We start from the raw sequence: 113,478 nt of genomic DNA on the forward strand, positions 1-113,478 counted from the left end.
GCCGGTCTTGACCTGCGCCTTGACCACCACGACGCCGGGCTGCCCGCCGAGCAGCCGCTCCGCGGCCGCGCGGGCACCATCCGGCGTGGTGGCGACGATGCCGCCCAGCACGGGAACGCCGTGCTTCTCGAAGATGTCACGTGCCTGGTACTCGAACAGGTCCACCTGGCTCTGGTCCTTCCGTCGACCCGCATGCGCGGCCTGGCTGGCCACGGCGCCCTGCCTGATGCTAGCCGCGCGACGACTTTATCTTCACATCGAGAGATGTCGACTGGGCCACAGCGTCCACTCACCCGCACGGCCGCCATCCCCTCCGCCCGCGCCGCCCTCTATGCGATGATTCGCGGCTCACTCGTCCGACGCCTCATCCAGGGGGACACACATGGCACGCACCACGACCGACCAGCCCGCGGCGCCGGGACGCGTCTACCGGATCCTGCGATGGGTCACCATCGCCATCGTCATCTCCTGGCTCGTCGGGGCGGCATTGCGCGGCGAGTGGCTGTTCGTCACCGTCGCCGGCGCTGCGCTCCTGGCAGCGCTGGGCATGTGGTGGGTGGGTCGTTCCGCGGACATCCGGCGCCAGCGCCAGTTCGAGGCCGACTTCGGCGGGTCGCTCGACGCGGTTCGGGCCAGCCTGGACGCCGAGCGGCTGCGCGGGGTGCGCGACACACACGGCGAGGTCGAGGCCGTGCGGCGGCTGCGCGAGGGGACGCCCCAGGTGTCCCTGCTCCAGGCGGTGGAGCTGGTCCGCTCACTGTGACGGACGGGCCCCGGGGCGTCGACGACGCCCCGGGGCCCGTCGTTCAGAGCTTGGTGACGGGCGAGAACCGCAGCAGCAGGCGCTTGGTCCCCTCGGAGCCGAAGTCGACCTTGGCGACGGAGTTCGGGCCGGAGCCCTCGAGGCCGACGACAGTGCCGAGCCCGTAGGCGTCGTGCGTGACCTTGTCCCCCACCGACAGGTCGGGGATCGCGGAGTCGGGCCTCGGGGTGGCGGAGCCGAACGTCGCGCCCGTGCCGCCCGAGGCGGGCGCGGGAGCGCGGCGCTTGGCCTCCGCGGCGCCCGACCGGAACCCGCCGGACTGCCCCCGCGACCCGAAGCCGCCCGATCCGAACCCGCCCGACCCGGTGCTGTACCCGCCGGGCGTGCGCAGCCGGTCCATGCTCGACTCGCGCCGGCGCCAGTCGACGAGCTCGTCGGGCAGCTCGTCGAGGAACCGGGAGGCCGGGAACTCGTTCGGCACGCCCCACGCCGTGCGGACCGCGGCCCGCGAGACGTACAGCCGCTCGCGCGCGCGGGTGAGCCCCACGTAGGCGAGCCGCCGCTCCTCGGCGAGCTGCTCGGTGTCGGCGAGCGACCGCATGTGCGGGAAGGTCCCGTCCTCCATCCCGGTGAGGAAGACGACGGGGAACTCCAGGCCCTTCGCGGTGTGCAGGGTCATGAGGGTGACCACGCCCTGGTCGGCGGCGTGCTGGCGCTCGTCGGCGTCGTCGCCATCCTGGGCGGGGATCTGATCGGAGTCCGCGACCAGGGAGACCCGCTCGAGGAAGTCCGCGAGGTCGCCCTCGGGCTCGGCCTGCTCGAACTCAGCGGCCACGGCGTGCAGCTCGGCGAGGTTCTCCACGCGGGAGGCGTCCTGCGGGTCGTCGGAGGCGCGCAGCTCGGCGAGGTACCCGGTGCGGTCGAGCACGGCGCCCAGCACCTCCGCCGGGCCGGCGGACGCCGCGAGGTCGCGGAGCCCGGCCATCATCGTGGCGAAGGCCCGCATGCCGGTGATCGCGCGCGTGCCCAGGCCGGGCACGTCGTCGAGCCGCTCGAGCGCGGCCCCGAACGAGATCCGCTCCCGCTCGGCGAACGCGGCGACCATCGCCTCCGACCGGTCCCCGAGCCCGCGCTTGGGCACGTTGAGGATGCGGCGCACGTTGACGTCGTCGTCGGGGTTGGCCAAAGCGCGCAGGTACGCGACCGCGTCCTTGACCTCCTTGCGCTCGTAGAAGCGCGTGCCGCCGACCACCTTGTAGGGCAGCCCGACGCGGATCAGCACCTCTTCGAGGGCGCGGGACTGGGCGTTCGCCCGGTAGAAGATCGCCACGTCGCCGGGGCGGACGCCGTCGGAGTCGCCGAGCCGGTCGATCTCCTCCGCGACGAACCGCGCCTCCTCGTGCTCGTTGTCCGCGACGTAGGCGACGATCTGCGCGCCCGCCCCCGAGTCGGTCCACAGGCGCTTGGGCTTGCGCCCGGGGTTCCGCGAGATGACCGCGTTCGCGGCCGAGAGGATGTTCTGCGTGGAGCGGTAGTTCTGCTCGAGCAGGATGGTGCGGGCGTCCGGGTAGTCGGCCTCGAACTCGAGGATGTTGCGAATCGTGGCGCCGCGGAACGCGTAGATGGACTGGTCCGCGTCGCCCACCACGGTGAGCTCGCCGCGCAGGTCCGGGCCGTCCTGCGCCCGGTGGGCGCCCACACCGGCCAGCTCGCGCACCAGCATGTACTGCGCGTGGTTGGTGTCCTGGTACTCGTCGACGAGGACGTGCCGGAACCGCCGGCGGTAGTGCTCCGCGACCTGCGGGAAGGCCTGCAGCATGTGCACGGTCTGCATGATCAGGTCGTCGAAGTCGAGCGCGTGCGCCTGCCGCAACCGGGCCTGGTACCGCGTGTACACCTGGGCCAGCGTCGCGTCGAAGTCGTTCGCGCTGCTCACCGACCCGGCGTACTCGTCGGGGTCGATCAGCTCGTCCTTGAGCGCGGAGATCTTGTTCGCGAGCGCCTTCGGCGGGAACTTCTTGACGTCGAGGTCGAGCTCGCGCGCGACCATGGTCAGCAGCCGCTGGGAGTCCGCCGAGTCGTAGATCGAGAAGCTCGAGCGCAGGCCCAGGGTGGCGGCCTCGCGGCGCAGGATGCGCACGCACGCGGAGTGGAACGTGGAGACCCACATCCGCTGCGCCGAGGGCCCGACGATCGACGCGACCCGCTCGCGCATCTCCGCGGCGGCCTTGTTCGTGAACGTGATCGCCAGCACCTCGCCGGGGCGGGCGCGGCCCGTGGCGAGCAGGTACGCGATCCGGTGCGTGAGCACGCGGGTCTTGCCCGATCCGGCGCCGGCCACGATCAGCAGCGGGCCGCCGTGGTGCAGCACCGCCTCGCGCTGCTGCGGGTTGAGCCCGTCGAGCAGCGCGGCGGCATCGGCCTCGGAGCGGCGCCCGCCGCCTGCCGGCCCGTGGGCGTGCGTGGGGTCGGTCGGCACGTCCCCCTCGCGCGGGGGGACGGCAGAGGGCAGGCGCGCGAGGTCGGCGGGGCCGAACCCGGGCAGCGGCAGGTTGTCGAAGAGCGAGGTCATGTCCCCCACAGCGTAGGCGTGTCCACTGACACCCGGCGCCGTCATCCGCGCAAGACGAGCACCGCCTGCTCGAGCCGCTGCGACGTGGCCACCAGGTCGCGCGCGGATCCCCGGATGCCCTCGACCTCCTCGGTGGTGCGGTGCGTCGCGCGCTCCACCTCGGCCAGCGTGGTGGCGATGCCCCGGCCGCCGTCCGCGACCTCCGCGACGGCCTTGGCCATCTCCGCGGTGGTGGCCGTCTGCTCCTCGACCGCGCCCGCGAGGCTGCCCTGGTAGTCGTCGATGCGCCCGATGATCGACGAGATCTGGCCGATCTCCCCGGCCGCACGGGTCACCGCCGCCTGGATCGCCTCGACCCGGCTGGAGATGTCGCCCGTCGCCCGCGCGGTCTCCTGGGCGAGCTCCTTGACCTCGCCCGCGACCACGGCGAAGCCCTTCCCTGCCTCGCCGGCGCGCGCGGCCTCGATGGTCGCGTTGAGGGCGAGCAGGTTGGTCTGCTCGGCGATCGCCGAGATCAGCTTCACCACGCTGCCGATCTCCGCGGAGGACTCCCCCAGCTCGGAGACTGTCCGGTCGGTCCGCTGCGCCAGGTCGACCGCCTCGCTGGCGATCTGGGCGACCGAGTGCGTGGTGCGGGCGATCTCGCCGATCGAGGCGCCCATCTCGTGCGTGCCGGACGCGACGGTGTCGATGCCCTCGCTGACCTCGTGGGCGGCGGACGCCACCTCGACGGTCAGCCGTGCGGAGTCGTCCGCCACGCGCCCGATGTCGTCGCTGGCGTCGACCAGCCTGCGGGCCGCGGCGCCGACCTCCTCGGCCGCCAGGCCGACCTGCTCCGAGACCGTCGCGGTCCGGTCGAGCGTCGCGTTCAGGGCCAGGGCCAGCTTGTCGAGCTCGGTGGTCCCCCGCCGGGGGTCGAGCCGGGTGGCCAGGTCGCCGCTGGCCAGGGCGACGCCTGCCTCCTCGATGGGCTTCACGATGCTGCGCGAGATCGCCACGCTCAGCCCGATCACCAGGGCGATGATGGCGGCGCTGGCCAGCAGCAGATCGCGTGCCCCGGCGATCGCCGCGGCGCGCACGTCGTCGATGTACACCCCGGAGCCCACCACCCAGCCCCACGGCTCGTAGCCCGTCACGAAGGAGATCTTGGGCTGCGGGGCGTCCTCGCCCGGGCGCGGCCACTGGTAGGCGACGAACCCCGAGCCCTCGGCCTTCACGACCTTCACGAACTCGACGAAGAGCAGCGTCCCGTCCGGGTCGGCGTAGTCGTTGAGGTCGGTGCCGTCCAGCTCGGGCTTCGTGGGGTGCATGATCATCGCCGGCTGCATGTCGTTGATCCAGAAGTACTCCTCACCGGAGTACCTGAGGCTCTTCACGCTCTCGATGGCGGCAGCCTGAGCCTCGGCCGTGGTCATCTCGCCACTCGCCGCCCGCTCGCCATAGCTCTCGACGATGCCCATCGCCGTCTGGACCGCAGCCCGGTTCGTCACCTGGCGCTCCGCGAGCAGGTCGCCCTCGAGTTGGACCCCCGCGATGACGGCGACGGACACCAGTCCCAGCGTGGCCAGGCCGACGAGCAGCATCAGGCGGGTGCGGATGGCAAGGGCGAGCAGACGGCTCATGGTGGCTCCGGTCGAGTCGGCGGCAGGTGTTCTGCGCTGGTCATCGACCCGAAGCACTGCGCGATGAGGCGTCTGCCGCCCCAGTCACCCGTTAGGGCAAGCAGCGCTGCCGGCCCACACGGGGGGCGGCTCAGTGCCGCTCAGGTCAGCGCGACGCCCACGAGCCACGCCGAGGCTGCCACCAGCGCGCCCGCGAGCTCGATCACGATCGTGAGCCCGGTGGCCCGCACCGCGGCGAGGGTGGCCGCCCACGCGGCCGCGTGGCCGCCGTCGCGGATCCGCTGCGCGAGGTAGACGCCGCCGACGAAGCCCAGTGGCAGCCCAACGACGGGGACCACGAAGAAGCCGACGACCCCGGCGAGCCCGCCCCACACCAGCGTGGAGCCCGGCACACCGGCCCGTGTCAGCCCACGACCGGCCAGAACGTACTTGCCGACCGCCGCGATCACGATCGCGACGGCGCCGAGGGCGAAGACGGCCCAGGCGACGGCGCCGCCGGTCATCACCGCCCACACCCCGATGGCGGCGAGCACCAGGACGCTGCCGGGCAGCACCTGGACCACGACGCCCACCAGGCCGGCGGCGATGACGAGCGCGGCGACGATCTCGCCCGGGCTCATCGACCCGCCCCCGGCCCGGTGGCGGCGGTCATCGCCAGAGGACGGCGATCGCCACGTTGAGCACGACGAGGCCCGCGACGCCGCCCAGGAACCCGCGGGTGACCTTGGCGGGCTTCTTCACGCCGTAGACCACGATGCCTGTGGCGACGGCCGCGACGAGCAGCTTGATGCCGACCTTCATGTGGTTGATGGCGTCGGGGCCGGCGGAGGTCGACTCGGCGAGCCCGACCATCAGGATGCCGGTGACCAGCGCGGTCAGGATGCCGTGCAGGACGCCCGCGGGCAGCTCGGGCTTCTTCATTCCGGCGAGCGCTCCACCGAAGACGATGGCCCAGCCGAGCAGGTGCAGGACGAGGAGGACGTTGTAGAGGACGGTCATGGCCCTCAGCCTAGGGATCCACGGGCGTCGACATGTCGCCTCCGGGCGGGTCTGGGGGTGACTTTCCCAACACAGGTGTCGGGAACCTGCGAGTGCTCTCGGACGTTGGCGCGCCGGGCGCTCAGAGCAGGCGCCGCGCCGCCGCCCACCGGGTCAGCTCGTGACGGCTTGAGAGCTGGAGCTTGCGCAGCACCGCGGAGACGTGAGTCTCGACCGTCTTGATCGAGATGAACAGCTCGCCCGCCACCTCGCGGTAGGAGTAGCCGCGGGCTATGAGCCGCATGACCTCGCGCTCCCGGGCCGAGAGGCGGTCCATCTCGTCGTCCGCGATGGCCACGTCGCCTGCGGACGTGCCGAACGAGTCGAGCACGAAGCCCGCCAGGCGCGGGGAGAAGACGGCGTCGCCGCTCGCGACCCGCTGCACCGCGTCGGAGAGGTCGGGCCCCGAGATCGCCTTGGTGACGTAGCCCCGAGCGCCCGCCCGGATCACCGCCACCACGTCCTCGGCAGCGTCCGACACCGACAGCGCGAGGAACCGCGTCTCGCCGAGCAGGTCGGCGCACGTGCGGATCACCTCGGCGCCGCCCCCGCCGTCACCGCCGGGCAGGTGCACGTCGAGCAGCACCACGGGCGGCCGCAGCTCCCGCACCACGCGCACCGCGTCGTCCACGGACGCCGCCTCCCCCACCACGTTCACGCGCTCGTCCAGCGAGGCGCGCACACCGGTGCGGAACATCAGGTGGTCGTCCACCAGCACCACGTCCACCGGGCTCATCGTTGTGCCTCCTTCTGCGGCCTCGCCGCGCTGTCGAGCACGGGCACGCACAGGTGCACCTCCGTGCCGCGACCCTTCTTGCACTGGACGGTGGCGTCGCCACCCCGGCGCCGCACGCGCCCCATGATCGACTCCCGCACCCCGAACCGGTCCGAGGGGATCGACTCGACGTCGAAGCCCTCCCCACGGTCCCGCACGAACACCTCGACTGTCTCCTCGCCCACCTCGAGGTAGAGCGACACCGGCGGGCGACCGTGCACCACGGCGTTCACCAGCGCCTCCCGCGTGGCCTGCAGCAACGCCTCGGTCTGCGCGTCGGGCACCCGGTCGCCCACCACCACCGTGTCGACGGCCACGGGCTCGCCGGTCGGGCCGGAGCGCGAGTCCTCCACCTCGGCGACGATCGCCCGCAGCGCGGCGGCGACCGACGTGCCCGGCGCCGGGCGGTCGTCGTAGAGCCACTCACGCAGCTCGCGCTCCTGCGCGCGCGCCATCCGCGCGACCTCTGTGGGGTCGTCCGCGGCGCGGGCCCGGATGAGCGCCAACGTCTGCAGCACCGAGTCGTGCAGGTGCGCGGCGATGTCGGCTCTCTCCGCCTCGCGGGCCCGCGCCGCGCGCTCGTCCCCGAGCTCCCGGACCAGCCGCAGCCACCACGGCGCCAGCACCAGGGCCACGCCCGCCAGCACCGCCACCGCCGCGATCGTCACCTGGAGCAGGGCGGCCGGCTCCGTCTCCTGCGCGACCAGCAGCAGCACGCCGATTCCCGCGAGGACGAGCCCGCCGACGAGCCGCAGCACGCTCACCGGCGTGCGGCCGCCCGTCCGCGAGCGCATCCGCCCGCGCTGCGCCGCGTCGAGCTGGCTCCACGCCAGGGTGGTGCCGGCAAGCAGCAACACCAGGGGGACCACCCAGGTGGTGTCGATGTGCGCGCCGGTGCGCACCGCGACCAGCACCGCGGCGCCGGCGAGCAGCACGAGCGCCGTCGCGATGTCGGTCACGGGCACGCGCCGCAGGCGCTCGGCGCCCAGTCCCTGGGACCGCGCGAGCCGGCTGAGCGCCGCGGGCCGCCCGTCCCCGCCGGCGGCGGCCGGGTCGCCGGTGGGCACCGTCACCCACAGGAAGACGTACAGGGCGAGCCCCAGCCCGGCCAGGGGGGTCAGCCCGACGAACGCCCAGCGCACCATCGCGGGCGGCTGGTCGAGGTGCGCCGCCACCCCCAGGGCGACGCCGCCCACGACCCGTCCACCGACGGGACGGCGCAGGGGCAGCCGGCTCGACGGCGGGGTCGGGGGGACCCACACGGATGCGGGCTCAGGCAGGTGCACCCCTCGATGATCACACCTCAGGCGCCACCCCGAGACCAGCACCGCGCTGATTCAGGGGCCCTTGGCCTGCGAATCAGGGTCGGGTCAGGGCAGGGCCCTATGTCGCGCAGCCCCTGGCCAGGACAGGATCGTCGTATGGACACGCACCTCCCGGGCCAGCCCGGCCCGAGCCCGACCGGCGATCCGGGCGCCCCTCCCCCCACACCACCGAGCTCGTCCGGCGTCGACGGGTTCTTCGCGGCGATACGCCGCACCGGGCTCTTCCGCTCCGACGACCGATGGGTCGGCGGCGTCGCCGGCGGCGTCGCGCTGCGGTTCGGCATCGACCCCCTGCTCGCTCGCGGAGTGTTCGCCGTGAGCTTCCTGCTCGGCGGCCTCGGCCTCGTCGCGTACGGCATCGCGTGGGCACTGCTGCCCGAGCAGCGTGATGGTCGCATCCACGCCGAGGAGCTCATCCGCGGCAACTTCGACGGCGCGCTGCTGGGCGCGCTCGCCATGGTGGTCATCGGCCTGAACCGCGGCGATGGATGGGTCGGCTGGTGGGGTGGCAGCAACCTCGGCTGGCTCACCGGGCTGCTCTGGGCGATCGCGCTCGCCGTGGTGGCGGTGCTGGTGGTCATGGGCATCAGCCAGTCGCGCTCGGGGAAGACGCCCGGCGGGCCGTCCTGGCTGTGGGCCGATGCCACGGTCACGCCGCCGAGCAGCGACGCGGCTGCTCCGCAGGCCCCCTCGACCCCCCAGCCCGGCGACGAGCCGCCCTACGGGCGCGTCCCGACCTACGCGGAGTCACCGCAATACCCGGCGTCCCCGCAGTACGCGGCGTCCCCGCAGTACCCGACGTCGCCCCAGCACCCGGCCTCGCAGCACTACCCGCCGTCGCCGCCGAAGCCGGCCAAGCCCAGCCCTCGTGGGCCAGGCGTCGCCACGATCGGCGTGGTCACCGCCCTGATCCTGCTCACGTTCGCCGGCCTCATGGTCGCGGACCGCACGGGGGCGCTCCACCTGCCGGTGCTGCTCACCGGCGCAGGGCTGGCGGTCATCCTGCTCGGGCTCGGGGTGGTGTTCTCCGGGCTGCGCGGCCGCACCAGCGGCGCCCTGGGCGGGCTGGCCATCGTCGCCATCATCGTGGCGGCGCCGGTGGCACTGCTCGACAAGCCCATGTGGAACGCCGACGGGTCCTGGCGCGTGATCAGCGACGACAGCTTCATGGTCACCACCCGGGACGCCGCGACGGCCGGGTTCAACGTGGGCGTCGGCGACAGCGTCATCGACCTCACCGAGGTGCCCCTCACCGACGAGCTGCTGGTGGTGCCGATCTCCGCGGGGGTCGGCGAGGTCCGAGTCATCATCCCGGACGGCGTCCCGGTGAGCGCGGAGGTCCGCGCCGGAGCCGGCGAGATCAGCTGGAGGGTCGATGGCAAGAGCCTGCGGTGGAGCGGCGTCGGCATCGGCACCCAGCGGTACTCGACCGAAGAGGTCACCGACGGAGCCGAGGCACAGATCATGCTGCGCGTCGACATCGGCGCAGGCGAAGCCATCATCGAGGAGGACTGATGAGCACCCAGGACCGCGAGCACGAGGGCCGCGACCACCAGGAGCCGGAGACGTCCGCCCCGGGCACGGACGACACTGACGTGCTGGGGCTGTTCGGCCCCACGGCCGACACCGTCCCCGACGCCGCCGGCCCGACCCAGGACGCGCCGGGCCGCGACCGTGACGGGGCCGCGCAGCCGGGCCCGGCGCCCACGCAGGAGCTGCCGTCGTGGTCCGACCACGCCCAGGCCCCCGCCGCGGCCCCCGGCGTCACCCCGATCGCAGTCCCGGCGCCCCGCGAGCACGCGCCGCTCCGGGTCGGCACCGTGGTGTGGGGCCTGATGCTGGCGGCGGTGGGCTTCGGCATCGTGGCCTCGGCGTACGGCGCCGAGCTCGACCTGCAGCTGGCGTTGATCTCGCTGCTGGGGCTCGGCGGCGTGGCCCTGCTCGTCGGCTCGATCGCCACGGCGCGGCGCCGCAACGGCGGCTGACAAGCCAGCGGGCGGCGAGGGAGGGCTCGCCGCCCGTGGAACGACATCGGGCCCGGTCCGGCAGCAGTTGCTGCCGGGCCGGGCCCGATGTGGTGTTGCCTGAGTCTCAGACCGTCAGCACCGGGGACGCGTCGTCCGCGGCGACCGCGGGGCGCGAGCCGATGGCGCGGAACGCCCAGCCCGTGAGGACGAAGAGGACGCCGAGGCCCATGACCAGGGCGGCGACACCGAAGGCCACGACCGAGGTGAACAGCGAGGCGCGGAGGAAGGAGCCGTTCATCGCGGTGGCGCGCAGCGGGTCCTCCTTGCCGAGCTCGGCGTACGTCTTGCCGTCCGTGGCGGCCAGCGCGTGCTCGTTGATGATGTCGGCCTGCGCGAACGCGGCCCACGGCGTGTTGACCGTCTGGCCGCCGAACGCCGCGGCGTCCTCGGAGACCGTGATGCGCTCGTCGGAGAGCTTCGCGGAGACGGCGCCCCACGTGACGCCACCGGCGACGATCAGGAGGGCACCGGCGATGATGGTGAGGAGCCCGACGATGCGGATTCCCTTGGAACGATCGGTTGTTGCAACGACGCTCGACATTGTGCTGATCCCTTTCACATACCCCCACGCCCGGGATCCGACGGCGTCGGCCCGGTGAGATCCTGCGGACCTCACGGGAAGAACTCTGCTGCACGGCCACGGCCCGCCGATGGGACGTTAGTCACGGATGTCTCCGGGCAATTATGAAAACGCCCATTGTCGACATCGGCGACATTCGCGCAGGTCAGAGCCCAACCCGGTGCAACACCGTACCGAGCCTGATCGCACGGCGGTATTCGGCAGCCGCCAGGGCGGGCCCTCGCGGCCACCCGGGGGCCAGGCAGGGGGCCCTTGGGCCAGCCGGGTGATAGTGGCGACGTGAAACGATTATGTCCGGTTCCTCCGCATTGACAGGCCCCTGGGCCCGGGCGATCGTGACGCGACCGCCAGTCACCCGCTCCCCTGGCCGGCGCCCCGCGCCAGGCCGCGAGCGGCGGCAACGACGCCACGGCCGGCGCCCGACGTAGGGGGAACCCGCATGCCTGTCGCACCCCAGCCCCGCCTCCTCGCCGGAGCGGCGGCTTCGACGCTCGCCCTCGCGCTCGCGGTGTCCGGCGCCGCGAGCGCCGTCGCGGCTCCGGGAGGGCCGCCCGCGCCGGCTCCAGCCGCCCCCTCGCTGTACGTCGACTGGGAGAGCTCGACCCTCCGGGCAGCCGAAGGGCTCACCGGCCAGGAGCGGGACGACGCGGTGCTGCTGGGCAGCTACCCGTCGGGCGCGTGGTTCACCTCCGGCACGCCGGCAGAGGTCCAGGCCGCGGTGGACGAGCACGTGAGCGCCGCCGCCGCGGAGGGCGCGATCCCGATGCTGGTGGCGTACAACGTGCCCTACCGCGACTGCGCGCAGTACTCGGCGGGCGGCGCCGCGGACACCGCCGAGTACACCGCCTGGATCGACGCGTTCGCCGCGGGGATCGGCGACCGGGAGGCGCTCGTCGTGCTCGAGCCCGACGGGCTGGGCATCATCCCCTGGTACACCACGGTCAACGGCGAGCTGGAGTGGTGCCAGCCGGCCGACGTCGATCCGGCCACCTCAGCGTCCGAGCGGTTCGTCCAGCTCAACCACGCCGTGGACGCGCTGGCCGCGCTGCCCGCGGCCAAGGTGTACCTGGACGGCACCCACAACGGCTGGCTCGGGGTGGGAGACGCCACCGACCGCCTGATCCGGGCCGGTGTCGAACGCGCCGACGGCTTCTTCCTCAACGCCTCCAACTACCAGGCCACCGAGAAGGTCTCGCGCTACGCGGGCTGGGTGTCCGACTGCATCGCGCTCTCCACCCAGACGTGGTGGGAGCCTGCCTGGTGCGCCAGCCAGTACTACCCGGCCAGCCCGGACGACCTGAGCACGTGGCTCCTCACCGACGCCGCGTACGACGCCACGTTCGCCGACACCGGCCTGGCGCGCGACCGCGCCGCGCAGAAGCACGCCCTCATCGACACCAGCCGCAACGGCCAAGGGCCCTGGACCGCGCCCGCGGGGAAGTACTCCGACCCCGAGGAGTGGTGCAACCCGCCCGGGCGTGGGCTGGGCCTGCGCCCCACCCTGCAGACCGGCGACCCGGTGATCGACGGCTACGTGTGGATCAAGGTGCCCGGCGAGTCCGACGGCCGGTGCCTGCGCGGCACGGCCGGGCCGCTGGACCCCGAGCGCGGCATGGAGGACCCGGCGGCCGGCGGCTGGTTCCCCGAGCAGGCCGCCGAGCTCATCGCCCTCGCCGACCCGCCGGTCGCCGCGCCTGAGTGCCGTGTCCGGTCCGTGGTGCACGGCACGTGGCCCGGCGGGTTCATCGCCCAGGTCTGGGTGACCAACACCGGCCCCACCACGCTCCAAGGCTGGGACCTGCGCTTCGCGTTGACCGACGGGGGCCAGGTCGTCGAATCCTGGGGGGCGGACGTGGCCCAGTCCGGGCAGGTGGTCGACGCCGGGAGCCTCGCGTGGAACTCGCGCCTGGCGCCGGGCAGCACCATGACGTTCGGGTACGTCGGAGCCGGGGCGTCGGGCCAGGCTTCGCTGCTCCGCCTGCTCGACGGGAAGGCCTGCACGGTGGGGTGAGGAGGGTGACCGGCGCGGTGGGGTGGTCGGCATGGCGGTGACCGGCCCGCGGGGTGACCGGCACGATCACCCGACCGGGGGCTCACGCGGGCCTCGGGTCGGCCGATCCTCAAGGTGTGGAGCGACGACGCCTTCCGGCACACCTCGGCGTGGCCCTGGGCGGCATGCTCCTGTGCGTCGTGTACGCGGTGAGCGGCGGGTGGGTGCGCAGCACGGTCATCGTGCTGGCGAGCGGCGCACCCGCCGCCGTCGTCCTGGCCGACCTCGCGCGTCGCCGCCTCGCCCGCCCGGCGCCCTGGTGGTGCCTCGCGGCGGGCCTGGCCGCCCTGACCGTGAACGGCGTCGTGTGGCTCGTGCAGGTCGGCCTGGGCGACCGCCTGGTCGTCGAGGGCCCGCTCGCCGCCTGGGCGCTGCTCACCGGGTACGTGCTGGTGCTCGTCGGCGCTGTGCTCCTCATCACCCCCTTCGCCCGCCGCGACGGCGGCACGCTCGTCGAGGCGGGAGTGGCGTGGCTGGCATCGGCGAGCGTGCTGTGGGTCGTGCTGGTGCACCCGGCGCTGGTGCGGCAGAACGTCCCCGACGCTGAGCGGTTCAACACTCTGCTCACCGTGCTGCTGGTCAGCGGCATCGCGGGGATGGTCCTGCGCCTCGCGATCGTCAACCGCCCCGCGCGGCCCGCGCTGCTGTACCTGCTGGCCGCGGTGTCGTTCACGTTGCTCGGCACCGTCGCCCGCGTCCAGACGTACTCGGCGGCCGACGGCACCTCCGCCAGCTGGCTCGGCCCCGTGTGGATCGTGGCGTACGGCGCCCTCGCCGCCGCGGCGGTGCACCCGGCACGCGCCGCGCTGACCGCCCCCGGGGAGCACGCGCCCGACCGGCTGAGCGTCAAGCGGCTGAGCGTGTTCGGCCTCGCGCTCGGCCTCAACCCGGTGCTGGCGGGCATCCAGCAGGCGCTGCACGGCGACGTCGACTGGATGCTGCTCACCGTGTCGACGCTCGTCATCGTGCCGCTCGTCGTGGTCCGCATCGGCCGACTGGTGCATCGCCAGGAGGAGGCCGAGGCCACCCTGGCGCACCACGCGACGCATGACGAGCTGACCGGCCTGGCGAACCGGCGCGCGGCGATCACGCACCTCGGCGACGCCCTCGCCAGGGCCGCTACGGCCGCCTCGCCCGGCGTCGCCGTGCTGTTCCTGGACATCGACGGCCTCAAGGTCGTCAACGACCGACACGGGCACCGCGCGGGGGACGCCGTGATCTGCGCGGTCGCACGCCGGGTGGCCCGGGCCGCGGGGACCGGCGCCCTCGTCGCGCGGCTGGGGGGCGACGAGCTGCTGGTCGTGGCCGAGGCATCCCCGGAGCGGCGAGACGAGCTGGTCGCGGCGGTGCGCGCGGTCGTGCGCGGGCACGTCGACCTGGGCGGCGGCGCGCGGGTCGCCGCGACCGCGGCCCTGGGCGCCACCTGGGTCGGCGGCGGGGAGCACGCCACCGCGGCGCAGGTCATCGCCGACGCCGACAGGGCGATGTACGCCGACAAGCGCCCGCGCCCTGACGCGCGCGAGTCCGCGGAGCACGGCGCCTGACCGCGTCGGTGCGGGGATGGGCGCCGCTCACCCCCGCACGGCCGTCACTCCCACTCGATGGTGCCCGGCGGCTTGCTCGTGCAGTCGAGGACCACCCGGTTGACCTCGGGCACCTCGTTGGTGATGCGCGTCGAGATGGTCGCCAGGACGTCGTACGGCAGGCGCGTCCAGTCGGCCGTCATCGCGTCCTCGGACGACACCGGGCGCAGCACGATCGGGTGGCCGTAGGTGCGGCCGTCGCCCTGGACGCCCACCGAGCGGACGTCGGCGAGCAGCACGACGGGGCACTGCCAGATCTCGCGGTCCAGGCCCGCCTTGGTGAGCTCCTCGCGGGCGATCGCGTCGGCCGCGCGCAGCGTGTCGAGACGCTCGGCGGTGACCTCACCGACGATGCGGATGCCCAGGCCGGGGCCGGGGAACGGCTGGCGCCAGACGATGCCCTCGGGCACCCCGAGCTCGAGGCCCACCGCGCGCACCTCGTCCTTGAACAGGGCCCTCAGCGGCTCGACGAGCTCGAACTGCAGGTCGTCGGGCAGGCCGCCCACGTTGTGGTGGCTCTTGATGTTGGCCGCGCCCTCGCCGCCGCCGGACTCGACGACGTCCGGGTACAGGGTGCCCTGGACCAGGAACTTCACGTCCTCGCCGTGGGCGCCGGCGTCGGCCACGACCTCGCGCGCGGCGTCCTCGAACACGCGGATGAACTCGCGCCCGATGATCTTGCGCTTGGTCTCCGGGTCGCTCACCCCGGCCAGCGCGTCGAGGAAGCGCTCGCGGGCGTCGACGACCATGAGCTTGACGCCCGTGGCGGCCACGAAGTCCTTCTCGACCTGCTCGGCCTCGCCGGTGCGCAGCAGCCCGTGGTCCACGAACACGCAGGTGAGCTGGTCTCCCACGGCCTTCTGCACCAGCGCCGCGGCGACCGACGAGTCGACGCCGCCGGAGAGCCCGCAGATCACGCGGGCGTCGCCGACCTGCGCGCGGATCGCGGCGACCTGGTCGGCGATGACGTTGCCGGGGTTCCAGTCCGGCTTCAGGCCGGCGCCCTCGTAGAGGAAGTTCTCGAGCGCCTTCTGGCCCAGTGGGGAGTGCTTGACCTCGGGGTGCCACTGCATGCCGTAGAGGCGGCGGTCGCGGTCCTCGAACGCCGCGACGGGCGACCCGGCGGAGGTCGCGAGCACCTCGAACCCCTCGGGCGCGGCGTGCACCGCGTCGCCGTGGCTCATCCACACCGACTGCTCGTCCGGGGAGCCGGCGAGCAGCGTGCCCGCGTCGGACACCTCGACGGCCGTGCCGCCGTACTCGCGGGCGCCGGTCTGGGCGACCACGCCGCCCAGGGCGTTCGCCATCGCCTGGAACCCGTAGCAGATGCCCATCACGGGCACCCCGGTCTCGAACAGGCCGGCGTCGACCGACGGGGCGCCCTCGGCGTACACCGAGGCGGGGCCGCCGGACAGGATGATCGCGGCAGGGTCCTTGGCGAGGATCTGCTCGACGCTCGCGGTGTGCGGGACGATCTCGGAGTAGACGTTCGCCTCGCGCACGCGGCGCGCGATCAGCTGCGCGTACTGGGCGCCGAAGTCGATGACGAGGACCGGTCGGGGGGTCTGCGGGGAGGGCTGTGTCACGCCCTCCAGGGTAGTCGCCCCGACCGTGGGGATCGGCCGGAAGCCGCTCAGCGAGCGGGCGTTCCGGCCGCCTGCTCGATGCGCGCGCTGGCTTCGGCGTGCACGCGCCGCTCGAGGACGAAGGACATCACGGGAACTGTGCCGGCAAGCGCGAGAGCCAGAAGACGGCTCATCCTCCACCGCATTTTCGACCACAGGTCGACGACGGCCGCGAGGTACAGCACGTAGATCCAGCCGTGCACGAACCCGATCCAGCTGCCCAGCACACCATTTGGGGAGCCGTCAGCGTCCACGCCATTCACCCGGAACAGGTACTTGAGCAGCAGCTCCACGGAGAAAACGAGCAGCGTCACACCAGTGATCCACGCCATGGCGCGGTACCGGCCGAGGGCTCCCTGCTGCTTCGCGACGCGAGCGTCGGCGGGCACGGGTCCGGCGCCCGTCGTCGGGGTGGTCTCGCCCTGCGTCATGTGGGGGTCCTCTCCTCGGCGCGGTCCGCGCCCTCACGTCGTGGCCGCCCTAATTCTCCCCCACGATCGATCACGCTCCCGGCCGTTCCGGCGTGATCTGTGCCGCGTTTCGCAATCCCCACGCGGCGTGCCGCTGTGCGGCCTGCCCGGCCGCGAGAAATGCGCTTCGGGCGCGTGGGCGGTCCGCCGTACCGTGTCCGGGTGCGTCAGCTCCCCGTGCCCGATCCTGGCACCCCGCCTCTCTCCTCCCCCGCCGCGTTCCTCTGGTGGATCGCGCGCCGCCAGGCGGCACTGCTGACGGGGGCGATCGCCGTGGGGATCGTCGCGGCCGTCTCCGCCGCGGTGATGCCCTACCTGGTCGGCAGGATCGTCGACGGCGGGCTGCAGAACGGCCTGAGCGCGGAGCTGTGGCGCGGTCTCGGGGTGCTCGCCGCGGTTGGCCTGGTGCAGGCCGTGGCCAACGTGTGGGGCCACCGGCTCGATGTCGAGAACTGGCTGCGGGCGGCCTACCGCGCGTCCCAGCTCGTCGGGCACCACGTGACCCGCACCGGAGACCAGGTCACCTCCGTCCTGCCCACCGGCGAGGTGGTCGCCACCGTCGCCACGGACAGCCACTGGCTCGGACAGCTGTACGCCAACGCGGCCCGGGCCATCGGCGCGGCGTTCGCGTACCTGGTCGTCGCGGTGGTGCTGATGCGCACCTCGACGCCGCTCGGGCTGCTCGTGCTGCTCGGCCTGCCCGTCGTCGTGGCGTCCCTCGCATTCCTGGTCAAGCCGCTGCAGCGGCGCCAGCACATCCAGCGCGAGGCCCAGGGCAAGCTCACGACGCTGGGCGCCGACACCGTCTCGGGGCTGCGGATCCTGCGCGGCATCGGCGGGGAGGAGGTGTTCGCGGGCCGCTACCGCGCGCAGTCCCAGGAGGTGCGCCAGGCGGGCGTCCGCGTCGCCCAGACGCAGTCGCTGCTCGACGCCCTCCAGACGCTGCTGCCCGGCGCCTTCCTCGCGATCGTGGTCTGGATGGGCTCGCACCTGGCGATCGCCGGCGAGATCACCACGGGCGAGCTGGTCGCCTGCTACGGCTTCGCCGCCTACCTCACCCAGCCGCTGTGGACCGCGGTCGAGGTGATGCGGATCGTCACCCGGGTGGTCGTCGGCTCCCGCAAGATCCTCGCGGTGCTCCGCGTGCCGGCAGTCGACGCGGGAGCCGTTGCCGGCACGCCGGCCACCAGCCCTCGCGAGGGCGACGAGATCCTCGACGAGGCGAGCGGTCTCGTCGTCCGGCCCGGACGGCTGCTGGCGCTGGTGAGCGCCGACCCCGACGAGTCGGCCGCGGTGGCGCTGCGCATCGGCCGGTTCGGCCAGGGCGGCGCGGCGGACGCGGGCGCCGCCCTGGGCCCCGTGGTGCGCTGGGGCGACGTGGCCCTGGCCGACTTGCCGCTCGCGCAGGTCCGCGAGCGGATCGTCGTGGCGGAGTCCACCCCCACGCTGTTCACCGGCTCCCTCGTGGAGGAGTTGGACGTGCGCGGCACGGCCACCGAGGCCGAGCTGCTCGCGGCGCTCCGGGTGGCCGACGCCGGGGACGTGCTCGACTCGGTCCCCGGCGGCCTCGCCGGGGACATCGAGGAGAAGGGCCGCTCGCTCTCGGGCGGCCAACGCCAACGCGTCGCCCTCGCGCGCGCCCTGCTCACCGAGGCGGAGGTGCTCGTGCTCGTCGAGCCGACCAGCGCAGTCGACGCCCACACCGAGGCGCGGATCGCCCGGCGGCTCGCCCAGGCGCGCGCCGGCCGCACCACCGTGCTGGTCACGGCCAGCCCCCTGGTCCTGGACGTGGCCGACGAGGTCGCGCTGCTCGCCGACGGCCGGGTCACCGCTCGCGGTCGGCACCGGGAGCTGATGGACGGCCACGACGCCGCGTCCCAGGCCTACCGGGCGGTCGTGTCCCGGACCGCGGGCGACGACGACGACGAGCCGACCGACCGCGCCGCAGGCGCCCATGACATTGAGCCGACCAACGGCGCCGGGCCGGACGAGGCCGAGCCGACGAAGGAGGACAGCCGTGAAGCTGCCCGTCGCTGACGGACCCACGCTGCGCCGCCACACAGGCGTCCTGCTGCGCCGGCACCGCCGCCCGCTGATCGGGGTGGTGCTGCTGAACGCGCTGTCCGCGAGCGCCGGGCTGGTGGGCCCGTGGCTGCTCGGGCGCCTCGTCGACGCCGTCGGGCACGGCGCGGACGCCGCCTACGTCAACCGCACGGTGGCGATCCTCGTCGTCGCGGTGCTGGCGCAGACGGGGATGGTCAGGTACGCGCAGCGCTCCGCCCTGGTGCTCGGGGAGACCGTCTTCGCCGAGCTCCGCGAGGAGTTCGTCACCACCGTCACCCGGCTTCCGCTGTCCACCGTGGAGCGGGCGGGCACGGGCGACCTCGTCGCGCGCACCACCACGGACGTCGACCGGGTGCAGCACACGGTGCGGTTCGGCGTCCCCCGCGTCCTCGTGACGGTCGTGACCATCGTGCTGACGGTGGTCGCGGCGCTGGCCACCAACGTCCTGGTCGCGGCGGCGCTGTTCGCCGGCGCCCCGGTGCTGATCGTCGTCTGCCGCTGGTACCTGCGCCGCGCCACCCCCGCCTACCTGGCCGAGGGCGCCTCCTACGCCACGATCAGCGGCGCCATCACCGAGTCCGTCGAGGGCGCCCGCACCGTGGACGCGCTCGGGCTGGGCAGCCGGCGACGGGCGCGGCTCAACCGGGACATCGGTGTGGCGTTCCAGGCCGAGAAGCGCACGCTCTGGCTGCGCTCCGTGCTGTTCCCCGGCATCGACCTCGCATTCCTGCTCCCGCTGGTGGCCGTCCTCGCGTGGGGCGCGCACCTCGTCTCGACCGGCCACGCGACGATCGGCGCCGTCACCACCATCGCGGTGTACGCCGTGCAGATCGCCCAGCCGATCGGCGAGCTGATCTTCTGGCTCGACGAGACCCAGGTGGGGGCGACCTCGCTCGCGCGCATCGTCGGCGTCGCGGACGTCTCCCCGGACCGTGAGCAGCGCGAGGCCCGGCCCGACGACGAGCACGTCGTCGCGCGCGGCGTGCGGTACGCCTACCGGGAGGGGCACGACGTGCTCCACGGTGTCGACCTCGACCTCCGGGTGGGTGAGCGGCTCGCCGTCGTCGGCCCGTCGGGGGCGGGCAAGTCGACCCTCGGGCGCATGCTCGCGGGCGTGCACCCGCCCACCGGGGGCACGGTGACCGTGGGCGGCGTCCCGTTGGTGGACCTGCCCTTGGACGAGCTGCGCGGCCATGTCGCCCTGGTCACCCAGGAGCACCACGTCTTCGTGGGGACCATCGCCGAGAACCTGCGCCTGGCCGCGGTGAACGCCGACGAGGAGGACCTCGAGCGCGCGCTGCGGGCGGTCGACGCGTGGGACTGGGTCGAGGCGATGCCGGACGGGCTCGACACGGTCGTCGGCTCGGGCGGCGCGGCGCTGACCCCCGCGCAGGCCCAGCAGGTCGCGCTGGCCCGGCTGGTGCTGCTCGACCCGCACACCCTGGTGCTCGACGAGGCGACCTCGCTGCTCGACCCGCGGGCGGCGCGGCACCTGGAGCGGTCGCTGTCCGCCGTGCTCGAGGGGCGCACCGTGGTGGCCATCGCCCACCGGCTGCACACCGCCCACGACGCCGACCGGGTGGCCGTGGTGGACAGCGGGCGCATCGCGGAGATCGGCTCGCACGACGAGCTGGTGGGAGCGGGCGGCGAGTACGCGGCGCTGTGGCGTTCCTGGCAGAGCGACTGAGGGGGCCCTGGAGGTCGAGCGAGTTCGGGCGGGGTCAGGCGCGGTCGGTCAGACCGGCACGTCGGTCGCGCGGCCCAGGAACGTGACGTCCGTGTCGCTGGCCGCATCGATCCGATGGAAGCCGAGCCGCGCGTAGAACCGCTGGGCGCCGACGTTCTGGTTCGACACCCCGAGGTGCACGGCCCCGACCCCCCGCTCGGCGAGCGCCGCGAGGAAGACCCGCATCAGCTCGCGCCCGTGGCCCGCGCCCTGGTGCTCGGGCAGCAGGTCGATGTGCAGGTGGGCGGGGTAGTCGGCGAGCACGTCACGCACGTTCCACTCGGGGTGGTGCAGCTGCTCCACGAGGTGCTCCTCGGGTGTGACGGGCGCCTCGACGCGGGCCCGCCGGGCCGCAACGAGCGGCAGCCAGTGCCGGCGGTACGCCGCGGCCCACGCCTGCGTGTCGGCGGTGCCGAGCACGTAGCCGACCGCCCGGTCGCCGTCGTCCAGCACGAACGCGAGCTCTGGCTCGAGATGCAGGTACGGCCCCGCGTACACGTCGGGCAGCAGGTCGTCGTCGCTGTACACGCCGCGCGCGTCGGCCCCCGCGGCGCCCGTGCGCACGCAGACGTCGTAGACGTCCTGCCGGTCGAAGGGCTCGTACGACCTGACGAACACGCGGTCTCCTTCGACGGTGCGACGCCGGGAACTTGACCCGACCGGAGCGAGTATGCCCGTGACAGACCCCTGTGCGATAGCGAATCCTGGACGCATGTTCGGTTCACGGCAGCTCCGCGGCGGGGCCACCCTCCCGCCCGACGCGCTCGGGTGGCGGTTCTCCCGGTCGAGCGGGCCGGGCGGCCAGTCCGTCAACACGGCGGACTCGCGCGTGGAGCTCTCCGTGGACCTCACCGCGATCGCCTGGACCAGCCCGGCCCAGCTGGACCGGGCGAGGGCACGGCTCGCGGCACGGCTGGACGGCGACGTGCTGACCGTGGCGGCCTCCGAGCACCGCTCTCAGTTGCGCAACCGCGAGGCCGCGCTCGCCCGCGTGCAGGCCCTGCTCGACGAGGCGCTCGCCCCGCCCCCGGTCCCCCGGCGCCCGACACGGGCCAGCAGGTCGTCGCGCGAGCGCCGCGCGCAGGGCGAGCGGCGCCGCCGGGCGGTCAAGGAGATGCGGAGACGTCCACCCGCCGGCTGAGCGCCGGTCCATCGGCAGCGGCGGGCTCGTCTCCGTCTCCGCCGTCGTTGTCCCCGTGCCCGTCGTCCCCGTGGTCGTCGCCGCCCTCGGGCACGGGCCCGTCGCCGGCGGCCTCGTCCCGAACGAGCCGGACCCACACGAACAGCGCGAAGCCGCCGAAGATCCACCACTGGGCCGCGTACGCGAGGTTCTGGATGTTCAGCCCGGAGCCGACCCGGGTGGGCGGTGGCATCAGCTCGAGGCCGGCGCTGAGCGCGGCGTCGGCCGGCTCCGCCTCGACCATCACCACGTACCCCGTCCAGATCGGGCCGCGCCAGTGGCCGAGGAGCTCCGCGGAGCTGATCGCGTCCACCTGTCCCGGGGGCCGGTCGTACATCCCCGGGCCCTCGGACGACTGTAGGAACCCGGTCACGGTGACCTCGCCCTCGGGGACCGCCAGGGCCGCGGCGTCAGCCGGGTCCGCGACCCAGCCGCGCACCACCGGCAGCACGGGCGCCGCGTCCCCGACGCCGCCACCGGCGGCCGAGGGGAGGGTGTCGCTGACCCGCAGCGGCGTGAGCACCAGGTAGCCGGACTGCTCGGCGATCGCCCGGTCCGCCACGAGCAGCTGCCCCTCGGGCTCATACGTCCCGCGGGCGACCACGCGCTGCCCGACGAGCGACCCGGTGAACGTGGTCTGCGGCGGGAGCACGTCGCCGATGTCGCGCGGCGTCTCGGCCTCCCGGGCTGCCTGCTCCTCGGCCTCGGTGGCGCCGCCGCGCACCTCCGCCCGGTCGAGTTGCCACACCCCGAGCCGCGCGCACAGCGCAGCGGCGACGAGCAGCACCGCCAGCAGGGCGAGCATGCGGGGCCGGACGGCGGCGCGCAGGAACGTGGTCGGCTCGACGCGGCCCGTCGGCGCGGACGGGGAGGGCGCGGGACCGGCGAGGGGTGTCGCGGGGGGCGGTGACGCGGGCACGATCCACGGTAACCCGGCGGGGTGGCGCCCGGGCGCGCGTCGGGCCGTCTCGCGGGAGCCGCACGCCGAGAGGGCCGCGCACAGGGGTGAGTTCGCCCACATCCGGGGCTGGGACCCCGGCGCGGCGAGCGTGCGACCTGCGCACCTGTTCCCCGTGGTCATCGGCAGGCTGTGCGCCGACTCGCCGCATGAGGTTGTATGACAGGAGGACCCAGACGGTGGTCCTGTCGTCCCCCGCCTGGGTCGGACGTCCCACTCGACCGTCGCGACAGACGTAAGGCTTGACACGCTTCCGACGCTGCGGCCCCGGGGGCAGGACGAAAGGCGGGACAGCATGAGCACGATGGCGACACCCGTGAGCAGCACGTCCCCCCAGAGCTGGGCCACCGGCGGCCCGCCTGTCGGGCCGGAGACGCTCGAAGTCCTCCACCGGTGGTGGCGCGCCGCCAACTACCTGTCGGTCGGGCAGATCTACCTGCTGGACGACCCGCTGCTCCGCGAGCCGTTGACGGTCGACGACGTCAAGCCCCGGCTGCTGGGCCACTGGGGCACCACGCCCGGGCTGAACTTCTTGTACGCGCACCTCAACCGGATGATCCGCGACCGCCAGCAGTCCACGCTGTACGTGACCGGCCCGGGCCACGGCGGCCCGGGCCTCGTCGCGAACGCCTACCTGGACGGCACGTACTCGGAGGTCTACTCCGACATCACCGAGGACAGCGAGGGCCTGCGCCGGCTGTTCCGGCAATTCTCCTTCCCGGGCGGCATCCCCAGCCACGTCGCGCCCGAGACGCCCGGCTCGATCCACGAGGGCGGCGAGCTCGGCTACTCGTTGTCCCACGCGTACGGCGCCGCGTTCGACAACCCGGACCTGCTGGTCGCCGCGGTGATCGGCGACGGCGAGGCGGAGACCGGCCCGTTGGCGACGAGCTGGCACTCCAACAAGTTCGTGCACCCCCTGAACGACGGGGTGGTCCTGCCGATCCTGCACCTCAACGGGTACAAGATCGCGAACCCGACGGTGCTGGCGCGGATCCCGGACTCGGAGCTGCTGGACCTGATGCGCGGCTACGGCCACAAGCCGCACGAGTTCGTCGCGGGGTTCGACGACGAGTCCCCGCTGTCGTACCACGCCCGGTTCGCCGAGCTGCTCGACACGGTGATGGACGAGATCGCCGAGATCAAGGCCCGCGCCGCGGCGGGCGACGAGTCACGGCCCACCTGGCCGATGATCATCTTCCGCACGCCCAAGGGCTGGACCTGCCCCCCGGTCATCGACGGCAAGCAGGTCGAGGGCTCGTGGCGCGCGCACCAGGTGCCGCTGGCCAGCGCGCGCGACACCAAGGAGCACCTGGCCACACTCGAGCAGTGGATGCGCTCGTACCGGCCGCAGGAGCTGTTCGACGCGGACGGCCGGGTCGAGGCCGACATCCGCGCGCTCGCCCCCGAGGGGCCGCTGCGGATGAGCGACAACCCGCACGCCAACGGCGGCATGCTGCTGCACGACCTGCGCCTGCCCGACTTCCGCGACTTCGCGGTCGACGTGCCGGTGCCCGGCGGCTCGATCGCCGAGGCTCCGCGGGTGCTCGGGGAGTGGCTCACCGAGGTGATCCGGCGCAACCCGCACAACTTCCGGATCTTCGGGCCCGACGAGACGGCGTCGAACCGCCTGCAGGCCGTGTTCGAGGTCACCGACAAGCAGTGGGACGCCGAGTTCCTCGACCCGCAGGTGGACGAGCACCTGGCGCGGGCGGGCCGGGTGATGGAGATGCTCTCCGAGCACCAGTGCCAGGGATGGCTCGAGGGGTACCTCCTGACCGGGCGCCACGGGCTGTTCAACTGCTACGAGGCGTTCATCCACATCGTCGACTCGATGTTCAACCAGCACGCCAAGTGGTTGAAGGTCACCCGCGAGATCCCGTGGCGGCGGCCCATCGCGTCGCTCAACTACCTGCTGTCGAGCCATGTGTGGCGCCAGGACCACAACGGGTTCAGCCACCAGGACCCGGGATTCATCGACCACGTCATCAACAAGAAGGCCGAGATCGTCCGCGTCTACCTGCCGCCGGACGCGAACACCCTGCTCAGCACCTACGACCACTGCCTGCGCAGCCGGGACTACGTCAACGTGGTCGTCTCGGGCAAGCAGCCCGCCCCGAACTTCCTGACCATGGACCAGGCCGTGGCGCACTGCACCCGCGGCCTGGGCATCTGGGAGTGGGCGGGCAACGAGGCGCCCGGCGAGGACCCCGACGTGGTGCTGGGCTGCGCGGGCGACGTGCCGACCCTGGAGGTGCTGGCCGCCGCGGACATCCTGCGCCGGGAGCTGCCGCAGCTGCGGGTCCGGGTGATCAATGTGGTCGACCTGATGCGCCTTCAGGACGCGAAGGAGCACCCGCACGGCCTGTCCGACCGGGACTTCGACACGCTCTTCACCACCGACAAGCCGGTGGTGTTCGCCTATCACGGCTACCCGTGGCTCATCCACCGGCTGACGTACCGGCGCGCGGGGCACTCGAACATCCACGTGCGCGGGTACAAGGAGGAGGGCACCACCACGACGCCCTTCGACATGGTGATGCTCAACGACCTGGACCGCTTCCACCTGGTGATCGACGTGATCGACCAGGTCCCGAGCCTGCGCTCGAGGGCCGCGGGCCTGCGCCAGCGGATGATGGACGCCCGCCTCGAGGCCCGCGAGTACACCCGCGAGCACGGCGAGGACCTGCCGTCCGTCCGAGAGTGGGTCTGGCCGGACGCCGGCGAGACCGCCACCGAGGGCGCCGGGCCGATGTACGACGCGACCGCCGCGACAGGCGGTGACAACGAGTAGTCCGCACGCTCCCGCACCACCAGCTCCACCCAGTAGATCTTTCAGAGGAAGAAGCAACACCCGTGTCTCGCAACATCTACGTCACCTCGGCTGAGGGCGACACCGGCAAGTCCACCGTCGCCCTCGGCCTGGTCGACCTCCTGACCCGCTCCGTCGAGCGGGTGGGCGTGTTCCGCCCGATCGCCCGATCCACCGCCACGCCGGACTACGTGCTCGAGCTGCTGCTCGCGCACGACGGCGTCGACCTCGCCTACGCCGACTGCATCGGCGTCACCTACGACCAGGTGCACGCCGACCCGGAGGCCGCCCTCGGGGAGATCCTCCAGCGGTACCACGCGGTCGAGCGGCAGTGCGACATCGTCGTCATCGTCGGCACCGATTACACCGACGTGGCCGGCCCCACGGAGCTGTCCTACAACGCCCGCATCGCCGCGAACCTGGGCGCCCCCGTGCTGCTCGTGGTCAGCGGGAACGGGCGCACCCCGGAGGAGGTCCGCCAGGTCACCGACGTCGCCGTGGGCGAGCTCGAGGCGAACCACGCGACCGTGATGGCCGTCGTGGCGAACCGCTGCGCCCCGGCCGAGCTCGACCAGGTGCGCGAGGCCGTCAGCACCGTCGCCCCCGCGTGGGCGCTGCCCGAGGAGCCGTTCCTCACGGCCCCCACCGTGCGCCAGCTGATGGACGCAGTCGGCGGCACGCTGGCCGTGGGCGACGAGGAGTTGCTCTCCCGCGAGGTCGTCGACGTGCTCGTGGGCGCCATGTCGATCGAGCACCTGCTCGACCGGCTGCACGACGGCGTGCTCGTCATCACCCCGGGCGACCGCTCGGACATCCTGCTGGGCCTGCTGCTCGCGCACGCCGCGGAGGGCTTCCCCTCGCTGGCCGGCATCATCCTCAACGGCGGCTTCTTCCCGCCGCCCACGGTCGCGAAGCTGGTCGAGGGCCTCGGCTCCCGCCTGCCGATCATCCGCACCGACGCGGGGACGTTCCGCAGCGCCAGTGCCGCCGCCCAGACCCGCGGACGGGTCTCCGCCGACTCGCAGCGCAAGGTGGACAGCGCGCTGTCGCTGTTCGAGAGCCACGTCGACGGCGCCGCGATCGTCGCCGCGCTCGACGTGCCCCGCCGCGAGGTCGTCACCCCGCTGATGTTCGAGTACGAGCTGCTGGACCGGGCGCGCGCGAACCGCAAGCACATCGTGCTGCCGGAGGGCAACGACGACCGCATCCTGCGCGCCGCCTCGACCCTGCTGCAGCGCGGCGTCGCCGAGCTGACGCTGCTCGGCGACGAGACGTCGATCCGGGCGCGGGCCACCGAGCTGGGCCTGCAGATCGCCGACGCGCACATCGTCGACCCCCGCTCGGGCGACACGTTCGAGCGCTTCGCCGAGGAGTACACCAAGCTCCGCGCCCACAAGGGCATGACGGTCGAGCGTGCCCGGGAGATCGTCTCGTCGGTGTCGTACTTCGGCACGATGATGGTCGAGCTCGGCCTGGCCGACGGCATGGTCTCGGGCGCGCTGCACACCACCGCGCACACCATCAAGCCGTCCTTCGAGATCATCAAGACGGCCCCCGGCGTCTCGATCGTGTCGAGCGTGTTCCTGATGTGCCTCGAGGACCGCGTGCTGGTCTACGGCGACTGCGCCGTGAACCCGGACCCCACCGCCGAGCAGCTCGCGGACATCGCGATCTCCTCCGCGGCGACCGCCGCCCAGTTCGGGGTCGAGCCCCGCATCGCGATGCTGTCCTACTCGACCGGCGAGTCCGGCTCGGGCGCGGACGTCGACAAGGTCCGCGCGGCGACTGCGCTGGTCCGCGAGCGCCGCCCCGACCTGTCGGTCGAGGGCCCGATCCAGTACGACGCCGCGGTTGACGCGTCGGTGGCCAGCACGAAGATGCCCGACTCGGCCGTCGCCGGCCGGGCCACGGTCTTCGTCTTCCCCGACCTGAACACGGGCAACAACACCTACAAGGCCGTGCAGCGCTCCGCCGGCGCCGTCGCCATCGGCCCCGTGCTCCAGGGGCTGCGCAAGCCGGTCAACGACCTCTCGCGCGGCGCCCTCGTGCAGGACATCGTCAACACCGTCGCGATCACAGCGATCCAGGCGCAGGCCTTGGACAACACCTCGGAGGACAACGCGTGAACCCGCACCACGGACTCGGCGACCAGCCGGGCCAGCAGGCCGACATCGCCACCCATGGCACCGTGCTCGTCATCAACTCGGGCTCGTCGTCGGTGAAGTACCAGCTCGTCGACCCCATCGGTGGGGACGCGATCGCGTCCGGCATCGTCGAGCGGATCGGCGCGCAGGACGCACTGCTCACGCACAAGCACAACGGCGTCTCCACGAAGCTCACGGAGCCGATCACAGACCACGGGCAGGCGCTGCGCCGCGTGCTCGAGCTGTTCGCGGAGCACGGCCCGGACCTGGCCGAGGCGGATGTCGTCGCGGTGGGCCACCGGGTGGTGCAGGGCGGGGACGTGTTCGCCGGCCCCGCGCTGATCGACGACGCCGTGGTGGCGGGCATCGAGGCGCTGTCGCCGCTGGCCCCGCTCCACAACCCGGCCAACGCCCGCGGCATCGAGGTCGCCCGCGAGCTGCTCCCGGACGTGCCGCAGGTCGCGGTGTTCGACTCGTCGTTCTTCCGCACCCTGCCGGACGCCGCCGCGACGTACGCGATCCCGCAGGACGTCGCCTCGACGTACTCGATCCGCCGGTACGGCGCGCACGGCACCTCGCACCAGTACGTCTCGCGCGAGGTCGCCCGCATCGTCGACCGCCCGCTCGAGGACATCAACCAGATCGTGCTGCACCTGGGCAACGGCGCCTCCGCGTCGGCCGTCCAGGGTGGTGTCGCGGTCGAGACGTCGATGGGCCTGACGCCCCTCGAGGGCCTGGTCATGGGCACCCGCTCGGGCGACATCGACCCGAGCGTCGTCTTCCACCTGCACCGCAACGCGGGCATGTCGATCGACGAGATCGACGACCTGCTGAACCGCAGGTCGGGCGTCAAGGGCCTGTCCGGCGAGAGCGACTTCCGCACCCTGCACGAGATGATCGAGGCGGGCGACGAGGACGCGAAGCTGGCCCTGGACGTCTACATCCACCGCCTGCGCAAGTACATCGGCGCGTACACGGCCGTGCTCGGCCACGTCGACGTCCTGTCCTTCACCGCCGGCATCGGCGAGAACGACGACATCGTGCGGGCACGCGCCCTGACCGGGCTCGAGGGCCTCGGCTACACGATCGACCTGGAGCGCAACGCGGGCCGCAAGTCCGACGTCACGGTCATCTCCCCGGACGGCGCCCCGACGCTCGTCCTGGTGGTGCCCACGGCCGAGGAGCTGGCCATCGCGCGGCTGACCGTCTCGACGATCGCCGCGGCGGCCGCGACCGCCTGATCGGGACCGCCTGACGACGGCAGGCCGCCACCCTCATGGGGTGGCGGCCTGCCGTCGTTCGTGCCAGGGGCTGTCGCCAGGCCGTCAGGGCTGCCGCAGCGTCCGCATGGCGCGCAGCAGGCCGGTGTAAACCTCGGTCCACCGCTCGGCGCCCAGGTCGAACAGCCGGTGCAGGCCCACTCCTGGGCCGCCGAGCACGCTGTGCACGCCGCGCTGCAGGGCGACCGTCTGCTGCTCGGTGGTCTGCCAGATGCCCTCGGGCCCGTGCCGGTGGCCGAGGCCCGACTGTCCCCGCCCTCCCTGCGGGGCGCCGGTCGAGCCCCACCCGGCCACGTAGCCCTCGTTGACGTTGACGGTGCCCGCGCCGACGCGGGCGGCGATCTCCGCGCCACGCCGGGTGCTGCGGGTCCACACGCTGGCGTTGAGCCCGAACTCGGTGTCGTTCATCGCGGCGACGGCCTCGTCGTCGGAGGCCACCCGGTACAGGGCCACGACCGGGCCGAAGGTCTCCTCCCGGAACGCGCGCGCCTGCGGCGGCACGTCGCCGAGGATGGTGGGCTCGTAGAACAGCGGCCCGATGTCGGTGCGGTGCACCCCGCCGGCGAGCACCCGAGCGCCGTGGGTGAGCGCGTCCTCGACGTGCTCGACCACCCGGGCGAGTTGCTGGGCGGACGTCAGGGACCCCATGTCCGAGGCGTAGTCGAGACCGGGGCCGAGACGCAGCGCACGGGTACGCCGCACGAACGCCTCGGTGAACTCGTCTGCCACCGCCTCGTGCACGTACATCCGCTCGATCGACATGCAGAGCTGGCCCGTGTTGGCGAAGCACGCGCGCACGGCCCCCTCCGCCGCGACCTCGACGTCCACGTCCTCCGCGACGTACATCGGGTTCTTGCCGCCGAGTTCGAGGGTCGCGGGGATGAGCCGCTCCCCCGCGCGCGCCGCAACGACCCGCCCGGTGGCGGTCGATCCCGTGAACGTCACCTGGTCCACGTGGTCGATCACCGCGGATCCGATGCTCCCGTCCCCCACGACGACCTGCAGCACGCCGGCGGGCAGCCCGGCCGCCTCGAGCTGCTCAGCCGCCCACAGGGCCGTGAGGGCGGTCTGGGGGTCGGGTCGCAGCACCACGGCGTTGCCCGCCACGAGGGCTGGCAGCGCGTCCCCGAGAGTCAGAGTCAGGGGGTAGTTCCACGGCGCGATGATGCCCACCACGCCCACCGGGTGCCGCAGCACGTCGACCTTGGTCAGCACGGGCAGCAGTCCCCGCACCCGGCGTGGCGCCAGGTAGGCGCTGGCGCGGTGGGCGTAGTGCCGGGCGATGATCGCGATGTCGGCGACCTCTTCGTACGCGCTCTGGCGGGACTTGCCGTTCTCGAGCTGGATCAGGTCGAGGACGTCGCTCTGGTGGGCGAGCACCAGGTCGTGCACGCGGAGCAGCACCGCGGCCCGCTCGCGCAACGGGGTGCGGGCCCAGGCGCGCTGCGCGCGGCGGGCGGCGGTCGTGGCGCGGGCGACGTCCTCCGGCGTGGAGAGCGGCACAGCGGCGATCGGGGCGCCGGTGAACGGCGCGTGCGTGGTGTGCGTCGACCCGCCGGGCGAGGTCACGACGCGGTCGAGCAGCGACCGCACGTCGTCGGGCTCGAGCACGTAGGTCGCGAGCGGGTCGGTCTCGGGGTCGATGAGCCGGGCGGAGTCAGGATCGTGCGCCATGCGTCGAGGCTACGTCGGGAGCGCGGTCCGTGTGGACGTACCGCGCGCCCGCCGTCGCCCCGAGGTCAGTGCGGCTGGTACGGCGAGACGACGACCTCGACCCGCTGGAACTCCTTGAGGTCCGAGTACCCCGTCATCGCCATGGCGCGACGCAGGGCGCCCACGAGGTTCAGGGTGCCGTCGGCCGTGTGGCCGGGGCCGAACAGGATCTGCTCGAACGTGCCGGCCTGGCCCACGTGAACCCGCTCGCCGCGCGGCAGCTGCGGGTGGTGCGCCTCGGGGCCCCAGTGCCATCCCTGGCCGGGGGCCTCGGTGGCCCGGGCGAGCGCCGCGCCGAGCATCACGGCGTCCGCGCCGCAGGCGATGGCCTTGACGAGGTCGCCCGAGCGGCCCACGCCGCCGTCCGCGATGACGTGCACGTACCGGCCGCCCGACTCGTCGAGGTAGTCGCGGCGGGCCGCGGCGACGTCCGCCATCGCGGTCGCCATGGGCGCGTGGATGCCCAGCGAGACGCGCGTCGTGTGCGCCGCGCCGCCGCCGAAGCCGACCAGCACGCCGGCCGCGCCGGTGCGCATGAGGTGCAGCGCCGCCGTGTAGGTGGAGGCCCCGCCGACGATGACGGGCACGTCGAGCTCGTAGATGAAGCGCTTGAGGTTCAGCGGCTCGGCCCGGCCCGAGACGTGCTCGGCGGAGACGGTGGTGCCGCGGATGACGAACAGGTCCACGCCCGCGTCCACGACGACCTGGGAGAACTCCTGGGTCCGCTGCGGCGACAGCGCGCCGGCGACGGTGACGCCCGCGTCCCGGATCTCCTTGAGCCGGAGCCGGATCAGCTCGGGGTCGATGGGGGCCGAGTACAGCTCCTGCATCCGTGCCGTCGACCCCGCGGCGCCCAGCTCGGCGATCTCCGCGAGGAGCGGCTCGGGGTTCTCGTAGCGGGTCCACAGCCCTTCGAGGTCCAGGACCCCCAGGCCGCCCGCACGGCCCAGCGCGACCGCGGTGGACGGGCTCATCACCGAGTCCATCGGCGCGGCCAGCACCGGGATGTCGAAGTGGTACGCGTCGATCTGCCAGCCGACGGAGACCTCCTCGGGGTCACGCGTGCGGCGCGAGGGCACCACAGCCACGTCGTCGAAGGAGTATGCGCGCCGTCCGCGCTTGCCGCGTCCGATCTCGATCTCGTTGCTCACGAGACCAGGTTACCGGCGCGCCCGCGGGCTCAGGTGCGCACCGCCTCCCCGACCACCTCAACGAGCATCGTGCAGAACGCGGGCAGGTCGCCCGGCTGGCGCGAGGTGACTAGCGGCCAGCCCTGCTCCTGCCACACCGAGACCTCGGCGTCGACCCACGTCGCCCCCGCGTTGCGCAGGTCCGTGGCCAGGCTGTGGTACGAGGTCAGGGTCGCCCCGTCGGCGACCCCCGCGTCGATCAGCAGCCACGGGCCGTGGCAGATCGCCGCGATGGGCTTGCGCTGCTCGGCGAACGCGCGGACCAGGGCCTGGGCGGCGGGGAGGACGCGCAGGCGGTCGGCGTTGACCGTGCCCCCGGGGATGACGAGGGCGTCGAACTCCGCGGCCACCACGGCGTCCAGCTGGCGGTCGACGGGGTACGACGCGACCGGCTCGAGGTCGCCGGAGACCGTGCTCACCTCCCCTGGCTCGGGCGCGACGAGCTCGGCGGCGCCCCCGGCCTCGAGCACGGCGGTCCAGGGCACGGTGAGCTCGGGGTCCTCGATCCCGGTCATGCTCGTGAGGAACGCGACCTTGGCTCCCACCAGGCGTGACATGGCAGACCTCCTCGTGTCGTCGGCATCGGCCCCACCACCCTCACACCGCGCGGCGCGCGCCGCATCCGCGCCCGGGCGCCCAGGGGCGCCTGCCCCGGACTGTCGGCGGCTGGTGGCATGCTGGCCGCGCCGCACCAAGGAGGACGCACATGAGCTGGACCCAGGGACCGCTGCTGGGCTTCGACACCGAGACCACCGGCGTCGACATCGAGACCGACCGGATCGTCACCGCGGCGCTCGTCCGCCGCGACGCCGACGGCACCCAGGTGCAGACCTGGCTCATCAATCCAGGCGTCGATATCCCCGCCGCGGCCAGCGCCATCCACGGCATCACCACCGAGCAGGCACGCGAAGCCGGCGCCGATCCGGTGGTGGCCCTCGAGGAGATCGCCGACGCGATCGCCGAGGCGCTGCTGCGCGACATACCCGTGGTGGCGTACAACGCCACGTTCGACCTGTGCCTGCTCGACGCCGAGCTCGAGCGCCACGGGTTGCCGACCCTGCCGCAGCGCACGGGCCGCGAGACCATGCCGGTGATCGACCCGCTGGTGCTGGACCGCCACGAGGACCGGTACCGCAAGGGCAAGCGGAAGCTGGTGGACCTGTGCGGCCACTACGAGGTGGTCGACCCTGGCGCGCTGCACACGGCGGACGTGGACGTCGTTGCCACGCTCGACGTGCTCGAGCGGATCGTGGCCCGTTTCCCGCACCTCGCGGCCCTGGACCTCGCGGCGCTGCACGGCTACCAGGCCGACGCGCACCGGGTCTGGGCGGAGCACTTCAACAGCTGGCGGGAGAGCCGCGGGCTGCCTGGCCTGGGCGCTCACGCCGAGTGGCTCGGCGCGCGGCCCACCCCCGCCGCACCCTCTCCCTTGGAGTTGATCACATCTCAGTCATGAGTTGCGGACTGCGCTGAGGCGGCGTACACGCCCCGGTTGCCCCGACCGTCGCCGCGACGTCATCTCATCGATGAGTTACGGTTCCCTGGTGACGATGACAGACGTGACAGACACCAACGAGCACCTCACACGCGTGGGCGGCCTCGTCCGCAGCGCCCGCCAGCACCAAGGGCTGACCCAGGCGCAGCTCGCGGAACGCCTCGGCACCAGCCAGAGCGCAGTGCACCGCATCGAGCAGGGCGCCCAGAACATCAGCCTCGACATGCTGACGCGCATCGGCGCCGCGCTCGACTCCGAGCTCGTGACCATCGGCCCCCGGCACTCGCACCTGCGCGTGCACGGCGGCCAGCAGCTCTCGGGCCGCATCGACGTGAACTCGAGCAAGAACGGCGCGGTGGCGCTGCTGTGCGCCTCGCTGCTCAACCGCGGCACCACCCGCCTGCGGCACGTCGCCCGCATCGTCGAGGTCGACCGCATCGTCGAGGTGCTGCGCAGCATCGGCGTGCGCGCCACCTGGTCGCCCGACGGCCACGACCTCGAGATCCAGGTGCCCGACCGCCTGGACCTCGCGTCCATCGACGTGGACGCAGCCCGGCGCACCCGCTCGATCATCATGTTCCTGGGCCCGCTGCTCGGGCTCCAGCGCGAGTTCGCCCTCCCCTACGCGGGCGGCTGCGACCTGGGCACCCGCACCGCGGAGCCCCACCTCATCGCGCTGCGCCCGTTCGAGCTGAACGTGACCACCACCGGCGGCTTCTACCAGGCGCAGGTCGGCGAGGCGCAGGCCCGCGACCTCAGCATCGTGCTCACCGAGCGCGGCGACACCGTCACTGAGAACACAATCATGGCGGCGGCGCGACGCTCGGGCGTCACCACGATCCGCAACGCCAGCTCGAACTACATGGTGCAGGACCTGTGCTTCTACCTCGAGCTGCTCGGGGTGCGCATCGACGGCATCGGCACCACCACGCTGCGCGTGCACGGCGTGCCGGACATCGTCGCCGACGTGGAGTACACCGTCTCGGAGGACCCGGTCGAGGCCATGAGCCTGCTGACCGCCGGCATCGTCACCGGCTCGGAGATCACGGTGGGCCGGGTGCCCATCGAGTTCATGGAGATCGAGCTCGCCACGCTCGCCGAGATGAGCCTCAAGTTCACCGTGTCCGACGAGTACCTCGCCGACAACGGCCGCACCCGGCTCGCGGACGTCACGGTGCACCCCAGCGAGCTGCGCGCCCCCGCGGACAAGATCCACCCGATGCCGTTCCCAGGGCTGAACATCGACAACCTGCCGTTCTTCACGGTCATCGCAGCCTGCGCGCAGGGCCACACGCTGATCCACGACTGGGTGTACGACGGTCGAGCCATCCACCTGACCGACCTGACCCGCCTCGGGGCGGACGTGCGGCTGCTCGACCCGCACCGCCTCGACGTGCAAGGGCCCACGCGGTGGTCGGGCGCCGAGGTGAGCTGCCCGCCCGCCCTGCGGCCCGCCGTGGTGATCCTGCTAGCCATGCTCGCCGCCAAGGGGACGTCGGTGCTGCGCGACGTCGACATCATCGCGCGCGGCTACGAGCAGCTCCAGGAGCGGCTCGTGAGCCTGGGCGCGCAGATCGAGACGTTCCGGGACTGACGCCGAGGACGTCCCGGGCGCGCGGCCGTCCCGGGGCGCCGCCGCACATGACGAGGCCCACGGCGACCAGCGCCGTGGGCCTCGTCATGCGTGCTGCGGTCAGCGGCTCGAGTAGTTCGGCGCCTCGGAGATCATCTGCACGTCGTGCGGGTGCGACTCCTTGAGCCCGGCCGGGGTGATGCGCACGAACTTCCCCCGCTCCTGCAGCGCCGGGATGGTCCGGGCTCCCACGTAGAACATCGACTGGTGCAGGCCGCCCACGAGCTGGTGCGCCACCGCGGCGAGCGGGCCGCGGTACGGGACCTGGCCCTCGATGCCCTCGGTGATGATCTCGTCGTCCGAGAGGTCGCCCTGGAAGTAGCGGTCCTTGGAGTACGAGCGGCGGTCGCCGCGGGTCTGCATGGCGCCCAGCGAGGCCATGCCGCGGTAGCGCTTGTACTGCTTGCCGTTGACGAACACCAGGTCCCCCGGCGACTCGTCGCAGCCCGCGAGGAGCCCGCCCAGCATCACGCTGTCCGCGCCGGCCACGAGGGCCTTGGCGATGTCGCCCGAGTACTGCAGGCCGCCGTCGCCGATCACCGGCACGCCCGCGGGCTTCGCGGCGAGCGACGCCTCGTAGATCGCCGTGACCTGCGGCACGCCGACGCCCGCCACCACGCGGGTGGTGCAGATGGACCCAGGGCCCACCCCCACCTTGATGGCGTCCACGCCGGCGTCGACGAGCGCCTGCGCGCCCTCGCGGGTGGCGATGTTGCCGCCGATGATCTGCACGTCGCGCGTGGCGGGGTCCTTCTTGAGGCGGCGCACCATGTCGAGCATGAGCCGCGCGTGACCGTTGGCGGTGTCGACCACGAGCACGTCCACACCCGCCTCGACCAGCGCGATGACCCGCTCCCACGCGTCGCCGAAGAACCCGACGGCGGCGCCGACGACGAGCCGGCCCTCCCCGTCCTTGGTCGCCGACGGGTACTGCTCGGACTTCACGAAGTCCTTGACCGTGATGAGGCCCTGGAGGACCCCCGCGCCGTCCACCAGCGGGAGCTTCTCGACCTTGTGCTTGGCGAGCAGCCCTGCCGCGTCCTCGCGGGCGATCCCCACCGGGGCGGTGACCAGCGGCATCGACGTCATGACGTCGCGCACCAGCCGGGTCGGGAACTCCTCCGGCGGCACGAAGCGCAGGTCGCGGTTGGTGATGATCCCGAGCAGGCGCTGCTTCACGTCCACGACCGGGAGGCCGGAGACGCGGTACTTGCCGCAGAGCTCGTCGAGCTCGAGCAGCGTCGCGTCGGGGCCGATCGTGACGGGGTCCGTGATCATCCCGGACTCGGATCGCTTGACCAGGTCGACCTGGTGCGCCTGCGCCTCGATGGACAGGTTCCGGTGCAGGATCCCGATGCCGCCCTGGCGGGCCATCGCGATAGCCATGCGCGCCTCGGTGACGGTGTCCATGGCGGCCGAGACCAGCGGGAGGGCGATCGAGATCTCGCGCGTCAGCCGGGTGGTGGTGTCGACCTCGCTGGGGATGACGTCGGTCTCGCCGGGGAGCAGCAGCACGTCGTCATAGGTCAGGCCGATACGACCGAAGGGGTCGGAGGGGACGGCGGATCCGGGGGTTCCGAGGTCGGTCATCCGTCGATGATACGTCGCCACGCAGAGCCCGGTCATGCCCCTTGCCACGCGTCAAGCCGTGGGCTAGGTCAGCGGATGAGGCCTCGGCGCAGGCCGATCGCCACCGCCTGGGCGCGGTCGGCTGCCCCGAGCTTCCGGAACAGCCGGCGGGCGTGCGTCTTGACGGTGTCCTCGGAGAGGAAGAGCTCGGCGCCGATCTGCGCGTTCGACCGTCCGTTGCTCATGCCGACGAGCACCTCGACCTCGCGCTTGGTCAGGGCGACCTCCTCGAGGCCCCCACGCTGCGTCGGGGCGTCCACCACGGGCTCGACGGCGGCCTCGGCGCGCATCGACGTGGAGGCGCCGGTGGCGGCGACCGAAGGGCTGGCGAGCACGTGCGCGGCGACGGCGGACAGCTCGGCGCGACCCACGTCGGGCGCGAGGAACCCGCGCGCGCCGAGGGAGATCGCCCGGTCCAGCGCGACCTCGTCACCGGGCACCGCGAGCATCACGATGGTGGCGGACGGCGCGATCGCGCGCAGCCGTCGGATCGCCTCGACCGGGCCGGGCCCGGGCAGGTGGGCGTCCAGCAGCACGACGGTGGGCGGGATGCGCCGCGCGAGGGCGGTGAGCTCCTCGGCCGTCTCCGCCGACCGCACGGGGGCGAGCGAGGGAACTCCGAGGGCCGTCAGGACCAGGCGCTCACGCACCACGGTCGAGCCGTGACAGACCACGACTCCAGCCATCGGACCCTCCTTGCCGCCCGCGACACTCGCGCGCTGTCATCTCTTTATCGACGGGGCGTGGGGAAACGTTAGACCACTGTGCGGGTGAAAGGCCCCAGACGTCTACATGCGTGACACCCTGCCCGGCTTGTGCACTCCCTCGCGGCACGGCTCAGGAGCACACGGCCGTCACCTCGGCGAGCACGCCGGCGAACGTCCTGGCCCGGTGGACGGACCGCCCCAGAGGGAGCGCCCGCGCGGCGTCGTCGTCGGCGAGCACGACGAACTGGGGAAGCTCGGGCTGGGCGTCCGCGAGCGCGGCGATCACCGCGAGGTCGGGGGCGCCGAGCTCGCTGACCATCACGACCGCCGCGGGACGGGTCATCGCGGCGATCTCCATCACCCGGTGCTGCTCGACGGGACCGGCGACGATCCGCGCGTCCGCGCCGTGGCTGGCCAACGCCGCCGCGAGCACGTGCAGCACCAGTGGCCGCGGCTCGCCGGGCGCCGCCAGGAGCAGGACGACCTGTCTCCCCGCGACGTGCGCGTGGGCGAGGGGCGCGGTCCGGGCGCGCAACCCGGCGAGGACCGAGTCCACGACCAGGGCGTCAGCGTCCTCCCCCGGCCGCGCGAGCACGGTGCGCGCCGCGAGACCGGCCCGGACGGGCTCGACGAGGTTGGCCCACCACCGCTCGTAGTCCTTCTCGGGTGCGGCGAGCAGCCGTCGGCAGGCGCCCTCGTCGCCGCGCAGCGCGGCGTCGATGACGAGTGTCGGCGTCGCCCTCGAGCGCTCGTCCACGCCCGTCCCGGGCACCGAGGCGAGCCGTGGCCGGGGCGTCGGATCGCCCTCCTCCGCGTGGAGGTCCGTCTCGCGGGCGACCCGGGCCGCCTCGGAGGGAGCCACCCCGTCGAGGGTGAGGCCGCGCATCACGAGCAGCCGGGCGACGTCGTCGCCGGTGTACCGGCGGTGGGACCCCGCCGAGTGCTCGGACGGGCCCAGCCCGTAGCGGCGGTCCCAGGTGCGCAGCGTCGCGGGCGCCACGCCCAGCCGACGTGCCACCGCCGCCACGGTGAGGGCTGGTCCGTCGCCGGGAGACGCCGTGATCGGCGTGGGCGCCGAGGGGTCTCCGTCGGTCGCCATGAACCGATTGTGCACAAGGCGTGGCGCGGTTGTCACGCGCGCGTCCAACTCGTCACGCGAACGGTCGATGGCCCTGCCTGCGCTGAAGCGATTGCGAACAGGGACTTGAACAACTTGTGGCGCGGTTGTAGCGTCTCGATCCGTACCCAGTTGACCGACTTTGTTGAAGACCTAGTTGACCGAACGTCATGTGCGGTCGGGTCAGGCGCACCGCCGCCACTGACCCGGACACCCAGTCGAGGAGGACCAATGGCCGAGATCTCGCGTTTGCCCGGACCCGTGATGGACCTGTGGGAGTGGCAGTTCGAAGGCGCCTGCCGCGACGCGGACGAGAACCTCTTCTTCCATCCCGAGGGCGAGCGGGGTTCGGCCCGTCGGCGTCGCGCCGAGGCCGCGAAGGCCATCTGCGCGACCTGCCCGGTGATCCAGGAGTGCCGCGAGCAGTCCCTCGCCGTGCGCGAGCCCTACGGGGTGTGGGGCGGGCTCTCCGAGGACGAGCGCGCGGCGATCCTCGCCCGGCCGTCCCGCAAGGCGATCTGACCCGACCACCGCGCCCAGGCGCCCCGCGTCGGCCTCCCGCCACACCCGGGCGCCGGCGCCACCTCCTCCGCACATGAGGAAGCCCCTCCCGGCTTGGCCGGGAGGGGCTTCCTCATGTGCGGAGGTCAGCAGGGCTGACCGCAGCTCACTTCTCGACGATGGCGAGGATGTCGCGCGCGGAGAGGATGAGGTACTCCTCGCCCGCGTACTTGACCTCGGTGCCGCCGTACTTGGAGTAGATGACCTTGTCGCCCACGGCGACGTCGAGCGGCACTCGGTTGCCGTTGTCGTCGATGCGGCCGGGGCCGACAGCGAGGACCTCGCCCTCCTGCGGCTTTTCCTTGGCGCTGTCCGGAATGACCAGACCCGAGGCGGTCGTCTGCTCTGCTTCGAGCGTCTTGACGACGATCCTGTCCTCGAGCGGCTTGATGGAGACCGACACTGCGGACCTCCCCTTCACTTGTGAGTTCTTCACTGATGTCGGACGCCGCTGCGCAGACCCACCGCCGTCGCGGGTGTCGGAGAGTCAGCCTCTGCGGTAGGCGACGCCCTGGGGACGTCGCCACCAGTAACTCTAGGAACCGGTTAGCACTCGGTCAAGGCGAGTGCCAGTCTCAGGTCCCCAGGAGGCTCGTCTCCGGATCGCCGGCGACCGCCACGGGGCGCCGTGAAAGGATCGAGCACATGGACGCCGCCGGTCTCACCAAACTCCTCAGCCCGACCGGCTGGGCGCTGCTCAGCGCCCTCCCCCCGTACGACGAGCGCCGCACGATGGCGCTCTCCGAGCGGCTTCGCCGCGAAGGGCTCGATCCAGAGCTCGTGGCCGCCGCCCTGACGCAGTCCCGCCTGCGCGCCAAGGCCCACGCCAAGTTCGGAGACTTCGCCGAGGGCATGCTCTTCACCGCCGCCGGCCTCGAGCAGGCGACCCGCCTGACCGTCGCCGCCCACCACGCGCGCCGCTACACCGCCGCCGGGATCACCAAGGTGGCCGACCTGACCTGCGGCGTCGGCGCCGACTCGATGGCCTTCGCCGGGGTGGGGCTCCAGGTGCTCGCGGTGGACCTGGACGAGGTCAGCGCCTCCGTCGCCACCGTGAACCTGCGGCACTTCCCCGAGGCCGAGGTCCGTCACGGAGACGGCCTCGCGGTCGACCTGGAGGCCGCGGGGGTCGACGGCGTCTACGCCGACCCGGCCCGGCGCACCTCCTCCGGCAGCCGGGTCTTCGACCCCGCGGCGTACGCGCCACCGCTGGACGCCGTCCTCGCGCTGCGCTCGCGCGTCCCCGCCCTCGGCCTCAAGCTCGGGCCCGGCGTCCCGCACTCCGCGCTCCCCGACGACGCCGAGGCCCAGTGGGTCTCAGTCGACGGCGACGTGGTCGAGCTGGGGCTGTGGTTCGGCCCGCTGGCCCCCGATGGGCCGGGCCGCAGCGCGCTCGTCCTGCGGCCCGACGGGGCCCACGTGCTGCGGAGCGGCGTCGAGGGCCCTCCCGCCCCGCCCGTCGGACCCGTGGGCGCCTACCTCTACGAGCCCGACGGCGCCGTCATCCGGGCGGGGCTGGTGGCCGAAGTGGCGGTCGCCGTGCAAGGACGGCTCGTGGACCGCACCATCGCCTACGTGACCTCCGACGTGCTGCGCCCCACCCCGGCCGCGACGGCCTACCGCGTGCTGGACACGCTGCCCTTCGGCCTCAAGCGCCTGCGCACGTACCTGCGGGAGCGCGACGTCGGGCGCCTGACCATCAAGAAGCGCGGCACCGCGGTGGTCCCCGAGCAGCTGCGCGCGCAGCTGTCCCTGCGCGGCGCCGCCGAGTCCACGATCATCCTCACCCGGGTGGACGGCCGCCAGCAGGTGCTGGTCGTGGAGCCGCTGTGAGGGCGCGGGTCGAGCTGCCGTTCGCCCGGTCGGCGCGGTCCAGCCTGGGCGTGGAGTGGGAGCTCGCGCTCGTCGACTCGGACTCGGGCGACCTGCGCCAGGTCGCGCAGACCGTCCTCGACGCCGTCCGCCCCGACCACGGGGGCGACCACCCGTCGATCCGCCAGGAGCTGCTGCTGAACACCGTCGAGGTGGTGTCGGGGGTGAGCACCGCCGTCGGGCAGGCCGCCGCCGACCTCGAGCGGGCCATCGCGGAGGTGCGGACCGTGACGGACCCGCTGCGCGTCGAGCTGATGGGCGGCGGCACGCACCCCTTCGCGCACTGGGCCCAGCAGAAGGTCACCGACAAGCAGCGCTACGCCACGCTCATCGACCGGACCCAGTGGTGGGGCCGGCAGATGGTCATCTACGGGCTGCACGTGCACGTGGGCATCGAGGACCGCGCCAAGGTGCTGCCCATCGCCCGGGCCATGCTCACCTACTTCGCGCACCTGCAGTCGCTGTCGGCGGCGTCACCGTTCTGGGGCGGCAGCGACACCGGCTACGCCTCGAACCGCGCCCTGATGTTCCAGCAGCTGCCCACGGCCGGGCTGCCGTTCCCGTTCGAGCGCTGGGAGGAGCTCGAGGGGTACGTCGGCGACATGCTGCACACCGGGGTCATCGACCAGTTCGACGAGGTGCGGTGGGACGTGCGGCCGTCGCCCCGCTTCGGCACCCTCGAGACCCGGATCTGCGACAGCCCGTCCAACCTGCTCGAGGTCTCCGCCCTCTCCGCGCTCACCCACTGCCTGGTCGAGCACTTCTCGACCCTGCTGGACGAGGGCCGCGAGCTGCCTGCCATCCCGACGTGGTTCGCGCAGGAGAACAAGTGGCGCTCGGCCCGGTACGGCATGGACGCGATCATCATCGTCAACGCGGCCGGCGACGAGGAGCTCGTCACCGACGCGGTCCGGCGCCTGCTGGTCGAGCTCGCCCCGGTGGCCGAGCGGCTGGGCTGCGCGGCGGAGCTCGACGCCGTCAACGTGATCCTGCGCCGGGGCGCCTCGTACCAGCGCCAGCGCGCCGCGGCCCGGCAGCACGGCGGACAGCTCGACGCCGTGGTCACGAGCCTGGTCGCGGAGATGCGGGCCGGCCGGCCGCTCTGACGGGGGCGAGCCGCCGCCTGGCGGCCCGGCGATCGCGGATGGCGCCCCGATCAGCGAATCTGCCCCGTCTCTGTGTGCGAAACGCACTGCTGAGAGCCCTGCCGAGTCGCTACGATTCCCCTAGCCGCAGGCAGTCGATGCCGACACCCGCTCAGGCAGTGGCCCCGAACCGGGGACCCGCACCGCGTTGAGCGACCCGTTCAACGCAGGAGCCACGCATGCACCGTCCGACCGACCGCCGCGACCGTCCCGCCGGACGCGACCGCCGCAGCCGCGCCGCGCTGGTGGGCACCTGGGCGCTCGTCGGGTTCGGCTGGATCGCGGTTGCCGGCGCCGCGGCGACACGGCTGAGCAACGGCGACGGCGAGGACTTCGCCCTCCCCGAGTGGGTCGACCAGTCGCTCCCGCAGTCCCTGACCGGGCAGATCCTCGGCGCCACCCTCGCCGTGATGCGGTTCACCGTCCGCCTGCTCGCCTGAGGCGCCACACCGCCGGCAGGGCTACAGGAGCACCTGCGTGAGCGGCATCGAGGAGTCGACCGGCAGGTCGAGGGACGACGGCGGCAGGCCACGACGGACCACCGCGGCGCCGAGCGCGGCGATCATCGCGCCGTTGTCCGTGCAGTAGCGGATCGGCGGGATCCGCAGGTCGATGCCCGCGGCGGCGCAACGCTCGGCCGCCATCTCGCGCAGCTGCGAGTTCGCGGAGAACCCACCCCCGATGACCAGCGTCGACACGTCGTGCCGCTGGCAGGCGGCGATCGTCTTGGCGGTGAGGACGTCGGCGACGGCCGCGGCGAACGAGGCCGCCACGTCGGTCAGCGGGATCTCCTGGCCGGAGTCCTGGCGTGCCTCGACCCACCGCGCGACGGCCGTCTTGAGGCCGGAGAAGGAGAAGTCGTAGGCGTGCGCCGCCTGGTCCTTGGCCGCCGTGAGGCCGCGCGGGAACCGGATCGCCTCGGGGTCGCCCTCGCGTGCGAGGCGGTCGATGTGCGGGCCGCCGGGGTACGGCAGCCCGAGCAGGCGCCCGACCTTGTCGAACGCCTCCCCCGCGGCGTCGTCGAGCGTGGAGCCCAGCTCGGTGATCCCGGTGACGATGTCGTCGACCAGCAGCAGGCTGGAGTGGCCGCCTGAGACGACGAGCGCCATGACCCGCTCGGGGAACGGCCCGTCGACGAGCTCGTCCACCGCGGCGTGGCCGATCACGTGGTTGACGCCGTAGAGCGGCTTGCCGAGCCCGACGGCAAGGGCCTTCGCGGCGGAGGCGCCCACGGTGAGCGGGCCGACCAGGCCAGGGCCCGCGGTCACGGCGATCGCGTCGATCTCGCCGAGCTCGACCTGGGCGCCCTCCAGGGCGCGGCGGAGTGTGGGCCCCATCGCCTCGAGGTGGGCCCGCGAGGCGATCTCGGGGATGATGCCGCCGAACCGGGCGTGCTCGTCCATCGAGCTCGCCACCGAGTCGATCAGCAGCTCGTGGCCGCGGACGAGGGCGACGCCGGTCTCGTCGCAGGAGGTCTCGATCCCAAGGACGAGGGGCTCACTCATGGGGTTCAGGATAGGCGCGCTCGACGGGTCGCCCGCGCACCGTCTCTGTGGGAGGGGCCCTCGGACCCCCGCTGATCAGTGCCGACACCGGAGCGGCCGCCCGGTGTGGCGGGCGTCATACCGCAGATCGGGAAGCCGCACGCCCGCGGGCCCGTTCACGGGTGGTGACCATCGACGATCTCACCGCCCCCCGCACCGACCACCTCGCCCTGCCCGAGGACCTCGCGGACCTGCTGTTCCGCGAGGCGCGCACGGTCAGCCAGTTCACCGACGAGGACGTCACGGACGAGCAGCTCGCCGCCGTCTACGACCTGGTCAAGTGGGGCCCCACGGCCATCAACACCGTGCCGCTGCGGCTGCTGGTGGTCCGGGGTCGCGACGCGCGTGAGCGCCTCGCCGCCCACATGTCCGAGGGGAACCGCCAGCGGGTCCTCGAGGCGCCCGTCTCCATCGTCCTCGCCGCCGACCCGGGCTTCCACCGGCACCTGCCCGTGCTCGCCCCGCACATGGCCGGCATGGCCGAGTCCCTCGAGCCCGCCGCCGAGCAGCGGGCGCAGATGGCTCGCACGAACGCCCTGCTGCAGGTCGGGTACCTGATCGTCGGGCTCCGTGCCGCCGGGCTCGCCGCGGGGCCGATGGGCGGCATGGACGCCGCCGCGATCGACGCCGAGTTCTTCGCCGACAACGGCTGGCAGTCCCTGCTGGTGGTCAACGTGGGCTACGCCGAGGGCGCGGGCACGTCCTACCCCCGGGCCCCGCGCCTGTCCTACTCCCAGGCCAGCCTGACCGTCTGAACGCGGCCCGCGGCGCCTAGCTCGGGCTGCCCGTCGCCCTCACGCCGACGCCCGGCCCGGTCTCGACTGGGCGGTCGGCGTCGTTCGACCACTGCGACCAGGACCCGGGGTACAACGCCGCGTCGATGCCGGCGACCGCGAGCGCGGCGACCTGGTGGGCGGCGGTGACCCCGGAGCCGCAGTAGACCCCCACGGACGCCCCGCCCACCGCCCCGAGCGCCGCGAAACGCGCGGCCAGGTCGGCTGTCGGCAGGAACCGGCCCACCTCGTCAAGGTTCTCCGACGTCGGCGCCGACACTGCCCCCGGGATGTGCCCCGCGCGCGGATCGACCGGCTCGACCTCGCCGCGGAAGCGCTCGGCCGCGCGGGCGTCGAGCAGCACGCCCGTCTCCGCGAGCGCACGGGCCTCGTCCGGCCCGATCGTCGCCAGCGCGCCGGTCTCGAGCACCACGTCGCCAGGTCGGGCAGTCACCTCGCCGACGTCCAGCCGCCCCCCGGCCGCGAGCCAGGCGGGCAGGCCGCCATCCAGCAGCCGCACGTCGGCGACGCCGGCCCACCGGAGCAGCCACCAGGCACGGGCCGCGGACATCCCGCCGACCGTGTCATAGACCACGACGGGCACCCCGCCGCGCACCCCCCACCGGCGTGCGGCGGCCTGCAGGTCCTCCGGCTCCGGCAGCGGGTGGCGCCCGTGCTGCGGGCTCGGGAACGCGGCCAGATCGGCCTCGAGGTCCACGTAGACGGCTCCGGGCACGTGCCCGGCGAGGTACTGCTCATGGCCGTCCGATCGGCCGAGCTCCCAGCGCACGTCGAGCACCACGGGGGTGATCGGCCCGGAGCCGGAGGCACGCCCCAGCAGGTCGAGCAGCTCGTGGGCCGTGACGAGCACATCGGCCCGACCCGAGTCCACCGGTCCACCGTCGATCGTCTCGGAATCCATCGTCACTCCTCACGCTCATGCCGGCGTCATCGCAGCGGCAGGCTCATCGTCCACGCGTCCACGTTCTCGGGCTGGTAGTACCCCCGACGGCGCCCCATGCGGCGGAAGCCGGCCCGCTCGTACAACCGCAGCGCGGGCTCGTTGTCGACCCGCACCTCCAGCAGGACGTTCCCGGCGCCCAGGCCTCGGGCGTGCGCGACCAGCGCGTCCAGCATCACCGTACCCACGCCGGCCCCCTGGCGGGCGCTGTCGGTGCCGATGGTCATCACCTGGGCGTCGAAACCATCGAACCAGAGGCCTGCGTACCCGACCAGCGCGCCGGTGGCCACGTCCTCGGCGCCGATGTACCAGCGGCCCGGCCCGCTCAGCTCCTCGGCCAGGGAGGCGCTCGACCAGGCCCCCGGCCCGAACAGCTCCTGCTCCATCCGCTCGAGCACGGGCAGGTCCTCCTCGCCCAGAGGGCGGACGAGGACCCCCGGTGCGGTCGTCACGCCGAGGCGCGCTTGCGCTCGGCCGGCGGGACGACGTCCGGCCGGCGCAGGTACAGCGGCTCGGTGGGAAGCGTCCCGGCGCCCGCGGCCAGCCGTGCGAGCGCGAGCCGGGCCAGGTCCGCCGGGTCGGGGTTCGCGGGGGCGCCCGCGGCGGCGGACAGGTGCTCGCCGTACAGCGAGGCGCCCGCTCCGACAGCGAGGGCCCCCTGCCCGATCGACTCCGCGACCGCCTGCGGGGTGTCGACCACGGGGCCGTCCACCAACTCGACCAGCGGGCCATGGGCGGCGTGGGCGGGCGCGGCGGCCACGCGGTACCGGGCCGCGTAGACCTCGCGGCGGCGCGCGTCGGTGACCGCCAGCAGCTCGGCGCCGGGCTCCAGGGCGAGCTCTCGCGCGGCGCCGACCGCGAGCGCGTCGAGGCTGCTGACCCCGTGCACCGGGATGCTGAGCGCGAACGCGAGAGTCCGGGCGGTGACCAGACCGACCCGCAGGCCCGTGAACGGCGCGGGGCCGGTCCCCACCACGACGGCGGTGAGGTCGCCACGGTCCACTCCGGCCTCGGCCAGCACGTCGACGATCATCGGGGCCAGGAGCTCGGCATGGCGCCTTTGCTCAGGCGTCGAGCGGGACGCGAGAGCGCGTCCCGACTCGTCGATCAGGGAGACGGCGACGGCGGCAGAGGTGTCGAGGGCGATGACAGGCACGAGAACAGCGTGCCACTTCTCGGCGCCTGAGCGGGAACCGTCGAGGTCAGCCGGGCAGCGGGACGCCCGCCCACCGCTCCCCGACCGCGGTGACGGTCACCAACCGGACCCCGGTGGCGGCGTCCTCCAGGTCGAGCGTCAGCTCCCCTCCGCGCGGCCGGCGGAGCGCGACCTCCAGGCGGTCGGCGGCAAGGCCCTCGACCAGGCCCTCGCCCCACTCCACGACGGTGACCGACTCGTCGAGGCTCGCGTCGAGGTCGAGCGCGTCGACCTCCTCGAGCGAGCCGAGCCGGTACGCGTCCACGTGGACCAGCGACGGGCGCTCGCCGGCCTCGGCGCGCGCGGGCCGCGTGCCCTCCGCGTCGGGCAGCGGCGGGTGCACCCGGGCGATCACGAAGGTCGGGGAGGCGACCTGGCCGCGCACGCCCAGCCCGACCCCGATGCCCTGGGTCAGGGTCGTCTTCCCCGCGCCGAGGTCGCCGGTGAGGACCACGAGGTCGCCCGCCCGCAGGACACGTGCCAGCTCGCGGCCGAACGCCCGCGTCGCCTCCGCGTCGGCCAGCTCGAGCTGGACCTGCTGCACCACCGTCATCGTGCGGCTCCTTCCACCTGCGGCGCGGCCACAGGCTCTGCGTGCTCCGGGTCGACGTGGACGCGCGGCACGCGCCCACCGACCCGGGTCACGATCTCGTAGCTGATCGTCCCCGCGACGTCAGCCCAGTCCTGTGCTGTCGGCCCGCCCGAGGCGCCCGTGCCGAAGAGCTCGACGCGGTCGCCCTCCCGCTCGCGCGCGCCCGGCCCCAGGTCGACGACCACCTGGTCCATGCAGACCCTGCCCGCGACGGACAGCCGCCGGCCGCCCACGAGGAGCGGCCCGCCCGGCCGCTGCGCCGAGCCGGAGGCGTGCCGGGGCACGCCGTCCGCGTACCCCACCGGCACCACGCCCAGCATCGTCTCCCCCGGCGTCACGTAGGCGTGCGCGTAGGAGACGCCCTGGCCCGCGGGCACGGGCTTGACCGTGACCAGCTGTGCCTCGAAGGTCATCGCCGGCGTCAATCCGAAGTCCGCGGGGCCGCCGAGCTGCGGCACCGGGGACAGGCCGTAGACGGCGATGCCCGGGCGCACGAGGTCGTAGTGCAGGGCCGGCGCGGTCAGCGTGGCCGCCGAGTTCGCCAGGTGGCGCACCTCGAGGCGGGCGCCGCGGCCCTCGACCAGGGCGAGCGCCTCCGCGAAGACCTCTGCCTGCGCGTGCACCGTCGGGTGGTCCGGCTCGTCCGCGAAGGCGAGGTGGGACCACAGGCCGACGACCTGCACGGCGCCCTCGGCCTGGGCCCGCAGCGCGGCGTCCAGCACCGCGGGCAGCTGGTCGGGGGTCAACCCGTTGCGGCCCAGCCCGGTGTCGACCTTGAGGTGCACGCGCGCCGTCCGCCCCACGGCCCGGGCCGAGGCCACCACCTCGTCGAGCGCCCACGGCGCGGCGACCGAGAGGTCGACGTCGGCCGCCACCGCCTGGTCGAGCGGCGCGCCCGGCGCGTACAGCCAGGTGAGCACCCGCGCGGTGATCCCCGCGGCGCGCAGCTCGAGCGCCTCGCCGAGCTGGGCCACGCCGAGCCAGGTCGCGCCCGCCTCCAACGCCGCGCGGGACACCGGCAGGAGGCCGTGGCCGTAGGCGTCGGCCTTGACGACTGCCATCACCTGCGCGGTCGGGGCGTGGGCGGCCAGCGAGCGCACGTTGGCGCGGATGGCGGAGAGGTCGACGACGGCACGAGCGGGGAATGAGCTCACCCGCCCAGTCTCCCACCGCCCTGTGGGTGCACCGCGCCGTGAGGGCTCATGGCTCTGAAGGGCGGGTCGGCGGGCAGTGGGGAGGCTCCTGTCAGGCGCGCAGCAGCTCGGCCACGGTCCCGGGGATCGCGTCCGCCACGGCGGTGGCCCACACCGGCCCGCCCGGGTTGGCGCGGTGCGCCGCCCGCCCGTGCACGAGCGCGGCAGCGGCGGCCAGGGCCGCGACCAGCGACGGGTCGGCGACCACGTCCTCGGCGCGCCCCGCGAGCAGGGCGCCCAGCAGGCCGGCGAGCACGTCTCCGGCCCCGGCGGTGGCCAGCCACGCCGGGCCGTCAGCCTGCGCGTAGACGGAGCCCCCGGCGCCCACCACCACGGTGGTCGATCCCTTGAGCAGCACCGTGGCGGCGGTGAGCTCGTGTGCTCGCCGGGCCCAGCGGAGCGGCTCCGCCTCGACCTGCGCCCGGTCCACGTCCTCACCCTGGGCGCTCAGCAGCGCGGCCAGCTCGCCCGCGTGGGGCGTCAGCACCACCCACGGGGCCAGCCGCACCGGGATCAGGCTGAGCGCGCCCGCGTCCACCACGGCCGGCTGCTCCTGCGCGAGGACCGCCGCCAGGGCGGCGTGCACCCGCTCGGCCTGGGCCCCGTCATCCGGGTCGACGCCCGGGCCGAGCGTCCAGGCCTGCACGCGCCCGTCGCCCGCGACGACCTCGGGGCAGGAGGACAGCACCGTGGCGCTCACCCCCGGCGACCCCTGGTACCGCACCATGCCGACGCCCGATCGGATCGCGGCGCGCACAGTGAGCACCGCGGCGCCCGGGTAGGCGGGTGTCCCTGCCACGACTCCCAGCACCCCCCGGGAGTACTTGTGCGCGTCGGTCGGGGGGACCGGCCACAACGCGGCGACGTCCCCCGACTCGAGCCGGGCGGCGGCCGGGCGCACCCCCGTCAGGTCGAGCCCGATGTCGACGACCTCCAGCCGGCCGGTGTCACGGCTCGCCGGCGGCAGCAGCAATCCCGCCTTCGCCGCCCCGAAGGTCACCGTCAGGTCCGCGGGCAGCACAGGGCCGCGCGCGGCGACGCTCTCGGGCCGGTCCGCGCGGGGGATCGCGCCGGTGTCCACGTCGATCCCGCTCGGGGTGTCGACCGCCACGACGACCGGCGAGACGACCTGCCCTCCGGCCCTCTCGTCCGCGAGCAGCTCCGCGAGCAGGGTCAGCACCTCGCCGGCGGGCCCGCGCACCGCCCCGGTGGCGCCGATGCCGAGCACGCCGTCGAGGATGACGTCCGCGGAGTACGCCGCGGCGACGGCCTCTCCCGCCCACACCCCGGCTCCGTCGCGCGCCTCGCCCTCAGGCTCCTGGTCCGCCAACGGCAGCACGTGCCCACGGGCGGCGCGCAACGCCGCCAGGCCGCCCGGGTGCGCGCGCGGAGACGTCAGCACGGCAGTGACCGCCACCCCCCGGAGGGCCAGCAGGGCGCCGGCGTGCAGCGCGTCCCCGCCGTTCGAGCCGGAGCCCGCGATCACCGCCACCGACGCCCCCCGCACCTGCCCCCGCTGCTCGCGCAGCAGCACGGCCACCCGGGTGGCGAGCGCATGGGCGGCGCGGTCCATGAGTGGGAGGCCGGCGCCCAGCAGCGGCTCCTCGGCGGCGCGGACGTCTGCGGCGGTGTAGGCGAGGATCACGACACCCATCATGTCGGGCGTGGGCGCCCCGGTCGCGCCAGGTTCACCCGATAGGTTCAGCCCATGCGATTCGGACTCTTCATTCCGCAGGGCTGGCGCCAGGACCTGACCGGCATCGACCCCCGCGAGCACTGGGCCGTGATGAACGGCCTCGCCCAGCACGCCGACCAGGGCAGCACCTGGGAGTCGGTGTGGGTCTACGACCACTTCCACGCGGTGCCCGAGCCCAACGGCGAGGCCACCCACGAGGCCTGGAGCCTCATCTCCGCGTTCGCCGCGAGCACCCAGCGCGTGCGCCTCGGCCAGATGTGCACCTGCATGGCGTACCGGAACCCCGCGTATCTCGCCAAGGTCGCCGCGACGGCCGACATCATCTCCGGCGGCCGGGTCGAGATGGGCATCGGCGCCGGCTGGTACGAGCACGAGTGGCGCGCCTACGGCTACGGGTTCCCCCGCGCCGGCGAGCGGATCGCGGCCCTCGAGGAGGGCGTGCAGATCTTCGAGCAGCTGTGGTCCAAGGGGGTGGCCACGCTCGACGGCGTGCACTACCAGGTCGACGGCGCCCAGCTGTCGCCGCTGCCGCTGCAGGTCGGCGGCCCCCCGCTGTGGATCGCGGGCGGCGGGGAGAAGAAGACCCTGCGGATCGCCGCGCAGCACGCGGCCTACACGAACTTCGACGGCAGCCCCGAGGGCTTCGCGCACAAGTCGGCCGTGCTGGCCGAGCACTGCGCGACGCTGGGCCGGGACTTCTCGGAGATCACCCGCTCGGCGAACTACAACGTGGTGATCGGCTCGACCCAGGCTGAGGTGGACGACCGCCTCGCGTGGGTCCACGACCACTACCGCCGCACGGTCCCCGCCAAGGCGGACGAGGTCCTCGAGGAGTTCCGCTCAGGCCCGCTGGTCGGCACGCCGGAGCAGATCGTCGACAAGCTCAAGGAGCTCGAGGTCCTCGGCATGACGTACCCGATCACGTACTTCGCCGAGGCGGCCTACGACCGGTCCGGCATCGAGCTGTTCGAGCGCGAGGTCGTGCCGGCGCTGCGCTGACCGCTCGCCGCACGACTCAGCCGGGGTCCGCCTCCGCGACCACCATCGCGGAGGCGATCCCGGCGTCATGCGAGATCGACAGGTGGAACCGGGCCACGCCGAGCGCCTCCGCGCGCGCCAGGACCGTCCCACGCACCTCCACCTCGGGCGGCCCGCCCACCACGCGGCGCACCGTGGCGTCCTGCCACCGCATCCCGCCAGGCGCGCCGAGAGCCTTCGCGATGGCCTCCTTCGCGGCGAACCGCGCGGCCAGCGAGCTCGCCGGCAGGTCCCGCTCCTCCGCGGTGAACAGCCGCGCGCGCAGCCCGGGGGCGCGCTCGAGCGTCGCCATGAACCGTGCCACGTCGACGACGTCGATGCCGACGCCGACGATCATGCGGGGCTCATCCGGCGGCGCTCACTCGACCGTCACGGACTTGGCGAGGTTCCGCGGCTGGTCGACGTCGAGCCCGCGGGCCGTGGCGAGCTCGCACGCGAAGACCTGCAGCGGCACCACGGCCAGCAGCGGGGCGAGCAGCGTCGGGGACTGCGGCACGAAGAACACCTCGTCGGCGAACGGCAGCACCGCGTCGTCGCCGTCCTCGGCGATGACCAGGGTGCGGGCGCCGCGGGCGCGGATCTCCTGGATGTTCGAGACGACCTTGGAGTGCAGCGAGTCGCGGCCGCGCGGCGAGGGGACCACGACGAACACCGGCTGGCCCTCCTCGACCAGCGCGATGGGCCCGTGCTTGAGCTCGCCCGCGGCGAAGCCCTCGGCGTGGATGTAGGCGAGCTCCTTGAGCTTGAGCGCGCCCTCCATCGCCACCGGGAACCCGACGTGCCGGCCCAGGAACAGCACCGAGGACGCGTCGGCCATCGAGCGCGCGGTCTCCCGCACGCGGTCGGCGCGGTCGAGCACCTGCTGGATCTTGTCCGGCATCTGGCGCAGGTCGTCGAGGATCTCGGCGATCTCGTCGGCGAACTTGTTGCCGCGCAGCTGCGCCAGGTAAAGGCCCAGCAGGTAGGCCGCGGTGATCTGCGACAAGAACGCCTTGGTCGACGCGACGGCGATCTCGGGCCCGGCGTGCGTGTAGAGCACCGCGTCGGACTCCCGCGGGATCGTGGAGCCGTGCGTGTTGACGATGGCGAGCACCTTCGCACCCTGCTCGCGCGCGTGCCGCACGGCCATCAGGGTGTCCATCGTCTCGCCCGACTGGGAGATCGCCACGACCAGCGTCTTGGCGTTGACGACCGGGTCGCGGTAGCGGAACTCGTGCGCGAGCTCGACCTCGACGGGGATGCGGCACCAGTGCTCGATCGCGTACTTGGCGACGTGGCCGGCGTACGCGGCCGTCCCGCAGGCGATCACCACGATCTTGTCGACCGAGCGCAGCACCGACTCGTCGATGCGCAGGTCGTCCAGCACCAGGCGCCCGCTGATGTCGGTGCGGCCCAGCAGGGTGTCCGCGACAGCCTGCGGCTGGTCGTGGATCTCCTTGTCCATGAACGAGCGGAAGCCGTTCTTCTCCGCCGCCGCGGCGTCCCAGTCGACGGTGAAGCGCCGCGCCTCGACGGCGTTCCCGGCGAAGTCGGTGACCTCGACCGTGGTGGGCGTGATGGTCACGACCTGGTCCTGGCCCAGCTCGAGGGCCTCCTTGGTGTGCGCGATGAACGCGGCCACGTCGGAGCCGAGGAAGTTCTCGCCCTCGCCGATCCCCACCACGAGCGGCGAGTCGTGCCGGGCGCCGACCACCGTGTCGGGCGCCGAGGCGTGCACCGCGAGCAGCGTGAAGGTGCCGTGCAGGCGGCCCACCACCGACAGCATCGCCGCTGTCAGGTCGCCCAGCTCCAGGTGGGCCCGGTGCAGCAGGTGCGCCACGACCTCGGTGTCGGTCTCCGACTGGAACGCCGCGCCGTCGGCAGCGAGGGCCGCCTTGAGCTGCGCGAAGTTCTCGATGATGCCGTTGTGGATGACGGCGAGGTCCCCCACCACGTGCGGGTGCGCGTTGGCGTCCGTGGGGCCGCCGTGCGTGGCCCAGCGCGTGTGGCCGATCGCCGCGGTGCCGGCCGGCAGCGGCGACGCGTCGAGCACCTCGACGAGGTTCGCGAGCTTGCCGGACTTCTTGGCGACAGCGACCGTCGAATCGGCGGTGCCGGTGATCGCGATGCCCGCGGAGTCGTAGCCCCGGTACTCCAGCCGTCGCAAACCTTCGAGGACGACCTCGAGGGGACGCCCGTTGGGCTCCTGGCTGCCGACGTATCCGACGATTCCGCACATGCGCGCCAGTCTACGGTGGCGATCACCGGCGCCGGGCCTGATACCGGGGGGGCGTGACGACCGCCACGCACTGCGGCGCACACCGCCGGGCGACGGCGCTGCGTGGGAGTCCCAGCGCCGCCGGTCGACCATCGTGCACAATCGGTGAGTGCCACCGAGCGTCGAGCCTGTGCCGTCCACCCCCTACGTCGATCTCGACCGCAAGGCCTGGGCCGCGCTGTCGGAGTCCACACCGCTGCCGCTGACCGACACCGATGTCGAGCGGCTCGCGGGACTAGGCGACCCGATCGACTTGGCCGAGGTCGACGCGGTCTACCGTCCCGTCTCGCGACTGCTCGACCTCTATGTGGGCGCCACGCGCGGGTTGCACGAGGCGTCGAGCACGTTCCTGCGGGAGGACACCGGCAGCACCCCGTTCCTCATCGGCGTGGCCGGCTCGGTGGCGGTGGGCAAGTCGACCACCGCTCGCCTGCTGCGCGAGCTCATGGCGCGGTGGCCGGCGACCCCGCGCGTCGAGCTGATCACCACCGACGGGTTCCTGTACCCGAACGCCGAGCTCGAGCGCCGCGGCCTGATGGACCGCAAGGGCTTCCCCGAGTCCTACGACCGGCGGGCTCTGGTCCGGTTCGTCTCGAAGGTCAAGGCGGGCCGTCCCGAGGTGCGCGCCCCGGTGTACGACCACCTCTCCTACGACATCGTCCCTGGCGCGGAGACGGTGGTGCGCCGGCCCGACGTCCTCATCGTCGAGGGCCTGAACGTGCTGCAGCCAGCCCGGCCGACGTCCGAGGGCACATCGAACCTCGCGGTGAGCGACTTCTTCGACTTCTCGATCTACGTCGACGCCCGCACCGACGACGTCCGCCAGTGGTACGTCGACCGATTCCTGTCGCTGCGAGCCACCGCCTTCTCGCGTCCCGAGTCCTACTTCCGCCGCTACGCCTCGCTCAGCGACGAGGAGGCCGTGGCCACCGCAGAGCGCCTGTGGGACACGATCAACGCCCCGAACCTGGTGCAGAACATCTTGCCGACCCGCAGCAGGGCCACCCTGGTGCTGCGCAAGGGACGCGACCACGCCGTCGAGCGTGTGCGGCTGCGCAAGCTCTGACGCGGCCCGCCTCGGCGCCCGTCAGGGCGACTGGTCCGCGTGGCCGACCTGGTCGGTGGCGAGCCGCGCGCGGGACAGCCGCACCGGGTAGTGGGTGGCCTCCACCTCGTCGAGCCTGTCGATCACCGCGGCCACCTCGGGCCGCCCTCTGCCGCAGCCGTCGAGCGGCACGGCCGCCCGGATCGCCCGGCCCATGGCATCGATGAGCCACACCTCCCCCACCGGGTCGGCGCCGGGCGAGTCAGCGCAGCCGTACGGGTTCGGGCTCATGGACGGGCGAGCGAGGGCGTCGACGAGGCCGGCGAGGTCACCCTCCAGCCGGCGGACCGTCACCGCGTCCCACACCCCCACGACATCGGTGAGCGTCTCGCCCGCGAGGCACTGGATCGCCGCCGACGGCGCGAAGCCCTCCGGGACGGAGCCCGCGGCGGGCACGTCGGGATGAGTCGTGGCTGTCGCGCTCGGATCGAGGACCAGGCCCAGGCTCTGCACGACCTGCGGCGCCAGGCAGTCGGCGGCGATCGCGGTCTCCGCCGGAGCCGGCGCCGACCCGACCGCGGCGGACGTGCACCCGGAGAGGGCGAGCGCGGCGGCCGCGATACTCGTCTGCGCGGCGATCCGCCGTCGCGGGCGGTCGCGCGAGCCAGCGAGCACGTCGCCCGATCCGCTCATCCGCCCCATCCCCGTCGTCCGTCCTGTCCGCAGTGCCGCCCCGCTCGTGACGAGCGGGGACGGCTGCAGGGGACGACGACGGTGTGGTCCCACATCGAGGTTAGGCAGCCGGCCCGGCCACGGCCCCGGTCGAGACCAGATCGTTAGGCGGCGCCGCGGGATCGTTGCCTCGGCGTGACCAGCGAAGGCACGCACTCAGGGACAGAGCGCCCGAACGCGGCGCCTCACCTGCCGACGATGGCGGGGGTCCCCGCGGTGATCCGCACCAGCTCCGCGTAGCTGGTCGGGAAGACGGCGTGCGGGGTCCCGGCGGCCGCCCACACGACGTCGAACGCTCCGAGCGCGACGTCCACGAGCGTGCGCAGGGGCGCGGGGTGCCCCACCGGCCCGACGCCGCCGATGGGCTGCCCGGTGGCAGCACGCACCGTCGCCGCGTCGGCCATGTCGAGACGTCCACCGAGGAGCTCCTCCACGAGGGCGGGGTCCACCCGGTGGGCGCCGGACGTCACGATGAGGAGCGGGGAGCCGTCGTGCAAGAACACCAACGAGCTCGCGATCGCGCCCACGTCCACCCCGAGCGTCCGGGCGGCGTCCGCCGCCGTGCGCGCCGAGCCGGCGAGCTCGCGCACCTCGCCCCGCACGCCCAGCTCGGTCAGCGCCCGGTGCACCCGGGCCGCGTTGCGGTGCAGTGCGCCACCGGCGGAGGGATCGACGCCCTCCCGCGGCACGGCATGGAAAGGGACGGCTCGCGACATGTCGGACACCGCTCCACCTTAGAGATGCTGCTGCTGGCCGGCAGCCAGCTCCGGCCGCGAGTCCTGCCCGGGCGCGTCCTGCCCGGGCGCGTCCTGGCCGCGCCTCCCCGGGCGGCTCAGCCGCGTCGGCTCCGCGTCCGCCCCCGGCCGCAGCCACTTCCGCAGGACGAGGTCGATGAGCAGGCCCACGGCGGCCCCGACGCACACGCCGACCACCACGGCCACCACGGGATGGTCGTGCAGCCACGCTCCCGCGCCGACCCCGATCGCGATGCCGTAGGCGGCCCACGTGACGCACGCGAGCGATGACAGCGCCATGAATCGGGCGCGGGGGTAGCCCAGCGCACCCGCGGTCATGTTGACGGCCACGCGTCCGATCGGGATGTAGCGCGCCGCGAGGATGAAGGACGACCCGCGCTCGACGAGCGCCTTCTCGGCCCACGCGAGCGCCTTGGCGCCTTGCGTGCCGCGGAACAGGCGCAGCCGGTGCACGTCGACACGGCTGCCGATCAGGTACGCCACCTGGTCGCCCACGAACGCGCCCACGGCCGCCGCAGGGCCCAGCAGCCACAGGTTGGGTGTGCCGTTCGTCATCGTGAGCGCCGCCAGGGCGATCACCACGGACTCGCTCGGCACGGGCGGGAAGACGCCGTCGATGGCGGCGAAGGCCATCACCCCCATGTAGACCCATCCCGAGCCTGCGAGTGCGAGGATCCACTCCTCCAGCAAGTCATCAGCTCCAGGTTTGTCCGGCTGCCAGGCAGCGTGGGCGCCCGGTCGTGGTGACTTGGGCACGGTGCGGCACGTGCTCACGAGACTAGGGAGCCGGACGGCGCGGACGACATCGGTTATCCCCCCGAGTGCCCCCTGAATCGTGGCCGCGTCGCCCCTGACCAGCATGTCGCCCAGGCCGCTCGGGGTCGTCCTCCGTCCGGATGAGATCCCGGGCGCCCGGCGCCCTCCACAAGGGGGACCTCCCGTCCCTCCCCAGGACTCGCCCGCCGGGACTGGCGCTGCGGTCAGCGCCGACCGGCGTCGTCGCCCGGGCCGCCGCTCGTGGCGGGCCCGCCGTGCTCCGGAGGATCGAGCCGCACCGTCTCCATCGACCCCGGCAGCAGCCGGCGCAGGAGCCAGTCCAGGAGCAGCCCGAGCAGCAGCCCTGTCACGACACCCACCACGACGGCGAGCACCGGATGGTCCCCCAGCCACCGTCCGGCGCCAATGCCGATGAAGACGCCGTACGTCGCCCATGTGGCGCCGGCGAAGGCGGTCAGCGCCACGAAGCGGCCCCGGGGGTAGCCGAGCGATCCAGCCGTCATGTTCACCGCGACCCGCCCCACCGGGATGTAACGAGCGGCGAGGATGAACGCCGCGCCCCGCCGGGCCAGCGCGCGCTCCGCCCACGCGAGCGAGCGCCTGCCCCGCGCCGTCCGGAACAGCCGCACCCGGTGCAGGTCCACCTTGGACCCGACGGTGTACGCGATCTGGTCGCCGGTGAAGGCGCCGACGGCGGCCACCGCAGCGACCAGGTACACGTTCGGCTGCCCGCTCGAGGCCCACAGCGCCGCGAGTGCGATCACGGCGGACTCGCTGGGGACCGGCGGGAAGAACCCGTCGATGGTCACGAACGCGAGCAGGGCGACGTACACCCAGGGGGACCCCACCAGGTGGACGAGCCAGTCCTCCACGCCCGATCAGCCCCCCGCCGCCATGGCCGGGGCGGCGGCCCGGACCTGCGACCACAGTAGGTCGCGGGCCCTGCGGCGGCACAGCGAGCCGGAGGGCTCAGCGCTCCAGGTCGAAGCCGAGCGCCTTCGCCGCCGCCACCGGGTGCGGCTCCGCCGCCCAGCTGCCGCCCAGGTCGTCGGTGGCCGCGAGCGAGCGCAGCAGGGCGCGGTCCACGTACAGCGTCCCGCCCAGGTGGTCGGTCTCGTGCTGCACGATCCGGGCCGGCCAGCCGGAGACCACCTCGTCGAGCACGGCCCCGGTCTCGTCGGCGCCGGTGAGGCGGACCAGGCGCGGCCGTGCCACGACGGCCTGGTACCCCTCGACGCTCAGGCAGCCCTCGTAGAACGCCGCGCGCTCCTCGCCGATCGCGGTGTACCGCGGGTTGACGAGCACCCGGAACGGCACGGCGGGGCGCTCGCGCGCGATCCGCATCTCGTCGTCGATCGGGCCCGGGTCCTCCACGACCGCCAGCGCGAGCGGCAGCCCGATCTGGGGGGCCGCCAGCCCGACGCCAGGGGCGGCGTGCATCGTGCGCCGCATGACCGCGATCAGCGCCTCGAGCTCGCTGCCGTCGAGCTGCCCGTCGTAGGGCTCCGCGACCATGCGCAGCACCGGGTGGCCCGCCTGCACGATGGGCACGATCCCGGACGGGTCCTCCTGCGCTGCGGCGAGCAGCCGCTGCGTGTGGACCCGCAGCACGTCGGCGGGAATGCTCACAGCGCGAGCCGTTCCCGGACCACGTCGGCGAGCCGCCCGGCGATGCGCTCGGCATCCGCCTGGCTCGCGGCCTCGACCATGACGCGGACCAGGGCCTCGGTCCCCGAAGGGCGCAGCAGCACCCGGCCCGTGTCCCCGAGCTCCGCCTGGGCCGTCTGTACCGCCGCGGCGAGCACCTCGTCACTGCCGGCACGGGTGCGGTCGACGCCGGGCACGTTCACCAGGATCTGCGGCAGGCGCTGCACCACGCCGGCGAGCTGCTCGAGCTTCTGCCCGGTGCTGGCCACGCGCGCGGCGAGCTGCAGCGCGGTGAGGACGCCGTCGCCCGTGGTGGCGTGGTCGGAGAGGATCACGTGTCCGGACTGCTCGCCGCCCAGCGAGTACCCGCCGGCCCGCATGGCCTCGAGCACGTACCTGTCGCCGACGGAGGTCTCGAGCATGCGAATGCCCTGCGCGGTCATCGCGAGCTTGAGGCCCAGGTTGCTCATCACCGTGGCGACGAGCGTGTCGTGCGCCAGGGCGCCGCTGTCCCGCATCGCCAGGGCCAGCACGCCCATGATCTGGTCCCCGTCGACCAGCGCGCCGGTGTGGTCGACAGCGAGGCAGCGGTCGGCGTCGCCGTCGAAGGCCACGCCCAGGTCCGCGCCCGCCGCCACGACGGCGGCCTGCAACTGCTCGGGGTGCGTCGAGCCGCACTGCTCGTTGATGTTGCGCCCGTCGGGCGAGGCGTTGATGACGACCACGTCGGCGCCCGCGGCCCGCAGCGCGGCCGGCCCGACCTCGCTCGCGGCGCCGTTCGCGCAGTCCACCGCGATCCGCAGCCCGGCGAGGCTCACGCCCACCGTGCTGACCAGGTGGGCCACGTACGACTCCCCCGCGACACCGGTGTCGACGCGGATGCGCCCGACGTCGGCGCCCAGCGGGCGGTCCCACGGCTCCCGGAGCCGCTCCTCTATCGCGATCTCGAGCTCGTCGTCGAGCTTGTGCCCGCCGCGCGCCAGGAACTTGATGCCGTTGTCCGGCATGGGGTTGTGCGACGCGGACAGCACCACGCCGAGGTCGACGTCGAGGGAGGCCGTGAGGAACGCGACGGCCGGCGTCGGCAGAACGCCCACGTTGATCACGTCGACGCCGGCGCTGGCCAGCCCGGCGGCGACGGCCGCGCTCAGGAACTCCCCGGACGCGCGGGGGTCGCGGCCGACGACGGCACGGGCTCGGTGGCCGGCGAACACCCCCTGCGCGCCGAGCACGTGCGCGGCGGCGACCGCGAGGTCGAGCGCCACCTCGGCGGTGACGTCACGGTTCGCGAGCCCTCGGACACCATCGGTGCCGAACAGTCGACCCATCAGCTGACCCTTTCCTGGAACACGGGCGGGGCGCTGCACGACCCGCTGGGCAAAAGCCGATGGCCCCGAAGGTCCTGAAGACCATCGGGGCCATCGGGCCTCGGCTGAGAGATCAGCGCTTGGAGTACTGCGGAGCCTTGCGGGCCTTCTTGAGACCAGCCTTCTTGCGCTCGACGACGCGGGCGTCACGAGTCAGGAAGCCGGCCTTCTTGAGCGGCGCGCGGTTCGCGTCCTCGTCGATCACGTTCAGCGCACGGGCGATGCCCAGGCGCAGCGCGCCGGCCTGGCCGCTCACGCCGCCGCCGGTGATGCGGGCGATGACGTCGAAGCGACCCTCGACGTCGACCAGCTTCAGCGGGGAGTTGACGAGCTGCTGGTGCACCTTGTTCGGGAAGTACTCCTCGAGGGTGCGGCCGTTGATCTTCCACGTGCCGGTGCCGGGCACCAGGCGAACGCGGGCGATCGCCTCCTTGCGGCGGCCCAGGGCCTGCCCGGGGGCCGTGATGCTCTGGCCACGGCCCACGGGGGCCGACGTCTCAGAGGTGTAGCTGGTGGGCGTGTCGTCGCCCTCAAGGTCGATGTCGACCGTGGTCTCGGCCACTAGTGGTGTCCTCGCGTCCTGTGTCGTGCTCGCAGCAGGCCGGGGGCCTACTGAGAAACCTGGCTGATCTCGAAGGGCTTCGGCTGCTGGGCCGCGTGCGGGTGGTCCGCCCCGACGTAGACCTTGAGCTTGCTGAGCTGCGCGCGAGAGAGCGAGTTCTTCGGGAGCATCCCGCGAACCGCCTTCTCGATGGCCCGCTCGGGGTGCTTCTCGAGCAGCTCGGAGTACCGCGTCGCACGCAGACCGCCCGGGTAACCCGAGTGACGGTAGGCGAGCTTGGTCTCGCGCTTGTTGCCGGTGAGGGCAACCTTGTCGGCGTTGATGACGATGACGAAGTCGCCGCCGTCGACGTGGGGGGCAAAGGTCGCCTTGTGCTTGCCGCGCAGCAACGTGGCCACGTGTGTGGCAAGGCGGCCCAGGACGACATCGCTCGCGTCGATGACGTACCAGTTCCGCTCGACGTCGCCGGGCTTCGGGGTGTACGTGCGCACGGTCGTTGGCCTTCGTTTCGTGTAATGAATGTGTCAGAGCGAAGGCCCGCAGGTGGCGGGCCCGCCGTGAGTGCTGTCGGTGGCGTCCCTGGGGACCGGCGAGTGGGAACGCACCGGAGCCGCCGTCTGGGAACGGGGGACGCACAACGACACACAAGAGTAGCCGGACGTCGGCCGAAGGGTCAAAACGCGCTCGCAGGACGCAGCGCGGAGGCGGCCGCGGCGACCACCCGGGCGGTGAGGGCGTCGAGCGTCGGGGTGCGCAGCGACCAGCTCTGCCAGCACAGCGGCACATCGAGCCAACGACCCGCCGCCAGCTCGACCAGCGCCCCGGCCGCGAGGTCGTCGGCCACTGCCTGCTCGGGCGCCATCCCCCAGCCCAGCCCCGACCGGAGCACCTCGAGGAAGGCCGACGAGGACGGCACGTGGTGGACGGGCGGAACCACCCCCTCGCCGGCCACGTCCGCAATGAAGCGCCGCTGGAGAGCGTCGACCCGGTCGAACGCGAGCTGTGGCGCCACCGCGAGAGCGTCCCGCGTCAGGCCGTCCGCGAACCACCTCTGACGCGTCGACGGGGCGGCGACGGCGAGGTAGCGCATCGAGCCGAGCGGCCTGACCCGGCACCCCTGGACGGCGCGCGGGTCCGCGGTGACCGCGGCCATGACCGCCCCGTCCCGTAGCAGCTGGGCGGACCTGTCCTGGTCCTGGCGGTGCAGGTCGACGAGCACGCCCTCGGGCAGGTCGACGAGGGCGGCGGGGAACCAGGTGGACAGGGAGTCCGCGTTGACCGCCACCGCGAGCCGGACGGTCGCAGCCCGATCGGCGCCCAGCTGGGCCCGGGCGTCAGCGGCCAGGAGGCCGACCTGCCCGGCCAGCCGCACCAGCACCTCCCCCTCGGGCGTGGCGCGGCAGGGGCGGGAGCGCAGCACCAGGATCCTGCCGACCTGCTCCTCGAGCGACTTGACCCGCTGGCTCACGGCGGAGGGCGTGACATGCAGCTGGCGCGCGGCCGCGTCGAACGTGCCCTCCGAGACCACCGCGGCGAGGGCGGCGAGCTGCTCGGGTGGATACGACACATCAGCGATGCTAATGGTTCTACAGGAACATTCGCTGGAGTTCCGTTGCTGGGGCGCCTAGCGTCGGCTCGTGCCCACGCTCCTCACCGGCTTCCTGACCGCCCTGTCCCTCATCGCCGCGATCGGCGCCCAGAACGCGTTCGTGCTGCGCCAGGGCATCCGCCGCGAGCACGTCGTGCCGGTGGTCCTGGTGTGCGCGGGAGCCGACGCGGTACTCATCGCCGCAGGGGTCGCGGGCCTCGGCGCGATCGTCGTCGCGCATCCCGGCGTGCTCACCGCCAGCCGCTACGGCGGCGCGGCCTTCCTGCTCGTCCTGGCGGCGGGCGCCGCCAGACGCGCCCGGCGCCCGTCCCACCTCGACCCGGCCGCCCACGGCCCGGCGACGCGCGGCGCCGTGCTGGCCACCTGCCTCGCCCTCACGTTCCTCAACCCGCACGTCTACCTCGACACCGTCGTGCTGATCGGCGCCCTCGCGCAGCAGCACGGCCCCGTCGGCAGCTGGGTGTTCGGAGCCGGCGCCGGGCTCGCGAGCATCGTCTGGTTCAGCGCCCTGGCCGGCGGCGCCACCCGGCTGCGCCCCGTGTTCGCCCGGCCGCGGGCCTGGCAGGTGCTCGACGCCGGGGTCGCGGTCGTCATGGCGGCGATCGCCGTGATGCTGGTGGCCCACCCGCCCGCCGTCTGAGATCCGGGGGCGCCAGGTCAGCGCACGCGCTCGACGCGCGCCGCGTCCCAGACCGGCTCCGGGGTCTCGACGACCTCGCCGTCCGCCCCGAACAGCAGGAACCGGTCGAACGTCCGGGTGAACCAGCGGTCGTGGGTCACGGCCATGACGGTGCCCTCGAACGCCGCGAGCCCCACCTCCAGGGCCTCGGCCGAATGCAGGTCGAGGTTGTCCGTCGGCTCGTCGAGCAGCAGCAGCGTGGCGCCGCCCAGCTCCAGCAGCAGGATCTGGAACCGCGCCTGCTGCCCGCCGGAGAGCGTGTCGTACGTCTGCTCCGCGGCCGCGACGAGCTCGTAGCGGTCCAGCGCCTTGCTCGCGGGCTCGCGGCCCATGCCCGAACGGTGCCCGTCCCCCCGGTGCAGGATGTCGAGCAGGGTGCGCCCGGCCAGCTCCGGGTGCGTGTGGTTCTGCGCGAACCAGCCCGGCCGCACGCGCGAGCCCAGCACCACGCGACCGGTGTGGGCCACCGGGGCCACCTCCGTCTCGCCCGCCGGCTCGTGCTCGACCCCGGGGTCCGAGCCGCCGGACGCGAGCAGCCGCAGGAAGTGCGACTTGCCCGAGCCGTTCGAGCCCAGCACCGCGACCCGCTCGCCGAACCACACCTCGAGGTCGAACGGGCGCATCAGCCCGGTCAGCTCGAGCCCTTCGGCGACCACCGCGCGCTTCGCCGTCCGGCCGCCGCGCAGCCGCACCCGGACGTCCTGGTCGCGGGCCACCACCTGGGGCGGCCCGGCCTCCTCGAACTTGCGCAGCCGGGTCTGCGCGGCCGAGTACCGCGACGCGAGCCCGTCGTTGAACGCGGATTTCGTCTTCAGGGTCAGCACCAGGGTCTTGAGCTTCGCGTGCTCCTCCTCCCAGCGCCGCATGAGCTCCTCGAGGCGGCTGCGGCGGTCCTCGCGCGCCTGGGGGTAGGTCCTGAACGAGCCGCCGTGCACCCAGATGCCCGACCCCGTCGCCGTGGGCTCCAAGGTCGCCACCTGCGTCGCCGCGTGAGACAGCAGCTCCCTGTCGTGGCTGACGAACAGCACCGACTTGGGCGAGGCCTTCAGCTGGGCCTCGAGCCAGCGCTTGGTCGGAACGTCGAGGTAGTTGTCGGGCTCGTCGAGGAGCAGCACCTCCTCGGGCCCGCGCAGCAAGGCCTCCAGCACCAGCCGCTTCTGCTCACCGCCCGACAGGGTGCGGACCTCGCGGTCCTGCGCCCGGTCGAACGGGATCGAGAGCACCGCGTCGGTGACCTGGTCCCAGCCGGCCTCGGCCTCGTAGCCGCCCACGTCCGCCCAGTCGACCAGTGCCGAGGCGTACCGCATCTGGGCTGGCTCGTCGTCGACCTCCATGATCCCGAGCTCCGCCGCGGCGAGCTCAGCCGCGGCGTCCCGGATGGCCGCCGGCGCCAGCGAGGCCAGCAGGTCCCGGATCGAGCGGGCGTCATCGATGCGGCCCACCATCTGCCGCATGACGCCCAGGCCCCCGGTCCGCGCCACGGTGCCACCGTGCGCCGCCTCGTCGCCCGCGACGATGCGCAGCAGCGTGGTCTTCCCCGCGCCGTTCGGGCCCACCAGTGCGACCTTCGCGCCGTCGGCGACCCGGAGGTCCACCTCGTCGAGGAGGGGTCGCCCATCGGGCAGGAAGTAGCTCACGGAGCTGATGTCGAGGTGTCCCACAGCACCAGTGTCCCCGGGCGAGGCCCCTGCCCGCGACCACATTCCGTCGCCTCGCGGGACCTGGGGACCTGGGCCAGGGTGGAGGCATGAGCGATGAGACCCCCGCCACCCGTCCCGATCCGGAGCTCGTCACCGAGGGCGACAGCAACCAGCTGCCCAAGGAGGACATGCTGGAAGCCCGCGGTGTCGACGAGCTCCTTGACGAGGCCTGGTACTCGGCGCCCGAGCGGCCCTCCCCTGTGAGGTTCGGCGAGACGCCCTGGGAGCAGGCCCACGGCGAGCCGCTTGACCGTCGGCTCGCCGAGGAGGAGCCCGAGGTGTGGGACTCCCCCGGTCCTCCTATCGACCCAGCCCGCCAGCCCGGCCGAGCCGGTCGGCTCGTGGAGGACGGCGACGCCGTCGAGGCGGGCGCCAACGACCAGTTCGCGATCGACGAGGGTGTGGCCGGCGGCGCCGCGAGCGCCGAGGAGGCCGCCGTCTACCTGATCGAGGAGCCGGTCGACCTGATCGACGAGCCCGAGAGCCCGGAGCCCCCGGGCCCGGCGGCGACCAGCCACGACCAGGCCCAGACCGGCAACGCCCCCTGACCGCGCCAGGCGGGCCCTGGCCCGTCGCGGCTGTCCGTCACCCGCAAGGGCGGTCGATGTCCTCCGCGGAACGGATCGCGCGGGTCTGCGCGGCGCGCAGTCCCACCTCCTCGTCCGGCGGGTAGGTGACCTCCTCGAGAGTCAGCCCGTACGCGGGGGCCACGGCGCTCCCCGGGTCCCGCTTGCGGCTGGCGAGCAGCTCGGCCGGCCAGGTGACCGGGCGACGGCCCTCGCCCACCGCGAGCGACGCGCCGACGAGGGCCCGCACCATCGAGTGGCAGAACGCGTCGGCCTGGACCCGGGCGACGACGAGGCCCTCGTCGGCGCCGCGCGTCGGACGCGTCCAGGACAAGTTCTCCAGGGTCCGGATCGTCGTGGCCCCCTCGCGCGGCTTGCAGAACGCGGCGAAGTCGTGTCGGCCCAGCAGCAGCCGGCTCGCCGCGTCCATGGCCTCGACGTCCAGGGCCCGGCGGTGCCGGAGCACCGACGCCCTGCGCAACGGGTCCTGGCGCGCCGCGGTGTCGCAGATCCGGTACGCGTAGAGGCGGCGCAGGGCCGAGAAGCGGGCGTCGAAGCCCGGCGGCGCGACCGCGACCCGGTGCACCACCACATCGGGCGGCAGCACCCCGGTCAACCGGATCACGAGGGACTCCTCGGGCGTCCGTGAGGAGCGCCCCGGCATCGCCTCCCACGCCTGGGCGTCGACGTCCGCGTGGGCCACCTGGCCCAGCGCGTGCACCCCGGCGTCGGTCCGCCCGGCCACGGTCACCTGGACGGCCGGTTGCCGCAGCACACGGGCCAACGCCTCGACGAGCGTCGCCTCCACAGTCCGCAGCCCTGGCTGCCGGGCCCAGCCGGCGAAGTCGGTGCCGTCATAGGCGAGGTCGAGGCGAAGGCGGACGAGACTCACTGGCACACGCTAACGCCTGAAGCCGGGCGCTCCCGAAGCCGCGCCTCGGGCGGCTAGCGTGGCCAGATGCCTGACACGCAGTCCGACGGGACCGCTCACGACGCCTGGACCCTCGCCGTGGACTGCGGCGGCGGTGGGATCAAGGCGTCGGTGCTCGACGCGGCCGGCACCATGCACGCCCCCGCCATCCGCGTCCCCACGCCCTACCCGCTGCCGCCGGAACGCCTGGTCGACACCATCGCCGAGATCGCGTCCTCGTTGCCGCCCGCGCAGCGCGCCACCGTCGGCATGCCCGGCATGGTCAGGCACGGTGTGATCGTCTCCACTCCGCACTACGTGACCCGGTCCGGCCCGCACACCCGTGTCGAGCCGCACCTCGTCGCCGCGTGGTCCGGCCGGGACATCCGGGCGGACCTCCAAGCGCGCCTCGGCGTCCCGACCCTCGTGCTCAACGACGCCGAGGTGCACGGCGCCGGCGTGATCTCGGGCGCAGGGGTCGAGCTCGTCCTCACCCTGGGGACCGGGCTCGGCTCGGCGCTCTTCGACGGGGGCGTGCTGGCTCCCCACCTCGAGCTCTCGCACGCGCCCGTCCGCCGCGGCACCACCTACGACGAGCACATCGGCGAGGTGGAGCGCGCCCGGCTCGGCGACGGCCTCTGGTCGCGCCGCGTCCGCCGCGTGGTGGAAGGGCTTCGGCCGGTGTTCTGGTGGGACCGCCTCTACCTGGGCGGCGGCAACGCCCGGCGGATCAGCCCGCAGACCCTCGAGCGGCTCGGCGACGACGTGGTCGTGGCGCCGAACCAGGCGGGGATCGTCGGCGGGGTGCGCGCCTGGGCGCTGCGCGCTGGCTGAGCCTCACGGCTCGAGCTCGTCGAGCGCCTCCAGCACCACCCGCACGAACCGCTCCGGCCGCACCAGGCTCACCAGGTGGGTCGCGCCCGGCACCACCACCAGGCGCCCGTCGCGAGCCGCCGCGAGGAAGCGGCGCTCCTCGCCCCGGAAGTGGTCGTAGCGGCCGTTGACGAACCACACCGGGCACTCCACGTCCCGCAGGTCGGCCGTGGGGCGCAGGGCGCCGACCTCGCGCAGCACGTCGTCCATGACGTGCAGCGCGAACCCCCCGGCGCCCACGTCGACGGCGCCGGCCGCCGGCAGCAGCAGCTCCGCCATCCGCTGGTTGAGGCCGGCCCCGCGATCGGGCAGCCGGCCGATGCCACGGACAGCCCAGCGCCACGGCTCGACCAACGCCCGCCGCGGCCGGGTGCAGCATCCCGCCGCCACCAGCCCTGCCACCTGCTCAGGATGGCGGGCGGCATGCGCGATCCCCGTGTACCCGCCCAGGGACAGGCCCACCACCAGGGCGCGCCCGCCGACCCGCTCGACGCCGTCGCTGATCGCCCTCACCGCGCCGTCGACGGTGAACACCTCGCCGAGCCGCTCGCCGTGGCCCGGCAGGTCCACCGCCACCGCCGTGCGCCCGGAGCGCTCGAGCGCCTCCACCTGGGCCCGCCACATCGTCCGCGAGGTCCGCACCCCATGCACCAGGACGACGGGCAGACGCATCCCTCGACGGTACCCATCGCGCCCGCGCGCCGCTCGGCGCGCGGGCGCTCGGCGATGGCCGTGGCTGTGCGGCTGGGCTGGATGTGCGGCTGGGCTGGCTGCGCGGCTGGGCTGGCTGTGCGCACGACGAAGGCCCGGTCCCCCGTGGTGGGGGGCCGGGCCTTCGCGAGGTGCTGGGTCAGGCCTTGTCGGCGCTGTCCTCGGCGGTCTCCTCGGCCGGAGCCTCGGTGGCCGTCTCCTCGACGGTCTCCTCGGCGGCAGGCGCCTCGGCCGCGGGGGCCGACTTCTTGGCGGCCTTCTCGGCCTCGCGGACGACAGCCTGCTTCGGCGAGACGGGCTCGAGGACGAGCTCGATCACGGCCATGGGCGCGTTGTCGCCCTTGCGGTTGCCGATCTTCGTGATGCGGGTGTAGCCACCCTCGCGCTCGGCCATGGCCGGGGCGATCTCCGTGAAGAGGGCGTGCACGACGGACTTGTCGCGGACCGTCGTCAGAACGCGACGGCGGGACGCGAGGTCACCGCGCTTCGCGATCGTGATGAGGCGCTCGGCGACGGGGCGAAGGCGCTTGGCCTTGGTCTCCGTCGTCGTGATCCGCTTGTGCTCGAACAGCGACGTGGCCAGGTTGGCCAGGATCAGCCGCTCGTGCGCCGGTCCGCCACCGAGCCGGGGACCCTTGGTGGGCGTAGGCATGGTTGTTACTCCTTGAGTTCCAGTGATGGGCTACGCGTAGGGGCCACTGGCCGTCTGCGCGCTCCCCGGCTTCAGTTGAACTGGTCGTCCTCGACGAACTCGCCCTCGTCGCCCTCGTAGTAGCCGACCGTGGCCGTGGGGTCGAAGTCGAGCGGGCTGTCCTTGAGCGACAGGCCCAACTCGGCGAGCTTCTCCTTGACCTCGGTGATCGACTTCGCGCCGAAGTTCCGGATGTCGAGGAGGTCCGCCTCGCTGCGCGCGACCAGCTCACCCACCGAGTGGATGCCCTCGCGCTTGAGGCAGTTGTACGAGCGGATCGTCAGCTGCAGGTCCTCGATCGGCAGCGCCAGGTCCGCCGCGAGAGCGGCGTCCGTCGGCGAGGGGCCGATCTCGATGCCCTCAGCCTCGACGTTGAGCTCACGCGCCAGGCCGAACAGCTCGACGAGCGTCTTGCCGGCCGAGGCCAGCGCGTCGCGCGGGCTGATGGCCTGCTTCGTCTCGACGTCGACGATGAGCTTGTCGAAGTCCGTGCGCTGCTCGACACGCGTCGCCTCGACCTTGTAGGTCACCTTGAGGACCGGCGAGTAGATCGAGTCGACCGGGACACGCCCGATCTCGGCGTCGAACGACTTGTTCTGGTTCGCCGAGACGTACCCGCGGCCACGCTCGACCGTGAGCTCGACCTCGAGCTTGCCCTTGTCGTTCAGCGTCGCGATGTGCAGGTCGGGGTTGTGCACCTCGACACCGGCCGGCGGGACGATGTCCGCGGCCGTCACGACACCCGAGCCCTGCTTGCGCAGGTACATCACGACGGGCTCGTCGTTCTCCGAGGAGACGACGAGGTTCTTGATGTTGAGGATGATCTCGGTGACGTCCTCCTTGACGCCCGGCACGGTGGTGAACTCGTGCAGCACGCCGTCGATGCGGATCGACGTGACCGCAGCGCCGGGGATGGAGGAGAGCAGGGTCCGACGCAGCGAGTTGCCGAGCGTGTAGCCGAAGCCAGGCTCGAGCGGCTCGATCGAGAACCGCGAGCGGTTCTCCGAGATGACCTCTTCGGTCAGGGTGGGGCGCTGTGCGATGAGCACGGTGTTTTCCTCTCAGCGAGCGTCCGCCATATGACGCTCTGCATGTACTGCACGCCTGCCGGGTCTCGGTCCACCCGGTCAGGCGAGGCGCTCCGGACTCGGGCGCGGGATGCCCCGCACCCGAGTCCGGATCACCTGATGATCAGACGCGGCGACGCTTCGGCGGACGGCAGCCGTTGTGCGCCTGGGGCGTGACGTCCTGGATCGAGCCGACCTCGAGGCCGGTCGCCTGCAGCGAGCGGATCGCGGTCTCACGGCCGGAGCCGGGGCCCTTGACGAAGACGTCGACCTTCTTCATGCCGTGCTCCTGCGCACGACGCGCGGCGGCCTCGGCGGCCAGCTGCGCGGCGAACGGGGTCGACTTGCGCGAGCCCTTGAAGCCCACCTGGCCGGACGAGGCCCAGGCGATCACGGCGCCGGTCGGGTCCGTGATGGACACGATGGTGTTGTTGAACGTGCTCTTGATGTGCGCCTGGCCGTGGGAGACGTTCTTCTTCTCCTTGCGGCGCGGCTTGCGCACGGCGGTACGAGTCTTGGGAGGCATCTGCTTGTTCTCTCCGAGTTTCCAGGTGTGAGGTCGGTGTGTCCGACGCGCAGGCGACGGCGCGCGAGGCGCTGGCCGTGCCCGGCGCGCGGGCTACTTCCGGCCGGCCTTCTTCTTGCCGGCGACGGTGCGCTTGGGGCCCTTGCGGGTACGCGCGTTGGTCTTGGTGCGCTGACCACGCACCGGGAGGCCGCGGCGGTGCCGCAGGCCCTCGTAGCAACCGATCTCGACCTTGCGGCGAATGTCCGCGGCAACCTCGCGGCGCAGGTCGCCCTCGAGCTTGTAGTTGCCCTCGAGGTAGTCGCGCAGCGCGACGAGCTCGGCGTCGCCGAGGTCCTTCACGCGGACGTCCGGGCTGATGCCGGTCGCGGCCAGCGTCTGCTGGGCGCGGGTACGGCCGACGCCGAAGATGTAGGTGAGCGCGATCTCGAGCCGCTTCTCGCGGGGGAGGTCGACGCCGACAAGACGTGCCATGTGCCTGGTGGCTCCTGTGGTGCTCGGAGGTCTGCCGCACTGCCCTCCCGCGTTCTGCGGGCCCCGGCCTCCGAGCCGAGGGTTCGCCGGGCCGTCCGTGGACGGCGCCGGAGTGGCTGTGCGCTTGCTGGCCCCCACCTGGTGGCGGTGGGCCGGTTGGTGCTGCTCGGGTGCGCCCCGAGTGTCAGGGCATCAGCCCTGGCGCTGCTTGTGGCGCAGGTTCTCGCAGATCACCTGGACGCGACCGTGCCGGCGAATCACCTTGCACTTGTCGCAGATCTTCTTGACGCTGGGCTTGACCTTCATGGCGTGCTTCCTCCGCCGCCGCTGCACCCTTGCGGGCCGGCGGCGTGTTCGAGTGGCGGTTACTTGTAGCGGTAGACGATCCGGCCGCGGGACAGGTCGTACGGGCTCAACTCGACCACGACCCGGTCCTCGGGGAGGATTCGGATGTAGTGCTGTCGCATCTTGCCCGAGATGTGGGCGAGAACCCGGTGGCCGTTGGCCAGCTCCACGCGGAACATCGCGTTCGGCAGGGCCTCGACAACGCTGCCTTCGATCTCGATGACACCGTCCTTCTTTGCCATATCCTCCGCTATCTCTCTGAATGATGACGAGCCGCCCACGAACGCCCGCCCCGGCCGCGCGCTCTCACGCGTGAACAAGCCTGGTGCTCGTGGATTTGGTGCTGGCAGCCCGCAGGAGGGCGCACACACCCGACGGACCATCCTACGTCATGTGGGACGGGGAAGAAACCGCAGCCGCCAAGACGGCCGCGACACGCCGCAGACAGTGTCCCCCACCCGCGGCGACGCCGCACAGGCAGCGGTCCTGTGCGGCGTCGCCGTGGTGCGAGCGGCCTGTGGCCGCCGGGGTCAGGACTCCTCGCGGACCGCCCGACGACGGTAGAGGACCAGTCCAGCGCCAGCGAGGAGCAGCGCGGCCGCGCCCCCCAGGATCGGGCCGACCGTGGAACCGGTGGCGGCGAGAGCCCCGCCGGAGCCCGACGGCGCCGCGAGCACCTCGGAGGTGTACGTGGGCGACGGCGACGGCGACGCCGCGAGCACCTCGGACGACGGCGTGGCCGACGGCGTGGGCTCAGCCGGCAGGACCTCGGACGACGGCGTCGGCGACGGCGACGGGGCCGGGCACACGGTCCGCTCCTCGTCGGTCAGGTCGCGCTGGCCGCGCTCGGTGGCCTCGTGCGGCTCGCCCAGCGTCCAGACGCCGTCCGTCAGCACGTACGGCGTCGTGGTGATGACCCGCGTGCGCTCGACCGTGGTCGCGTCGCACGGCCAGGCGCCGTCGACCCACTCCCCCACCTCGATGCGGGGCTCGGGCTGCGTCGCCGTGGGCGTGGGCGTCGGCACGGGCGGGGTCGTGGGGGTCACCGGCGGGGTCGGGGTCACCGGCGGCGTCGGGGCTCCGCAATCGGGGACCGTGAGGAAGGACCCGAGCTCGGAGTGAAGGTCGGCGTGAATCGGCGGCCACCCGAGGATGCCCTCGTTCTTCTTGCGGTCGACGATCTTCGGGAGGATCGACTCGTCACCCCAGACCTGGTCCTGCTGGACGCCCCAGCCCGGGCCGCAGACGCCCTCGGGGAGGTCGGCTACCTCGAGCGTGGTCTTCCAGGACCAGCCTGCCCAGGTGGCGACCAGCACCTGCCGGCCACTGTTCATCCAGGCGGCAGGACGGTTGGGGTTGTCCTTCGGGTACACGTACAGGCCGGTGGACTTCCCCTTGACGCTGGGCTTGCCCTTGTCGCCGGGATTGCCCTTGTCGGCGCCAGGCTTGCCCTTGTCGGCGCCCTTGTCGCCACCAGGCTTGCCCTGGTCGATCGGCTTCGTGTGGCCGTGACCGCCACCCTTGCCGCCATAGCCGCCGCTCGGCCAGCCGGTGGCCGAGGCGGACGTCCCCGCAGCCACGGCGAGCACCCCGACAAGGCCCAACGCCGCCATCGTCCGCGCGGCACGCAGGCCGGCAGACCTCCGCTCGTGACCGGTCCCGACCGGCGTCATGCTCCTGCGCATCATGCTCCATCCACTGCTTCGGCGACGTGCTGGCAGGGGCTGACGGTCCCTGCCGACTGGACACGGGATCCGATGCAGCGCGCACCCCGCGCCCCGAGCAGAAACTGGTCCCACCACGGTGTCGGATTCCCTTGCGCAGATCTCCGACCTGCGCGAACGCGAGACTATCCGACAAACTGGACAGCGATCCAGGAAACACCGGATATCCCCAGCGATCGGACACCGCTGAGCGTGCATTTCACCCGCCAGCGGGCGGATGCAGGCGCGCCGCTCCCCTGTTCGGGTGACAAGGGCCGATCCCGCCGTCGACGCGCACGAGCCCGCCGCGCCGGGTTCGGCGCGACGGGCTCGTGCGGTGCTGCGTGGTCTCTTGCGCGGTGGCTCAGTCGAGCGGGGCGACCGTGACGCCGAGCTCGGCGAGACGCGCGGCGCCGCCGTCACGCGCGGTGAGGACCCAGATGCCGTCCTCGAGGATGGCCACGGTGTGCTCCCAGTGGGAGGCGCGGGACCCGTCTTCGGTGACGACAGTCCAGTCGTCCGCGAGGACCCGGGTGCGCTGGTCGCCGCGTACCAGCATCGGCTCGATGGCCACGCACATGCCCGGGCGCAGGCGGGGCCCGCGTTGGCGGGTGCGATAGTTCGGCACGTCGGGCGGCAGGTGCATCGCCGATCCGATGCCGTGGCCCACGTAGTCCTGGACGATCCCCAGCAGGGGTCCGGCCCCGTCGGCGTGCGCGGCCTCGACCACGTCCTCGACCGCGTCGCCGACGGCCGTGAGCCGCTCGGAGGAGGCCAACGAGGCGATGCCCGCCCACATGGCGCGCTCCGTGATGTCGCTCAGGGCGAGGTCCGCGGGGTCCGCCTCGGGCAGCACCACGGTGATCGCCGAGTCGCCGTGCCAGCCATCGACGATCGCGCCGCAGTCGATCGAGACGATGTCGCCCGGCGCCAGCACCCGGTCACCCGGGATGCCGTGCACGACCTCCTCGTTGACCGAGACGCAGATCGTCGCCGGGTAGTCCATGTACCCGAGGAACGAAGGTGTGGCGCCGGCCGAGCGGATCGCCTCGGCCGCGATCGTGTCGAGGTCGCGTGTGGTCAGGCCAGGGCGCACCGCAGAGCGCACCGCGTCGAGCGCATCCGCCACGACCAGGCCCGCGCGACGCATCACGCGGACCTGGTCCGGGGTCTTGAGCTCGATCCGTTCGCGTCCGAACATCACTCAGGAGAGGTGGGAGGCGAGTGCCAGCATCAGGCGCTCGGTGACCTCGTCGACCGAGCCGATGCCGTCGACCCGGACCAGCAGCCCGCGGTCGTCGTAGACCTGCGCGATGGGCGCGGTCTGCAGCGCGTACACCTCGAGCCGGTGCCGGATGACCGGCTCCGTGTCGTCCGCGCGCCCTTCGATCTTCGCGCGGCTGAGCAGTCGCTCCACCACGACCTCGGGGTCGGCGGTGAGCTCGACGGCCACGTCCAGGCGGCGGCCAGTGGCGGCGAGGATCTGGTCGAGCTCGCCCACCTGGGCCACGTTGCGCGGGTACCCGTCGAGCAGGAAGCCCTCGGTGGCGTCGGCCTCGGCGAGCCGGTCGCGCACCATGGCGTTCGTGACCTCGTCGGGAACCAGGGCGCCCACAGCGGTGTACTCCTGGACCTTGCGGCCGAGCTCGGTGCCACCGGTGATGTTCGCCCGGAAGATGTCGCCCGTCGAGATCGCCGGGACGGCCAGCCGCTCGGCCAGGCGGGATGCCTGCGTGCCCTTGCCCGCCCCGGGAGGGCCGAGCAGGACCAGACGCGCACTCATTATTTGAGGAACCCTTCATAGTGTCGCTGCTGGAGCTGCGACTCGATCTGCTTGACGGTCTCCAGGCCGACGCCCACCACGATGAGGATCGACGCGCCGCCGAACGGCACGTTGGTGCCGACGCCGAGCACGATGAACGTGATCGTGGGGATCAACGCCACCAGCGCCAGGTACACCGACCCGGGGGCGGTGATGCGCGTGATGACGTAGTCGAGGTACTCGGCCGTGGGACGCCCGGCGCGGATGCCGGGAATGAACCCTCCGTACTTCTTCATGTTGTCCGCGACCTCGTCCGGGTTGAACGTGATCGCCGTGTAGAAGTAGCAGAAGAAGATGATCAGCACGACGTAGATGGCGTTGTAGAGCGGAGCGCTCGGGCTTGCCAGGTTGTTCGTGACCCACAGGACCCAGCCCTGCGTCGGGTCGGCGAACTGCGCGATGAGCGCGGGCACGGCGAGCAGCGACGACGCGAAGATCACCGGGATGATGCCGGCCATGTTGATCTTGATCGGGATGTAGGTGCTCGAGCCGCCGTACATGCGGCGTCCGACCATCCGCTTGGCGTACTGCACCGGGATCCGCCGCTGGGACTGCTCGACGAACACGACCAGCGCGACCACCAGGATGATGACGGCCATCACGATGATGAACTTGGTGATGCCGCCGGAGCCGCCGGCGATGGACCACATGGCGCCGGGGAACGACGCGGCGATCGAGATGAAGATGAGCAGCGACATGCCGTTGCCGACGCCGCGCTCGGTGATGAGCTCGCCGAACCACATGATCAGGCCGGTGCCGGCGGTCATGGTGATGACCATGAGCACCACCGTCATCCATCCGCTGTCCGGGATGACGGGGACGGAGCAGCCGGCGAACAGCTGCCCGCTGCGTGCGACGGTGACGATGGTCGTCGACTGGAGCACGGCGAGGGCGATCGTGAGGTAGCGCGTGTACTGCGTCAGCTTCGCGGTGCCCTGCTGGCCCTCCTTGTGCAGCGCCTCGAACCGCGGGATGACCACGCGGAGCAGTTGCACGATGATGCTGGACGTGATGTACGGCATGATCCCGAGCGCGAACACCGAGAGCTGCAGCAGCGCCCCGCCGCTGAACAGGTTCACCAGGCCGAGCAGCGTGTTGCCGTCGGCGGTCTGGGCGATGCAGACCTGCACGTTCTTGTAGGAGACCCCAGGCGTCGGCAGGAATGAGCCGATGCGGTAGAGGACCACCATGCCGATCGTGAAGAGCAGCTTGCGCCGCAGGTCGGGCGTCTTGAACGCCCGAGCGAATGCGCTGAGCACCTGTCCTCCTGGTCCGCCGAGGCGGTGTGTCGTACAGCCGGGCCGTGCAGCCGTCAATGGCGCCGAGGACCTGCAATCAGGTCGAGGCCACTCGGCACCTTAACGGAGATCGGTCACGTTGAGGGAAACGGGGCATCCCCTGAAACGCTCGGGCGGGTGCCCGCGGGGATGCGGAACGGGGTCGGCGGCCATGGGCCACCGACCCCGTTCGGCGATCAGTCCTGCTCGACGCTCCCGCCGGCGGCGAGGATCTTGTCCTTCGCCGACGAGGAGTACGCGTCCACCGAGACGGAGAGCTTGACGGTCAGCTCGCCCGTGCCCAGCACCTTGACCGGCGCGCCCTTGCGGACCGCGCCCTTGTCGACCAGATCGGCGACAGTCACGTCGCCACCGTTCGGGTACAGCGCCGAGAGCTTGTCCAGGTTGACGACCTGGTACTCGACACGGAACGGGTTCTTGAAGCCGCGAAGCTTGGGCAGCCGCATGTGCATCGGCATCTGCCCACCCTCGAAGCGCTCAGGGATCTGGTAGCGGGCCTTCTGGCCCTTCGTGCCACGACCGGCGGTCTTGCCCTTGGACGCCTCACCACGACCCACACGGGTCTTGGCGGTCTTGGCGCCAGGGGCGGGGCGCAGGTGGTGCACCTTGAGGGTGCCACCGTTGCCGACCTCGGCCGCAGCGGCCTCGGCCTTCGCCTTGGCGGACGACGCGGCGGGCTTCTCAGCCTTGGCCTTGGCGGCAGCCTTGGGGGCCGCCTCCGTCGACGTCGCCTTCTTGGCCGGAGCCTTCTTGGCCGGGGTCTTCACCTCGGCCGTCTCGTCGGTGGCCTTCTTGTCATCAGCCATCGTCACTCGACCTCCTCGACCGCGACAAGGTGCGTCACCGTGGTGACCATGCCGCGGATCTCAGGGCGGTCCTCCTTGACGACGACGTCGCCGATCCGCTTGAGGCCCAGGGTGCGCAGCGTGTCGCGCTGGTTCTGCTTGCCGCCGATGGCGGACTTCGTCTGCGTGACCTTGAGACGCGCCATCATGCACCTGCCTTCGATGCGATGCCCGCGGCCTGCGCCCGCAGCAGCGGGGCCGGCGCGACGTGCTCGAGCGGCAGGCCACGGCGAGCCGCCACGGCCTCCGGCTTCTCGAGCCCGCGCAGCGCCGCAACGGTCGCGTGCACGATGTTGATCGCGTTCGTCGAGCCGAGCGACTTGCTCAGCACGTCGTGGATGCCGGCGCACTCGAGCACCGCGCGCACCGGACCACCGGCGATCACACCGGTACCCGGGGACGCGGGGCGCAGGAACACGACTCCGGCCGAGGCCTCACCCTGGATGGGGTGCGGGATGGTGCCCTGGATGCGGGGCACCTTGAAGAAGTTCTTCTTGGCCTCTTCGACGCCCTTGGCGATCGCCGCGGGCACCTCCTTGGCCTTCCCGTAGCCGACGCCGACGGTTCCGTCGCCGTCCCCCACCACGACGAGCGCGGTGAAGCTGAACCGGCGGCCACCCTTGACGACCTTGGCCACGCGGTTGATGGTCACGACGCGCTCGAGGAACGCGCTCTTCTCGACGGCGTCACCCCGACGGCCGCCGTCCCGACGGCCACCGTCGCGACGGTCACCGCCGGAGCCCCCCTGGGGGGCGCCAGTGTTGCTGCGCTGAGGAGCAGCCATCAGTGAGTCCTCTTCTTCGATGCGGAGATGAGCAGCGTCGTCACAGGGCCAGACCGCCTTCGCGGGCCCCGTCGGCGACTGCTGCCACCCGGCCGTGGTACTTGTTGCCGCCGCGGTCGAAGACGACCGCGTCGATGCCGGCGGCCTTGGCGCGCTCGGCGACGAGCTCGCCGACCTTGCGGGCCTTGGCCGTCTTGTCGCCCTCGAGCCCGCGCAGGTCGGCCTCGAGAGTGGACGCCGACGCGAGAGTGCGGCCGACGGTGTCGTCCACGACCTGAGCGGTCATGTGACGGCTGGACCGCGACACGACCAGGCGCGGACGCTCTGTGGTGCCGCTGACCTTCTTGCGCAGACGCAGGTGGCGGCGGGCACGGGAAACCGACTTGCCCTTGCCGAGGATCTTGAGAGCCATCGCTTACTTACCAGCCTTTCCGACCTTGCGGCGGACCAGCTCGCCCGCGTATCGCACGCCCTTGCCCTTGTAAGGCTCAGGCTTGCGGATCTTGCGGATGTTGGCGGCGACCTCACCGACCTGCTGCTTGTCGATGCCCGAGACCGAGAACTTGTTGGGGCTCTCGACCGCGAACGTGATGCCAGCGGGGGGGGTGACGACCACGGGGTGGCTGAACCCGAGCGCGAACTCGAGGTCGGATCCCTTGGCCGTGACGCGGTAACCGGTGCCGACGATCTCGAGCTTCTTCTCGTACCCCTGGGTCACACCGGTGACCTGGTTGGCGAGCAGCGTGCGGGTGAGACCGTGCAGCGAACGCGAGGCGCGCTCGTCGTTGGGGCGCGTGACCACCAGCGAACCGGCGTCGTCACGCGTGACCTCGATAGGGGTGGGGACAGTGTGCGTCAGGGTGCCCTTGGGGCCCTTGAACGTCACGACTGCTCCACTGATGTTGACTTCCACGCCGGCCGGGACCGGGACGGGGATTCTGCCGATACGAGACATGGCTAGCTCCTTTCCGTCTCGGGCTTACCAGACGTAGGCGAGGACTTCCCCACCCACGCCCTTCTTGGCGGCCTGCTTGTCGGTGAGGAGGCCAGAGGACGTGGACAGGATCGCCACGCCGAGGCCGCCGAGCACCTTGGGCAGGTTGGTGGACTTGGCATACACGCGCAGGCCCGGCTTGGACACGCGCTTGATGCCGGCGAGCGAACGCTCGCGGTTCGGGCCGTACTTCAGCTCGATGGTGAGGTTCTTGCCCACGCGGGCGTCCTCGACCTTCCAGCCCGAGATGTAGCCCTCGGCCTGGAGGATCTCCGCGATGTGCGACTTCAGCTTCGAGTACGGCATCGTCACGGAGTCGTGGTGCGCCGAGTTGGCGTTACGCAGACGCGTCAGGAAGTCTGCGATCGGGTCGGTCATCGTCATGTTGGGGCTTTAGCCCTTCCTCGCCGTGGTATCCGGGGCCAGTGGCCCCGGACCGACGACGTAGTTGATTACCAGCTGCTCTTGGTGACACCGGGCAGCTCGCCCGCGTGCGCCATCTGGCGCACGCAGATGCGGCACAGCCCGAACTTGCGGTACACGGAGTGCGGACGTCCGCACTTCTGGCACCGGGTGTAGGCGCGCACCTTGAACTTCTGGGGTCCGGCTGCCTTGTTGACCAGGGCGGTCTTCGCCATGTTCAGTCCTCCTTGAAGGGGAAGCCGAGACGCTTCAGCAGCGAGCGGCCCTCGTCGTCGGTCGTCGCGGTCGTCACGATGGTGATGTCCATGCCGCGGACGCGATCGATCTTGTCCTGGTCGATCTCGTGGAACATGGACTGCTCCGTGAGGCCGAAGGTGTAGTTGCCGTGCCCGTCGAACTGCTTGGGCGAGAGCCCACGGAAGTCGCGGATGCGCGGCAGGGCCGTCGAGAGCAGGCGGTCGAGGAACTCCCAGGCGCGGTCGCCACGCAGCGTGACGTGCGCGCCGATCGGCATGCCCTCACGCAGCTTGAACTGCGCGATGGACTTGCGAGCCTTCGTGACCTGCGGCTTCTGACCGGTGATGAGGGTCAGGTCGCGGATCGCGCCGTCGATGAGCTTGGAGTCCTTCGCAGCGTCGCCGACACCCATGTTCACGACGACCTTGGTGAGGCGCGCGACCTGGTTGACGTTCTCGTGCTGGAACTCCTCGCGCAGCGCGGGGACGATCTCCTCGGCGTAACGCGTCTTGAGGCGGGGCTTGATGCCCTGCGTGGTCTCGTCGATGGCGGTCATCAGATGTCCTTACCGGAGCGCTTGGCGACGCGGACCCGGACCGTGCGGGTACGCCCGTCGCGCTCGACCTGCTCGCTGCGGTAACCGACCCGGGTGCCCTTCTTGGTCTCCGGGTCCACGAGCATCACGTTGCTGATGTGGATGGGGGCCTCGACGGTCTCGATGCCACCCGTGCGGGTGCCGCGCTGCGTCTGGCCGGCCTTGACGTGCTTGGTGACACGCTGGACGCCCTCGACGACGACGCGCTGCGTCTCGGTCAGGACCTCGAGGACACGCCCCTGCTGGCCCTTGTCGCGGCCCGAGATGACGACCACGAGGTCGCCCTTCTTGATCTTCGCCATGGTCAGAGCACCTCCGGAGCCAGCGAGATGATCTTCATGAACTTCTTGTCACGCAGCTCGCGGCCCACCGGGCCGAAGATGCGCGTGCCGCGAGGCTCACCGTCGTTCTTGAGGATCACGGCCGCGTTCTCGTCGAACTTGATGTACGAGCCGTCGGGACGCCGACGCTCCTTCTTGGTGCGGACGATGACCGCCTTGACGACGTCGCCCTTCTTGACGTTGCCGCCCGGGATCGCGTCCTTGACGGTGGCGACAATGGTGTCGCCGATACCGGCGTAGCGGCGACCAGAGCCACCGAGAACACGGATGCAGAGAATCTCCTTGGCACCCGTGTTGTCGGCGACGCGAAGTCGCGACTCCTGCTGAATCATCTACTGAACTCCTGTCGTCTGCCGGTTCTCGCGAACGAGCCTGGCCGAACGGATAGTTGCCGTCGTGCACACGTCGCCTCGTGGGGCGGGAAGCCCCACGAGGCCCGTGGGCAACTCTGAGTACTGCTGGACTGCGTGGCCTGGACTACTTGGCCTTCTCGATGACCTCGACGAGGCGGTAACGCTTCGTCGCAGAGATCGGACGGGTCTCCATGATGGTGACGAGATCGCCCACGCCTGCGGCGCCGGCCTCGTCGTGCACCTTGACCTTGCTCGTCCGCCGGATGACCTTGCCGTAGAGCGGGTGCTTGACCCGGTCCTCGACCTCGACCACGACGGTCTTCTGCATCTTGTCGCTGACGACGTACCCGCGGCGGACCTTGCGGTTGGCACGCGGCGCCGCAGCGGCGGTGGTCTCCTCGACCTTGTCAGTGTTCGCGCTCATCGTGACCTCACTCGCTCGCGCTCGGGGCAGTACGGATGCCGAGCTCGCGCTCACGCAGGATCGTGTAGATCCGCGCGATGTCGCGACGCACGGCCTTGAGCCGCCCGTGGCTCTCGAGCTGGCCCGTCGCCGACTGGAAGCGGAGGTTGAATAGCTCCTCCTTGGCCTTCTTCAGCTCGGCGACAAGGCGCTCGTCATCGAAGGCGTCCAGCTCGCTGGGAGCCAGGTCCTTGGTTCCGATTGCCATCAGTTACCACCCTCGCGAACCACAAAACGGGTCTTCATCGGGAGCTTGTGCTGCGCGCGACGCATGGCCTCGCGTGCCAGGGGCTCCGGGACTCCGCCGAGCTCGAACAGCACTCGGCCGGGCTTGACGTTGGCGATCCACCACTCGGGCGAACCCTTGCCGGAACCCATGCGGGTCTCAGCAGGCTTCTTCGTGAGCGGCCGGTCCGGGTAGATGTTGATCCAGACCTTGCCGCCACGCTTGATGTGGCGGGTCATGGCGATACGAGCAGCCTCGATCTGCCGGTTGGTGACGTAGGCGGGCTCGAGAGCCTGGATGCCGAACTCACCAAACGAGATCTGGGTGCCACCGGTCGCGGCGCCGGAGCGCCCCGGGTGGTGCTGCTTGCGGTGCTTCAGCCTGCGCGGGATCAGCACGGCTCAGGCCTCCGTTCCGGACTCGGTTGCGGGCGACGCCGCCGCGGGAGCCTCGGTGGAGGCTGCCTCGGCAGGCGCGTCGGCCCGCTCGGGACGGCGGGCGCCGCCACGCGACGGACGCTCGGCACGGTCGCCGCGCGGGCCACGAGCCGGGCGCGGAGCCTGGGTCGCCTGCTCGCGGGCGAATTCCTTCTCCGTCATGTCGCCCTTGTAGATCCAGACCTTCACGCCGATGCGGCCGAAGGTCGTGCGGGCCTCGTAGAAGCCGTAGTCGATGAACGCCCGGAGGGTGTGCAGCGGCACGCGTCCCTCGCGGTAGAACTCGGTACGGCTCATCTCCGCGCCGCCGAGGCGGCCGGAGACCTGCACCCGGATGCCCTTGGCGCCGGCGCGCTGGGCGCTCTGCATGCCCTTGCGCATCGCGCGTCGGAACGACACGCGGCTCGCGAGCTGCTCGGCGATGCCCTGAGCGACGAGCTGGGCCTCGATCTCGGCGTTCTTGACCTCGAGGATGTTGAGCTGCACCTGCTTGCCGGTGAGCTTCTCGAGCTCACCGCGGATGCGGTCGGCCTCCGCGCCACGACGCCCGATGACGATGCCCGGGCGGGCGGTGTGGATGTCGACGCGGACCCGGTCGCGGGTGCGCTCGATCTCGACCTTGGCGATGCCCGCGCGCTCGAGGCCCGTGGCCATGAGCTTGCGGATCTCGACGTCCTCACGGACGTAGTCGCGGTAACGCTGCCCCGGCTTGGTGGAGTCGGAGAACCAGCGCGAACGGTGGTCTGTCGTGATGCCCAGGCGGTACCCGAGCGGGCTGACCTTATGTCCCACTATCGGGCCCTTCCCTTCGTGCTCTCACGCTCGGCAACAACCACGGTGATGTGGCTGGTGCGCTTGAGGATCTGGCTCGCACGACCCTGCGCCCGCGGCCGGAACCGCTTGAGCGTCGGACCCTCGTCAACAAAGACCTCAGAGATGTAAAGGTCCTGCTCGTCGAGACGCTCGTTGTTCCGCTTAGCGGCTTCACGGGCGTTGGCGATCGCGCTCTCGACCACCTTGAGGACTGTCTCCCCCGCGGCCTGCGGTGCGAACTTCAGCACCGCCACGGCCTCGCCGGCCTGCTTGCCACGGATGAGGTCCACGACGCGCCGGGCCTTCTGGGGCGTGACGCGGACGAACCGCGCCTTCGCCTTGGCTTCCATTGCTGTCCTGCCTTCTTGTCTCGTCGCCGTCAAGGGACGTCACCTGGCTGACCCGGGGGTCAGCGGCGACGGCCCTTCCGGTCGTCCTTCTCGTGGCCGCGGAACGTCCGGGTCGGAGCGAACTCGCCCAGCTTGTGCCCGACCATCGCCTCGGTGACGAAGACCGGCGTGTGCTTGCGGCCGTCGTGCACCGCGAACGTGTGACCGAGGAAGTCGGGCGTGATGACCGACCGGCGGGACCACGTCTTGATGACGTTCTTGGTCCCCTTCTCGTTCTGGACGTCGACCTTCTTCTGCAGGTGTCCGTCGACGAACGGGCCCTTCTTCAGGCTGCGTGGCATCTCAGGCTCCTATCAGCGCTTCTTGCCGGTGCGCCGACGGCGCACGATCAGCTTGTCGCTCGGCTTGTTCGGACGACGGGTCCGGCCCTCAGGCTGGCCCCACGGGCTCACGGGGTGACGTCCACCGGACGTCTTGCCCTCACCACCACCGTGCGGGTGGTCGATCGGGTTCATCGCGACACCACGGACGGAGGGGCGCTTGCCCTTCCAGCGCATGCGGCCGGCCTTGCCCCAGTTGATGTTCGACTGCTCGGCGTTGCCCACCTCGCCGACCGTCGCGCGGCAGCGCAGGTCGACGTTGCGGATCTCGCCAGACGGCATGCGCAGCTGCGCGTACGGGCCGTCCTTGGCGACAAGCTGGACCGAGGCGCCAGCCGAACGGGCGATCTTCGCGCCGCCACCGGGCTTGAGCTCGATGGCGTGGATGACCGTACCGGTCGGGATGTTGCGCAGCGGCAGGTTGTTGCCGGGCTTGATGTCGGCGGCAGGACCGTTCTCGATCATGTCGCCCTGGCGGAGCTTGTTCGGCGCGATGATGTAGCGCTTCTCGCCGTCCGCGTAGTGCAGGAGCGCGATGCGCGCCGTGCGGTTGGGGTCGTACTCGATGTGCGCGACCTTCGCCGGAACGCCGTCCTTGTCATGACGACGGAAGTCGATGACGCGGTAGGCACGCTTGTGGCCGCCGCCCTGGTGACGCATGGTCACTCGACCGGTGGCGTTGCGGCCACCCGTCTTGTGCAGCGGGCGAACCAGCGACTTCTCCGGCGTGGAGCGCGTGATCTCGACGAAGTCGGCGACGCTTGCGCCGCGGCGCCCTGGCGTCGTCGGCTTGTACTTGCGGATTCCCATGGGGATCTGTCCTCAATCTGCTCTCAGGTCCGGCGTCAGCCGACCGGTCCGCCGAAGATGTCGATCGTGCCCTCGCGGAGGGTGACGATCGCGCGCTTGGTGTCCTTGCGTCGGCCGATGCCGAACTTGGTCCGCCGCGACTTGCCCTTGCGGTTGACCGTGTTCACCGAAGCGACCTTGACCGAGAAGATCTGCTCGACAGCGATCTTGATCTCGGTCTTGTTCGAGCGGGGGTCCACGAGGAAGGTGTACTTGCCCTCGTCGAGCAGCCCGTAGCTCTTCTCCGAGACGACCGGCGCGAGCAGGATGTCCCGCGGGTCCTTGCCGACGGTGGCGCTCACTTCGTCTCCTCCTCAGCGGCTGCCTCGGAAGCGGTCGCGACGGCCGTGGCCGAACGCCCCTTCGCCGGGCCCTCGAGGAACGCGTCGAGCGCGCCCTGCGTGAACACGACGTCGTCCGAGATGAGCACGTCATAGGTGTTGAGCTGGTCAGCGACCAGCAGGTGCACCCGCTCGACGTTGCGGAGCGACTTCCAGGTGATCTCGTCCTGGCGCTCGACAACCACGAGCACGTTCTTGCGACCCGACAGGTTCGCGAGGACGTTGAGCGCGGACTTGGTCGAGGGCGCGGCGCCCGGGGCGAACCCGGAGACGACGTGCACGCGACCGGCGCGGGCGCGGTCCGAGAGAGCACCGCGGAGCGCCGCGGCCTTCATCTTCTTCGGGGTCCGCTGGCTGTAGTCGCGCGGGGTCGGTCCGTGGACCACGCCACCACCGGCGAACTGCGGCGCACGGGTCGAGCCCTGACGGGCGCGGCCGGTGCCCTTCTGCTTGTACGGCTTCCGACCGCCACCGCGGACCTCGCCACGAGTCTTCGTGGAGGCGGTGCCCTGGCGCGCCGCAGCAAGCTGCGCGACGACGACCTGGTGGATCAGCGGGACGTTGGTCTGGACGTCGAAGACCTCGGCGGGCAGGTCGGCGGTGCCGGCCTTCTTGCCCGACGGGTCCAGGACGTCGACCGTCAGCGTGTCAGACATGGGGTCATGCCCCCTTCACTGCGGAGCGCACGACGACGACGCCACCCTTGGGGCCCGGAACGGCGCCCTTGACGAGCACCAGGCCCTTCTCGGCGTCGACCGCGTGGACGGTCAGGTTCTGTGTGGTCTGGCGGTCGACACCCATCCGACCAGCCATGCGCACGCCCTTGAACACGCGCGACGGGGTCGAGGCCCCACCGATCGAGCCGGGCTTGCGGTGGTTGCGGTGCGCACCGTGGGAGGCGCCGACGCCGTGGAAGCCGTGACGCTTCATCACACCGGCGGTGCCCTTGCCCTTGGTCGTCCCGACGACGTCCACCAGCGTGCCGGCCTCGAAGGCGGCAGCGGTGAGCTCCTGGCCGAGCGTGTACTCGGAGGCGTCGGAGGTGCGGATCTCGGCCACGTGCCGGCGGGGGGTGACCCCGGCCTTCTCGAAGTGGCCCTTCAGCGGCTGGCTCACCTTGCGCGGGTCGATCTGGCCGTAGGCCAGCTGGACCGCGGAGTAGCCATCCGTGTCAGCGGAGCGGACCTGCGTCACGACGTTCGTCCCGACCTGCACGACGGTGACGGGGACGAGACGCCCGTTGGCGTCCCACACCTGCGTCATGCCGAGCTTGATGCCGAGGAGCGCCGTGACGGGGCGCGCGTTCTGCTGGGTGGTCATAAAGATCAGTTCCTTCCCAGCGTCAGAGCTTGATCTCGATGTTCACGTCAGCCGGCAGGTCGAGACGCATGAGCGAGTCGACCGCCTTCGGCGTGGGATCGATGATGTCGATGAGCCGCTTGTGCGTGCGCATCTCAAAGTGCTCGCGGCTGTCCTTGTACTTGTGAGGCGACCGGATGACGCAGAAGACGTTCTTCTCCGTCGGCAGCGGCACCGGGCCCACGACCGTCGCACCAGCGCGTGTCACCGTGTCGACGATCTTGCGCGCCGAGCTGTCGATGACCTCGTGGTCGTAGGACTTGAGCCGGATGCGGATCTTCTGTCCCGCCATGGCGTCGTCTACTTCTCTCTCTCGAACCGCTTCTGTCCGACCCCCGCGCTCGGGCGTGTCGCTTTGTGCGACACATCCTCGCGCTGCATCCCGCGCCAGGTCGGCGGGGACGAGGTCGTTGTGTGCTGTCTGAGCTCTTCCACCACCGGGGGTGACCCCGGGGCCTGCAGAGCCCTCAACGTGTCTCTGCCCGGTGAATCAGCGCTAGCGCACGAGTGCGCGCGCCCGCACCGGGCAACCTGAACAGTGTGCCAGATGAGAGCACGGAAGACCAACTCGCCCGCTCGGCCCGAGGACCGAGGGACATGCGCAGGGCCCGGACGCAAGCGTCCGGGCCCTGCGGAAGATCACTTGATGATCTTCGTGACCTTGCCCGAGCCGACGGTCCGGCCACCCTCGCGGATGGCGAAGCCGAGGCCCTCTTCCATGGCGATCGGCTGGATCAGCTGGACGCTGATCTCGGTGTTGTCACCAGGCATGACCATCTCGGTGCCCTCGGGCAGCGTGATGACGCCGGTGACGTCCGTCGTGCGGAAGTAGAACTGCGGGCGGTAGTTCCCGTAGAACGGGTTGTGACGGCCGCCCTCGTCCTTGGCCAGGATGTAGACCTGGCCCTCGAACTCGGTGTGAGGCGTGATCGAGCCGGGCTTGACGACGACCTGGCCGCGCTCGACCTCTTCGCGCTTCGTGCCGCGAAGGAGCAGGCCGACGTTCTCGCCAGCCTCGGCGTAGTCGAGCAGCTTGCGGAACATCTCGACGCCGGTGACCGTGGTCTTGATCGCCTTCTCCTTGATGCCGACGATCTCCACCTCCTCGTTCACCTTGAGCGAGCCGCGCTCGACACGACCGGTGACGACCGTGCCACGACCGGTGATCGTGAAGACGTCCTCGATGGGCATGAGGAACGGCTTGTCGACCTCGCGGACCGGGTCCGGGACGTTCTCGTCGACAGCGTCCAGCAGGTCCTCGACGGACTTGACCCACTCGGGGTCGCCCTCGAGCGCCTTGAGGCCCGACACGCGGACCACGGGGACGTCGTCGCCGGCGAAGCCCTGCGAGGAGAGGAGCTCGCGCACCTCGACCTCGACGAGCTCGAGGATCTCCTCGTCGTCGACCATGTCGGACTTGTTCAGCGCCACCAGCAGGTACGGCACGCCGACCTGACGGGCGAGCAGAACGTGCTCACGCGTCTGGGCCATGGGGCCGTCCGTCGCGGCGACCACGAGGATCGCGCCGTCCATCTGCGCGGCGCCCGTGATCATGTTCTTGATGTAGTCGGCGTGACCAGGAGCGTCGACGTGCGCGTAGTGGCGCTTCTCCGTCTGGTACTCGACGTGCGCGATGTTGATCGTGATACCGCGCTGCTTCTCCTCAGGCGCCTTGTCGATCTGGTCGAACGGCGTGAAGGGGTTCAGGTCGGGGTACTTGTCGTGCAGCACCTTCGAGATCGCGGCCGTCAGCGTCGTCTTGCCATGGTCGACGTGACCGATGGTGCCGATGTTGACGTGCGGCTTAGTCCGCTCGAACTTGGCCTTGCCCACTGGGTCCTCCTCAGGACTCTGGTAGAGATTGCCGAACGACGCGGGAGTCTGGATGACTCGCGCGGAGCGTGCGGTCCTACGGGTCGGTTGTGTGTGGAACTACAGGTTGCGACCTGTGGGACTTACTCGCCCCGGGTCTTCTTGATGATCTCTTCGGCAACGTTCCGAGGAACCTCGGAGTAGCTGTCGAACTGCATCGAGTACACGGCGCGACCCTGGGTCTTGGACCGCAGGTCGCCGACGTACCCGAACATCTCGGAGAGCGGCACGAGGGCGCGGATGACCTTGACGCCCGTCGCGTCCTCCATGGACTGGATCATGCCTCGGCGAGAGTTGATGTCGCCGATGACCTCACCCATGTAGTCCTCGGGGGTGCGCACCTCGACGGCCATGACCGGCTCCAGGAGAACCGGGTCGGCCTTGCGCACTGCTTCCTTGAGGATCATCGAGCCGGCGATCTTGAACGCCATCTCCGAGGAGTCGACGTCGTGCGCTGCGCCATCGAGCAGGATCGCCTTGATGCCGACGAGCGGGAAGCCCGCCAGGACACCGAGCTGCATCGCGCTCTGGATACCGGCGTCGACCGACGGGATGTACTCCCGCGGGATACGGCCACCGGTGACCTTGTTGTCGAACTCGTACAGCTCGCCCTCGGCCGGGTCCAACGGCTCGAAGCTCATCTGGACCTTGGCGTACTGGCCGGAGCCACCCGTCTGCTTCTTGTGGACGTAGTCGATCTTGTCCACGGCGCGACGGATCGTCTCACGGTACGCCACCTGGGGCTTGCCGACGTTCGCCTCGACCTTGAACTCGCGCCGCATGCGGTCCACGAGGATGTCGAGGTGGAGCTCGCCCATGCCGCCGATGACGGTCTGGCCGGTCTCGTCGTCGAGGCGCACCCGGAACGTCGGGTCCTCCTCGGCGAGCTTCTGGATGGCCGTCGAGAGCTTCTCCTGGTCGGCCTTCGTCTTCGGCTCGATGGCCACGTCGATGACCGGCTCGGGGAACGTCATGGACTCGAGCACAACCGGCGAGCTCGGGTCGCTCAGGGTGTCACCGGTGGTGACGTCCTTGAGGCCGATGAACGCGTAGATGTGGCCGGCCGTGGCCTCCTCGACGGGGTTCTCCTTGTTGGAGTGCATCTGGAAGAGCTTCCCGATGCGCTCCTTCTTCCCCTTGGTCGCGTTGAGCACCTGGGCGCCCTGCGCGACCTTGCCCGAGTACACCCGGACGTAGGTCAGCTTGCCGAAGAACGGGTGCGTCGCCACCTTGAACGCCAGAGCCGAGAACGGCTCCGTCGCGTCGGGGTGGCGCTCGACGATGATCTCCTCGTCCTTGACGTCGTGGCCCTTGACGGCCGGGACGTCGAGCGGGGTCGGGAGGTAGTCGATCACGGCGTCGAGCATGGGCTGGACGCCCTTGTTCTTGAACGCCGAGCCGCAGAGCACGGGGTACGCGAGGCTCTGGATCGTGAGCTTGCGGATGCCGCGCTTGATCTCCGCGACCGTGAGCTCCTCGCCGCCGAGGTACTTCTCGAGAAGCTCCTCGTCAGCCTCGGCCACGGCCTCGATGAGGTCGGCGCGGTACTGCTCGGCCTTCTCGACCAGGTCGGCCGGGATCTCCTCGACGGAGTACGCCTCGCCCAGCGCGGTCTCGCCGCGCCACACCAGCGCGCGCTGCTCGACCAGGTCGACGACGCCCGTGAAGTCGTTCTCGGAGCCGATGGGCAGCTGGATGACCAGCGGCTTGGCCTTGAGGCGGTCGACGATCGTCTTCACCGTGAAGTAGAAGTCGGCGCCGAGCTTGTCCATCTTGTTGACGAAGCAGATGCGCGGGACGTCGTACTTGTCCGCCTGCCGCCACACGGTCTCCGACTGGGGCTCCACGCCCTCCTTGCCGTCGAACACCGCGACCGCGCCGTCGAGGACGCGCAGCGAGCGCTCGACCTCGACCGTGAAGTCGACGTGGCCCGGCGTGTCGATGATGTTGATCTGGTTGTCGTGCCAGTAGCAGGTCGTCGCGGCGGACGTGATCGTGATGCCGCGCTCCTGCTCCTGCTCCATCCAGTCCATCGTCGACGCGCCGTCGTGCGTCTCACCGATCTTGTAGTTGACCCCGGTGTAGAACAGGATCCGCTCGGTGGTGGTCGTCTTGCCAGCATCGATGTGCGCCATGATGCCGATGTTGCGGACCTTGTTCAGGTCCGTCAGCACGTCCAGTGCCACGTGTTCAGCCCCTTGTCGGTTGGCTTGGAAGTTCGCGGTCCGCGGGGATCACCAGCGGTAGTGCGCGAACGCCTTGTTGGACTCGGCCATCTTGTGCATGTCCTCACGGCGCTTGACCGCTGCGCCCAGGCCGTTGCTGGCGTCGAGGATCTCGTTCATGAGGCGCTCGGTCATCGTCTTCTCGCGGCGAGCGCGCGAGTAGTCGGTGAGCCAGCGCAGCGCGAGCGTCGTGGAGCGCACGGGGCGGACCTCGACGGGCACCTGGTAGGTGGCGCCACCGACGCGGCGCGAACGCACCTCGAGGGCGGGGCGCACGTTCTCGAGCGCACGCTTGAGCACGACGACCGGGTCGCCCTGCGTCTTCTCACGGACACCCTCGAGGGCGCCGTAGACGATCGACTCGGCGACAGACTTCTTGCCGTCCAGGAGGACCTTGTTGATGAGCTGCGTGACGACGGGCGATCCGTAGACCGGGTCGACGATGAGCGGCCGCTTCGGGGCCGGACCCTTGCGAGGCATCAGTTGCTGCCCTTCTTCGCGCCGTAACGGCTGCGAGCCTGCTTGCGGTTCTTCACGCCCTGCGTGTCGAGCGCGCCACGGACGATCTTGTAGCGGACACCGGGGAGGTCCTTCACACGACCGCCGCGGACGAGCACGATGGAGTGCTCCTGCAGGTTGTGGCCCACACCCGGGATGTACGCGGTGACCTCGATGCCGCTGGACAGCTTGACGCGCGCGACCTTGCGGAGAGCCGAGTTCGGCTTCTTCGGGGTGGTCGTGTAGACGCGGGTGCACACACCGCGGCGCTGCGGGCTCCCCTTGAGCGCGGGAGTCTTCGACTTGTTGGTCTTCGGCTGCCGGCCCTTGCGGACCAGCTGCTGGATCGTAGGCACTACGTCTCCGAGTCTGTAGGTGAGTCTATGGTCAACCAGGTCCTAGCCCAGTTTGGTGGAGGCACTGTCGCTCGGTCCGCCGCATGATGCGACGTGCCGGGCGTAGCCCTCAGGCCTTTCCTCCCGCACCGACCCCCGCACCCGGGCGTGTCGGCCGATCTCCACATGGCGGCACCGGTCGACTTCACATCGACTGTGTGTCGCGCGCGGTAGATCGCTTCTCCACCCGGCACCTCTCGGTCTATCAGTCCGTATTGTCCTGATCTGTCCGAAGACGTGCACGCACGAGGGCCCGACGGCGCGGGCACGGTCTCCTACGGTACCGGCGCGGCCCATGTCCGTCAAAGCAACAGGACACCGTACCGTGCGCCGCCATCACGGGGACCTCGCGGAGCCCTGCCAAGGCAAACCCCGAGGGGGCCACCGGCGGACCGGTGACCCCCTCGGGTCGTGCAGCTGTGAGGCACAGACTCAGCGGAAGTCGCCGAAGTCGATGTCCTCGAGCGGGATCGCCTCGCCCGAGCCGAGGCCCAGGGCGGGGAAGTCGATCTCGTCGTAGCCGAAGGACGGGTACAGCTCGGCCTTCGCCTCCTCGGTCGGCTCCACCGTGACGTTCCGGTAGCGGGCCAGGCCCGTGCCGGCGGGGATGAGCTTGCCGATGATGACGTTCTCCTTGAGCCCCAGCAGCGGGTCGCTGCGTCCGCTCATGGCCGCCTCGGTCAGCACGCGGGTCGTCTCCTGGAAGGAGGCGGCCGAGAGCCACGAGTCGGTCGCGAGCGAGGCCTTGGTGATGCCCATCAGCTCCGGACGGCCCGACGCCGGCTGGCCGGACTCGGCCACCGCACGACGGTTCGCGTCCTCGAACCGGCCACGCTCGGCGAGCTCGCCGGGCAGCAGGTCCGTGTCGCCCGAGTCGAGGACAGTCACGCGGCGCAGCATCTGCCGCACGATGACCTCGATGTGCTTGTCGTGGATGTCCACGCCCTGCGAGCGGTAGACCTCCTGGACCTCGTCCACCAGGTGCTTCTGGGTGGCACGCGGGCCGAGGATGCGGAGCACCTTCTTCGGGTCGACGGCGCCGACCACGAGCTGGGTGCCGACCTCGACGTGATCGCCGTCGTTGACCAGCAGGCGCGAGCGCTTGGTGATCGGGTAGGCGATCTCCTCGGAGCCGTCGTCGGGCGTGAGCACGATGCGACGCGTGCGCTCGGCCTCGTCGATCGTGATGCGGCCAGAGAACTCCGCGATCGGGCCCTCGCCCTTGGGCGTGCGGGCCTCGAACAGCTCCTGGATACGGGGCAGACCCTGCGTGATGTCGTCAGCCGAGGCGACGCCACCGGTGTGGAAGGTACGCATCGTCAGCTGCGTGCCCGGCTCACCGATCGACTGGGCCGCGATGATGCCCACGGCCTCGCCGATGTCGACGAGCTTGCCCGTGGCCAGCGAACGGCCGTAGCACTTGGCGCAGGTGCCGACGCGCGACTCGCAGGTCAGGACCGAGCGGACCTTGATCTCCGTGACGCCGGCATCGAGCAGCTCGTCGAGCAGCACGTCGCCGATGTCCTCGCCCGCCTCGCCGATGACCTTGCCGTCGATCTCGACCGGCGTGGCCAGCGTGCGCGAGTAGACGCTCGTCTCGACCTTGTCGTGGCGGCGCAGCGTGCCGTCGGACCCGGGCACGCTGATCGGCATGACCAGGCCGCGCTCGGTGCCGCAGTCCTCCTCGCGGACGATGACGTCCTGCGAGACGTCCACCAGACGACGCGTCAGGTAGCCCGAGTCGGCGGTCCGCAGAGCGGTGTCCGCCAGGCCCTTGCGGGCGCCGTGCGTCGCGATGAAGTACTCGAGGACGGACAGGCCCTCGCGGTAGTTGGCCTTGATCGGACGAGGGATGATCTCGCCCTTCGGGTTCGCCACGAGGCCGCGCATACCGGCGATCTGACGGACCTGCATCCAGTTACCACGAGCCCCGGAGCCGACCATCTTGTAGACGGTGTTCTGCTTCGGGAAGTTGTCCTGCATCGCCTTGGCGACCTTGTCGGTGGCCTGCGTCCAGATCTCGATGAGCTCCTGGCGACGCTCGTCGTCGGTGATGAGGCCCTTGTCGTACTGGCCCTGCACCTTCGCCGCGCGCGCCTCGTGCTCCTCGAGGATGGCCGCCTTGGCCGCGGGGGTCGCGACGTCCGAGATGGAGATCGTGACGCCCGAGCGGGTGGCCCAGCGGAAGCCGGCCTCCTTGAGCGCGTCGAGGGACGCGGCGACCGCGACCTTCGGGTAGCGCTCGGCGAGGTCGTTGACGATCACCGAGAGGCGCTTCTTGTCGACGACGCCGTTCTCGTACGGGTAGTCGACCGGGAGCAGCTCGTTGAACAGCGCGCGGCCCAGCGTCGTGTCGAGCGACAGCGGCGTGCCCTGCTCCCAGCCCTCCGGGGCGTCCTCCTCCGCGAGGACCGGGTCCTCGAGGCGGATGCGCACCTTGGCGCTGAGGTCCAGGCTGCCCTGGTCGAACGCCATGATCGCCTCGGACACCGAGGAGAACGCCCGGCCGGCGCCCTTCGCGTCGTCCTTGTCGAGCGTCAGGTGGTACAGGCCGATGATCATGTCCTGCGAGGGCATGGTCACCGGACGGCCGTCCGACGGCTTCAGGATGTTGTTGCTCGAGAGCATGAGGATGCGGGCCTCGGCCTGCGCCTCAGCGCTCAGGGGCAGGTGCACAGCCATCTGGTCGCCGTCGAAGTCGGCGTTGAACGCCGCGCAGACGAGCGGGTGCAGGTGGATGGCCTTGCCCTCGACGAGCTGCGGCTCGAACGCCTGGATGCCGAGGCGGTGCAGCGTGGGCGCGCGGTTGAGCAGCACGGGGTGCTCGGTGATGACCTCTTCGAGGACGTCCCACACGACCGGGCGGGCACGCTCGACCATGCGCTTGGCCGACTTGATGTTCTGCGCGTGGTTGAGGTCGACGAGCCGCTTCATGACGAAGGGCTTGAAGAGCTCGAGGGCCATCTGCTTCGGCAGGCCGCACTGGTGCAGCTTGAGCTGCGGGCCGACGACGATGACCGAACGGCCCGAGTAGTCGACGCGCTTGCCGAGCAGGTTCTGGCGGAACCGGCCCTGCTTGCCCTTGAGCATGTCCGAGATCGACTTGAGCGGCCGGTTGCCGGGGCCCGTGACAGGGCGGCCACGACGGCCGTTGTCGAACAGCGAGTCAACGGCCTCCTGGAGCATCCGCTTCTCGTTGTTGACGATGATCTCGGGCGCGCCCAGGTCCAGGAGCCGCTTGAGGCGGTTGTTCCGGTTGATGACGCGGCGGTACAGGTCGTTCAGGTCCGAGGTGGCGAAACGGCCACCGTCGAGCTGGACCATCGGACGCAGGTCCGGCGGGATGACCGGGACGGCGTCCAGGACCATGCCCGTGGGCGAGTTCGTCGTGGTGAGGAACGCGTTGACGACCTTGAGCCGCTTCAGGGCACGCGTCTTGCGCTGGCCCTTGCCGTTCTTGATCGTGTCGCGCAGGGACTCGGCCTCGGCCTCCAGGTCGAAGGCCTCCAGGCGCTTCTGGATCGCCGAGGCGCCCATCGAGCCCTCGAAGTAGTTGCCGTAGCGGTCCTGCAGCTGGCGGTAGAGCATCTCGTCGCCCTCGAGGTCGGCGACCTTGAGGTTCTTGAAACGGTCCCAGACCGTCTCGAGGCGGTCGAGCTCCGCGTCGGCGCGCTTGCGGATCTGCGTCATCTCGCGCTCAGCGGAGTCACGCACCTTGCGGCGCGCGTCAGCCTTGGCGCCCTCGGCCTCGAGCTCGGCCAGGTCGGCCTCGAGCTTCTGGGCGCGGGTGTTGATGTCGTTGTCGCGGCGGTCCGAGATCTCCTTCTTCTCCAGGTCGATCTCGTTCTGGAGGTTGGGGAGGTCCTCCTGCCGGCCCTCGACGTCGACGGACGTGATCATGTACGCCGCGAAGTAGATGACCTTCTCGAGGTCCTTCGGGGCGAGGTCGAGCAGGTAGCCGAGCCGCGAGGGCACGCCCTTGAAGAACCAGATGTGCGTGACGGGCGCGGCGAGCTCGATGTGGCCCATGCGCTCACGGCGCACCTTCGAGCGCGTGACCTCGACGCCGCAGCGCTCGCAGATGATGCCCTTGAAGCGCACGCGCTTGTACTTGCCGCAGTAGCACTCCCAGTCCCGGGTCGGGCCGAAGATCTTCTCGCAGAAGAGGCCGTCCTTCTCGGGCTTGAGCGTGCGGTAGTTGATGGTCTCGGGCTTCTTGACCTCGCCATGCGACCAGGTGCGGATGTCCTCGGCCGTGGCCAGGCCGATTCGCAGCTCATCGAAGACATTGACGTCGAGCAAGGGGGTCCTACTTCCTTCGCTTGCCGGCGCCTACGGGCGGCCGGCGGATGGAGGGTGCTGCTGGGTGGTGTCGGCCCCGGCCCGGCCCGTCACGGATGACGGTGACCGGGCCGAGGCTCGACCTCAGATCTCTTCGACGTTGCTGGCGTTCGGCCGACGGGAGAGGTCGATGCCGAGCTCTTCCGCAGCGCGGTAGACCTCGTCGTCGTTCTCCTTCATGTCGATCGAGACGCCGTCCGAGGACAGCACCTCGACGTTCAGGCAGAGCGACTGCATCTCCTTGAGGAGCACCTTGAAGGACTCCGGGATCCCCGAGTCGGGGATGTTCTCGCCCTTGACGATCGCCTCGTAGACCTTGACGCGTCCGGGGACGTCGTCCGACTTGATGGTCAGGAGCTCCTGCAGGGTGTAGGCGGCGCCGTACGCCTCGAGCGCCCACACCTCCATCTCGCCGAAACGCTGGCCGCCGAACTGCGCCTTACCACCCAGCGGCTGCTGCGTGATCATCGAGTACGGGCCCGTCGAGCGCGCGTGGATCTTGTCGTCGACGAGGTGGTGGAGCTTGAGGATGTACATGTAGCCCACGGCCACCGGGTCCGGGAACGGCTCGCCGGAGCGGCCGTCGAACAGCCGGGCCTTGCCCGTGCCGTCGACCATGCGCTCGCCGTCGCGGTTCGGCAGCGTCGAGGAGAGCAGGCCCGTGAGGGTGCCCTCGGGGACGCCGTCGAAGACCGGCGTGGCGACCGGGTTGCCGGCCGGGGACTTCGCGGCGATCGCCGGGACGCCCTCGCGCCACGACAGGTCGTCGCCCTCGGCGATCTCGATGTCCCAGCCCTGCTTGGCGACCCACCCGAGGTGGGTCTCGAGCACCTGGCCGACGTTCATGCGGCCGGGCACGCCGAGCGGGTTGAGGACGATGTCGACAGCGGTGCCGTCCGGGAGGAACGGCATGTCCTCGACGGGCAGGATCTTCGAGATGACGCCCTTGTTGCCGTGACGGCCGGCGAGCTTGTCACCGTCGGTGATCTTGCGTCGCTGGGCGATGTACACCCGGACCAGCTCGTTCACGCCGGCGGGCAGCTCGTCGCCGTCCTCGCGGTTGAACGTGCGGACCTCGATGACCGTGCCGGACTCGCCGTGCGGGACCTTGAGCGACGTGTCGCGGACCTCGCGCGCCTTCTCGCCGAAGATGGCGCGGAGCAGGCGCTCCTCCGGGGTCAGCTCGGTCTCGCCCTTGGGCGTGACCTTCCCGACCAGGATGTCGCCCGCGCCGACCTCGGCGCCGATGCGGATGATGCCGCGCTCGTCCAGGTCCGCGAGGACCTCCTCGGAGACGTTCGGGATGTCCCGCGTGATCTCCTCCGGGCCCAGCTTGGTGTCGCGCGCGTCGACCTCGTGCTCCTCGATGTGGATCGAGGAGAGCACGTCGTCCTGCACGAGACGCTGGCTGAGGATGATCGCGTCCTCGTAGTTGTGGCCCTCCCACGACATGAACGCCACGAGGAGGTTGCGGCCGAGCGCGAGCTCGCCCTCGTCCGTCGCCGGGCCGTCCGCGAGGACCGAGCCCTTCTCGACGCGCGCGCCCTCGTCGACCAGCACGCGCTGGTTGTAGGAGGTGCCCTGGTTCGAGCGGCGGAACTTCGCGACCCGGTAGGTCGACGTCGTCGCGTCGTCGTTGGCGATCACGATGAGGTCGGCCGAGACCTCGGTGACGACACCGGGCTTGGAGGCCACGATGACGTCGCCGGCGTCGACCGCCGCGCGCCACTCCATGCCGGTGCCGACCAGCGGCGCCTCGGAGCGGACCAGCGGCACGGCCTGGCGCTGCATGTTCGCGCCCATGAGGGCGCGGTTGGCGTCGTCGTGCTCGAGGAACGGGATGAGCGCGGTCGCGACCGAGACCATCTGGCGCGGCGAGATGTCCATGTAGTCCACGGCGGTGCCGGGGACGATCTCGACCTCGCCGCCCTTACGGCGGACGAGCACCATGTCCTCGGCGAACTTGCCGTTCGCCTCGAGCGGCGCGTTCGCCTGGGCGATGACGTAGCGGTCCTCGTCGTCAGCCGTCAGGTAGTGCACGTCGTCGGTGACGACGCCGTTGACGACCTTGCGGTACGGCGTCTCGACGAAGCCGAACGGGTTGATCCGCCCGTAGGTGGCGAGCGAGCCGATCAGGCCGATGTTCGGGCCTTCAGGAGTCTCGATCGGGCACATGCGGCCGTAGTGCGACGGGTGGACGTCACGGACCTCCATGCCGGCGCGGTCGCGGGACAGACCACCCGGGCCCAGCGCGGACAGACGACGCTTGTGCGTCAGCCCCGCGAGCGGGTTGTTCTGGTCCATGAACTGCGAGAGCTGCGAGGTGCCGAAGAACTCCTTGATCGACGCCACGACCGGGCGGATGTTGATCAGGGTCTGCGGAGTGATCGCCTCGACGTCCTGCGTCGTCATGCGCTCGCGCACGACGCGCTCCATCCGGGACAGGCCCGTGCGGACCTGGTTCTGGATGAGCTCGCCGACCGCGCGGATGCGACGGTTGCCGAAGTGGTCGATGTCGTCCGTCTCGACGCGCACCGCGACGGGCTCGCCGTTGCGCTTGCCGTCGATCGTGGCGACGTCGGCGTGCAGCGCGGCGAGGTACTTGATCGTCGCGACGATGTCGTCGCGCGAGAGCACCGAGTCACGCAGCGGCACGTCGATGCCGAGCTTCTTGTTCACCTTGTAGCGGCCGACCTTCGCGAGGTCGTAGCGCTTGGGGTTGAAGTAGAAGTTCTCGATGAGCGCGCGGCCGGCCTCGATCGTCGGCGGCTCGCCCGGGCGGATCTTGCGGTACAGGTCGAGCAGGGCCTCGTCCTCAGCCGTGACGTGGTCCTTGTCCAGCGTGTCGAGCACGGCCGGGAACCCGGCGAACTCCTCGCGGATCTCGGACTCGCTCATGCCGAGTGCCTTGAGCAGCACCGTGGCGTTCTGCTTGCGCTTGCGGTCGATGCGGACACCGACGTTGTCGCGCTTGTCGATCTCGAACTCGAGCCAGGCGCCGCGGCTCGGGATGATCTTCGCGGTGAAGACGTCCTTGTCGGAGGTCTTGTCCGGGGTGCGCTCGAAGTACACGCCCGGCGAGCGGACGAGCTGCGAGACGACGACGCGCTCGGTGCCGTTGATGATGAACGTGCCACGCTCCGTCATGAGCGGGAAGTCGCCCATGAAGACCGTCTGGCTCTTGATCTCGCCAGTGGTGTAGTTGACGAACTCCGCCGTGACGAACAGCGGGGCGGCGTACGTGAAGTCCTTCTCCTTGCACTCCTCGGCCGTGTACTTCGGCGGCTCGAAGCGGTGCTCGCGGAAGGACAGCGACATGGAGCCGCCGAAGTCCTCGATGGGGGAGATCTCCTCGAAGATCTCCTCGAGACCGGCGGTCTCCGGGACGTCCTGACGTCCCTGCTCGAGAGCGGTGGCCACACGGGCCTGCCACTTCTCGTTACCGAGCAGCCAGTCGAAGTTCTCGGTCTGGAGACCGAGCAGGTCGGGGACCTCGAGGGGCTCGTGGATCTTGGCGAAGGAGATGCGACGCGACGCGGTGCGCTTCGCGAGTGCGTCGGCGGACGGAGCAGAAGGGGTGCGCGAGGCAGCCAAGAGGGGTCCTTCCCTGCGGATCGAGTGCACGCTGTGCGCGGGACGTGCCATCTGCCCACCCGTCCCCTACCCTGGACCGGACGCACGCTCTGGGGCGCGCGCATGGCGATGGCAGTTCGGGTTCGGGGTCGGGTTTGCAGGCACAAGCCAGCGCAAAGCGCTAGCGTATACGCTCTGAATAGACTTGTCTAGCCCGGCATGGAGAGCGCCTGAGCGCAAGCCGTCTGACCAGCGTTGACGCCCGGGCCCAAGAGCCCAGCGCGCGGCAGTCGACCTGCAGAGCACGAGACCCGCACCCCTGCCGGGGTGCGGGTCTCGTCGCATCCGCCCTCCTCGCGGAGGGCTCCCCCGGGCCGTGTCACCACGGCCCGGGGGCAAGTGTCACTTGAGGGTGACGGTGGCGCCAGCGCCCTCGAGAGCGGCCTTGGCCTTCTCGGCGGCCTCCTTGTTGACACCCTCCAGGACGGCCTTGGGGGCGCCGTCAACGAGGTCCTTGGCCTCCTTCAGGCCGAGGCTCGTGAGGGCACGCACCTCCTTGATGACCTGGATCTTCTTCTCGCCAGCGGCCTCGAGGACGACGTCGAACTCGTCCTTCTCCTCCTCGGCAGCGGCCTCGCCGCCACCGGCGGCGGGAGCAGCGGCAACCGCGACCGGAGCGGCGGCGGTGACCTCGAAGGTCTCCTCGAAGGCCTTCACGAACTCGGAGAGCTCGATGAGCGTGAGCTCCTTGAATGCGCTGATGAGCTCGTCAGTCGTGAGCTTCGCCATGATGGCGTGTCCTTCCATGTCGTGCCCGCCGACCTCGGTGGTCGGCGCAAGCGGGGGGTTCGAGCTGCTGGGCCGGGTGGCTCAGGCTGCTTCTTCGGTGGACTCCTCGCGCTTCGCGCGCAGGGCGTCGACGGTGCGCGCAGCCTGAGCCGCAGGCGCCGTGAAGAGGTACGCCGCCTGGAAGAGCGACGCCTTGAGCACGCCGGCCGTCTTGGCCAGCAGGACCTCGCGGGACTCGAGGTCCGCGAGGGTGTTGATCTCCGCAGCGGTCAGGGAGCGTCCTTCGAGGACACCACCCTTGATGACCAGCGCGGGGTTCGCCTTGGCGAAGTCACGCAGTCCCTTGGCCGCCTCCACCGGGTCACCGGTGACGAAGGCGATGGCCGAGGGGCCCTGGAGGTCGGCGTCGAGGCTCTCGATGCCGGCCTGCTTGGCCGCGATGGCGGTCAGCGTGTTCTTCACCACGGCGTAGGTTGCGTTGCCGCTGAGCGCGCGCCGCAGCTGCTTGAGCTGGGCGACGGTGAGCCCGCGGTACTCGGTCAGCACGGCCGCGTTCGAGTCACGGAACGCGTCCGTGAGCTCTGCGACTGCGGCTGCCTTGTCCGGCCTCGCCATGGCAATCCTTCCGGTGGTGGTGCCACCGGTCGTCTTCACCCCGCACACGACAAGAGCCCCGCGCAGGCGCGGGGCTCGAAGGCACTGGACTACATGCGACTCGAATCTCTCACCTGCGCTGGCCTCCGCTGCTGCGGGACTTCGGGCGGCTGCCGCGACGATCCTCGCGAACTGCGAGCATCCTGCGGTGGCCGACGACCGGCGGTCTTGGGCGCACTCACCATACGTCACCCGCGGCGGGAGGCAAAATCGCGCTCCCGGGCACGCGCAGACGCGAGAAGGCCCGGTCCGCGAACGGACCGGGCCTTCCCAGCAGATCAGACGCGCATCAGGCCGCGTCGGTCTCCTCGACCGTCAGGTTCTTCACCTTGTTCTGGTCGACGAGGATGCCGGGGCCGTTCGTCGTCGAGAACGTCGCCTTGGTGATGTAGCGGCCCTTCGAGGCGGACGGCTTGAGCCGCAGGACCTCGTCGAGCGCCGCGGCGTAGTTCTCCACCAGCTGCACGTCGGAGAACGACGTCTTGCCGATGATGAAGTGCAGGTTCCCGTGCTTGTCGACGCGGAACTCGATCTTGCCGCCCTTGATGTCGTTGACGGCCTTCGCGACGTCCATGGTCACCGTGCCGGTCTTCGGGTTCGGCATGAGCCCGCGCGGGCCCAGGACCTTTCCGAGGCGGCCGACCTTGCCCATGAGGTCCGGCGTGGCGACAGCGGAGTCGAAGTCCGTGTAACCCGCGGCGACCTTCTCGATGAGCTCGTCGCCACCGACGATGTCGGCTCCGGCGGCCCGAGCCTGCTCGGCACGCTCACCCGTGGCGAAGACCAGGACCCGAGCGGTCTTGCCGGTGCCGTGCGGCAGGTTGACGGTGCCACGGACCATCTGGTCCGCCTTGCGGGGGTCGACGCCGAGGCGGAAGGCCACCTCGACCGTCGCGTCGTACTTCGTCGTCGACGTGGCCTGCGCGAGGCGCACGGCCTCGAGCGGCGCGTAGAGCTTGTTCGGCTCGATCTTCTCGAGCGCGGCGTTGTACGCCTTGCTGTGCTTAGCCATCTGCTTGGTTCTCCTTGGTCAGCAGTCGTGGTCGTCGGGCCGCACAGGGCCCTGCCACTGCACTTCTCGAATGTGGTGCTGGTCAGGCCTGGACGTTGATGCCCATGGACCGTGCGGTGCCGGCGATGATCTTCTCGGCGGCAGCCAGGTCGTTCGCGTTGAGGTCGACCAGCTTGGTGCTGGCGATCTCGCGCACCTGGTCGGCGGTCAGCGTGGCGACCTTGACCGTGTGCGGCGTGGGCGAGCCCTTGGCGACGCCAGCGGCCTTCTTGATCAGCTCGGCGGCCGGCGGGGTCTTCGTGATGAACGTGAAGGAGCGGTCTTCGTAGACCGTGATCTCCACGGGCACGACGTCCCCACGCTGCGACTCGGTCGCCGCGTTGTACGCCTTGCAGAACTCCATGATGTTGACGCCGTGCTGACCCAGTGCGGGTCCGATCGGCGGCGCCGGCGTGGCAGCCCCAGCCTTGATCTGGAGCTTGATCAGGCCGGTGACCTTCTTCTTGGGAGGCATGTCGGGTCCTTCTTCGTGAACTTCAGGTGACTTGCGCGGCCGACGGCGCCGCGCGACGCCGTCGGTGGGGTGTCAGCCTCAGATCTTGGCGACCTGGCTGAACGACAGCTCGACCGGGGTCTCCCGGCCGAAGATGGAGACGAGCACCTTGAGCTTCTGGTTCTCAGGGTTGATCTCGGAGATCGTCGCGGGCAGCGTGTCGAACGGGCCGTCCGTGACGGTGACCGACTCGCCGACCGTGAAGTCGACCTTGATCTCGGTCGCGGCCCGCGTCGCGGCGCCGCCTGCCGAGGTCTTGGCGGGCTCCAGCGTGGGCGCCAGCATCGAGAAGACCTCGTCGAGGGTCAGCGGCACCGGCTGGTGGGTGTGCCCCACGAAGCCCGTGACGCCGGGCGTGTGGCGCACGGCGCCCCACGACTCGTCGGTGAGGTCCATGCGGACGAGGACGTACCCGGGGATCCGGACGCGGCGCACGACCTTGCGCTGCGCGTTCTTGATCTCCGTGACCTCCTCCATCGGCACCTCGACCTGGTGGATGTAGTCCTCCATGTTGAGGCTCTGGGTCCGGTTCTCCAGGTTCGCCTTCACCCGGTTCTCGTAGCCCGCGTAGGAGTGGATGACGTACCAGTCACCCGGCTGCGTCCGGAGCTGCGCCTTGAAGGCCGCGACCGGGTCCTCCTCGACATCTGCCTCGACCTCGGCCTCGACGTCCGCCTGCTCGACCTCGTCGGTCACGCTCTCGTCAGCGGCCTCGACGGTCTCGACGGCGTCAGCAGAACCTGCGGCGGGCGCCTCGACCGCCTCGACCGACGCCAGTGCGTCCTCGAGCTCCGTCTCGGCAGTGCCCTGCTCGGGTTCCTGCGACTCGTACGACACGTGCGAACCTGCTTTCTCAACGACTGTCCTGCAGAACGGGTGGACGGGGGCCGCCCGACCTGGGAGTGCGGGGCGTCAGCCTCCGAAGATGAAGAACGTGGCCTCGCCGACACCGAGGTCCACCAACGTCACGAACGCCATCACGATCACGACGAACACGAGCACCACGCCCGTGTAGGTGACGAGCTCCGAGCGCGTCGGGCGCACGACCTTCTTGAGCTCCGCGACCACCTGGCGGATGAAGAGCGCGATGCGCGCGAAGAGGCCGCGACGGTTTGGACCGTCGCTACGGACCGGCGTCGGCAGATCCGTCCGCGGCGCGGAGCCGCCGGCGTCGGACGCCTCGGCAGGTGCGGATTCGCTCACAGCTGTCCCCTACGTGCTCGTCGTGTGGTGCGCTGCGTCCCGGAGATGCCGGGTCGCGGCGCCGGCCCGACTAGAGAGCCGGACCGTGACCGCGTGCGCAGGGCAGGCGAGACTCGAACTCGCAACCGCCGGTTTTGGAGACCGGTGCGCTACCAATTGCGCCACTGCCCTACGGCGGTAGTCACCCCGCCACGGTGGGCCATGCGCGTCCCGGCCCCGGGGGGCACGATCTGCGGGCACGGCTCATCATGGCGGACGTCAACCGCCGGTGGACCACTGTACGCGAGACCTGGCCGTGGGTCGAACCAGCCTCCCGGCCAGGGCTCCCGGGGCGCTCCCGGCGGCCGCCCCGCCGCCCAGGGACCCGCGTCTCGACGCGTCGACGCCTCCTCCACGCGGGCGCCCGGGTCTGCCAAGATGGGCACGTGACCCAGAACACGATCCAGCCCCGGTCCCGCGTCTCCGAGCGCGTGGGCGCCATCGCCGAGTCCGCGACGCTCGCGGTCGACGCCAAGGCCAAGGCGCTCAAGGCGGCGGGCCGCCCGGTGATCGGGTTCGGCGCCGGGGAGCCTGACTTCCCGACCCCCGACTACATCGTCGAGGCCGCCGTCGCCGCCGCCCGCGAGCCCGCGTCGCACCGGTACTCCCCCACCGCCGGGCTGCCGGCGCTCCGCGAGGGCATCGCGGCGAAGACGCTGCGCGACTCCGGCTACGAGGTCTCCCCCGCGAACGTGCTGGTGACCAACGGCGGCAAGCAGGCGGTCTACCAGGCGTTCGCGTCGATCGTGGACCCGGGCGACGAGGTGCTGCTGCCCGCCCCGTACTGGACGACGTACCCCGAGGCGATCCGGCTGCCTGGCGGCGTGCCCGTCGAGGTGGTCGCCGGCGCCGACCAGGGCTATCTCGTGACCGTGGAGCAGCTCGAGGCGGCGCGCACCGAGCGGACCAAGGCGCTGCTGTTCTGCTCCCCCTCGAACCCCACCGGGGCCGTGTACTCCCCCGAGCAGACCGAGGAGATCGGCCGCTGGGCGCTCGAGCACGGCATCTGGGTCATCACGGACGAGATCTACGAGCACCTGACCTACGACGGCGCGGTCTTCACCCCGATCGTGCGGGTGGTGCCGGAGCTCGCCGACACGACCATCGTGCTCAACGGCGTCGCGAAGACCTACGCGATGACCGGCTGGCGGGTGGGCTGGATGATCGCCCCCTCCGACGTGATCAAGGCGGCGACGAACCTGCAGTCGCACCTGTCCTCGAACGTGGCCAACGTCTCCCAGCGGGCCGCTCTCGCCGCGGTCACCGGCGACCTGACGGCCGTCGAGCGGATGCGCGAGGCCTTCGACCGGCGGCGGCGCACCATGGTGGAGATGCTCACCGCCATCGACGGCGTGGCCCTCCCCACCCCGCAGGGCGCCTTCTACGCGTACCCCTCGGTGGAGGGCGTGCTGGGCCGCACGATCCGCGGCGTGACCCCGACCACCTCGGTCGAGCTCGCCGCGCTGATCCTCGAGCAGGCGGAGGTCGCGGTGGTCCCCGGCGAGGCGTTCGGCCCCAGCGGGTTCCTGCGGCTCTCGTACGCGATCGGCGACGACGACCTCGTCGAGGGCGTCGGCCGGATCCAGCGGCTGCTCGCCGAGGCCGAGTGACCCGCGGGCCGCGGCGGGCGGGCTGACCGGTGCCGGCGAGCCCTCTGGCCGTCGAGGTCGCCGGGCTGCGCAAGCGCTACGGCGACCGCGTCGCGGTGGACGGGCTCGACCTCGCGGTCCGGCGCGGGGAGGTCTTCGCGGTGCTCGGCCCCAATGGCGCCGGCAAGACGACGACGGTCGAGATCCTCGAGGGGTTCCGCGACCGTGACGCCGGCCACGTGAGCGTGCTCGGGCAGGATCCCGCGACGGCGGGCCGCGAGTGGCGGGCCCGGATCGGCGTGGTGCTGCAGGAGGCGCGCGACCTGTCCGAGGCCACCGCCGAGGAGCTCGTGCGCCACTTCGCGGGCTACTACCCCGCGCCGCGGGACCCTGACGAGGTGATCGACGCCGTGGGCCTGCGCGAGAAGGCCCGCACCCGCGTCCGGCTGCTCTCCGGCGGTCAGCGCCGCAGGCTGGACGTCGCGCTGGGCATCGTCGGCGACCCGGAGCTGCTCTTCCTCGACGAGCCGACCACAGGTTTCGACCCGCAGGCCAGGCGCTCGTTCTGGAGCCTCGTCGGCGGACTTCGCGACCAGGGCACGACGGTGCTGCTCACCACCCACTACCTGGACGAGGCGGAGCACCTGGCCGACCGGGTGGCCGTGGTGCGCGACGGCCGAATCCTGGCCCTCGACGCCCCTTCCGAGCTGGGTGGGCGCGCCGCGCGCCGCGCCGTCGTGCGGTGGGTCGAGGACGGTGAGCCCCGCGAGGTCCGCACCGACCACCCCACGCGGACCGTCGCCGAGCTCGCCGCCCGCTCGGGCTGGCCCGACGCCGAGATCCCGGGCCTCCAGGTGCTGCGCCCCAGCCTCGAGGACGTGTACCTGGGCCTGATCGGCGACGCCGCGGCGGCCCAGGACGAGGAGCCTGTCGCATGACGGCCGTCGACCCCCGCCGCCCCGCCGACGCGCCCGCACGCGGACGCCTGCCCGGGGTGCTGCGGCTGGGCCTGTCCCGCACCTGGCTCGAGCTACGGCTGTTCTTCCGCGAGCGCGACGCCATCGTCTTCATCCTCGCCTACCCGGTGATCATGCTGGCGATCTTCTCGACGGTGTTCGGCCAGGACGGCAACCGGGTCGGCCCGCCGCCCGGCATCCCGTACGCGCAGTACTTCCTGCCCGGGATGGTCGCCACGGGCGTGATGCTGTCCAGCTTCCAGTCGGTCGCCCTGATGATCGCGACGGAGCGGGACGAGGGCGGGCTCAAGCGGCTCCGCGCCACCCCGTTGCCCGCGAGCGCGTACTTCCTCGGCAAAGTCGGGCAGGTGCTGGTGATCTCGATCGGGCAGACGGCGCTGCTGCTCCTGCTCGCGGCGACGGCGTTCGACGTGCCGATGCCGAGGGGCGGCGCGTGGCTCACCTTCGCGTGGGTGTTCGTGCTGGGCACCGCGACGGGGACTGTGTGCGGGGTCGCGTTCTCCTCGGCGCCGCGCTCCGGGCGCAGCGCCGCGGCGGTCGTCACTCCCATCGTGCTGGTGCTGCAATTCATCTCCGGGGTGTTCTTCGTGTTCAACGACCTCCCGGCGTGGATGCAGCAGGTGGCCTCGGTGTTCCCACTGAAGTGGATGGCACAGGGCATGCGCTCGGTGTTCCTGCCGGCGGAGGCCGAGTCCTTCGAGGTCGCCGGCTCCTGGCAGCACGGGGCGACGGTGGCTGTGCTGCTGGCGTGGCTGGTGGTGGGCCTGCTGGTCGGGGTGCGCACCTTCCGGTGGCGGCGGCGCGACGATGGGTGAAGAGTGGCGGACGGCCAGGTGGCGCCGGTGCCCAGGTCGCTGACCTGCACCCTCATGGAAGTCTCACGCAAAAGACCGATAGTGTGAGGTATGCCCCGAAACGCCAGTGTCGTCGCGGGCGGCTCGGCCGCGGTTCTGCTGCTCGGCGTCGCGTCCGCGGCCGCGTTCTCGGACACCGCCCCGATGACCGGGCCCATCGGTATCCCGCTGGTCGTGTCGCGGGGGCTCGAGGACGGCGCGTCGCCCCGGCCTGACGCCCCGGCGCCCGGCGACGTCGCGCCGACCCCGGCTGACGGCGGCGGACCGGACGACGGCGACTCCCTCGCCGACCACGTGCCCCTCGCAGCCCCGGCGCCGGGCGCGCCCGGGGCTCCGAGCGCCGCAGAGCCGGGGACCGCCGCCTCGACGCCTGGCGCGCTCTCCCCCGACGCCACGCCGACATCGACGCACGACCCCGACTCCCGGTGGCCGAGGTCGGGGTGGAGCTGGCGTGGGTCGGGCCCCGTCGGATGGCCCCGCCCGGAGCCGGTGCGCGTCACGCGCACGACCGCCCCCTCGCCCACCTCGAGCCCGACGCCCGTCCCGAGCCCATCCCCGGTCGTCGTGCTCCTCCCCTCCCCGCCCGCCCCGCCGTCACCGTCCCCCTCGCCGGCGCCGACCGGGGTGTCAGGCGAGGCCGCCCTCCCATCGGGGCAGGATGACACTGGCAGCAGGGACCGCGGCTCCCGCGGCATGTCGGACGGCGCCTGGGCGTGGCCATGAGGGCGACGCACGCGCGTCAGCCCCGGGCGAGCTGGAACCCCGCGCGGCGGACGGCGCACGTCACCGTCCGCGCGCGGCTGCTCGGAGCCGTGGTCGCGCTTGCCGGCCTCACCGTGCTCATCGCTGGAGCAGCGGCGTTCGCCCTGCAAGCGCAGGCCACGGACGCCCGGATCGACAGCTCGTTGGGCCGCGCCGTCGAGGTGCTGCACATCACCGCCAACGACGGGCCGAACCCCGACCAGGCGTCGAGGCCTAAGTTCACCACCGTGGCGGACCTGCTCGAGAAGGCCGTGCAGATGCGTGGCCTGACGGAGCACGAGGGCGTGATCGCGCTGGTCGACGGCGAGCCTCGCTGGTTCGCGTCCCGTCCCGTGGTGCTGCGCCTCGAGGCGGACCTCGAGCTCGTGGACCTGCTGCGGGACCTGCCCTCCGACCAGCCAGTCGAGCTGCGCACGGTGCGCACGTCGTTGACGGAGTACCGGATGGTCGCGGTGCCGGTGCGGGTCGGCGGGGACCCGTCCGTCGGCATGTTCGTCGTGGCGGTCGACCGCGGCGCGGAGATCGACACGCTCAGCCGCACCTACCTCACGTACGCGACGATCGCCCTGGGGTCGCTCGCGGTAATCGCCGCGGTGGCCTGGTTCGTGGTGGGCCGCCTGCTGAGCCCCATCCGGCTGCTGCGCGACGCCGCCCGCCGGATCACCGAGTCGGACCTGTCCGAGCGGATCCCGGTCTCGGGCGCCGACGACCTGTCGGACTTGGCGGCCACAGTGAACGCCATGCTCGACCGGTTGGAGAACGCGTTCGGCTCCCAGCGCGAGCTGCTCGACGACGTGGGGCACGAGCTGCGGACGCCCTTGACGATCGTGCGCGGGCACCTCGAGCTCATCAACCCCAGGGACCCGGAGGACGTGCGGGCCGTGCAGTCGCTGGCGCTGGACGAGCTGGACCGGATGCACCGCCTCGTCGACGACCTCATGACGCTGGCCACCGCGGACCGGCCGGACTTCGTGCGGCCCGCCCCGACGGACATCGGGCGCCTGACGGATGACGTGCTGGACAAGGCCCGCAGCCTGGGCGACAGGCAGTGGCAGGTCACCGCCCGCGCGGACGTGGTGCTGATGGTGGACTCGCAGCGCGTCACGCAGGCCTGGTTGCAGCTCATCGCCAATGCCGTGTCGGTCTCCGCACCCGGGACCCGCATCCGGATCGGCAGCGAGCTGCATGCCGGTCGGGTGCGCCTGTGGGTGCACGACCAGGGCCCGGGAGTCGCGCCCGAGGAGGAGCAGCGCATCTTCGAGCGGTTCCACCGGGGCCGCGCGGACCGGACGGGCCGCCGCTCGGAGGGCGCAGGCCTCGGGCTGCCCATCGTGGCGGCCATCGCCGCCGCCCACCGGGGCCGCGTCCGCCTCGAGCGCTGGCCCGCGCACGCCGGACCAGGCTCGGTCTTCCTCCTCGACCTGCCCGCCATCCCGTACACCGAAAAGTCGCGCCAGGGGCGCGCCGAGCTCGTGGAGCACAGATGACGCAGATCCTCATCGCCGAGGACGAAGAGCGGATCGCCGCCTTCATCGCCAAGGGCCTGCACGCCGAGGGGTTCGCGACCAGTGTGGTGGCCACCGGGCGGGAGGCCATCGACCTCGCCCGCACCGGCGAGTACGCGCTGCTCGTTCTCGACCTGGGCCTCGCGGACATGGACGGGCTCGACGTGCTGCAGCAGCTGCGGGCGACGGGCGAGGCGGTGCCGGTCATCATCCTGACGGCGCGCAGCTCGGTGACGGACACGGTGACCGGCCTCGAGTCCGGCGCCGACGACTACATGGCCAAGCCGTTCCGCTTCGAGGAGCTGCTGGCCCGGGTGCGGCTGCGGCTGCGCACGCCGCAGCAGGTCGGCGAGGCGACGACCCTGACGCACGGGCCCTTGCAGCTCGACCTGCGCACCCGGCGGATGAAGGTGGCAGACCACGAGATCGACCTGTCCGCGCGGGAGTTCGCGCTGGCGGAGACCTTCCTGCGCCACCCCGGGCACGTGCTCAGCCGAGAGCAGCTCCTCTCCCAGGTGTGGGGGTACGACTTCGACCCCGGCTCGAACGTCGTCGACGTCTACGTGCGCTACCTGCGCAAGAAACTCGGCGCCGCGCACTTCGACACGGTGCGGGGGGTCGGCTACCGGCTGGTCGACGCGACGGCCACCAGGTCGACCTCCCAGGGGCGCCATGTCGCGCCGTACCAGGGCCGCGACGCCCCGGGCTGACACGGACCGCTCGTCAGGGGCGCTCAGCCGACCGCCGCGCCGGCCGGCGAACGCTCCGACCGCGGCGGGTCGGCTGGCCGCGGCGGGGCGAGCTCGACCATCCGGCCACTCCCCGTGGAGGCGCGGGACGCCGAGTCGGCCGCCGGCCTCATGGACCCTCCCATGGTCGAGCGGCTCGCGGCGTCGTCCGGCGCGGTGGGGGCCCTGCTCGGGCGCACCTGCTCGGCGGCGCCGAGCCCTCCGATCACCCCCAGGGCGATCGACGCCCCAGCCCCGAACGCCACCCAGCCGTGGCGCCCTCGATCCGTCCCCGACACCATCCGACCCCCGACCTCACCGCGACCGCCCGTCACCACGACGACGTGCGCCGAGCGGGTTCTGACACCGACAGGCTGCGGCCTGGCGGTGAGCCCGTCAGGAGATCGACATGAGAGTCCTCTCACGGACCTGTTTGGCAGACTGTGCGGGTGCGTGACCTGGACCGGCTCCCCAAGGCCCACCTGCACCTGCACTTCACCGGCTCCATGCGGCCGGAGACGTTGCAGGACCTCGCCGTGGGATACGGCGTGCGCCTGCCCTCCGCGCTGCTGGACGGGGACCCGCTGCGGGTCCCCGCCGACGAGCGCGGCTGGTTCCGCTTCCAACGCCTGTACGACGCGGCGAGGGCGTGCGTGCGGAGCGAGGCGGACATGCGCCGCATCCTCACCGAGGCCGTCGCCGACGACGCCGCCGAGGGATCCCGCCGGCTGGAGATCCAGGTCGACCCGACGTCGTACGCGCCGTTCGTGGGGGGACTCACGCCAGCTCTCGAGATCGTGCTGGACGCGGCCCGATCCGCCGGGCAGCGGCACGGGGTCGAGGTGGGCGTCGTCGTGGCCGCGTCCCGCATGCGCCACCCGCTCGAGGCGCGCACCCTCGCGCGGCTCGCGGCGCTGCACGCCGGCGACGGGCCTGGCCAGGTCGTCGGCTTCGGCCTGAGCAACGACGAGCGGCGCGGGGAGACCTCCGAGTTCGCGGCGGCCTTCGAGATCGCCCGCCGGGCCGGGCTGGCGTCGGTGCCGCACGGCGGGGAGCTGCTCGGCCCGGCGCACGTCGACTCCGTCCTGGACCATCTGTCGCCCGACCGCCTGGGCCACGGCGTCCGCGCCGCCGAGGACCCGGCGGTGCTGGACCGGGTCGTGGGCCAGGGCGTCGCGCTCGAGGTCTGCCCGGCGTCCAACGTCTCCCTCGGCGTCTACCGCGACCAGGCCCAGGTGCCGCTCCGCGCGCTCGTGGACGCCGGGGCCACCGTGGCGTTGGGCGCCGACGACCCGCTGCTCTTCGGGTCGAGGCTGACCGGCCAGTACGAGGCGGCCCGCACCGTGCACGGGTTCACCGACGCCGACCTCGCGGCCCTGGCCAAGTCGTCCATCCGCGCGAGCCGCGCCAGCGATCAGACGCGCGCCCGCCTGATCGGCGAGGTGGACGCGTGGCTCGCGGAGCCCGACCCCGCAGCCGCCCGAGCCGCCAGTTGACCGACCGCGGGGTTGAGGGACCGCGGGGCTGAGGGACCGCGGGGCTGCCCAACTGCGGGGCTGACCAACCGCAGGTGCCCGCCGTCGCCGGCCCCGGTGGACGGTCAGAGGGAGACGCCCACCAGCACAGGCTCCGGCTCAAGGGCCACCCCGAACCGCTCGCGCACCCCGTCGCGGACCTCGCGGGCCAGCGCCACGATGTCGGCGGCGGCGGCGCCGCCCCGGTTCGTCAGCGCGAGCGTGTGCTTCGTGGACAGCGCTGCCGGTCCCGGGAGCCCGTAGCCGCGGCCGAACCCCGCGCGCTCGATGAGCCACGCGGCGCTGACCTTCACGTCCTCCCCCGCCGGGTAACGTGGCGCGTCCTCCGGCAGCAGCAGGGCGTCCTCCTGGCTCAGCACCGGGTTGGTGAAGAAGGAGCCGGCGCTCGCGGTGTCCGGGTCGGTCGGGTCCAGCACCATGCCCTTGCGGGCCCGCAGCCCCAGGACCGCCGCTCGGACGTCCTCGAGCGGCGCCCTTTCGCCCACGGCGACGTCCAGCGCCGCGGCGAGCTCTCCGTACGCGACAGGCGCCGACAGGTCGCCGGGCTTGAGCTGGAACGTCACGTCGAGGACGACGTACCGGGGGGTGGGGTACCACGGCGAGCGGTCGTCACCGGGGACCACGCGCATCGACCGCTTGAGCACCGAGGTGCGGTAGCCAAAGCCCAGATCGGCCAGGGGGAAGGTCCGCACCCGCGCGCGCTCACGGTCGAAGACCCGCACCAGCGCGATCGTCTGCGCGACCTCCTGGCCGTAGGCGCCCACGTTCTGCACGGGGGTGGCGCCCGTCGAGCCGGGGATGCCGGACAGCGCCTCGACGCCCACGAGCCTCTGCTCCACGGCGTACGCCACCACGTCGTCCCATGGGGCGCCCGCCGGCGCCGTCACGGTGGCCCCCGCGCACGCGGACGAGTCCGGCGTGGTGACGCCCGTGCGCAGGTCCCGCACAACGACGCCGTCGAAGCCCTCGTCGGACACCAGCAGGTTCGAGCCGCCGCCCAGCACGAGCACGGGCTCGCCGTCGGCGTCGGCCGCGCGGACGGTGGCGATGAGCTCGGCCTCGTCCGCGGTCTCGACGTACCGCCCCGCCGGCCCGCCCACCCGCATCGTCGTCAGCTGGGCCAAGGTCGGTGTCTCGGTCGAGGTGGTCACCCCACCAGGCTAGTTCCCCGCCGCGGGCTGGTCGCTGCCACGGCCCATCGACGTCCCCGCGACCCCGTCGTCGGCCTCGGCGGGCGGGCGGAGGGCGTGCAGCACGCACAGCCCGACGAGCACGGGCACGGCGATCGCCAGCAGGGCGTGCCGGTAGCCGACGGCGCCGGCCAGCAGGCCCAGCACCGGCGGGCCGGCGAGGAACGCCGAGTACCCGATGGTCGCGACCACGCTCACCCGCCCGGCAGCACGGGCCGGGTCGTCGCTGGCGGCGCTCATGCCGACCGGGAAGCCGAGCGCGGCGCCCATCCCCCACAGCACGATGCCGGCCATGGCCAGCCAGAGCAGGGTGTCCGGGACGAGGGCGAAGACACCGAGGCCGACGAGCGACAGCACCGCCGACATCCGCAAGGTCGCGATCCGCCCGAACCGGTCGAGCAAGGACGTGCCGAGGAACCGCATGGCCGTCATGGCGGTGACGAAGACGCCGAAGGCGAGGGCGCCGATGGCGTCCGTCGTGCCGAAGCCGTCGACGACCGCGAGCGCCACCCAGTCGTTCGCGGAGCCCTCGGTGAGGGCCGCGGCGAGCACCACCAGGCCGATCAGCAGCGTCCGGGGCTCGAGCCAGCTGCCGAAGGCCTGCCGCGCGCGGCTGGGGCCCTCCACGGCAGTCGCCGGGTCCGCGCCCGTGGCCTCGTGCCGCTGCGCCGCGTCCTCGACGCCTGCCTCGCGCTCGGGCAGGAATCGGCGCACGGCGAGCGCCACCCCGATGCTCGATGCCAGCACCGCGACCGGGATGTGCACCACGACGGGCACTCCGAGGCCCGCGGCGAGCGCGGCCACCGCAGCTCCGGCGGCGGTGCCGATCGAGAAGCCCGCGTGGTAGCGGGGCATCACCGTGTGCCCGAGCCGCTGCTCGACCGCCGCCCCCTCGAGGTTCATCGACGCGTCCCATGTGCCGGTGCCCACGCCGAACACCACGGCGCCGGAGGCCACCACGAGCACCACGCCGCCGGCGACGCCGACCGACGCGAGCGCCAGCCCGACCGCGTTGACGAGCGCGAACGCCAGCACCGTGCGGCGCGCGCCGAGCCGCGTCACCACCAGCCCGGACAGCGGCAGCGCGATGAGGGAGCCGATGGCGCCCACGAGCAGCAGCGCGCCCATCTGCTCCGGGCTCAGGCCCAGCGCGTCACGGACCGCGGGCAGGCGCGATGCCCAACTCGAGAAGTTGAAGCCGTTGAGGGCGAAGACCACGAAGACCGCGAGCGACGCCGCTCGCAGCCGTGGGTCGTCGGTGCGCCTGGCGCTCATGCGCGACTCCTTCGTCGTGGCCCCGTCTCCGGGCTCATCGTGCACCGGTGGGCCCGGACACGGGTCATCGTGCCGTGACCGGCAGCAGGTCGGCTTGGGGGTCCTGCGGCTGGCCGGGCTGGCCCGGCACATCCGGCGCGTCGGGCCCATGGGCGGCGGTCGACGGCGCCTGATCGGGGGTGCCCGTCGTGGGCGCCTCCTCGCGCACGCCAGGCGCGGCCTCGGATGACGCGAGGGGGGCGACCCGGCGGGAGAGCGCGACGGAGACCACCATCGCGACGGCGATCAGGGTCAGTGCGCGCCGGGCGCCCATCGAGTCGGCGGCCAGGCCGAGGAGCGGCGGGGCGGCGATCGACGCGACGGACGAGAAGGCGGAGACGACGGCGACCCGGCCCGCCGCGAGCATCGGGTCGTCAGAGGCCGCCGCGATGCCCAACGGCACGGCCAGCGCGGCTCCGAAGCCCCAGGCCGCGACCCCGATCACGGCGATCTCGAACGTGGGGGCGAATCCGAAGAGCAGCAGCCCTGCCAAGGACACGCACCCCGAGACGCGCAGCGCCCGCACACGCCCGACCCGGTCGATGAGCCGGGTGCCGAGCAGGCGCACGGCCGTCATGGCGCCGACGAACAGCCCGAACACCGTCGCGCCGACTGCCTCGGTGCGGTCGAACCCGTCCACCACGGCGAGCGCGAGCCAGTCGTTCGCCGACCCCTCGGAGAGCGCGGCAGCCATGATGACGACGCCGATCAGCAGGGTGCGCGGCTCGCGCCACGCGTCGAGGGCCGATCCCAGGGCGCGCCGGCGGGCGGGCGGCCCCGACGGCTGGTCCGCGTGCCCGGCGGCTGGGAGCGCCTCGGCGGCGATGACGCGGACCGGAGCCGGCTCCAGCACCGCGTCCCTCAGCGAGGCGAGCCGCCAGGCGGTGCCGACGGCCGCGGTGACGAGGAAGTGGGCGAGCACGGGGACGGCGAGGCTCGAGGCGAGCGCGCCGATCAGCGATCCGAGCACCGCGCCGACCGAGAACGCGGCGTGGAACTGCGGCAGCACGGTGCGCCCCATGCGCCGCTCCACCGCGGCGGTCTCCACGTTCAGCGGGACGTTGCCCACCGCGAAGGAGACGCCGTTGAGGAAGATGCCCGCGGCGAGCAGCGGGACGGATCCGAGCGTCGGGCCGAGCCCGATGAGGACGTAGGCGGCAGCGAACCCGACGGTCGAGAGCAGCAGGGAGACGCGCCCGCCGAACCGGGTGACGATCACGCCCGAGACGGTGGCGGTCGCGAGGGCGCCGACCGAGCCTGCCAGGAGGACCACGCCCAGCTGGCTGGCGCTGAGCTCGAGCGCGTCGCGGACGGCC

At 72.0% G+C, this 113,478-nt stretch carries 116 protein-coding genes and 1 tRNA gene (2 of these 117 running past the window's edge); 30 read left to right on the forward strand and 87 right to left on the reverse strand.

The features are described from left to right. Positions 1–165, reverse strand: the 5' portion of a protein-coding gene (gene sucC / locus NP064_RS13220; protein WP_227570413.1) for an ADP-forming succinate--CoA ligase subunit beta. It extends 1,017 nt beyond the left edge of the window; 165 of the gene's 1,182 nt are visible here — the first part of the coding sequence; the start codon lies at positions 163–165; its stop codon lies beyond the left edge, outside the window. Between the two features lie 217 nt (positions 166–382). Here sucC and NP064_RS13225 point away from each other — a divergent pair, with 217 nt between their 5' ends. Next, entirely contained in the window at positions 383–763 is a 381-nt protein-coding gene (locus NP064_RS13225; protein WP_227570399.1) for a hypothetical protein, read from the forward strand. 43 nt (positions 764–806) lie between these two features. On the opposite strand, the gene pcrA is transcribed toward NP064_RS13225, so the two are convergent. The 6 genes from pcrA to NP064_RS13255 all read right to left on the reverse strand — a co-directional run bounded on the left by pcrA (position 807) and on the right by NP064_RS13255 (position 8,056). Continuing rightward, positions 807–3,335 carry a DNA helicase PcrA gene (gene pcrA, locus NP064_RS13230; protein WP_227570398.1) on the reverse strand — a complete coding sequence of 843 codons (2,529 nt, stop codon included), beginning with the start codon at positions 3,333–3,335 and terminating at the stop codon, positions 807–809. A 41-nt stretch (positions 3,336–3,376) separates the two neighbouring features. Then, the gene (locus NP064_RS13235) at positions 3,377–4,957 is read right to left on the reverse strand and encodes a methyl-accepting chemotaxis protein (RefSeq protein WP_227570397.1); all 1,581 of its coding nucleotides are present in this window, start codon (positions 4,955–4,957) and stop codon (positions 3,377–3,379) included. Between the two features lie 140 nt (positions 4,958–5,097). Then, positions 5,098–5,577, reverse strand: a complete 480-nt coding sequence (locus NP064_RS13240) for a DUF456 domain-containing protein (RefSeq protein WP_227570396.1) — start codon at positions 5,575–5,577, stop codon at positions 5,098–5,100. Between the two features lie 28 nt (positions 5,578–5,605). After that, positions 5,606–5,956, reverse strand: a complete 351-nt coding sequence (locus NP064_RS13245; protein WP_227570395.1) for a hypothetical protein — start codon at positions 5,954–5,956, stop codon at positions 5,606–5,608. Positions 5,957–6,077: 121 nt separating this feature from the next. Beyond that, positions 6,078–6,731, reverse strand: coding sequence for a LuxR C-terminal-related transcriptional regulator (locus NP064_RS13250; RefSeq protein WP_227570394.1), 654 nt, complete (start codon positions 6,729–6,731; stop codon positions 6,078–6,080). Further along, the gene (locus tag NP064_RS13255) at positions 6,728–8,056 is read right to left on the reverse strand and encodes an ATP-binding protein (protein WP_227570393.1); all 1,329 of its coding nucleotides are present in this window, start codon (positions 8,054–8,056) and stop codon (positions 6,728–6,730) included. Before NP064_RS13255 ends, NP064_RS13250 begins: the two co-directional genes overlap by 4 nt. A gap of 135 nt (positions 8,057–8,191) precedes the next feature. Here NP064_RS13255 and NP064_RS13260 point away from each other — a divergent pair, with 135 nt between their 5' ends. Both NP064_RS13260 and NP064_RS13265 read left to right on the forward strand, forming a co-directional pair. Next, on the forward strand, positions 8,192–9,610 hold the full coding sequence (locus tag NP064_RS13260) for a PspC domain-containing protein (protein ID WP_227570392.1): 1,419 nt from the start codon (positions 8,192–8,194) through the stop codon (positions 9,608–9,610). Next, a complete protein-coding gene (locus NP064_RS13265; protein ID WP_227570391.1) occupies positions 9,610–10,080 on the forward strand; it encodes a hypothetical protein in 471 nt (156 codons plus the stop codon). Before NP064_RS13260 ends, NP064_RS13265 begins: the two co-directional genes overlap by 1 nt. Positions 10,081–10,186: 106 nt before the next feature. On the opposite strand, the gene NP064_RS13270 is transcribed toward NP064_RS13265, so the two are convergent. Further along, the gene (locus NP064_RS13270) at positions 10,187–10,663 is read right to left on the reverse strand and encodes an aromatic ring-opening dioxygenase LigA (RefSeq protein ID WP_227570390.1); all 477 of its coding nucleotides are present in this window, start codon (positions 10,661–10,663) and stop codon (positions 10,187–10,189) included. Positions 10,664–11,141: 478 nt separating this feature from the next. On the opposite strand from NP064_RS13270, the gene NP064_RS13275 reads away from it, so the two are divergent. After that, positions 11,142–12,713, forward strand: coding sequence for a glycoside hydrolase family 6 protein (locus NP064_RS13275; protein WP_227570389.1), 1,572 nt, complete (start codon positions 11,142–11,144; stop codon positions 12,711–12,713). Between the two features lie 116 nt (positions 12,714–12,829). Continuing rightward, positions 12,830–14,296, forward strand: coding sequence for a GGDEF domain-containing protein (locus tag NP064_RS13280; protein ID WP_227570388.1), 1,467 nt, complete (start codon positions 12,830–12,832; stop codon positions 14,294–14,296). Positions 14,297–14,340: 44 nt separating this feature from the next. Here the strand turns inward: NP064_RS13280 and guaA are convergent, their stop codons facing one another. Together guaA and NP064_RS13290 are read right to left on the reverse strand one after the other, a co-directional pair. Next, a complete protein-coding gene (gene guaA, locus NP064_RS13285) occupies positions 14,341–15,921 on the reverse strand; it encodes a glutamine-hydrolyzing GMP synthase (RefSeq protein WP_227570387.1) in 1,581 nt (526 codons plus the stop codon). A gap of 47 nt (positions 15,922–15,968) precedes the next feature. Then, positions 15,969–16,391, reverse strand: a complete 423-nt coding sequence (locus NP064_RS13290; protein WP_227570386.1) for a DUF3817 domain-containing protein — start codon at positions 16,389–16,391, stop codon at positions 15,969–15,971. A 201-nt stretch (positions 16,392–16,592) separates the two neighbouring features. Here NP064_RS13290 and NP064_RS13295 point away from each other — a divergent pair, with 201 nt between their 5' ends. Both NP064_RS13295 and NP064_RS13300 read left to right on the forward strand, forming a co-directional pair. Further along, positions 16,593–18,467, forward strand: coding sequence for an ABC transporter ATP-binding protein (locus NP064_RS13295; RefSeq protein WP_227570385.1), 1,875 nt, complete (start codon positions 16,593–16,595; stop codon positions 18,465–18,467). Continuing rightward, positions 18,448–20,181: an ABC transporter ATP-binding protein gene (locus tag NP064_RS13300; RefSeq protein WP_227570384.1), complete on the forward strand. Its 1,734-nt coding sequence runs from the start codon at positions 18,448–18,450 to the stop codon at positions 20,179–20,181. The genes NP064_RS13295 and NP064_RS13300 overlap by 20 nt, the downstream gene beginning before the upstream one ends. A gap of 48 nt (positions 20,182–20,229) precedes the next feature. On the opposite strand, the gene NP064_RS13305 is transcribed toward NP064_RS13300, so the two are convergent. Next, on the reverse strand, positions 20,230–20,838 hold the full coding sequence (locus tag NP064_RS13305; RefSeq protein WP_227570383.1) for a GNAT family N-acetyltransferase: 609 nt from the start codon (positions 20,836–20,838) through the stop codon (positions 20,230–20,232). A gap of 94 nt (positions 20,839–20,932) precedes the next feature. Here NP064_RS13305 and arfB point away from each other — a divergent pair, with 94 nt between their 5' ends. Further along, positions 20,933–21,361, forward strand: a complete 429-nt coding sequence (gene arfB, locus NP064_RS13310) for an alternative ribosome rescue aminoacyl-tRNA hydrolase ArfB (RefSeq protein WP_227570382.1) — start codon at positions 20,933–20,935, stop codon at positions 21,359–21,361. Here arfB and NP064_RS13315 read toward each other — a convergent pair. Next, positions 21,327–22,319, reverse strand: a complete 993-nt coding sequence (locus tag NP064_RS13315) for an SURF1 family protein (protein ID WP_227570381.1) — start codon at positions 22,317–22,319, stop codon at positions 21,327–21,329. The two genes, arfB and NP064_RS13315, sit on opposite strands and share 35 nt — an antisense overlap. 343 nt (positions 22,320–22,662) lie before the next feature. Here NP064_RS13315 and NP064_RS13320 point away from each other — a divergent pair, with 343 nt between their 5' ends. From NP064_RS13320 to NP064_RS13330, 3 genes are all read left to right on the forward strand, one after another. Beyond that, positions 22,663–25,152: a phosphoketolase family protein gene (locus NP064_RS13320; protein WP_227570412.1), complete on the forward strand. Its 2,490-nt coding sequence runs from the start codon at positions 22,663–22,665 to the stop codon at positions 25,150–25,152. Positions 25,153–25,214: 62 nt separating this feature from the next. Next, on the forward strand, positions 25,215–27,296 hold the full coding sequence (gene pta, locus NP064_RS13325; RefSeq protein WP_227570379.1) for a phosphate acetyltransferase: 2,082 nt from the start codon (positions 25,215–25,217) through the stop codon (positions 27,294–27,296). Next, entirely contained in the window at positions 27,293–28,555 is a 1,263-nt protein-coding gene (locus NP064_RS13330; RefSeq protein WP_256813620.1) for an acetate kinase, read from the forward strand. The genes pta and NP064_RS13330 overlap by 4 nt, the downstream gene beginning before the upstream one ends. An 84-nt stretch (positions 28,556–28,639) precedes the next feature. Here the strand turns inward: NP064_RS13330 and NP064_RS13335 are convergent, their stop codons facing one another. From NP064_RS13335 to NP064_RS13345, 3 genes are all read right to left on the reverse strand, one after another. Next, on the reverse strand, positions 28,640–30,268 hold the full coding sequence (locus tag NP064_RS13335; protein ID WP_227570377.1) for a succinic semialdehyde dehydrogenase: 1,629 nt from the start codon (positions 30,266–30,268) through the stop codon (positions 28,640–28,642). A gap of 65 nt (positions 30,269–30,333) precedes the next feature. Next, positions 30,334–31,458, reverse strand: a complete 1,125-nt coding sequence (locus NP064_RS13340) for a GuaB3 family IMP dehydrogenase-related protein (RefSeq protein ID WP_227570375.1) — start codon at positions 31,456–31,458, stop codon at positions 30,334–30,336. A gap of 29 nt (positions 31,459–31,487) precedes the next feature. Further along, entirely contained in the window at positions 31,488–32,054 is a 567-nt protein-coding gene (locus tag NP064_RS13345) for a type 1 glutamine amidotransferase domain-containing protein (RefSeq protein ID WP_227570373.1), read from the reverse strand. A 149-nt stretch (positions 32,055–32,203) separates the two neighbouring features. Here NP064_RS13345 and NP064_RS13350 point away from each other — a divergent pair, with 149 nt between their 5' ends. Both NP064_RS13350 and NP064_RS13355 read left to right on the forward strand, forming a co-directional pair. Continuing rightward, positions 32,204–32,953: an exonuclease domain-containing protein gene (locus NP064_RS13350; protein ID WP_227570371.1), complete on the forward strand. Its 750-nt coding sequence runs from the start codon at positions 32,204–32,206 to the stop codon at positions 32,951–32,953. A gap of 94 nt (positions 32,954–33,047) precedes the next feature. Further along, positions 33,048–34,586 carry a helix-turn-helix domain-containing protein gene (locus NP064_RS13355; RefSeq protein ID WP_227570369.1) on the forward strand — a complete coding sequence of 513 codons (1,539 nt, stop codon included), beginning with the start codon at positions 33,048–33,050 and terminating at the stop codon, positions 34,584–34,586. Between the two features lie 99 nt (positions 34,587–34,685). On the opposite strand, the gene guaB is transcribed toward NP064_RS13355, so the two are convergent. The 3 genes from guaB to NP064_RS13370 form a co-directional block, all read right to left on the reverse strand. After that, positions 34,686–36,215, reverse strand: coding sequence for an IMP dehydrogenase (guaB, locus tag NP064_RS13360; RefSeq protein ID WP_227570368.1), 1,530 nt, complete (start codon positions 36,213–36,215; stop codon positions 34,686–34,688). Positions 36,216–36,283: 68 nt separating this feature from the next. After that, complete coding sequence (locus NP064_RS13365; RefSeq protein WP_227570365.1) at positions 36,284–36,940, reverse strand: response regulator transcription factor; 657 nt, start codon at positions 36,938–36,940, stop codon at positions 36,284–36,286. A gap of 151 nt (positions 36,941–37,091) precedes the next feature. Beyond that, complete coding sequence (locus tag NP064_RS13370; protein WP_227570364.1) at positions 37,092–38,060, reverse strand: MerR family transcriptional regulator; 969 nt, start codon at positions 38,058–38,060, stop codon at positions 37,092–37,094. 249 nt (positions 38,061–38,309) lie between these two features. Here NP064_RS13370 and NP064_RS13375 point away from each other — a divergent pair, with 249 nt between their 5' ends. Next, positions 38,310–38,600, forward strand: a complete 291-nt coding sequence (locus NP064_RS13375; protein WP_227570363.1) for a WhiB family transcriptional regulator — start codon at positions 38,310–38,312, stop codon at positions 38,598–38,600. Positions 38,601–38,745: 145 nt separating this feature from the next. Here NP064_RS13375 and groES read toward each other — a convergent pair whose 3' ends face one another. Then, positions 38,746–39,042 (reverse strand): co-chaperone GroES, encoded by a 297-nt coding sequence (gene groES, locus NP064_RS13380; RefSeq protein WP_227570362.1) that lies wholly within the window; start codon positions 39,040–39,042, stop codon positions 38,746–38,748. 242 nt (positions 39,043–39,284) lie between these two features. Between groES and NP064_RS13385 the strand changes: the two genes are divergently transcribed. The 3 genes from NP064_RS13385 to NP064_RS13395 all read left to right on the forward strand — a co-directional run bounded on the left by NP064_RS13385 (position 39,285) and on the right by NP064_RS13395 (position 42,096). After that, the gene (locus NP064_RS13385) at positions 39,285–40,472 is read left to right on the forward strand and encodes a class I SAM-dependent methyltransferase (RefSeq protein ID WP_227570361.1); all 1,188 of its coding nucleotides are present in this window, start codon (positions 39,285–39,287) and stop codon (positions 40,470–40,472) included. Then, positions 40,469–41,617: a glutamate--cysteine ligase gene (locus tag NP064_RS13390; protein ID WP_227570360.1), complete on the forward strand. Its 1,149-nt coding sequence runs from the start codon at positions 40,469–40,471 to the stop codon at positions 41,615–41,617. The genes NP064_RS13385 and NP064_RS13390 overlap by 4 nt, the downstream gene beginning before the upstream one ends. 218 nt (positions 41,618–41,835) lie before the next feature. Next, the gene (locus tag NP064_RS13395) at positions 41,836–42,096 is read left to right on the forward strand and encodes a hypothetical protein (protein ID WP_227570359.1); all 261 of its coding nucleotides are present in this window, start codon (positions 41,836–41,838) and stop codon (positions 42,094–42,096) included. Between the two features lie 21 nt (positions 42,097–42,117). On the opposite strand, the gene tsaD is transcribed toward NP064_RS13395, so the two are convergent. Then, the gene (gene tsaD / locus NP064_RS13400; RefSeq protein ID WP_227570358.1) at positions 42,118–43,161 is read right to left on the reverse strand and encodes a tRNA (adenosine(37)-N6)-threonylcarbamoyltransferase complex transferase subunit TsaD; all 1,044 of its coding nucleotides are present in this window, start codon (positions 43,159–43,161) and stop codon (positions 42,118–42,120) included. A 164-nt stretch (positions 43,162–43,325) separates the two neighbouring features. On the opposite strand from tsaD, the gene NP064_RS13405 reads away from it, so the two are divergent. Beyond that, positions 43,326–43,955, forward strand: a complete 630-nt coding sequence (locus NP064_RS13405) for a malonic semialdehyde reductase (RefSeq protein ID WP_227570357.1) — start codon at positions 43,326–43,328, stop codon at positions 43,953–43,955. A 16-nt stretch (positions 43,956–43,971) separates the two neighbouring features. On the opposite strand, the gene NP064_RS13410 is transcribed toward NP064_RS13405, so the two are convergent. From NP064_RS13410 to NP064_RS13435, 6 genes are all read right to left on the reverse strand, one after another. Then, positions 43,972–44,895 carry a sulfurtransferase gene (locus NP064_RS13410; RefSeq protein WP_227570356.1) on the reverse strand — a complete coding sequence of 308 codons (924 nt, stop codon included), beginning with the start codon at positions 44,893–44,895 and terminating at the stop codon, positions 43,972–43,974. Between the two features lie 26 nt (positions 44,896–44,921). Next, positions 44,922–45,386, reverse strand: a complete 465-nt coding sequence (gene rimI / locus NP064_RS13415; protein WP_227570355.1) for a ribosomal protein S18-alanine N-acetyltransferase — start codon at positions 45,384–45,386, stop codon at positions 44,922–44,924. Beyond that, complete coding sequence (tsaB, locus tag NP064_RS13420) at positions 45,383–46,090, reverse strand: tRNA (adenosine(37)-N6)-threonylcarbamoyltransferase complex dimerization subunit type 1 TsaB (protein WP_227570353.1); 708 nt, start codon at positions 46,088–46,090, stop codon at positions 45,383–45,385. The genes rimI and tsaB overlap by 4 nt, the downstream gene beginning before the upstream one ends. A gap of 46 nt (positions 46,091–46,136) precedes the next feature. Continuing rightward, on the reverse strand, positions 46,137–46,682 hold the full coding sequence (gene tsaE / locus NP064_RS13425; protein ID WP_227570352.1) for a tRNA (adenosine(37)-N6)-threonylcarbamoyltransferase complex ATPase subunit type 1 TsaE: 546 nt from the start codon (positions 46,680–46,682) through the stop codon (positions 46,137–46,139). After that, positions 46,679–47,875 carry an alanine racemase gene (alr, locus tag NP064_RS13430; RefSeq protein WP_227570351.1) on the reverse strand — a complete coding sequence of 399 codons (1,197 nt, stop codon included), beginning with the start codon at positions 47,873–47,875 and terminating at the stop codon, positions 46,679–46,681. Before alr ends, tsaE begins: the two co-directional genes overlap by 4 nt. 91 nt (positions 47,876–47,966) lie before the next feature. Further along, positions 47,967–49,568, reverse strand: a complete 1,602-nt coding sequence (locus tag NP064_RS13435; protein WP_227570350.1) for a bifunctional ADP-dependent NAD(P)H-hydrate dehydratase/NAD(P)H-hydrate epimerase — start codon at positions 49,566–49,568, stop codon at positions 47,967–47,969. Between the two features lie 54 nt (positions 49,569–49,622). Between NP064_RS13435 and NP064_RS13440 the strand changes: the two genes are divergently transcribed. After that, positions 49,623–50,609 carry an LLM class F420-dependent oxidoreductase gene (locus tag NP064_RS13440; protein WP_227570349.1) on the forward strand — a complete coding sequence of 329 codons (987 nt, stop codon included), beginning with the start codon at positions 49,623–49,625 and terminating at the stop codon, positions 50,607–50,609. Positions 50,610–50,625: 16 nt separating this feature from the next. Here the strand turns inward: NP064_RS13440 and NP064_RS13445 are convergent, their stop codons facing one another. Both NP064_RS13445 and glmS read right to left on the reverse strand, forming a co-directional pair. Beyond that, the gene (locus tag NP064_RS13445) at positions 50,626–50,985 is read right to left on the reverse strand and encodes a holo-ACP synthase (protein WP_227570348.1); all 360 of its coding nucleotides are present in this window, start codon (positions 50,983–50,985) and stop codon (positions 50,626–50,628) included. 21 nt (positions 50,986–51,006) lie between these two features. Then, a complete protein-coding gene (gene glmS, locus NP064_RS13450; protein WP_227570347.1) occupies positions 51,007–52,866 on the reverse strand; it encodes a glutamine--fructose-6-phosphate transaminase (isomerizing) in 1,860 nt (619 codons plus the stop codon). 169 nt (positions 52,867–53,035) lie between these two features. Here glmS and coaA point away from each other — a divergent pair, with 169 nt between their 5' ends. Further along, positions 53,036–53,971 (forward strand): type I pantothenate kinase, encoded by a 936-nt coding sequence (gene coaA / locus NP064_RS13455; protein ID WP_308015339.1) that lies wholly within the window; start codon positions 53,036–53,038, stop codon positions 53,969–53,971. Between the two features lie 21 nt (positions 53,972–53,992). On the opposite strand, the gene NP064_RS13460 is transcribed toward coaA, so the two are convergent. The 9 genes from NP064_RS13460 to NP064_RS13500 all read right to left on the reverse strand — a co-directional run bounded on the left by NP064_RS13460 (position 53,993) and on the right by NP064_RS13500 (position 61,357). Next, positions 53,993–54,643 carry a hypothetical protein gene (locus tag NP064_RS13460; protein WP_227570344.1) on the reverse strand — a complete coding sequence of 217 codons (651 nt, stop codon included), beginning with the start codon at positions 54,641–54,643 and terminating at the stop codon, positions 53,993–53,995. 224 nt (positions 54,644–54,867) lie between these two features. Further along, positions 54,868–55,398 carry a YbaK/EbsC family protein gene (locus NP064_RS13465; protein ID WP_255624047.1) on the reverse strand — a complete coding sequence of 177 codons (531 nt, stop codon included), beginning with the start codon at positions 55,396–55,398 and terminating at the stop codon, positions 54,868–54,870. Positions 55,399–55,416: 18 nt separating this feature from the next. Next, positions 55,417–56,127 (reverse strand): DedA family protein, encoded by a 711-nt coding sequence (locus NP064_RS13470; protein WP_227570342.1) that lies wholly within the window; start codon positions 56,125–56,127, stop codon positions 55,417–55,419. 290 nt (positions 56,128–56,417) lie between these two features. After that, on the reverse strand, positions 56,418–57,086 hold the full coding sequence (locus NP064_RS13475) for a DedA family protein (RefSeq protein ID WP_227570341.1): 669 nt from the start codon (positions 57,084–57,086) through the stop codon (positions 56,418–56,420). Between the two features lie 97 nt (positions 57,087–57,183). After that, entirely contained in the window at positions 57,184–57,843 is a 660-nt protein-coding gene (locus NP064_RS13480) for a peptide deformylase (protein ID WP_372456406.1), read from the reverse strand. Beyond that, a complete protein-coding gene (gene glmM / locus NP064_RS13485; RefSeq protein ID WP_227570340.1) occupies positions 57,840–59,189 on the reverse strand; it encodes a phosphoglucosamine mutase in 1,350 nt (449 codons plus the stop codon). The genes NP064_RS13480 and glmM overlap by 4 nt, the downstream gene beginning before the upstream one ends. Positions 59,190–59,301: 112 nt before the next feature. Further along, entirely contained in the window at positions 59,302–59,790 is a 489-nt protein-coding gene (rpsI, locus tag NP064_RS13490; protein ID WP_227570339.1) for a 30S ribosomal protein S9, read from the reverse strand. Positions 59,791–59,837: 47 nt separating this feature from the next. After that, positions 59,838–60,281, reverse strand: coding sequence for a 50S ribosomal protein L13 (rplM, locus tag NP064_RS13495; RefSeq protein WP_227570338.1), 444 nt, complete (start codon positions 60,279–60,281; stop codon positions 59,838–59,840). Positions 60,282–60,463: 182 nt separating this feature from the next. Further along, a complete protein-coding gene (locus NP064_RS13500; RefSeq protein ID WP_227570337.1) occupies positions 60,464–61,357 on the reverse strand; it encodes a LysR family transcriptional regulator ArgP in 894 nt (297 codons plus the stop codon). Positions 61,358–61,427: 70 nt separating this feature from the next. On the opposite strand from NP064_RS13500, the gene NP064_RS13505 reads away from it, so the two are divergent. Further along, complete coding sequence (locus NP064_RS13505; protein ID WP_227570336.1) at positions 61,428–62,039, forward strand: LysE/ArgO family amino acid transporter; 612 nt, start codon at positions 61,428–61,430, stop codon at positions 62,037–62,039. Positions 62,040–62,056: 17 nt separating this feature from the next. On the opposite strand, the gene NP064_RS13510 is transcribed toward NP064_RS13505, so the two are convergent. Continuing rightward, positions 62,057–63,739, reverse strand: a complete 1,683-nt coding sequence (locus tag NP064_RS13510) for an ABC-F family ATP-binding cassette domain-containing protein (RefSeq protein ID WP_227570335.1) — start codon at positions 63,737–63,739, stop codon at positions 62,057–62,059. Between the two features lie 86 nt (positions 63,740–63,825). On the opposite strand from NP064_RS13510, the gene NP064_RS13515 reads away from it, so the two are divergent. Further along, on the forward strand, positions 63,826–64,326 hold the full coding sequence (locus NP064_RS13515; protein ID WP_227570332.1) for a DUF5709 domain-containing protein: 501 nt from the start codon (positions 63,826–63,828) through the stop codon (positions 64,324–64,326). A gap of 37 nt (positions 64,327–64,363) precedes the next feature. Here the strand turns inward: NP064_RS13515 and truA are convergent, their stop codons facing one another. Next, the gene (truA, locus tag NP064_RS13520) at positions 64,364–65,236 is read right to left on the reverse strand and encodes a tRNA pseudouridine(38-40) synthase TruA (protein ID WP_227570331.1); all 873 of its coding nucleotides are present in this window, start codon (positions 65,234–65,236) and stop codon (positions 64,364–64,366) included. Between the two features lie 66 nt (positions 65,237–65,302). Here truA and NP064_RS13525 point away from each other — a divergent pair, with 66 nt between their 5' ends. Next, positions 65,303–66,088 carry an ROK family protein gene (locus tag NP064_RS13525; RefSeq protein WP_227570328.1) on the forward strand — a complete coding sequence of 262 codons (786 nt, stop codon included), beginning with the start codon at positions 65,303–65,305 and terminating at the stop codon, positions 66,086–66,088. A gap of 3 nt (positions 66,089–66,091) precedes the next feature. Here NP064_RS13525 and NP064_RS13535 read toward each other — a convergent pair whose 3' ends face one another. The 45 genes from NP064_RS13535 to NP064_RS13755 form a co-directional block, all read right to left on the reverse strand. Continuing rightward, positions 66,092–66,799 carry an alpha/beta fold hydrolase gene (locus NP064_RS13535; RefSeq protein ID WP_284439672.1) on the reverse strand — a complete coding sequence of 236 codons (708 nt, stop codon included), beginning with the start codon at positions 66,797–66,799 and terminating at the stop codon, positions 66,092–66,094. Positions 66,800–66,977: 178 nt separating this feature from the next. Then, a complete protein-coding gene (gene rplQ / locus NP064_RS13540) occupies positions 66,978–67,490 on the reverse strand; it encodes a 50S ribosomal protein L17 (RefSeq protein WP_227570327.1) in 513 nt (170 codons plus the stop codon). A gap of 71 nt (positions 67,491–67,561) precedes the next feature. Further along, positions 67,562–68,578, reverse strand: a complete 1,017-nt coding sequence (locus NP064_RS13545) for a DNA-directed RNA polymerase subunit alpha (RefSeq protein WP_227570326.1) — start codon at positions 68,576–68,578, stop codon at positions 67,562–67,564. Between the two features lie 142 nt (positions 68,579–68,720). After that, on the reverse strand, positions 68,721–69,122 hold the full coding sequence (gene rpsK / locus NP064_RS13550) for a 30S ribosomal protein S11 (RefSeq protein WP_066582357.1): 402 nt from the start codon (positions 69,120–69,122) through the stop codon (positions 68,721–68,723). Positions 69,123–69,215: 93 nt separating this feature from the next. Further along, positions 69,216–69,596, reverse strand: coding sequence for a 30S ribosomal protein S13 (rpsM, locus tag NP064_RS13555; RefSeq protein ID WP_227570325.1), 381 nt, complete (start codon positions 69,594–69,596; stop codon positions 69,216–69,218). Between the two features lie 192 nt (positions 69,597–69,788). Continuing rightward, positions 69,789–69,902, reverse strand: a complete 114-nt coding sequence (gene rpmJ, locus NP064_RS13560; protein ID WP_013117849.1) for a 50S ribosomal protein L36 — start codon at positions 69,900–69,902, stop codon at positions 69,789–69,791. Between the two features lie 59 nt (positions 69,903–69,961). After that, the gene (gene infA / locus NP064_RS13565; RefSeq protein WP_024286981.1) at positions 69,962–70,183 is read right to left on the reverse strand and encodes a translation initiation factor IF-1; all 222 of its coding nucleotides are present in this window, start codon (positions 70,181–70,183) and stop codon (positions 69,962–69,964) included. Positions 70,184–70,471: 288 nt separating this feature from the next. Further along, complete coding sequence (locus tag NP064_RS13570; protein ID WP_227570323.1) at positions 70,472–71,629, reverse strand: LPXTG cell wall anchor domain-containing protein; 1,158 nt, start codon at positions 71,627–71,629, stop codon at positions 70,472–70,474. 379 nt (positions 71,630–72,008) lie between these two features. Further along, positions 72,009–72,845: a type I methionyl aminopeptidase gene (gene map, locus NP064_RS13575; protein WP_227570322.1), complete on the reverse strand. Its 837-nt coding sequence runs from the start codon at positions 72,843–72,845 to the stop codon at positions 72,009–72,011. 3 nt (positions 72,846–72,848) lie between these two features. Next, positions 72,849–73,427: an adenylate kinase gene (locus NP064_RS13580; protein ID WP_227570321.1), complete on the reverse strand. Its 579-nt coding sequence runs from the start codon at positions 73,425–73,427 to the stop codon at positions 72,849–72,851. Further along, positions 73,427–74,725 (reverse strand): preprotein translocase subunit SecY, encoded by a 1,299-nt coding sequence (gene secY / locus NP064_RS13585; RefSeq protein ID WP_227570320.1) that lies wholly within the window; start codon positions 74,723–74,725, stop codon positions 73,427–73,429. The genes NP064_RS13580 and secY overlap by 1 nt, the downstream gene beginning before the upstream one ends. 215 nt (positions 74,726–74,940) lie before the next feature. Continuing rightward, complete coding sequence (gene rplO / locus NP064_RS13590) at positions 74,941–75,570, reverse strand: 50S ribosomal protein L15 (RefSeq protein WP_227570319.1); 630 nt, start codon at positions 75,568–75,570, stop codon at positions 74,941–74,943. A 2-nt stretch (positions 75,571–75,572) separates the two neighbouring features. Continuing rightward, positions 75,573–75,755, reverse strand: a complete 183-nt coding sequence (gene rpmD, locus NP064_RS13595; protein WP_066582352.1) for a 50S ribosomal protein L30 — start codon at positions 75,753–75,755, stop codon at positions 75,573–75,575. Then, positions 75,755–76,393, reverse strand: coding sequence for a 30S ribosomal protein S5 (gene rpsE, locus NP064_RS13600; RefSeq protein ID WP_227570318.1), 639 nt, complete (start codon positions 76,391–76,393; stop codon positions 75,755–75,757). Before rpsE ends, rpmD begins: the two co-directional genes overlap by 1 nt. 40 nt (positions 76,394–76,433) lie before the next feature. Further along, positions 76,434–76,805, reverse strand: coding sequence for a 50S ribosomal protein L18 (gene rplR / locus NP064_RS13605; RefSeq protein WP_227570317.1), 372 nt, complete (start codon positions 76,803–76,805; stop codon positions 76,434–76,436). A gap of 3 nt (positions 76,806–76,808) precedes the next feature. Continuing rightward, entirely contained in the window at positions 76,809–77,348 is a 540-nt protein-coding gene (gene rplF / locus NP064_RS13610) for a 50S ribosomal protein L6 (protein WP_227570316.1), read from the reverse strand. A 24-nt stretch (positions 77,349–77,372) separates the two neighbouring features. Continuing rightward, positions 77,373–77,771, reverse strand: coding sequence for a 30S ribosomal protein S8 (rpsH, locus tag NP064_RS13615; protein ID WP_227570315.1), 399 nt, complete (start codon positions 77,769–77,771; stop codon positions 77,373–77,375). A gap of 68 nt (positions 77,772–77,839) precedes the next feature. Then, positions 77,840–78,025: a type Z 30S ribosomal protein S14 gene (locus NP064_RS13620; RefSeq protein ID WP_227570314.1), complete on the reverse strand. Its 186-nt coding sequence runs from the start codon at positions 78,023–78,025 to the stop codon at positions 77,840–77,842. Positions 78,026–78,027: 2 nt separating this feature from the next. Then, positions 78,028–78,603, reverse strand: a complete 576-nt coding sequence (gene rplE / locus NP064_RS13625) for a 50S ribosomal protein L5 (protein WP_227570313.1) — start codon at positions 78,601–78,603, stop codon at positions 78,028–78,030. Beyond that, positions 78,603–78,944 (reverse strand): 50S ribosomal protein L24, encoded by a 342-nt coding sequence (rplX, locus tag NP064_RS13630; protein WP_227570312.1) that lies wholly within the window; start codon positions 78,942–78,944, stop codon positions 78,603–78,605. Before rplX ends, rplE begins: the two co-directional genes overlap by 1 nt. 2 nt (positions 78,945–78,946) lie before the next feature. Continuing rightward, positions 78,947–79,315 (reverse strand): 50S ribosomal protein L14, encoded by a 369-nt coding sequence (gene rplN / locus NP064_RS13635; RefSeq protein WP_066582344.1) that lies wholly within the window; start codon positions 79,313–79,315, stop codon positions 78,947–78,949. A gap of 145 nt (positions 79,316–79,460) precedes the next feature. Next, the gene (gene rpsQ, locus NP064_RS13640) at positions 79,461–79,760 is read right to left on the reverse strand and encodes a 30S ribosomal protein S17 (protein WP_227570311.1); all 300 of its coding nucleotides are present in this window, start codon (positions 79,758–79,760) and stop codon (positions 79,461–79,463) included. Positions 79,761–79,767: 7 nt separating this feature from the next. Further along, the gene (gene rpmC / locus NP064_RS13645; RefSeq protein WP_034625876.1) at positions 79,768–80,007 is read right to left on the reverse strand and encodes a 50S ribosomal protein L29; all 240 of its coding nucleotides are present in this window, start codon (positions 80,005–80,007) and stop codon (positions 79,768–79,770) included. Beyond that, positions 80,007–80,423, reverse strand: coding sequence for a 50S ribosomal protein L16 (rplP, locus tag NP064_RS13650; RefSeq protein ID WP_066582342.1), 417 nt, complete (start codon positions 80,421–80,423; stop codon positions 80,007–80,009). Before rplP ends, rpmC begins: the two co-directional genes overlap by 1 nt. A 3-nt stretch (positions 80,424–80,426) precedes the next feature. Further along, complete coding sequence (rpsC, locus tag NP064_RS13655) at positions 80,427–81,254, reverse strand: 30S ribosomal protein S3 (RefSeq protein ID WP_227570310.1); 828 nt, start codon at positions 81,252–81,254, stop codon at positions 80,427–80,429. After that, entirely contained in the window at positions 81,254–81,625 is a 372-nt protein-coding gene (gene rplV, locus NP064_RS13660; protein WP_066582340.1) for a 50S ribosomal protein L22, read from the reverse strand. Before rplV ends, rpsC begins: the two co-directional genes overlap by 1 nt. A 59-nt stretch (positions 81,626–81,684) precedes the next feature. Beyond that, positions 81,685–81,966, reverse strand: a complete 282-nt coding sequence (gene rpsS / locus NP064_RS13665) for a 30S ribosomal protein S19 (protein WP_227570309.1) — start codon at positions 81,964–81,966, stop codon at positions 81,685–81,687. 12 nt (positions 81,967–81,978) lie between these two features. Then, positions 81,979–82,815 carry a 50S ribosomal protein L2 gene (gene rplB / locus NP064_RS13670; RefSeq protein WP_227570308.1) on the reverse strand — a complete coding sequence of 279 codons (837 nt, stop codon included), beginning with the start codon at positions 82,813–82,815 and terminating at the stop codon, positions 81,979–81,981. 35 nt (positions 82,816–82,850) lie between these two features. Next, positions 82,851–83,156 (reverse strand): 50S ribosomal protein L23, encoded by a 306-nt coding sequence (gene rplW, locus NP064_RS13675; protein WP_227570307.1) that lies wholly within the window; start codon positions 83,154–83,156, stop codon positions 82,851–82,853. Next, a complete protein-coding gene (gene rplD / locus NP064_RS13680; RefSeq protein WP_227570306.1) occupies positions 83,153–83,851 on the reverse strand; it encodes a 50S ribosomal protein L4 in 699 nt (232 codons plus the stop codon). Before rplD ends, rplW begins: the two co-directional genes overlap by 4 nt. A 4-nt stretch (positions 83,852–83,855) precedes the next feature. Next, positions 83,856–84,515 (reverse strand): 50S ribosomal protein L3, encoded by a 660-nt coding sequence (rplC, locus tag NP064_RS13685; protein ID WP_227570305.1) that lies wholly within the window; start codon positions 84,513–84,515, stop codon positions 83,856–83,858. A gap of 22 nt (positions 84,516–84,537) precedes the next feature. Then, positions 84,538–84,846 carry a 30S ribosomal protein S10 gene (gene rpsJ / locus NP064_RS13690; RefSeq protein WP_012867945.1) on the reverse strand — a complete coding sequence of 103 codons (309 nt, stop codon included), beginning with the start codon at positions 84,844–84,846 and terminating at the stop codon, positions 84,538–84,540. A 347-nt stretch (positions 84,847–85,193) separates the two neighbouring features. Continuing rightward, positions 85,194–86,387: an elongation factor Tu gene (tuf, locus tag NP064_RS13695; RefSeq protein WP_227570304.1), complete on the reverse strand. Its 1,194-nt coding sequence runs from the start codon at positions 86,385–86,387 to the stop codon at positions 85,194–85,196. 122 nt (positions 86,388–86,509) lie between these two features. Beyond that, on the reverse strand, positions 86,510–88,612 hold the full coding sequence (gene fusA, locus NP064_RS13700; RefSeq protein ID WP_227570303.1) for an elongation factor G: 2,103 nt from the start codon (positions 88,610–88,612) through the stop codon (positions 86,510–86,512). Between the two features lie 48 nt (positions 88,613–88,660). Next, a complete protein-coding gene (gene rpsG, locus NP064_RS13705) occupies positions 88,661–89,131 on the reverse strand; it encodes a 30S ribosomal protein S7 (protein WP_066582332.1) in 471 nt (156 codons plus the stop codon). Further along, a complete protein-coding gene (gene rpsL, locus NP064_RS13710; protein ID WP_066582331.1) occupies positions 89,131–89,505 on the reverse strand; it encodes a 30S ribosomal protein S12 in 375 nt (124 codons plus the stop codon). Before rpsL ends, rpsG begins: the two co-directional genes overlap by 1 nt. A 471-nt stretch (positions 89,506–89,976) precedes the next feature. Further along, positions 89,977–93,846 carry a DNA-directed RNA polymerase subunit beta' gene (locus NP064_RS13715; protein WP_227570302.1) on the reverse strand — a complete coding sequence of 1,290 codons (3,870 nt, stop codon included), beginning with the start codon at positions 93,844–93,846 and terminating at the stop codon, positions 89,977–89,979. A gap of 123 nt (positions 93,847–93,969) precedes the next feature. Further along, the gene (gene rpoB, locus NP064_RS13720; RefSeq protein WP_227570301.1) at positions 93,970–97,479 is read right to left on the reverse strand and encodes a DNA-directed RNA polymerase subunit beta; all 3,510 of its coding nucleotides are present in this window, start codon (positions 97,477–97,479) and stop codon (positions 93,970–93,972) included. A gap of 381 nt (positions 97,480–97,860) precedes the next feature. Continuing rightward, positions 97,861–98,247, reverse strand: a complete 387-nt coding sequence (gene rplL, locus NP064_RS13725) for a 50S ribosomal protein L7/L12 (protein ID WP_227570300.1) — start codon at positions 98,245–98,247, stop codon at positions 97,861–97,863. An 81-nt stretch (positions 98,248–98,328) separates the two neighbouring features. After that, positions 98,329–98,862, reverse strand: a complete 534-nt coding sequence (gene rplJ, locus NP064_RS13730) for a 50S ribosomal protein L10 (RefSeq protein WP_227570299.1) — start codon at positions 98,860–98,862, stop codon at positions 98,329–98,331. 328 nt (positions 98,863–99,190) lie between these two features. Beyond that, complete coding sequence (gene rplA / locus NP064_RS13735; protein WP_227570298.1) at positions 99,191–99,913, reverse strand: 50S ribosomal protein L1; 723 nt, start codon at positions 99,911–99,913, stop codon at positions 99,191–99,193. Between the two features lie 82 nt (positions 99,914–99,995). Further along, complete coding sequence (rplK, locus tag NP064_RS13740; RefSeq protein ID WP_227570297.1) at positions 99,996–100,427, reverse strand: 50S ribosomal protein L11; 432 nt, start codon at positions 100,425–100,427, stop codon at positions 99,996–99,998. Positions 100,428–100,505: 78 nt separating this feature from the next. After that, positions 100,506–101,303, reverse strand: a complete 798-nt coding sequence (gene nusG / locus NP064_RS13745) for a transcription termination/antitermination protein NusG (RefSeq protein WP_227570296.1) — start codon at positions 101,301–101,303, stop codon at positions 100,506–100,508. Between the two features lie 75 nt (positions 101,304–101,378). Further along, positions 101,379–101,669, reverse strand: coding sequence for a preprotein translocase subunit SecE (gene secE / locus NP064_RS13750; RefSeq protein ID WP_372456405.1), 291 nt, complete (start codon positions 101,667–101,669; stop codon positions 101,379–101,381). 98 nt (positions 101,670–101,767) lie between these two features. Next, positions 101,768–101,840 (reverse strand) — tRNA-Trp (locus tag NP064_RS13755). A 254-nt stretch (positions 101,841–102,094) separates the two neighbouring features. Here NP064_RS13755 and NP064_RS13760 point away from each other — a divergent pair. From NP064_RS13760 to NP064_RS13790, 7 genes are all read left to right on the forward strand, one after another. After that, positions 102,095–103,318 (forward strand): pyridoxal phosphate-dependent aminotransferase, encoded by a 1,224-nt coding sequence (locus NP064_RS13760; protein WP_227570295.1) that lies wholly within the window; start codon positions 102,095–102,097, stop codon positions 103,316–103,318. 29 nt (positions 103,319–103,347) lie between these two features. Further along, positions 103,348–104,235, forward strand: coding sequence for an ABC transporter ATP-binding protein (locus tag NP064_RS13765; protein WP_227570294.1), 888 nt, complete (start codon positions 103,348–103,350; stop codon positions 104,233–104,235). Beyond that, positions 104,232–105,089, forward strand: coding sequence for an ABC transporter permease (locus tag NP064_RS13770; protein ID WP_227570293.1), 858 nt, complete (start codon positions 104,232–104,234; stop codon positions 105,087–105,089). The genes NP064_RS13765 and NP064_RS13770 overlap by 4 nt, the downstream gene beginning before the upstream one ends. A gap of 90 nt (positions 105,090–105,179) precedes the next feature. Then, a complete protein-coding gene (locus tag NP064_RS13775; RefSeq protein ID WP_227570292.1) occupies positions 105,180–105,851 on the forward strand; it encodes a hypothetical protein in 672 nt (223 codons plus the stop codon). Further along, positions 105,848–107,377 (forward strand): sensor histidine kinase, encoded by a 1,530-nt coding sequence (locus NP064_RS13780; RefSeq protein ID WP_227570291.1) that lies wholly within the window; start codon positions 105,848–105,850, stop codon positions 107,375–107,377. Before NP064_RS13775 ends, NP064_RS13780 begins: the two co-directional genes overlap by 4 nt. After that, a complete protein-coding gene (locus NP064_RS13785; protein ID WP_227570290.1) occupies positions 107,374–108,105 on the forward strand; it encodes a response regulator transcription factor in 732 nt (243 codons plus the stop codon). Before NP064_RS13780 ends, NP064_RS13785 begins: the two co-directional genes overlap by 4 nt. Positions 108,106–108,572: 467 nt before the next feature. Next, positions 108,573–109,619 carry an adenosine deaminase gene (locus tag NP064_RS13790; RefSeq protein WP_227570289.1) on the forward strand — a complete coding sequence of 349 codons (1,047 nt, stop codon included), beginning with the start codon at positions 108,573–108,575 and terminating at the stop codon, positions 109,617–109,619. 104 nt (positions 109,620–109,723) lie between these two features. Here the strand turns inward: NP064_RS13790 and NP064_RS13795 are convergent, their stop codons facing one another. From NP064_RS13795 to NP064_RS13805, 3 genes are all read right to left on the reverse strand, one after another. After that, entirely contained in the window at positions 109,724–110,809 is a 1,086-nt protein-coding gene (locus tag NP064_RS13795; RefSeq protein ID WP_227570288.1) for a UDP-N-acetylmuramate dehydrogenase, read from the reverse strand. A 9-nt stretch (positions 110,810–110,818) separates the two neighbouring features. Beyond that, positions 110,819–112,123, reverse strand: a complete 1,305-nt coding sequence (locus tag NP064_RS13800) for an MFS transporter (protein ID WP_227570287.1) — start codon at positions 112,121–112,123, stop codon at positions 110,819–110,821. Between the two features lie 64 nt (positions 112,124–112,187). Further along, positions 112,188–113,478, reverse strand: partial view of an MFS transporter gene (locus tag NP064_RS13805; protein WP_227570286.1) — the 3' portion only. 113 nt of this gene lie beyond the right edge of the window; the window shows 1,291 of its 1,404 coding nt (coding positions 114–1,404); the start codon falls outside the window, past its right edge; its stop codon occupies positions 112,188–112,190.

Origin of the sequence: Cellulomonas chengniuliangii, from assembly GCF_024508335.1 — a bacterium.
Lineage (GTDB): Bacteria > Actinomycetota > Actinomycetes > Actinomycetales > Cellulomonadaceae > Cellulomonas_A > Cellulomonas_A chengniuliangii.

Coding starts and splice junctions, on each gene's coding strand:
- NP064_RS13225 (WP_227570399.1), top strand. CDS start 383: ATGGCACGCACCACGACCGACCAGCCCGCGGCGCCGGGACGCGTCTAC.
- pcrA (WP_227570398.1), bottom strand. CDS start 3,335: ATGACCTCGCTCTTCGACAACCTGCCGCTGCCCGGGTTCGGCCCCGCC.
- NP064_RS13235 (WP_227570397.1), bottom strand. CDS start 4,957: ATGAGCCGTCTGCTCGCCCTTGCCATCCGCACCCGCCTGATGCTGCTC.
- NP064_RS13240 (WP_227570396.1), bottom strand. CDS start 5,577: ATGAGCCCGGGCGAGATCGTCGCCGCGCTCGTCATCGCCGCCGGCCTG.
- NP064_RS13245 (WP_227570395.1), bottom strand. CDS start 5,956: ATGACCGTCCTCTACAACGTCCTCCTCGTCCTGCACCTGCTCGGCTGG.
- NP064_RS13250 (WP_227570394.1), bottom strand. CDS start 6,731: ATGAGCCCGGTGGACGTGGTGCTGGTGGACGACCACCTGATGTTCCGC.
- NP064_RS13260 (WP_227570392.1), top strand. CDS start 8,192: ATGGACACGCACCTCCCGGGCCAGCCCGGCCCGAGCCCGACCGGCGAT.
- NP064_RS13265 (WP_227570391.1), top strand. CDS start 9,610: ATGAGCACCCAGGACCGCGAGCACGAGGGCCGCGACCACCAGGAGCCG.
- NP064_RS13270 (WP_227570390.1), bottom strand. CDS start 10,663: ATGTCGAGCGTCGTTGCAACAACCGATCGTTCCAAGGGAATCCGCATC.
- NP064_RS13275 (WP_227570389.1), top strand. CDS start 11,142: ATGCCTGTCGCACCCCAGCCCCGCCTCCTCGCCGGAGCGGCGGCTTCG.
- NP064_RS13290 (WP_227570386.1), bottom strand. CDS start 16,391: ATGACGCAGGGCGAGACCACCCCGACGACGGGCGCCGGACCCGTGCCC.
- arfB (WP_227570382.1), top strand. CDS start 20,933: ATGTTCGGTTCACGGCAGCTCCGCGGCGGGGCCACCCTCCCGCCCGAC.
- NP064_RS13320 (WP_227570412.1), top strand. CDS start 22,663: ATGGCGACACCCGTGAGCAGCACGTCCCCCCAGAGCTGGGCCACCGGC.
- NP064_RS13335 (WP_227570377.1), bottom strand. CDS start 30,268: ATGGCGCACGATCCTGACTCCGCCCGGCTCATCGACCCCGAGACCGAC.
- NP064_RS13345 (WP_227570373.1), bottom strand. CDS start 32,054: ATGTCACGCCTGGTGGGAGCCAAGGTCGCGTTCCTCACGAGCATGACC.
- NP064_RS13350 (WP_227570371.1), top strand. CDS start 32,204: ATGAGCTGGACCCAGGGACCGCTGCTGGGCTTCGACACCGAGACCACC.
- NP064_RS13355 (WP_227570369.1), top strand. CDS start 33,048: ATGACAGACGTGACAGACACCAACGAGCACCTCACACGCGTGGGCGGC.
- guaB (WP_227570368.1), bottom strand. CDS start 36,215: ATGACCGACCTCGGAACCCCCGGATCCGCCGTCCCCTCCGACCCCTTC.
- NP064_RS13365 (WP_227570365.1), bottom strand. CDS start 36,940: ATGGCTGGAGTCGTGGTCTGTCACGGCTCGACCGTGGTGCGTGAGCGC.
- NP064_RS13370 (WP_227570364.1), bottom strand. CDS start 38,060: ATGGCGACCGACGGAGACCCCTCGGCGCCCACGCCGATCACGGCGTCT.
- NP064_RS13375 (WP_227570363.1), top strand. CDS start 38,310: ATGGCCGAGATCTCGCGTTTGCCCGGACCCGTGATGGACCTGTGGGAG.
- NP064_RS13385 (WP_227570361.1), top strand. CDS start 39,285: ATGGACGCCGCCGGTCTCACCAAACTCCTCAGCCCGACCGGCTGGGCG.
- NP064_RS13395 (WP_227570359.1), top strand. CDS start 41,836: ATGCACCGTCCGACCGACCGCCGCGACCGTCCCGCCGGACGCGACCGC.
- tsaD (WP_227570358.1), bottom strand. CDS start 43,161: ATGAGTGAGCCCCTCGTCCTTGGGATCGAGACCTCCTGCGACGAGACC.
- NP064_RS13410 (WP_227570356.1), bottom strand. CDS start 44,895: ATGGATTCCGAGACGATCGACGGTGGACCGGTGGACTCGGGTCGGGCC.
- tsaE (WP_227570352.1), bottom strand. CDS start 46,682: ATGACGGTGGTGCAGCAGGTCCAGCTCGAGCTGGCCGACGCGGAGGCG.
- NP064_RS13435 (WP_227570350.1), bottom strand. CDS start 49,568: ATGGGTGTCGTGATCCTCGCCTACACCGCCGCAGACGTCCGCGCCGCC.
- NP064_RS13440 (WP_227570349.1), top strand. CDS start 49,623: ATGCGATTCGGACTCTTCATTCCGCAGGGCTGGCGCCAGGACCTGACC.
- NP064_RS13445 (WP_227570348.1), bottom strand. CDS start 50,985: ATGATCGTCGGCGTCGGCATCGACGTCGTCGACGTGGCACGGTTCATG.
- glmS (WP_227570347.1), bottom strand. CDS start 52,866: ATGTGCGGAATCGTCGGATACGTCGGCAGCCAGGAGCCCAACGGGCGT.
- NP064_RS13460 (WP_227570344.1), bottom strand. CDS start 54,643: ATGAGCGGATCGGGCGACGTGCTCGCTGGCTCGCGCGACCGCCCGCGA.
- NP064_RS13465 (WP_255624047.1), bottom strand. CDS start 55,398: ATGTCGCGAGCCGTCCCTTTCCATGCCGTGCCGCGGGAGGGCGTCGAT.
- glmM (WP_227570340.1), bottom strand. CDS start 59,189: ATGGGTCGACTGTTCGGCACCGATGGTGTCCGAGGGCTCGCGAACCGT.
- NP064_RS13515 (WP_227570332.1), top strand. CDS start 63,826: ATGAGCGATGAGACCCCCGCCACCCGTCCCGATCCGGAGCTCGTCACC.
- NP064_RS13525 (WP_227570328.1), top strand. CDS start 65,303: ATGCCTGACACGCAGTCCGACGGGACCGCTCACGACGCCTGGACCCTC.
- NP064_RS13535 (WP_284439672.1), bottom strand. CDS start 66,799: ATGCGTCTGCCCGTCGTCCTGGTGCATGGGGTGCGGACCTCGCGGACG.
- rplQ (WP_227570327.1), bottom strand. CDS start 67,490: ATGCCTACGCCCACCAAGGGTCCCCGGCTCGGTGGCGGACCGGCGCAC.
- rpsK (WP_066582357.1), bottom strand. CDS start 69,122: ATGCCTCCCAAGACTCGTACCGCCGTGCGCAAGCCGCGCCGCAAGGAG.
- rpsM (WP_227570325.1), bottom strand. CDS start 69,596: ATGGCACGTCTTGTCGGCGTCGACCTCCCCCGCGAGAAGCGGCTCGAG.
- rpmJ (WP_013117849.1), bottom strand. CDS start 69,902: ATGAAGGTCAAGCCCAGCGTCAAGAAGATCTGCGACAAGTGCAAGGTG.
- infA (WP_024286981.1), bottom strand. CDS start 70,183: ATGGCAAAGAAGGACGGTGTCATCGAGATCGAAGGCAGCGTTGTCGAG.
- NP064_RS13570 (WP_227570323.1), bottom strand. CDS start 71,629: ATGATGCGCAGGAGCATGACGCCGGTCGGGACCGGTCACGAGCGGAGG.
- map (WP_227570322.1), bottom strand. CDS start 72,845: ATGTTCGGACGCGAACGGATCGAGCTCAAGACCCCGGACCAGGTCCGC.
- NP064_RS13580 (WP_227570321.1), bottom strand. CDS start 73,427: ATGAGTGCGCGTCTGGTCCTGCTCGGCCCTCCCGGGGCGGGCAAGGGC.
- rplO (WP_227570319.1), bottom strand. CDS start 75,570: ATGGCTGATGACAAGAAGGCCACCGACGAGACGGCCGAGGTGAAGACC.
- rpmD (WP_066582352.1), bottom strand. CDS start 75,755: ATGGCGCGTCTCAAGGTCACGCAGACGAAGTCCGCCATCGGCGGCAAG.
- rpsE (WP_227570318.1), bottom strand. CDS start 76,393: ATGGCTGCTCCTCAGCGCAGCAACACTGGCGCCCCCCAGGGGGGCTCC.
- rplR (WP_227570317.1), bottom strand. CDS start 76,805: ATGGCTCTCAAGATCCTCGGCAAGGGCAAGTCGGTTTCCCGTGCCCGC.
- rplF (WP_227570316.1), bottom strand. CDS start 77,348: ATGTCTCGTATCGGCAGAATCCCCGTCCCGGTCCCGGCCGGCGTGGAA.
- rpsH (WP_227570315.1), bottom strand. CDS start 77,771: ATGACGATGACCGACCCGATCGCAGACTTCCTGACGCGTCTGCGTAAC.
- NP064_RS13620 (WP_227570314.1), bottom strand. CDS start 78,025: ATGGCGAAGACCGCCCTGGTCAACAAGGCAGCCGGACCCCAGAAGTTC.
- rplE (WP_227570313.1), bottom strand. CDS start 78,603: ATGACCGCCATCGACGAGACCACGCAGGGCATCAAGCCCCGCCTCAAG.
- rplX (WP_227570312.1), bottom strand. CDS start 78,944: ATGGCGAAGATCAAGAAGGGCGACCTCGTGGTCGTCATCTCGGGCCGC.
- rplN (WP_066582344.1), bottom strand. CDS start 79,315: ATGATTCAGCAGGAGTCGCGACTTCGCGTCGCCGACAACACGGGTGCC.
- rpsQ (WP_227570311.1), bottom strand. CDS start 79,760: ATGAGCGCGAACACTGACAAGGTCGAGGAGACCACCGCCGCTGCGGCG.
- rpmC (WP_034625876.1), bottom strand. CDS start 80,007: ATGGCAATCGGAACCAAGGACCTGGCTCCCAGCGAGCTGGACGCCTTC.
- rplV (WP_066582340.1), bottom strand. CDS start 81,625: ATGGAAGCCAAGGCGAAGGCGCGGTTCGTCCGCGTCACGCCCCAGAAG.
- rpsS (WP_227570309.1), bottom strand. CDS start 81,966: ATGCCACGCAGCCTGAAGAAGGGCCCGTTCGTCGACGGACACCTGCAG.
- rplB (WP_227570308.1), bottom strand. CDS start 82,815: ATGGGAATCCGCAAGTACAAGCCGACGACGCCAGGGCGCCGCGGCGCA.
- rplD (WP_227570306.1), bottom strand. CDS start 83,851: ATGTCTGACACGCTGACGGTCGACGTCCTGGACCCGTCGGGCAAGAAG.
- rplC (WP_227570305.1), bottom strand. CDS start 84,515: ATGACCACCCAGCAGAACGCGCGCCCCGTCACGGCGCTCCTCGGCATC.
- rpsJ (WP_012867945.1), bottom strand. CDS start 84,846: ATGGCGGGACAGAAGATCCGCATCCGGCTCAAGTCCTACGACCACGAG.
- rpsG (WP_066582332.1), bottom strand. CDS start 89,131: ATGCCTCGCAAGGGTCCGGCCCCGAAGCGGCCGCTCATCGTCGACCCG.
- rplL (WP_227570300.1), bottom strand. CDS start 98,247: ATGGCGAAGCTCACGACTGACGAGCTCATCAGCGCATTCAAGGAGCTC.
- rplJ (WP_227570299.1), bottom strand. CDS start 98,862: ATGGCGAGGCCGGACAAGGCAGCCGCAGTCGCAGAGCTCACGGACGCG.
- rplA (WP_227570298.1), bottom strand. CDS start 99,913: ATGGCTAAGCACAGCAAGGCGTACAACGCCGCGCTCGAGAAGATCGAG.
- rplK (WP_227570297.1), bottom strand. CDS start 100,427: ATGCCTCCCAAGAAGAAGGTCACCGGCCTGATCAAGCTCCAGATCAAG.
- NP064_RS13770 (WP_227570293.1), top strand. CDS start 104,232: ATGACGGCCGTCGACCCCCGCCGCCCCGCCGACGCGCCCGCACGCGGA.
- NP064_RS13775 (WP_227570292.1), top strand. CDS start 105,180: ATGCCCCGAAACGCCAGTGTCGTCGCGGGCGGCTCGGCCGCGGTTCTG.
- NP064_RS13780 (WP_227570291.1), top strand. CDS start 105,848: ATGAGGGCGACGCACGCGCGTCAGCCCCGGGCGAGCTGGAACCCCGCG.
- NP064_RS13785 (WP_227570290.1), top strand. CDS start 107,374: ATGACGCAGATCCTCATCGCCGAGGACGAAGAGCGGATCGCCGCCTTC.
- NP064_RS13800 (WP_227570287.1), bottom strand. CDS start 112,123: ATGAGCGCCAGGCGCACCGACGACCCACGGCTGCGAGCGGCGTCGCTC.